The following is a 115,343-nucleotide window of genomic DNA, read 5'->3' as shown; positions in this document are numbered from 1 at the left end:
GGACGGGGGACTGCGCCCGGCCACCATCATCGAGCTGGCGGAGGCCGCCGGCCACACCCTGCCTTCCACGGATCCCGTAGCGCTGGGCCAGTGGTTCCGTGAGTCCGCGGACTCCGGTTCTTTGGTCCGATACCTCGAAACCTTCGACCACACGATTGCCGTCATGCAGACCAAGGAAGGCCTGGCGCGCGTCGCCAGGGAATTCGTCGAGGACCTGGCTGACGACGGCGTCGTGTACGGCGAGATCCGCTGGGCACCCGAACAGCACCTGCAGAAGGGCCTCACCCTGGACGAGGTTGTGGACGCCGTCCAGGAAGGGCTCGACGCCGGAGTGGACGCCGTTGAGGAGTCCGGGCGCCAAATCCAGGTCGGCCAGCTCATCACGGCGATGCGCCACGCAGACCGCGGCCAGGAAATTGCCGAGCTCGCCGTGCGCCACCGCTACGACGGAGCTGTCGGCTTCGACATCGCCGGAGCCGAAGACGGTTTCCTGCCTTCCCGCTTCAAGGACGCTTTCACCTACCTGGCCGAGCACAATTTTCCGGCTACCGTCCACGCCGGCGAAGCCGCGGGCCTGGACAGCATCCAGTCCGCCCTCGTGGACGGCCGTGCCCTGCGCTTGGGCCACGGCGTGCGTATCGCCGAGGACATCACCGTTGAATTCGAAGATGCCGAGGGCAAAGAAGCCGACGACGACGCCGAGGACACCGTTGGCATGGTCACCTTGGGTGAGGTGGCCGGCTGGGTCCGCGACCGCGGAATCGCCCTGGAAATCTGCCCCTCGTCCAACCTGCAGACCGGCGCAATCGCGAACTTCGGCGAAGGCATCGAGAACCACCCGCTGGACATGCTCTACCAGCTGGGCTTCAACGTCACCATCAACACGGACAACCGGCTCATGAGCGGCGTGACGCTCACGGACGAGTTCGAGCTTCTCGTGGAGACCTTCGATTACGATCTGGACGACCTTCTCGAACTGACGCTCAACGCGGCCGAGTCGTCGTTCCTGCCGCTGGATGAAAAAGAGGCGTTGGTGGAGTACATCAACGACGCCTACGCCAACCTTGGCTGAGCAGACTCCTGCAGGGGCCGCGTCCGAAAGTCCTGTCGCGGTGCTCGTGGAAAAAATTGCCTCTTTGCGCGAGCACTGTCCGTGGATGGGGGCGCTGACCCATGAGTCCCTCGTCGAGTACCTGATCGAGGAAGCGTACGAAGTGGTCGACTCGATAGAGGCCGGCGCGTCCGGTTCCGATACTGCCGACGAACTCCGCGGCGAGCTGGGCGACGTACTGCTCCAAGTGGTGCTGCACGCCCGGCTCGCTCAGGAGCAAGGACAGTTCACGTTCGACGACGTCGCGCGCGCCATCACGGAGAAGATGGTGCGGCGCAACCCTCACGTCTTCAAGCCGGACGGGTCCTTGCAGGAATCCTTCCCGGCCACCGTGGAGGAGATCGTCGAAAAGTGGGACGCCGTGAAAAAGGCCGAAAAGCCGGGGCGCTCGGATCCATTCGAAGGAATACCACCTCACCTTCCTGCCCTCGCCCTGGCGCAAAAGTCGCTTGACCGTGCCGAGCGGTCAGAGCGCGCAGGCGGCCCGGAACGGGACGGCCGTCCAGTGGCGGCGGTGGAGGTTCCCGACTCCGAAGCTGCGCTTGGAGACTTGCTGCTTGCCGTCGTCGCGGGCTCGAAGGAGAAAGGATTCGACGCCGAACGGGCCTTGCGCGGTGCCGTCCGCCGGTACCAGGGCCGCGACGGCGAAGCCACAAAACGTGAGGGTTCCGACGCTGTTCCGTAACCTTGGCCGGTCTCGACTAGGCTAGTGGCGACGAGGACGTCGAGAATTTCCCTCAAGATTCCCAGTAAATCGCTTCACCATAAGGAGCAGTCCATGGCGCTTATCGATGCCATCCACGCCCGCGAGATCCTTGATTCCCGCGGAAACCCGACAGTAGAAGTTGAAGTTCTGCTTTCCGATGGCCAGATCGGCCGCGCGGCAGTTCCCTCCGGTGCTTCCACCGGCGAGCACGAAGCCGTTGAGCTGCGCGACGGCGACAAAGGCCGTTACCTCGGCAAGGGCGTCCAGAAGGCCGTTGACGCGGTCATCGACGAAATCGCTCCGGCCCTGATCGGCTTCGACGCCACGGACCAGCGCAGCATCGACCAGGCCATGATCGACCTCGACGGCACCCCGAACAAGGGCAAGCTCGGCGCGAACGCCATCCTCGGCGTTTCCCTCGCAGTGGCCAACGCCGCCGCCGCCTCCGCGGACCTTCCCCTGTACAAGTACCTGGGCGGCCCGAACGCGCACGTCCTGCCCGTCCCGCTGATGAACATCCTCAACGGTGGCTCCCACGCCGACTCCGACGTCGACATTCAGGAATTCATGATCGCTCCGATCGGCGCCGAGACCTTCTCCGAAGGCCTGCGCTGGGGTGTTGAGGTCTACCACAACCTCAAGTCGGTCCTGCAGGCCAAGGGCCTCTCCACCGGCCTCGGCGACGAAGGCGGCTTCGCGCCGAACCTGCCGTCCAACCGCGCTGCACTGGACCTGATCCAGGAAGCCATCAAGAACGCCGGCTACACCCCGGGCAAGGACATCGCCCTCGCGCTGGACGTCGCCTCCTCCGAGTTCTACAAGGACGGCGCCTACCAGTTCGAAGGCAAGGCACTCTCGGCCACCGAGATGAGCGCCTACTACGCCGAGCTCGTCGCCGACTACCCGCTGGTCTCTATCGAAGACCCGCTGGACGAAAACGACTGGGAAGGCTGGAAGACCCTCACCGACGCCATCGGTGACAAGGTCCAGCTGGTTGGCGACGACCTTTTCGTCACCAACCCGATCCGCCTGCAGCGGGGCATCGACTCTGCCACGGCCAACTCCCTGCTCGTCAAGGTCAACCAGATCGGTTCCCTGACCGAAACCCTGGACGCCGTTTCCCTGGCCCAGCGCTCCGGCTACACCACCATCACCTCGCACCGCTCCGGCGAAACCGAGGACACCACCATTGCTGACATCGCCGTTGCCACCAACGCGGGCCAGATCAAGACCGGTGCCCCGGCCCGCTCCGAGCGCGTCGCCAAGTACAACCAGCTGCTGCGCATCGAAGAAGAACTCGACGACGCCGCTCGCTACGCCGGCCGCAGCGCTTTCCCGCGTTTCAAGGGCTAGTATCCGCTGAAACAGCTGACCGGTGGCTATGGTGGAAAGACCATAGCCACCGGTTCTGTTTAACGAAATGTGCGAGCATTTCGGCAAACCGCAGGCTCCGTGAGACACGCAACGCGCAGCAACCCGCCAGGCAAGCACCAGGCATTACAGGAGTGTCATGGCCACCCGCCGCCCCAAGGTCCCCCGGGCAGATGCCCTCGGCCGCTCGCCCCAAAAAAAAGCCGACGGCGGCCATGTCATCCGTGCCGACTTCGGCGAATCCCGCAAGGCAAGCGCTGCCCAGCGAGAGAACCCGGTTAACGCCGGGTCCAGGACGTCGTCCAATGTCAAAGACGAAGGCGGCACGCAAAGCAAGGCCCAGTCCGGATCCAAGGCTGGTTCTGCGGCGAAACCGGGACGTTCGCTTCCGGGCAGAACGGGAAGCACCCCGGTTGTCGGCAAGGCATCCAACAAAACGTCCGGTGCCGGCTCCACGCACACCGACAAGGACTACAGCGCGCGCCCTGTGCCCGCGAAGGCGTTCTCCGGCCGGATGCTTGCCCTCGCTGTGGTGATGATCGCGATCACCATCATGCTCGCGCCCACAGTCAAGATCTGGTTGGAGAAAAAGGCGGAAATCTCCAGCTTGGAAGCCGATATTGCCAGCAAACAGGCCGAGCAGGCGAGCCTCCAGAAGCAGATCACGCGGTGGCAGGACCCCAACTATGTGAAACAACAAGCCCGGGATCGCATTAACATGGTTATGCCGGGTGAAGCAGGCTACTGGGTGTTTGGTGGAGACGTTCCCGCCGGGACACCGGGCGGAAGCACCAGCTCGGGAGCTTCCGGAAGCCCGTCCAATCTGCCATGGGTGGATGGCCTGTGGGAATCCATCAGGCGCTCGGCAACAGACTAGATGCGGTGCCCGCCGCCGTCGTGCCCAGATGGGCGCGGCCAAACAGGGCAGGAAGGATGGCAGCGCCAGTGGAAGACAACTCGGCACCTGCATCGCAGGAGGCCCGCAAGCCATCAGCACACGATCTCGAGATCCTCAGCCGCCAGCTCGGACGGCCGGTGCGCGACGTCGTCGAAATCCCGGCGCGCTGCGTGTGCGGCAACCCGCTGGTCGCCGCGACCGCTCCGCGCTTGAGCAACGGCACCCCGTTTCCCACGACGTTCTACTTGACGCACCCCGTCATCACCGCCGCCGTGTCGCGGCTGGAAGCCGGCGGGCTCATGAATGAGATGAACGAACGTCTCACCGCTGACGAGCCTTTGGCTGCGTCCTATAGGAGCGCCCACGAAGCCTATCTCCAGGCACGTGACGAGATCGCCGGACGTGCCGGCACCGGCGACGTTCCAGAAATCGCCGGCGTCTCGGCCGGTGGCATGCCCACCCGCGTCAAGTGCCTGCACGTGCTGGTCGGCCACTCCCTGGCCGCCGGTCCCGGCGTCAATCCGCTTGGCGATGAGGCCATCGGGGCGATCAGCGAATGGTGGACCGCGGACCGCTGCTATTGCGACGGCGCGTGGGACAGTGCGGGGGAGGCCCCGTCCCGGGACCTCAGCCGCCACGGACCGCAGGGCCTGCCGGACATCGTGGGCCGTCCCGCCCCGGTCCGCAAATCCAAGTCCTCCCACGCATCAGAGCCATCAGGGGAACCAGCCGCAGGGGAGCTCAACGTATGAACCGGGTAGCTGCCATCGACTGCGGTACCAATTCGATCCGGCTCCTGATCGCGGATGCGAACGGCGCGGACGCAGGCCTTCCGCTGCGGGACGTTGTCCGCGAGATGCGCGTTGTGCGCCTCGGCCAAGGGGTTGACGCCACCGGCGAACTTGCCCCCGAGGCGCTCGAACGCACCTTTGCGGCAACCGCCGACTACGCCGAACTGATCCGCCGTCATGGCGCCGGCGGCGTCCGTTTCGTGGCGACCTCTGCCAGCCGGGACGCCCGTAACCGGGACGTCTTTGTTGACGGGATCCGGGAGCTGCTGGGCGTCGAACCCGAGGTCATCTCCGGTGACGAAGAAGCCTCGCTGTCCTTCGCCGGCGCAAGCAGTGTGCTGCCTTCGCGCGGCAAGGACCCGGTGCTTGTGGTGGATCTTGGCGGCGGAAGCACCGAGTTCGTCCTCGGAGACTCCGACGGCGTCATTGCGGCCAAATCCGTCGACATCGGCTGCGTGCGGCTGACCGAGCGGCACCTCCGCAGCGACCCTCCGACGCCGGAGCAGATCTCCGCCGCGGAAGCCGACGTCGACGCAGCCATGGACCTCGTGGCCCGCACGGTCCCGCTGGGCCGGGCCACCGCCGTCGTGGGCGTTGCCGGTACCGTAACCACCATCACGGCGCACGCTTTGGGCCTGGGCGAGTACGATCCCGCACTCATCCACGGTGCCAGCCTGGACCTGGCGACCATCAGCGACGCGGCCACAAGTTTGTTGGAAATGAGCCGCGAGGAACGTGCCCGGCTGCCCTACATGCACCCCGGACGCGTTGACGTCATCGGTGCCGGAGCCCTCGTGTGGCGCCGCATCCTCCAGCGCTTGGCGGAACTCGGAGAGGGCTCCATCACTGCTGCCATCTCCAGCGAGCACGACATCCTCGACGGCATCGCACTGAGTATTCGTTGAGCATGGGTATTCGCTGATGACGTTGCCACACGGTTGGCGCCGCCGGACAGCATCGGCCGCGCTGGCCGCCATGCTGGCCGGGGGGAGCCTTGCAGGCGCGCTATTCACTGCCCCTTCGGCGTTCGCCGACTCTTGGCGGGACAAGGAATACTGGCTCAACGAGTACGGCATCTCCGCAGCCTGGCAGGTATCAAAGGGCGCCGGGGTGAAGGTGGCCATCATCGACAGCGGAGTGGACGGGCAACACCCCGACCTCAAGGGCGCGGTGGTCGGCGGAACCGATGCTTCGGGTGCGGGAGATCCGAACGGCCAGAAGAGCATCGGTGCCAAACCCGAGCACGGGACCCTCGTCGCCACGCTCCTCGCAGGGCGTGGACACGCTTCGGCAAGCCCATCGGCTTCTCCGTCGCCGGCGTCGTCTCCTTCGTCCGGTTCCAGTGTCGGCCCGGACGGAATCGTCGGCGTCGCGCCCGAGGCCCAGATCCTGTCCGTTTCCGCTTGGCTCGGTTCGCCGAATCCCGCGGGGAAGACGGACCAGGAACAGATTCCCGAAGCTGTCCGATGGGCAGTGGACAACGGCGCCAAGGTCATCAATATTTCCCTCGGCAGCACATCGCCTGATTGGCCCCAGAGCTGGGACGCGGCGTTCCTCTATGCCGAACAAAAGGACGTGGTCATTGTGGCCGCGGCGGGCAACCGGATCGGTGGAAACGTCCAGGTCGGCGCGCCGGCCACGATTCCAGGTGTACTGACCGTGGCAGGACTCGACCGGAACCGCACGGCCAGCGTCGACGCTTCTTCGCAGGGAATCAGCATCGGCGTCTCGGCGCCCGCGGAAAAGCTGGTGGGCGGACTGCCTGGGGGTAGCTATGAAGACTGGGCCGGCACGTCCGGCTCCGCGCCGATTGTCTCCGGGGTCGCGGCTCTTATTCGCTCGAAATGGCCGGATATGAGCGCCAAGCAGGTCATCAACAGAATTGTATCGACGGCCGAGGATGCAGGGGCGCCCGGCAAGGACCCCATCTACGGGTACGGCATCCTCAACGCCGAGGCGGCCCTGAAAGCCGATGTGCCCGAGGTAGCGACCAATCCGGTGGGATCGATTGCGGACTGGATCCGGGTGCATCGGCGCGGGGACCTCAGCAGCCCCACACCTCCGTCAACATCGAAGCCGAGCATACCTGCGGCCACCCTGGCGGATCCCACAGTTCCTGCGGCGAAGGCGCCCTCGCAGGCCGACACGGCGGTTCCGGCCGCTGTGGTCATCGGCTTCGGTTCGCTTTTCGTGGCGATCGTTGCGGGGGCCTCCGTCCAATTGAGGCGCGCCTACCGGACCACACCGGAACTGCCCGACGAGCCCGCGACCGGCATGGTGGACGTCGTGGATCCGAGCGGCCCGAAATAGCCCCCGGCGGTAGCGTGTAGCTTCGCGAAATAGTTAGTGAAGATTTTCACAAGGTGCTGTACTCTATTCTTATGGCAACCACCCCTGAGCTCATTGACCGTCCCCGTGTTCTCGTTGTCGGCGGCGGATACGTCGGCCTGTACGTAGCACTCAAGCTGCAGAAGAAGATCGCGAACGCCGGCGGCATCGTCACCGTCGTCGATCCGCTTCCCTACATGACCTACCAGCCCTTCCTCCCCGAGGTGGCCGGCGGCAACATCGAGGCACGCCACGCCGTCATTTCGCACCGCCAACACCTCAAGCAGACGGAACTCATACAGGGCCGCGTCACCAGCATCGACCACCAGAACCGCACCGCCGTTGTTGCTCCGGCCGACGGTGGAGAGCCTTTCGAGATCCCTTACTTCGACGTAGTGGTTGCCGCCGGTGCCATTACCCGGACCTTCCCCATCAAGGGCCTTGCTGACGAAGGCATTGGCCTGAAGACCATCGAAGAAGCGGTCGCCCTGCGAAACAAGGTCCTTGAGCGCATCGAGCTCGCTTCCACCATGACGGACGCTGCCGAGCGCGCCAAGGCCCTGACCTTCGTGGTCGTCGGTGGCGGTTTCGCCGGTATTGAGTGCATCACCGAGATGGAAGACCTCGCCCGCGCTGCGGTCAAGAACAACTCGCGCGTCCGCCAGGAAGAGGTCCGCTTCGTTCTCGTCGAAGCCATGGGCCGCATCATGCCCGAGGTCACCGCAGCCCAGGCCGAGTGGGTTGTTGAACACCTGCGCAGCCGCGGCATCGAGGTCCTGCTCAACACGTCCCTCGACAACGCAGAGGGCAGCCTCAAGCTCATCAACCTGCCGGACAAGACCCCTGCCCAGGAGTTCGAAGCCGACACCCTCGTGTGGACCGCAGGCGTGCAGGCCAACCCGATGATCCGTTCCACCGACTTCCCGCTCGAGCCGCGCGGGCGTGTCCGTGTCCTCCCGGACCTGCGCATTGCGGGCGACGAAGGCATCATCGACAACGCCTGGGCAGCCGGCGATATCGCTGCCGTTCCCGATCTCACGGGCAGCGGCTTGCCGGACGGCACCTGCGTTCCGAACGCCCAGCACGCCCTGCGCCAGGCCAAGCGCCTTGCCAAGAACCTGTGGGCCTCCCGTTGGGACAAGCCTATGGGCGACTACAAGCACAAGAACCTTGGCGCGGTTGCCGGCTTCGGTGAGTGGAAGGGCGTTGCCAACATCAACATCCTGGGCCGTATCGGACTCAAGGGTGGACTCGCCTGGCTGGCCCACCGCGGCTACCACGGCCTGGCCATCCCCACCGGTGAGCGCAAGGTCCGCGTGATCTTCAACTGGCTCCTGGGCATGACCATGGGCCGCGACACCACGCAGCTGCTGGACCTCGACAACCCGCGCGGGGCCTTCGTGGCCGCTGCTACTCCGGCTCCCAAGCCGGCCGCCGCACCCGCGCCGGCTGCCGAGCCTGCTGAAGCCAAGGCTCCGGTCACGGCTGACGCCAAGTAGCGAACCCCAAGTAGTGCCGACGACGGCGGCCGTCTCCCACGCGGGAGGCGGCCGCCGTCGTGGTTTAACGACGGGTCCTAGACTTGCAGCATGGCTGGCGAAAGCGATCTGACGACTCTCCTGAGATCCATGCACCCCGTGCTTCGAGACGGCGACTACGTGTACGCATTGTGGCCGCACGGTAAACCGCTTGAAGGCAATATCGAAGCTGCAGTCCGCGAAGCGGAAGGCCTCACCGTGGTGCTGCGCCGGGAGGAAGCCGGGCGCCTGGGACTGTCCTACGATTTCGTGGCGGCGTGGATCACTCTTCAAATCCACTCCGCGCTCGAAGCTGTGGGACTCACCGCGGCAGTCAGCTCGGCCCTCACGGCAGCCGGTATCAGCTGCAACGTCCTGGCCGGATTCCATCACGACCACCTGCTGGTTCCCTCCGCCGAACGCGGGCACGCCATGGAAGTGCTTGGACTGCTGGGCCAGGGTGTGGTGCTGCGATCGGAAAGGGAGGTGGATCGCGAGTCCGTGCTTGCGCTCACTGCTGCCGCCTTTTCCACCAGCCCGGTCACCGGGATGCCCGTCGAAGGAGTCCCGGCCGAAGTGACACTGCTGCGTGAACTCTTCGACTGCGATGAGTACTTACCGCAGTTCAGCATCGTGGCCGAGATTGCCGGTGAGATCGTTGGCCACGTCATCAGTACCCGCGGCTGGATCGGGGAGCTCCGGCTTTTGGGGCTGGGCCCGATCAGCGTCCAGCCGCACTTGCAGCGGCGCGGCATCGGATCTGCGCTCTTGCGGGAAACCGCGCGACGGGCCGACGATGCGGGCGAACCGGGCATCGCCCTGCTGGGCAGCACCGGGTACTATCCGCGCTTCGGATTTCTACCCGCCCGCAAGCTGGGCGTGACGGCCCCCGATGCCGGGTGGAGAGACCATTTCCAGCTGTTGCGCCTCAAAGCATGGCCCGACGGCGTCAGCGGAACCTTTCGCTATGCCACGCCGTTCCAAGCGCTTTAGGAGACCAAGGAGGGGAGTGCGCTGGGTTACCATTATCCGGGCGCCCCAGTAGCCCAATTGGCAGAGGCAGCGGACTTAAAATCCGCGTGTTGTGGGTTCGAGTCCCACCTGGGGCACGCATGCGAAATGCGAGTCGTGCCGCCCCCCTTGTTTGCGCCAAGCTGTGCCGTGACGAGAATTTAACCCCGCGTTCATCCGAAGGGCTGTCCGAGCAGGGTGGTGATCCACCGTTATTAGATCCTGACCTGCATATATGTGTTCCACGACACATATTTGGTAGTACTCTCATGGAACATGTTCGAAGTGAAAGTGACTTCGGGCGAATGACCACGAATCAGACGCACCGCGGAGGCTATTTATGTACAGGAAGAAAGTCATTTCGGCGATTGCAGCAGCGGCCACTCTTGGCATGCTGGTGGCGGGCTGTGCGAATCAGACCGCTCCTAGCGGCACAGGGACCTCGGGTGCCAGCGGCAGGATCAACATCCCTGCGATTTCCAAAGTCGACGTTCCTGCCGGAGCTGTTTTGCCTGCAGGCGATGGCAAGGGAACATGCCCGTCAACCACCACCCTTGCCTATGCCGGTGCCGAGACAGGACCCAACGCCCAGCTGGGTATCAACATCTTCAACGGCATCCAACTGGCCATCAACCAGCACAACGCTGCGAACCCCGGCTGCCAGGTCCAGTTCAAGAAATTCGACACTGAAGGCGATCCGAACAAGGCCACAGGCCCAGTGACGCAGATTGTTTCCGAGCCGGACATCATCGGAGTGGTGGGCTTGCCCTTCTCGGGAGAATCCAAGGCCACCGGCAACATCTTCGAACAGAAGGGCTTGGTGCACATCACGCCCTCCGCTACCAACCCGAGCCTGACGAAGAACGGCTGGACCACTTTCTTCCGCGCCCTCGGCAATGACGCCGTCCAGGGTCCGGCAGCAGCAAAGTTCCTCACGGACAAGCTGCAGGCAAAGAAGGTCTACCTGGTCCAGGACGACTCTGACTACGGTATCGGCTTGGGAACCACAACGTCCGCGGCACTTGGCTCCACGATGGTGGGGTCCGACAAGGTCGTCACTGGCCAGAAGGACTTCTCGGCAGTGATTTCCAAGATCATGAACGCCAAGGCAGACACGGTCTACTACGCCGGCTACTACGCAGAGGGTGCCCCCTTCGACCAGCAACTGGTCGCAAAAGGATTCACCGGATCCTTCGTGGGCCCGGATGGAGTGAAGGACGACCAGTTCATCAAGCTGGCAGGCGATGCGTCGTCCAACTCGTACTTCACCTGCCCCTGCATCCCGGGCGAACTGATCCCGAGCTTCGAATCCGAGTACAAGAAGCTGGCCAACGCGGAGCCCGGAACCTACTCCATTGAAGGTTACGACGCCGTCACGGTCTTGCTCTCGGGCATCGACAAGGGCAAGCAGTCCCGCGCGGACCTTCTTTCCTGGGTCAAGTCCTACGATGCTGATGGTCTGTCGAAGCACTACAAGTGGGATTCAACCGGCGAACTGGCAACGCCTGATGTTTACGGCTACAAAGTTGAGAGCGGCAAGATCGTTCCCATCGGCGTCATCGGAAAATAGCACCGAGCCCAGATGAATGCTGGGGGTTAGCATCCATGCCGACCCCCAGCATTTCTTTTGATTACATCAGGAAGTGCCATGATCAGTGAAGTAATTCCCAACCTGCTCCACTCGGTGCCCGTGGACGACACGTGGATCACCTTCGACGTAAACTCCTTTACCCAAAACTTTTGGAGTTCCACCTTTGACGGGCTGACCTTCGGGGCCATTTACGCGTTGGTTGCCCTCGGCTATACCCTCGTCTACGGCGTTCTCAACCTCATCAACTTTGCCCACTCCGAGGTGTTCATCACGGGCTGTTACGGAGTGTTCTTTACCCTCAGCGCCCTGAATTTCGGCCCCTCTGCCCCGACGCTGGGTTTTTGGGCCATCGTGGGAAACCTTGTCCTCGCCCTCGTCGTCGCCATTATCGCCTCAGCCTTGATGGCAGTGATCGTGGAACGGGTGGCTTATAAACCCTTGCGTCAGCGCAAGGCGCCTCGCCTGGCATTCTTGATTACCGCCATCGGTGTTTCCTTCGCCATTCAATACACCATCTACTGGTGGCGCGGACCGAGCCCGGAAGCTGCGCTGACGATGTTCCGGCCGCTCGCAATTTTCGACGTCTTCGGGACCATCGTCGATTCGCAGCAGGTGGTTATTGTCGTCGCTGCGATTATCCTCATGATCGCCACCGATCAGTTCATTAGGCGGTCCCGGACCGGCCGAGGCATCCGTGCCGTGGCGCAGGACCCGGATACCGCAACCTTGATGGGTGTCAACAAGGAAAAGATCATCGTGACCACCTTTATCATCGGCGGTATCTTGGCCGGAGCAGCTGCCTTGTTCTACGTCATGAAAATCCCGTCCGGCGTGCAATACAACGGCGGATTCATCCTCGGCGTCAAAGCCTTCGCGGCCGCTGTCCTCGGAGGCATCGGCAATGTGCGCGGTGCTTTGCTGGGCGGCCTGCTGATCGGTTTGATTGGCAACTACGGCCAGGTGCTCCTGGGCAGTTCCCAATGGACGGACGTTGTCGCGTTCGTGGTCCTGGTGTTGGTATTGATTGTGCGACCCGAAGGTGTCTTGGGTAGCTCGCTAGGAAAGAGTAAGGCATGAGCACAACAGACGGCCCCACACTTATTCCCGATGATGCTTCAGCACAGGAGATTGCCGACCGCGAAGCCAAGATGCGGCGCCGCAAAGGCTGGTTCCCGGGACTGAGCGACAAATGGAATGCGCTCCCGCGCCAAACCCAATGGCTGATCCTGATCGTGGTCGTTGTCATTGCGTACTTGCTACCTATCCTCAATCCGCCGCTGATCACGACGGAACCGGGCAACAATTGGCAAATTGCGCTCGCGCAAATGTCTGTCTATGCCCTGGTGGCTGTGGGCTTGAACGTAGTGGTCGGCTATGCGGGCCTTCTTGACTTGGGCTACGTGGCATTCTTTGCCCTGGGTTCCTACACGGCAGCAATGTTTACCAGCCCGGACTCGCCGTACGTGCACATTCCCTACTTGTGGACGCTTCCGCTGGCGATGGCAATCGCCATGTTCTTTGGCGTGGTCTTGGGTGTTCCAACGCTTCGCCTCCGCGGCGACTACCTGGCCATCGTCACGCTCGGCTTTGGCGAGATCGTGCGCATTCTGGCCACCATCATTCCGGCGATGAAAGGCCAGGTTGGTTTCCAGAACGTTGGCCACCCTCCGGGAACGGATTCAAGCGGCCAACCAATCTTCCTGAACTCGAGCGGAACGCCGTGGTACTGGTTGACGCTGACCATCATCATTGTGGTGCTCTTGGCCGCCGGAAACCTGGAGCGCAGCAGGGTGGGACGCGCGTGGATTGCCATCCGTGAGGATGAAGACGCCGCGGAAATCATGGGCGTCCCCACGTTCAAGTACAAGGTGTGGGCCTTCGCGATTGGTGCTTCCGTGGGCGGACTCTCGGGTGCATTGTTCGCCGGCCAGGTAGGTTTTGTGAACAACCAGAAATTTGATATCGCAACCTCAATCCTGTTCGTCGCTGCTGTTGTCATGGGCGGCACGGGGAACAAGGTCGGTGCCGTTCTTGGCGGTTCCTTGGTGGCATATATTCCGCTCCGCTTTACCGCGATTGCAGAGTTCAAATATTTGATCTTTGGCGCGGCGCTGGTGATCATCATGATTTTCCGCCCCGGCGGCCTTCTGCCGGCACGCCAGAGCCTCCTCGCGTACGGACGCCTGGCTTACAACAAGCTCAAGGGCGCCCTGGGCGACATCCCTGCTTCGGGCAAAGTCGTTTTAGAACCGGGAAAGGGGGCTGACAATGAGTGAAGCGATCGAACCGGATATTGATGTCCACGCACTCAAGGAGCAGGGTGTGGACCTAGAGGTCGCCGGGAAGGTGGCCCCTGAGAGGGACATTGTCACCAAGGTGGGCGAAGCCTTGGTCCAGGTCCAAAACCTGACGATTAAGTTCGGTGGCCTGACGGCTTTGGACAATGTCACGTTCGATATCAACCGAGGCGAAATCCTCGGCTTGATCGGTCCTAACGGTGCCGGCAAAACCACGTGTTTCAACGCCATGACAGGCGTGTACAAACCAACTTCGGGAAAGGTCCTGCTGGAAGGCCAGTTGCTCAACGGACTGCCGCAGCACAGGATCACCAGACGAGGTTTGGCCCGGACCTTCCAGAACATCCGCCTTTTTGGTGAGATGACAGCTTTGGAAAACGTGGTTGTTGGTCTCGATGCACGCCACCGCACGAGCATCGGCGGGGCACTCCTGCGTCTGCCGACACATGTCCGGGAAGAGAAAACTGCCATTGATCGCGGTATGGCATTGCTTGAGTTCGTTGGCATCGCTGATCATGCCCATTTCTTGTCGCGGCACCTTCCTTATGGGTACCAGCGTCGCCTGGAAATCGCGCGGGCACTGGCCACAGACCCTAAGGTCCTGTGCCTGGATGAGCCTGCGGCCGGGTTCAATCCCGCGGAAAAAGAAGAACTCATGGCCCTGATCCGGACCATCCGTGACGACGGCTACACGGTCCTGCTCATTGAGCACGACATGAAGTTGGTCATGGGCGTGACCGACCGGATCGTGGTCCTGGAGTTCGGGAAAAAGATCGCGGATGCCTTGCCCAAGATTATCCGCGATGACCCGAAAGTTATTTCCGCCTATCTCGGGGAGCCTGAAGATGACCTTGCTTGAGCTGAAGAACGTTTCCGTCCACTACGGCCGGATCCAAGCCATTTCGGACATGTCATTCAGCGTGGATGAGGGCGAAATCGTCTCGCTCATCGGTGCCAATGGCGCCGGCAAAACCACCACCATGAGGACCATCTCCGGATTGCTGACTCCCTCGGCTGGCTCCATCACCTTCGCCGGCCAGGATATCACCAGGATGAAAGCGCACATCCGCGTCGTCCAAGGTATTTCGCAAGCTCCTGAGGGACGCGGAATCTTCCCTGGCATGACGGTGGAGGAGAACCTTGACATGGGTTCCTACGGTCGCAAGGACCGGACCAAGGTGGCAGACGATTTGGAGCGCGTCTTCGACTTGTTTCCACGGTTGAAGGAGCGCATCAAGCAGTTTGGCGGCACCATGAGCGGTGGAGAACAACAGATGCTCGCGATTGGCCGGGCGCTGATGTCCAACCCCAAGCTGTTGCTCCTGGATGAACCTTCCATGGGGCTCGCTCCGCAGTTCATCCGCCAGATCTTCAAGATTGTCACCGAGATCAACAACCAAGGCACCACGGTTCTTCTGGTGGAGCAAAACGCCAACCAGGCCCTCGCCCGTGCTCACCGTGCTTTTGTCCTGGAAACCGGGTCAATTACGCACAGGGGAACCGGCAAGGAACTGCTCGCCAACCCGGCGGTCAAGGAAGCGTACCTCGGCGTCGGATAGCCGCATGTGCCGGCACCCTCACAACAAACAGGGTGCCGGCATCAGCGGCGGTGGAACTTTCGGTGCGGACTAAGCGTGGGAATTGGTAGCGTGAACTATCACTTCGCACCCACGGCAAGAAGGACACCCACCATGGCACTCGGCGGCAACCCGATCTTCAACGGAAAGAATTTCCGTGGAGCCACACAGGCTCCGCCTGTTCCCAGCTACTCCCACGGCCAGAACCAGTACGGCCAGCCCCAGTACGGCCAGCCCGCCTGGGCGGCACAGCCGCAGATGACCAGCGATCAGCTGCAGCAGATGTACAACCAGCCCGCAGCCGGTCCGGCCGAAACCGGCCGTATGACTTTCGACGACGTCATCGTCAAGACTGCGGCCTGCCTTGCGGTGCTGTTGCTTGGCGCAGCCGTCACGTTGTTCGTGGCTCCCGGCATGGCAAGTCTCCTCATGATTGTCGGAGCGCTGGGCGGCTTCGCCCTGGGCATGGTCAACTCCTTCAAGAAGCAGCCGTCCCCGGCGCTGATCCTGAGCTACGCCGGACTTGAGGGCTTGTTCCTCGGTGGCCTGACCCGCCTCCTGGATGGCATGTTCCCGGGAGTCGGCCTGCAGGCAGTCATTGGTACCCTCGCGGTGTTCGGCGTCACGTTGGCTCTCTTCAAGAGCGGCAAGGTGCGCGCCACCCCCAAGGCAATTCGCTTCTTCATGATCGCGACGCTCGGCTACCTCGTCTTCGCAGTCATCAACATGGTCCTGGTGTGGACCGGCGCCGTCCAGTCGCCGTTCGGCCTGAGCAGCAGCGTGCACATCTTCGGCATCCCGCTGGGCGTTTTCATCGGCATCCTGGCGATCGGCCTGGCCGCGTTCTCCCTGGTCATGGACTTCACGAGCATCGAACAGGGTGTCCGGCAGGGCGCTCCCGAGAAATACTCCTGGACAGCCGCTTTCGGCCTGACCGTCACGCTCGTGTGGCTCTACGTGGAGATCATCCGCCTGCTGGCGATCCTGCGCGGCGACGACTAACCAACGCGGGTTGGTCTTCGAGCGGCTTACGACAGCCGCTCGAAGACCACCGCCATGCCTTGCCCGCCACCGACGCACAGCGTCGCCAGTCCCAAGGTGCCATCCCGTTCGCGGAGGCCATTGAGCAAGGTGGTGGTCATGCGGGCGCCTGTCATGCCAAAGGGATGGCCAAGGGCGATGGCGCCGCCATGGACGTTGAGCTTCTCCGGATCGATGCCCAGTTCGCGGGCGCTCGCCACCACCTGGACAGCGAAGGCTTCGTTAAGCTCCACGAGGTCAATGTCTGCCATGCTCAGCCCCGCCAAGGCCAGCGCCCGGCGGGACGAATCCACGGGTCCCATGCCCATGAGCTCCGGGGAAAGGGCGCTGACGCCGGTCGAGACGATGCGTGCCAGCGGTTCGAGGCCAAGCTCCCGGGCCCTGACATCGCTCATGACCACCACGGCGGCGGCGCCATCGTTGAGCGGGCATGCATTCCCCGCGGTCACGGTCCCTGCCTTGCGGAAGACCGGCTCCAAGGAGCTGACGGCTTCAAGCGTGACGCCGGCGCGGGGTGAATCGTCGCGCTCCACCACGGTGCCGTCCTTGCGGGTGTACGGCGTGATTTCCCGGGCATAGAAGCCGGAGGTAATCGCCGCCTCGGCGCGGTTCTGGCTCTGGACCGCCCACAGGTCCTGTTCCGCCCGGCTGATTCCGTGGCGCGTGGCCACGTTCTCGGCGGTCTGCCCCATCGCGATGTAGACGTCCGGCATCCGTCCACCCATGCGGGGATCAGTCCACGGCGTGTTGGACCCGGCCCGGGCCGCCGTGCGGGCACGCGCCGCTTCAAACAGGGGGTTATGAAGGCTGGTGTCCGTTTCCCCGGCACCGACCCAGTTCTGGTAACGGGACACCGATTCGACCCCCGCTGAGACGAAGGCATGGCCTTCCCCGGAGCTGATCGCATGGAAGGCCATCCGCAGGGTCTGCAGGCTCGAGGCGCAGAAGCGGTTGATCGTGGCCGCGGGGACCGTGTCCAGGCCGGCCAAGACGGTCACCACCCGGGCCATGTTCGAACCCGCCTCGCCGCTCGGCTCGGCGCAGCCAAGGTAGAGGTCATCGAGGCCGCGGCCGTCCAGTGCTCCTGGATCAAAAGCCGGAATCTTCGCCAACGCAGCAGTCACCATCGCCGCCGCGAGGTCGTCAGGACGTTCGTCCTTGAGGGACCCTTTGAAGGCCCGTCCAATCGGGCTTCTGGCGGTGGAAACGATGACGGCCTCAGTCATGCCCCCAGCTTACGCCGGGGCCCGCTCGCCGAAAGGCGAGCGGATGCACCGACGTCAGGCGAGGCGTGTGGCCCCGGCGGCCGGAGTCACGGTGAAGATGTCCGGGGTCGTGAAACCTGCCGCCGCGAACGCGCGTACGACGGCGTCGCGCACCTCCTGCTCGTGGCCCACCGGGGTGAGGGCGATGGCTGAGCCGCCGAAACCGCCTCCGGTCATCCGGGCACCGATAGCGCCGTGGGCGCGGGAGGTTTCCACCGCCAAGTCCAGCTCCGGGCACGAGATCTCGAAGTCATCGCGCATGGACGCATGGCTCGCATCCAGGAGCCTGCCGATGTGGGCGGGGCCCTCCGTGGTGAGGCGTTCCACGGTCTGCAGCACGCGGTCGTTCTCCGTGACGATGTGCCGCACCCGCCGGAAGGTGGTGCTGTCCAGGAGGCCACTGGCTTCCTCCAGGTCGCCGATGCCGACGTCGCGGAGCGCCGGGACGCCCAGTACTTGGGCCCCGAGCTCGCAGGAAGCCCGACGGGAGGCGTAGCCGCCGTCCGCATGCGAATGGGAGACCTTGGTATCGATGACCAGCAGCACGAGCCCTGCTTCCTCGGCGTCGAAGGGGACCAGTTGGACGCTCTGGTCGCGGCAGTCCAGGAAGACCGCATGGCCCTTTGACCCGCGAAGCGACGCCGACTGGTCCATGATTCCGGTGGGGGCGCCCACGAACTCGTTTTCGGCCCTCTGCGTTGCGAGGACCATGTCTTCGGCGCCCAATCCCGCACCCGTCAGCTCATTGAGGGCCGAGATGACTGCGCATTCGATGGCGTGCGACGACGACAGTCCCGCGCCAAGGGGGACATCCGAATCCATGAGGAGATCGAAGCCCGGGACAAGGATGCCGCGCTGTTGCAAGGCCCAGGCCACACCGAGCGGATACTTCGTCCAGCCCTTGGCCGCTTCCGGGACCAACATGTCGACGTCGGCTTCGACCAGGCCCTGCCCGCCGAAAGTGGACAGTAGCCGGACGCGTGAATCACGGCGGATCCGGACTGCAACCTTCGCGGTCTTGTCGATTGCGAAAGGCAACACGAAACCCTCGTTGTAATCGGTGTGCTCGCCGATCAGGTTCACGCGTCCCGGTGCCTGCCATACGCCGTCGGGGGCTGAACCGAAAGTCGACTCGAAAAGCCCGGACAGGGCACTCACGGCCGGGGCGTCGGGAGTGGAGGTCATGCTGGGGCCCCTTCCGGAATAGCGTGCTGCGAATCGCTGGCGACGGCGCGCAGCCGTTCTGCCACGGATTCGGGCGTGGTGTCGTTGATGAAGGCTCCCATGGCGGCCTCGGAACCGGCAAGGTACTTGAGCTTGTCGGCGGCACGGCGTGGGGAGGTGAGTTGCAGGTGCAGGTGGCCGGACGGTCTCAAGGCAGCATCGAGGGGTGCCTGGTGCCATGCGGAAATGTACGGCGTGGGAGTCGGATACAGGGCATCCATGCGCTTGAGCAACTCAAGGTAGACGTGGGCCAATTCGTCGCGTTCTTCGCCGCTCAAGGCGGCGAGGTCTGGAACTTGCCGATGGGGGACGAGGTGCACCTCCAGCGGCCAGCGGGCGGCGAACGGCACGTAAGCGCTGAAGTGCTCGCCTTCGAGCACCATGCGGCTCCCGTCCCGCCGTTCGGCCTTGAGGATCGAGGACGTCAGCGATTCCCGGCCCTTGGAGTTGTCGAAGTGCTGGCTGGCAGCGGCGCCAAGGCTTGCCGCCCGCGGCGTGACGTAGGGGTAGGCATAGATCTGTCCGTGTGGGTGGTGGAGCGTTACCCCGATGTCCGCGCCCCGGTTTTCGAACGGAAACACCTGCTGGATTCCAGGGAGCGCGCTGAGCGCTTCGGTCCTGTGCGCCCAGGCCTCAATGACAGTGCGGGCCCTGGTTTCGCCAAGCTCGGCAAAGGATCCGGTGTGGCTGGGGGTGAACGAGACAACTTCGCAGCGGCCGTAGGCGGGGCCTTCCGTTCCCCATGCAGGGGTGCCTGGAATCGTGCCGACCGCCGGGCCCAGTGAGGGGAAGCGGTTCTCGAAAACCACGACGTCGTAGTCTGGCGCGGGAATTTCCGAAGGGTTCGCGGGAGTGGTGGGGCAGATCGGACATTGGTCCGCGGGCGGAAGATGGGTGCGGCTTTGGCGGTGTGCCGCGACGGCGACCCATTCGCCGCTCAGCGCGTCGTAGCGCAGCTCGCCCGGATCAGCTCGCGGCGGCAGATCTCGGTGATCCGTCAGCGAGCCGGGATCGCGCTCCGGCGAGCCGGCGTCGTCGAAATAGATCAGCTCCCGGCCATCGGCGAGGCGTGTGCTGGTAAGGCGAGTCATGGATTCATGGTGCCACAGAGTGCTCAAAAAGGCAAAATATCTAACAAAAAAGAACATTAAGGGTGGGGTCAAGCAAGGCGCGGCATGCAGTACGGTGGTGCCATGCCTCCCACCACACCGATTTCCGCGCCGGGCGAAGAGACCGTATCCCGCCGCTTTGCCAGCGGACGCCAATTCGAGATCCGCCGCGGTGACGCGCTCGCCGTCGTGACTGAGCTCGCCGCGGGCTTGCGGTTGTTCAGCCGCGACGGCGTCCAGCTCACCGAGAGCTACGGGGACGGGCAACTACCGCCCGGCGCTACCGGAATTACCCTGGCTCCGTGGGCCAACCGGATCGAGGACGGGATCTGGTACCTCGACGGAAAGAAGCAGCAACTGGACATCACGGAGGTGTCCCGCAACAACGCGAGCCACGGGCTCCTGCGCAACTCCTCCTACGCCCTCGTGGCGGAGGACGAATTCTCCGTGACCCTCGAAGCCGTGATCTTCCCGCAGCATGGCTACCCCTTCCTTGCCCGGCACCAGGTCCGCTACGAGATCGACGCCGAGCTCGCACTGCGGGTCTCCCAAAGTTTCATCAATGATTCGGCGGCACCCGCGCCCTTCGTACTCGGGGCACACCCGTATTTGCGCGTCGGGGACGTTCCGCCGGAAGAGATGGTCCTGACTGTCCACGCCGGCACACGGCTCGTGGCCGACGAGCGGCTGATCCCGCGTAGTTCGGTGCCTGTCGAGGGCGATTTTGATTTTGGCGGCGGCCGGAGCGTGGGCGGCCTGGATGTCGATGTGGCATTCACGGATCTGGAGTTCGACGGCGGCATCGCCCGCCAAACGCTGTCGGCGCCGGATGGCCGGAGTGTCTCCTTGGAGCAGGACGAAAACTGCGCCTACGTCCATGTCTTCGTCACGGATAACTTTCCTGGCCGCTCGAAAGCAGTTGCGATCGAGCCCATGACCGGTCCCGCCAACGCCTTCAACTCGGCGGAGGGGCTCCGGTGGCTTGAACCAGGCGGGACCTTCACCATGAGGTGGGGAATTGTGGGCATGCTGTAGATGGGTTTCCCATCCGGCACTCCCTGCGGAATTATGGGGGAATGACGCCAGCACAGGACGCCACGCCATCAAGTGACCCCGTTTCGGCCGTGCCCAGGCCGGTGTCAGAGCATCACATTGCGCAGGACATCCCGTATGGAGTGCGGATCGCTGCCGCCTGGGCCTGGCGGGTGGGCCTCATCTTGGTGGTAGTTGGAGCCCTTATTTGGCTGTTGGGGAAGGTCAGCTTCCTGATCATCCCGCTCATGGTTGCTTCCCTTCTTGCCGGCTTGCTCTACCCGGTCACGCGGTGGCTCAGGAAGTTCAAGATGCCGCAGGGGGCCGCCGTTGCCGTCACCGTGGTGGGGTTCCTCGGGGTCATTGGTGGAGCCCTGGCGTTGGTGGGCCGGCAGCTCGCCGTAGGATTCGGCGAGTTGTGGCAGGAAGCGCTCGCGGGCATCCAGCAGATCCAGGCGTGGCTGGCCGAAGGGCCGCTGCATCTGACCGCAGACCAGATCGACACCTACATCCAGAGCGCCACCTCGGCCCTCCAGAACAACAGCAGCAGCATCCTCAGCGGCGCCCTGTCGTTCGGCAGCACGGCCGGGCATTTTGCGGCGGGCATGGTCCTGGCCCTCTTCATCCTGATTTTCTTCCTTCTGGAGGGATCGAGGATCTGGCGGTTCATTGTCGGGCTCCTGCCCAGGACTGCGCGCGCCGCCGCCGACGGCGCCGGCCGGCGCGGTTGGTCGTCCATGGTCAGCTACGTGCGCATCCAAATGTTTGTGGCGTTCGTGGACGCTGTGGGGATCGGCGTCGGCGCAGCGATTATCCAGGTTCCCCTCGCACTGCCGCTGGGGGTCCTGGTGTTCATCGGTTCATTTATCCCGGTGGTCGGTGCCCTTGTGACGGGAGCCATCGCCGTGCTCCTGGCTTTGGTGGCCAATGGTCCCGTCAACGCGCTCGTCATGTTGGCCATCGTGCTGTTCGTGCAGCAGCTCGAAAGCCATATCCTCCAGCCGCTCATCATGGGCAAGGCAGTATCGTTGCACCCTGTCGCCGTGATCTTGTCCGTGGCAGCCGGTTCCTACCTGGCCGGAATCCCGGGAGCGCTCTTCGCCGTTCCGCTCCTCGCCGTAGCAAATACGGCGGTTCGCTATATTGCCGCGCGGACGTGGGAACATGATGAAGGACTGATGACGGCGTACGCCGGCGCAGGGATTGCACCACCGGACTCCGATGAGGAACCCACCATCGAGGAGATCCACCGTCCCGGCGCCGACGCGGGCGCACGGTCCAATAGCGGCGAAGGCGCCGCAGGTCAGCACGCGGCTGCGGAACGGACATTCCCCAAGGATGCCGCAGAGCACACCAACAAAGGAGACTAACCCGTGAATACCCTCGATACCCTGCCCGTCACCCTGGACGATGTCCTTAAGGCGCGGGAGCTGCTCGAGGGCATCATTACCAAGACACCCATCGAGTCCTCGCGGGCTCTCGGAGCGATGGTAGGCGGAGAGGTCTTCTTCAAATGCGAGAACCTCCAGCGGGCAGGTTCCTTCAAGGTCCGTGGCGCCTACGTGCGCATGGCGCGCTTGTCTCCCGAGGAAAAGAAGCGCGGCGTGGTCGCGGCTTCGGCAGGCAACCACGCACAAGGCGTTGCAGTTGCGGCGAAAAGCCTGGGGATCAAGGCACGCATCTACATGCCGCTCGGTGTAGCGCTTCCGAAGCTTGCTGCTACCCGCAGCCACGGCGCCGAAGTTGTCCTCCACGGACACAACGTCGATGAGGCCCTGGCCGAAGCCCAGCGCTACGCGGACGAAACAGGCGCCGTCTTCGTCCACCCCTTCGACAACGTCGACGTCGTGGCGGGCCAGGGCACCGTCGGGCTCGAAATCCTGGACCAGGTCCCCAACGTCGACACCATCCTCATGGGCGTTGGCGGCGGCGGCCTGCTCGCCGGCGTCGCAGTGGCCGTCAAAGCGAGGGCCAGGGAGCTGGGACGCGAGATCCGGATCATCGGCGTGCAGGCCGAGAACGCGGCCGCCTACCCGCCGTCGCTCGCCGCTGATGCCTTGGTGCCGCTCAAGAAAGTTTCCACCATGGCGGACGGCATCGCCGTCGGACGCCCCGGCCAGCTGCCGTTCAGCATCATCCGCGAACTCGTGGACGACGTCGTGACCGTGAGCGAAGACTCCTTGGCCCGGGCGCTCATCTTCCTGCTGGAGCGCGCCAAGATGGTGGTCGAGCCGGCCGGTGCTGTCGGCGTCGCAGCCCTCATGGACGGCAAGATCGAAAACCCGGGGACCACCGCCGTCATCCTTTCCGGCGGAAACATCGACCCCATGCTGATGCTCAAGGTGATCCAGCGCGGCCTCTCAGCAGCCGGACGCTACATGACCGTCCGCATGATGCTGGACGACCGGCCCGGTTCCTTGGCCACGATCGCCCGCATCATCGCCGAAAACGATGCCAATGTGACCGGCCTGGACCACACCCGCGTGGGCGGCGCGATCAGCATGGGCGACGTCTCCATCACCGTCAACCTGGAAACCAAAGGCCACGAGCACAGTGAGCAGGTCCTGGCGGCCCTTCGCGCCGAGGGCTTCCACCCGATCGTGGTGCACTGACGGGCTGCTGACCATGGCGCTTCACGGCAACGGGGACGGGCGGATACCGGCCAAGGAATCACTGGCCATCCGCGCCAAGGGCGGATTGCTGTTCATGGGTGGCTTCGTGGCGCTGCTGGCTGTGATCGAACTGGTCAACACCTTGATGTCGCACAGCCTCAACGTCATCTTCGGGCTGCGGCCGCGGAGCGTGGACGGGGTTTTCGACATCCTGACGTTCCCCTTGCTCCACGCCAATTTCGGCCATCTCCTGTCCAATGCGCTGCCGTTGGTCATCTTCGGATTCCTGGTGTTCCTATCCGGTCTCCGGGTGTTCCTGACGGCTTTGGCGTTTAGCTGGCTAGGCTCAGGCCTTGCGGTGTGGCTCATCGGCGGGGGAGGCGTGACAGTGGGCGCTTCGGGCCTGGTCTTCGGACTGTTTTCTTTCCTGTTGGTGCGCGGGTTCTTCAACCGCAGCTGGTGGCAAATCCTGCTGTCCGTCGTGCTTTTCCTGGCGTATGGCAGCATCTTGTTCGGCGTGCTGCCCAGCGTGATGGGTTTCGTTTCCTGGCAAGCGCATCTTGGCGGGGCCGTCGGGGGAGTGGTGGCCGCAGTGCTGCTGCGCCCGCGTCCCCGCGCCGTGGCCCTGCCCAACTAACCCTGTAGCGCAGCCCAACTAGCTCGCAGTTGTTGTCGTTTTGGCGCGTCTTAACGACAACAACTGCGAGCTACTTGGGGGGAAACAACGACAGCGGCCCGCCCCGCGAAGGGGTGGGCCGCCGTCGTTGTTTCGCGGAACTATCAGCCGGCGAACGGCTTGGCGGAAACGATCTCCACCGGAATTTCCTTGCCGTTGGGGGCGACGTAGCTGATTTTGTCGCCTTCCTTGTGGCCCATGATCGCCACGCCGAGCGGGGACTTCTCACTGAAGACGTTGAGATCGGAATCGCCGGCGATTTCACGGGATCCGAGCAGGAAGGTCTCTTCGTCACCGGCAATGCGGGCGACGACCACCATGCCCTGCTCGACGATTCCGTCATCGGCCGGAGCTTCGCCCACCTGGGCATCGCGCAGGAGCGCGGTCAGCTGGCGGATGCGGGCCTCGATCTTGCCCTGCTCTTCCTTGGCGGCGTGGTATCCACCGTTTTCCTTGAGGTCGCCCTCCTGACGGGCGGCTTCGATCTTCTGTACGATCTCCGCACGGCCAGGGCCGGAAAGGTGGTCCAGCTCTGCCTTCAGGCGGTCAAATGCGTCCTGGGTAAGCCAAGCTGCAGGCGCGCTGTTGGTGGTCGACACGGACTTCTCCTTATGGATCTGACAAGCAAAGACCCCGCCGGTGCAGGCCACTCGTGGAACTCAGCAACCAACTCAGCGGGGTTAAGGTATTGATCCAGTGTAGTCAATGGTGTGGACAAACCCAAGCTCACTGAGTCGCGGGTCACACCTTTGCTATTTGCTGCCGTCTACAATCCAGCAGTTGTCCACGACGGCGGACACGGCCTCGGACTCGGTGCGCAGGGTGGTCCTTTGGGCGGTTGTCTGGCCGCCGTCGGCCCCTGCTTTGGGGGCGTTCGGGCCGATCTCGACGACTTTCCAGCCGACCACCGCGAACTTGGAATCCATGGCCTTGACCGCGCATTTCGCGGTGGCATCCGGGTTCTTGGTGACCTGGAAATCGACCGACAGCTGGGTGGCGTCGGTGGCGCTGTAGCCGATGTCCTTGAAAGACACAGACGACTGCGAGGAAGACGTGGTGACCCAGAACAAGAGCCCGATGGCCACGAGGAGGACGGCGATGACCATGTTCCGTTTGGTTTTCCCTCCGAAGGTGCGCTTTTGGCTGCCGTAGCGATTGGCTAGGCTGGTAGTTGCCGGCAGCGCCGTGCCCGATGGGTCTTCCGAAGTCACCCACCTAGTTTAGTGGGCTTCCGGCGCCTTCCCGCACACAGCGGAGCGGCACGCGTTAGAAACTCCTGATCAGTTCACAGTCGTCAGCAAGCCCAGAACAGCATTACCTGGAAAGAGGAACCGTACCGGATGAGCACATCCACCAGCCCCGACACGCAGCTCCGGCTGCTCACCGTCCATGCACACCCGGACGACGAGTCAAGCAAGGGCGCGGCAACAATGGCGATGTATGCGGCTTCCGGCGTGGAGGTCATGGTGGCGACGTGCACTGACGGTTCCCGCGGGGACATCCAGAACCCGGCCATGGAGTCCGCTCCGCACCCGAAGCGCGACATGGCAGGCGCGCGCCGCTTGGAAATGAAGCAAGCTGCCGCGGTCCTGGGAATCAAGCAGCGTTGGTTGGGTTTCGTCGATTCAGGACTGCCCGACGGCGATCCGTTGCCACCGTTGCCCGCCGGCTGCTTTGCGCTTCAGCCCCTTGAGCGGGCGGCGGCACCGCTGGTCCGCTTGGTTCGCGACTTCAAGCCGCACATCATCGTGAGCTACGACGAAAACGGCGGCTACCCGCATCCGGACCACATCATGGCCCACAAGGTCGCCGTCGAAGCTTTCCACGCTGCCGGTGACCCGGAGCGCTACCCGGGGACAGGCGAAAGCTGGGCGCCCAGCAAGCTGTACTACGATCGGGCCTTCAGCCCCGACCGTTTCCGCGCCTTGCATTTCGCGCTCGAAGAGGCGGGCCTGCAATCGCCTTATGCCGAACGCCTGGCTTCCTGGCTCGAAGCCGATGCGGAAGGCCATACTCCGCCGAGGCCGATGCACCAGACCACTACGCAAGTGGATTGCGGTGACTACTTCGAGGCCCGTGACGACGCACTCAGGGCGCATCGGACCCAGATTGATCCCCTTGGATTCTTCTTCGCGGTATCCCCGGAGATGCAGCGCAGGGCCTGGCCGTGGGAGGACTACACGCTGGTCGACTCCCGTATCCCGGCTGAACTGCCGGAAAAGGACCTGTTCGCAGGGCTAAGATAGGATCGCCGGCGATTTCTATCAAGCGTAGAAGTCGCCACCGGCTGGAAACTCCCATAGAAGGTTTGAACCGTGCACCACTTTCTCATCGCCCTGGCCACGACCCCGTCGCCTACCCCGACCCCGTCGCTGCGCCCCGGCTTGTCGGAAGACCAGGTGACCCCGGGCACCTGGGGTTTCGTCCTGACTGCCTTCATCGTGGTGCTCACGACCTTCCTGATCGTTGACATGGTGCGCCGGATCCGGCGGGTACGGTACCGCGCCCAGGTTGAGGAGGCCCTCGTCGGCGAGGCCGACGGCGCTGAGGCTGAGGGCACTGAGATCGACGGCACCGCGATCGACGGCGCCGGGACCGGCGGCGTCGGAACCGGCGGCGTCGTCCCGGGCAAGCCGGGCGTTAAAGAATCCGACGGCGATGCCGGCTCCGGAGCCCGCTGACCCGGGCACCACCCGGGAAGGGCCGGGGGCGTCCAACGCCCTTGGCTCGGAGCCGTCCGCCTATCTCCGCCAGCATGCGGACAATCCGGTGCACTGGCGGCCGTTCGGCGATGAGGCCTTCGCGTTTGCGGCGGCCCGTGATGCACCAGTGTTTTTGAGCATTGGCTATGCCGCGTGCCACTGGTGCCACGTCATGGCTCACGAGTCGTTCGAAGACGAGGACATAGCCGACTATCTGAACGCCCATTTCGTGGCCATCAAGGTGGACCGCGAAGAACGCCCCGACGTGGACTCGATCTACATGGCAGCCACCCAGGCAATCAGCGGCGAGGGCGGCTGGCCGATGTCCGTCTTCCTTACTCCCGACGGCTTGGCCTTCCATGCAGGCACCTATTTCCCGCCGACCCCACAGCCGGGAAGGCCGTCCTTCCGCCAGGTGCTTGAAGCGGTCCACGAGGCGTGGCTGGAACGCCGCGACGCCGTCGAGCAGAACGCGCGACGGCTCGCCGCCGGCATGGCCGACGCCCAGCTCGCCGCGGCGGTGTTCCTCGACCGGCCGTCAGAAAGCCTGGACAGAAGCCTGCTATCGGAAGCTGTGCGTCTCCTCGCCCGCTCGGAAGACCCCGACGACGGTGGCTTCGGCGGCGCTCCCAAGTTCCCGCCGTCGGCCATTCTTGAGTTCCTGATACGGCACGCCGCCGTGCAGTCGGATACCTCGGACGCCGCCCGCGACATGGCGGGCCGCACTCTCGCCGCCATGGCCGGTTCCGCACTGTGCGACCAGCTCGACGGCGGCTTCGCCCGGTATTCCGTGACCGCGGATTGGTCCGTGCCGCATTTCGAGAAGATGCTTTACGACAACGCCCAGCTTCTCCGCGCTTACGTCCACTGGGTCCGGCTGAGCGGCGACTGGGTCCTGCCGGCCGGCGAGGCCGCGAGTGTTGCGTCCCGGGTGGCGGACTGGATGCTGGATTCACTCGGCGTGGGCCATCCCGCGACCCCGGGCGGACTCGCATCCTCGCTCGACGCCGATACCGTGGTGGACGGAGTGCATCATGAAGGCGCGTCCTACCTGTGGACTCCTGCAAGCCTCGAAGCCGTGCTTGGCCCGGGGGACGGCGCGGCCGTGGCCCGGCTCATGAACGTGGGGTCGTCCGGGACTGTCTCCGAGCTTGGATCTCCGCTCCATCCCGGGCGCCGGCTCTCCGGCGCGGAATCGCGGTTGTGGAACCGCGTCAGGCCCGCCCTGCGCGCCGCACGCTCGGCCCGCCCCCAGCCGGCCCGGGACGACAAGGTCGTGGCGGGCTGGAACGGCCTGGCCATCGCCGCCCTTGCCGAAGCCGGCGCAGTCTTGGACAGGCCGGAACTGGTGACCGCGGCGGAAAGCGTTGCCGAGTACCTCATGCGCGTGCATTGGCGTCCGGCGGCCGGCCTCGAAACACTCAGTGCCTCAAACGCCGGCACCTCAAAGCCCGGCACCTCAAAGCCCGGGGCGGGGGTGCTGATCAGGGTCTCGCACGACGGCGTTGCGAGAGGGATCAGCGGCCTGCTGGAAGACTACGCGTTTTGTGCCGAAGGCTTTCTGGCTCTCTACGCCGTGACTGGCCAGCGGAGCTGGTACGTGTTCGCGGAGGAGCTGATCAGCGGAGCCTGCGCGCGCTTCGTGGCGGACGGCAGATTGTCGGACTCTGTGGGGGAGTCGGCCCAGGTATTCAACGCGCAGGGCCAGCACGCGGGCCTGGACCCCTTCGACAATGCGGCGCCGAGCGGGGCGGCGGCCTTTGCCGGAGTGTTGCTGAGCTATGCGGCGTATTCCGGTTCGCACGAGCACCGAGCCATGGCAAGCAGCATCCTCTCGCTCCTGCCGCCGATAGCCGGGCGGGCGCCCAGGGTGGCGGGATGGCTGCTTGCGACCGCCCAGGCGGCCGTGGCTGGTCCCATAGAGGCCGCCGTATCCGGCCCTCCAGGCCGGAAGCAGCGGGAACTCCATCGCGCTCTGTTGGCTTCGCCGAGCCCCGGGCTGGTGGTGGCGGTCCAGCTCGGTATGGCTGGCGAAAAAGCCGACGACGACGGCGCGCCGCCCGGGTCCCGCGCCAAGGAACCGGAGGTGCCACTGCTTGAGTCCCGCACGGCTGCTGCGGACGGCTCGCCACAGGTGTATTTGTGCCGGGGGATGGTGTGTGACCTGCCGCTTGGCTCCGTTGAGGAAATCGTGCAGCGCCTTGACGCGATGACGGAGGCCGCAGGCTAGCTCAGCACGGCAATCATGATTGCGGCGAAATGTGCGGCGAAGGCCAGCACCGTGAGGGCGTGGAAGAGTTCATGGAAGCCGAAGTTCAACGGACTGAAGTTGGGCCTCTTGATCCCGTAGAAAACGGCGCCAGCGATGTAGAGGGCCCCGCCCACACAGATCAGGATCGCGGCCGGAACGTTCGCGGCGAAGAACTCCGGCAAGTAGAACAACGCCCCGCAGCCCAGTGCGACGTAGATGGGCACGTAGAGCCAACGTGGAGCGCCAGTCCAGAGAACCCGGAACAGCACTCCCAGCAGCGCTCCGGACCAGATCACCCACAACAGGAGCACGGCCTTGGGACGCTCCAGGAGGGACCACGCCAGGGGTGTGTAGCTTCCCGCGATCACGAGCATGATGTTGGTGTGGTCCAGGCGTTTGAGGACCATCCTGGTCCTCGGCTCCCAATTGCCGCGGTGGTAGACCGCGGACACGCCGAAGAGCAGTACACCCGTCAAAGCGTAGATGGCGGAGGCGATTTTGCGATCCGTCGTAGGCGCCATCGTCACCAGGACGATCCCTGCCGCGACGGCGAAAGGCGCGACCACAGCATGTATCCAGCCGCGCCACCTTGGTTTGATTGTGAGCAGCTCCGACATCGTTAAAGCGTAACCCGCGGGCGGATAAGTTACTGCCGAGTAGCACGTTTTGCGATCGTTTTCCGCTGCTCAGGTGTGCCGACTGCCCGCCTTGGGAAGGTAGCCTTGGTGGTGCGCCTACGGCAGAAGTCCGGAGGTGCCGATCGTTGTTTGGCTGAAGGGTTGGCTGCCAACCAGGCTGGCCGCCGTCGTCGTTTGTTTCGCTTTTCACATGCTGTCCAAAGGAAGTCAGGTGAGTGTCCGGATGGAGTGGCCCGGCTTCCTCTACGGCTTCTACGAGCGCAAACTGCTCCGTTCGCTCGAACAAGAGAAGATTCCCCGGCACATCGGCGTCATGGTTGATGGCAACCGCCGCTGGGCGCGGCAATTCAACGCTCCCACCAGCGAAGGCCATCAAGCGGGCGCGGACAAGATCCACGAATTCCTCGGCTGGTGCCAGGAACTCGGAGTCAAAGTCGTCACGCTCTACATGCTCTCGACGGACAACATGAACCGTTCCGGCGAAGAACTCGAACTGCTTATGGGAATCATCGCCAACACCCTTGATCGCTTGGATGACGACGCCGATATCTCGGTCCACGCCATGGGTGCGCCGGAGCTCCTTCCGGACTATCTCGCCGAGCGGCTCAACAAGCTCACGGCCCGCACACCGATCCGCGAGCGGCTCCATGTGAACGTGGCCGTCGGGTACGGCGGACGGCGCGAGATCGTTGACGCCGTGCGGGAACTGCTGCACGACGCCGTCGCGCACGGCCGCGACATCACCGAGCTGGCCGATGAGCTTTCAGTGGACGATATCTCGCGTTTCCTCTACACGCGCGGCCAGCCGGACCCCGATCTGGTAATCCGCACGTCAGGTGAACAGCGTTTGTCAGGTTTCCTCATGTGGCAAAGCGCCTACAGCGAGTTCTATTTTTGCGAGGCCCTCTGGCCCGCGTTCCGCAAGGTTGATTTCCTGCGGGCCCTGCGGGACTATGCTGGCCGCCAGCGTCGCTTCGGTTCCTGAGACGGTGAACTTCCCGGTGCGCTCCCGTTTACGGGAAGTTCACATGTTGTCTACACGAATCGCCGTTTGGGCTAACCGGAAATGTAATCGCACGGGAATACGTTAATCCCATCAGTAGGCAAACCGCCTGCTGATCGGGGAGGCCAGTAGATGGAGCGAATCATCGCACCAGTTACGTGGGGGGCCGCGCCCGGCCTTCCGGCCGAGCCGCCTCACGAATAAGCCGGGTTCGCCCGGGGCTGGAGTCGATGTGGCTATTTCTGAGCAACTGCCCGTAGTCGTTTCCGACGGGGAAAGTTCAGCTACCTCTCGCACCAAGCGGGCCAACGATGGGCGGACGGCAAAGTCCGGAACCCCGACAGGCCGAAGCTATGTGATTGACACTTCCGTATTGCTTTCCGATCCGCACGCCCTGTTGCGCTTCGCGGAGCACGAAGTCATTGTCCCGATCGTGGTCATCACCGAATTGGAAGGCAAACGCCACGATCCCGAGTTGGGCTACTTCGCCCGCAAGGCCCTCAGGCTCCTGGATGACTTGCGCATCGAGCACGGTGGCTTGAATCAAGCCATCCCGATCGGATCCGACGGTGGCACGCTGCGTGTCGAGATGAACCATGTGTCAACCGAAGTGCTGCCGGCAGGATTCCGCGGCGCGGACAACGACAGCCGCATCCTGGCAGTCGCCAAGAACCTCGCCAACGAAGGCCACAACGTCACGGTCGTCTCCAAAGACCTCCCCATGCGCGTCAAAGCCTCCGCGATGGGGCTGTTCGCGGACGAATACCGCAATGAACTCGTCAAGGACTCCGGCTGGACCGGCATGGCAGAGATCGAAGCCAGCGAGGATGAAATCACCACCCTGTACGGGCACGAACCGGTTTTCATCCCGGCAGCGGCCGAGCTTCCCGTCAACACGGGCCTGGTGCTGCTCTCGAACCGGGGCTCCGCCTTGGGCCGCGTGGGCGCGGACAAGCAAGTGCGGCTGGTCAAGGGCGACCGTGATGTCTTCGGACTGCACGGCCGCTCAGCTGAGCAACGGCTTGCGATCGACCTGCTCATGGATCCCAGCGTCGGAATCGTCTCGATCGGCGGCCGGGCGGGCACTGGAAAGTCGGCCCTGGCATTGTGTGCGGGACTCGAGGCCGTCTTGGAGCGCCGGGAACACCGCAAGGTGATTGTCTTCCGGCCGCTGTACGCGGTGGGCGGACAGGAACTCGGGTACCTGCCCGGTTCCGAGGCAGAGAAGATGAACCCCTGGGCGCAGGCGGTCTTCGACACCCTCGGTGCACTCGTCAGCCAGGAAGTCGTTGAAGAAGTCATGGACCGGGGCATGCTCGAAGTCATGCCGCTGACCCACATCCGCGGACGTTCACTCCACGATGCGTTCGTGATCGTAGACGAGGCCCAGTCGCTCGAAAAGAACGTGCTCCTCACGGTCATGAGCCGCATCGGCCAGAACTCCAAGATCGTCCTGACCCACGACGTCGCCCAGCGCGACAACCTCCGTGTCGGACGGCACGACGGCGTTGCCGCCGTCGTCGAGACCCTCAAGGGGCACCCGCTGTTCGGCCACATCACCCTGACCCGCTCCGAACGCTCGCCTATCGCGGCCCTCGTGACGGAACTGCTTGAAGGGGCGGAAATCTAAGGCCCCATTGTGCGGAGGGCCGTGGCCGGGTTCGCCGGGCCACGGCCCTCGGCTTGTGCCTTTCCTACCGACGCTCGCTCAGATATGTCGGGTTTCCTGTTGACGCTCGCTCACGTATGTGGGGTTTCCTGTTGACGCTCGCTCACGTATGTGGGGTTTCCTGTTGACGCTCGCTCACNCAGATACCTAGAAACCTGGCTGTGGCCTCATGGCCTTCTACCTTTAGCTTCCAATCGGGCCGGATGAAGGAGCCCGTGGGGAGGCGAACGCGTTGGACTTCCACGACGTTGGTGCCCCATTGGTCGCGGTAAATGCCGTTGGGTTCATAGCCGAGGCTGGCGGAAACGCCCAAGGATTGCTTGTTCCAAATGGCAGCTTCGGAGGTCGCTACTTCTGCGTTCAGGTAGTCGAAGGCGTAGCTGACGGCGGCCGCCCGCATCTCCTTGCCGAGGCCTTGGCCTTGCGCGCCTTTCTTGAGCCAGGAGCCGGTGGAGACAGTCTTCAACGATGCGAAGTCTTTCGCCTCCACATCCTGGCAGCCAATGAATTCGCCGTTGTGCCAGATGCCGAGGAGGAGCGTCCATGATTCCGGAGTCATTCCTGCGCGGCAACGCCAGTACCACCGGGCCATGTTGGCACCCAACTCGTCTTCGGACAGTTCAGTCCAGGGATTGCTGAAGGGGGACCTCCCTGGCTCGTGAATGCCGCTGAGGGCTGCCCCGACCGCTGCGGGGATGTCAGCGTCTTGGATGGGGCGCAAGACCAAACGGGGCGTGGTCAGGGTAAGACCGAAGGTGGGCCAGATGGCGCTTAGCTCGTTCATCGGGGAAGCCTAGCGGACAGGCCGGGAAAGCGTGTCATCTGTCGACCGGGGCCACCGGAATAGTGAGCGGGCGTTGGGCGGAAGGGGCGTATAAGTGAGCGGGGGTTCCTGGGGGCCTGCCCTTACGAACGGGGGCCGATGTCCCAGCTAATGTGCTTCCGGACGTCGGTGAGGTTCATCGATTCGGCGAGGAACAGATCGTCCAGCATGTATTCGTCCACGCCCAGAATCCGCATCCAATGCCCCTGACCTGCGGTATCGCCGTCGAGCGATTGGCTGGAAACGCACACGCCCGTTCCCGAGTCCACGCGCAAGAGCGTGCGTCCGGGGAAGCAGAGCGGCGTCGCCGCATCAGACGCCACGTAGCTGGATCCCGGCGTCGCGATGGTTTCGAGAGCCGGGCGTCCTTCGTGATCCACTTCCCGGATGGGGCCGAACGACACCCGGTTGGACTCGGGAAACTCCATCGGCACGGGAGCGTTCCCGGCGAGCTCGACAGGATCGAGGGCTGCCGCGAGCCGACCGTTCCCGAACGACGGTTCGCCGTAGGCCGCTTCGGGACGCCGGCGGACCAAGCCCGCGGAGTCGTAAACGGGGGTGACCAAGTGGGCCGGCAACAGCCACGACTTGCGCTTGGAACCAAGGTAAAGCCCGTCGCGGGAGTCGTTGATGCCCGTGGTGCTATGCAGCAACGCGCCATCGACGGTTTCGAGCCGAAGCGCTCCCGGGCGGCGCAGCCATGCACGCACTGTTGCATCCGGGTTGTCCGGCCGGTCCAGATACTCAAACCTCAGGCTGGTCCATTTCCACGGGGAGGAACGGCAGAGGTTTCGGAAGGTGGAGGACATGTCGGCGTCGGAATTGCCTTGGATTTCTGCACTGTAACGCCCCATATCCACAGTCTAAGGGTGCGTGACCGGCGCAGCTTTGAGAAAACCGATAACATCCGAGGGTGATCCGAAGACTCGGCGAATTGTGGGGGACCAGTGTCCCGGCCTTCTGGCTGCTGCTCGCAGCTTGCGTGTACTTTGCGGTCATGGCTGCCCGCCTCACGGTCATCGACGTCCGTCACCACCTGCTGCCCAACCGGATCGTGTTCCCGTCCTATGCCATCGCCGGTGTATTGCTGCTCGGCGCAGCGGCAGCTGTCACCCTGTCCAGCGGCGCGGCAGCGAACCTTAGCGCCGGAGCGGCAGGGTCCGCGACCGACGGCGGTGCCTCGTTCCTGGGGGTGCCCGCCTTGGGAGTCGTGGCCGGGGGAGCAGTGCTTTGGGTGTTCTACTTCATCCTGCGATTGGTGTACCCGCCCGGGATGGGCTTCGGCGACGTCAAATTGGCCGGTGTGCTCGGCCTATACCTTGGCTACCTGGGGTGGGCGCATGTTTTCGCCGGAACGTTTGCGGCGTTCCTCTTCGGCGGGCTGTGGAGCCTCGGAGTCCTGGCCGCCCGGCGAGGAACCCTGAAATCATCAATACCATTCGGGCCGTTCATGCTGGCCGGTGCCGCCGCGGCGATGTTTGCCCTGCCGGCGTGAGGAGCAGTGAACAAGGCGGAGCGAGAGGCGACCGTTTTGAGCAGCCTTGTCCGCTGTCATTCGGGCATCGCCGGTGGGATACTCGCCCTACTAGCGGATCCGATCCGGAAGGGGAGGCAGTGCTCTTGTTGATGATGGCTGTTTCAACGGAAGCGGGCTAGGCCGTGGCGATCCCGGAATTCATCCGGGAAATCCGCGAGAAGATCGGCAACGACCCGCTGTGGCTACCCGGCGTTAGGGGCGTAGTCCTGGATGACGAGAACCGGGTCCTGCTGTGCCAACGGGCCGACAACGGCCGGTGGACCTTGATCACCGGAATGCTGGAACCGGGGGAGCACCCGGCCCCCGGTTTGCTCCGCGAGATCTTCGAGGAGACCGCAGTTGTGGCCGAAACCGAGCGCATCCTGGCGGTGGGCGTGATCGGCCCGGTCACGTACCCCAACGGAGACGTGTGCGACTTCCTGGATATTGCCTTCAAATGCCGTTATGTCTCGGGGGAGGCCCGCGTCAACGACGACGAGTCAATCGCCGTCGGCTGGTTTGCCCTCGACGAGTTGCCTGAGATCAGCGCCGGCCACCGCGAAACCATCCGACTGGCGTTGGAGCCGGGCTCCGCCGTCGCGTATCAGCGCGATTGACGGGCCGCGAGGATCGCGCGGGCAGCGAAGAAGCAGGCCGCGGCACCGCAAGCAATTGCGCCGAACAGGGTCCACCATTCGCCCTTGGCGGACGCTATGGAGACGGCCAGAAGCCCGAAGAGGACCGCCCCTAATCCCCATCGAACGGACGGGCTGATGTTCGCGGATTCTTCGGGCTCTGAACTCATGGGTTCCAGCCTAAGCCAAACGCTCCCACGTCCGGCGTTCGGACCAGTGGACATGCCCGGCTTTGCATCCGGGCACTGGGCATATTCCCCATATGTCCACTCGTCCGAGCCAAGGCCGGGCATGTCCTGATGTTAGCGCCGGGCGAGCTCACCGTCATTGTCGCCCACCGGGGCGGACTCCGGCTCAGCGGCTGGGTCGACGGACGCCCCGACGGCCCCCTCGGAGGTTCCTCCGAGGCGTTCGGCTTCAAGGCGTTCCGCCTCCTCGCCCCCGACTGCCTCGCCCCGGGCCACCATTCCGGCGGTGTCGGAGAGCGGGATCTGCTTGAGGGTGATCGCGAGCAGGAGGGCGATGGCGATGAACGGGATCAGGTACCAGAACACGGGTGCCAGTGAATCGGCGTAGGCGTTGACGATGGCGTCCTTGACCTGAACCGGCAGTTGGGCCAGCGTCTGAGGATCAAGCTTGCTGGTGGACTGTGCAGCCTGTGCAGCAGAAGCCCCGGCGCCTGTGAATGCCTTGGTGAGGGACTCGGCCAGCCGCGTGGTGAAGATCGAGCCGAAAACGGCCACGCCCAACGAAGCCCCGACCTCGCGGAAGTAGTTGTTGGTGCTCGTTGCCGTGCCGATCTGCTCGGCCGGAACCGCGTTCTGGACCACCAGGACGATGACCTGCATGATCAAGCCCAGGCCTGCGCCGAAGATGAAGAGCTGGATGCAGATGACCCAGATCGGAGTCGCCGCGGTGAGGGTGGTGAGCCACAACATCGCAACGATCGTGAGGCTCGCGCCGAGGATCGGGAACATCTTGTACTTGCCGGTCTTGGAGATGCGGATACCGGAGTAGATGGACGTACCCATGAGTCCAACCATCATCGGCAGCATGAGCAGGCCGGAGACGGCGGCTGAGGTACCGGAGGACATCTGCAGGAACGTCGGCACGAAGGCGATGGCGGCGAACATGCCCAGGCCGAGGGTGAAGCCGATGGCGGTTGCGTTGATGAAAATCCGGTTCTTGAACAGGCTCAGCGGAATGATGGGGTCTTCGGCCTTGCGCTCCACGAGGACGAAGAGGAAAGCAGCAAGCACCATGCCGGCGCCGAAGGCCCAGGTGAGCGGGGAGTCCCAGCCCTGATCCTTCTTGCCGCCGAAGTCAGTGAAGAAGATCAGGCAGGCCGTGGCAGCGGACAGCAGCAGGACTCCAAGGATGTCGATGCGCTTTTCGGCCTTCTTGTTCGGCAGGGTGAGCGTGAACCAAGCGATGGTGAACGCTGCAATGCCGACGGGGATGTTGATGTAGAAGGCCCATTCCCAGGTCAGGTGATCGACGAAGAAGCCGCCAAGAAGCGGACCGGCCACGGCGGAGAGGCCGAAGATGGCACCAAGGGGGCCCATGTACTTGCCGCGTTCCTTGGCAGGCACGATGTCCGCGATGATGGCCTGCGACAGGATCATCAGTCCGCCGCCGCCCAGGCCCTGGATGGCGCGGAAGATCACGAAGCCCCAGAAGTCGGTGGCGAAGGCACAACCGATGGAAGCTACGGTGAACAAACCGATGGCAACCAGGAACAGGTTCCTCCGGCCCAGGATGTCACCGAACTTGCCATAGATCGGCATGACGATGGTGGTGGCGAGCAAGTAGGCCGTGGTGATCCAGGCCTGGTTCTCCACGCCGCCGAGCTTGCCGACGATAGTGGGCATGGCCGTGGACACGATGGTCTGGTCCAGGCTGGAGAGCAGCATTCCGGCGATGAGCGCCGAGAAAATGATCCAGATCCTTCTCTGGGTCAAGAGCAGCGGTGCGGCCGCTTTGGTCTTGAGAGTGGTACTCACGGTTGGTCCTTCTGGGGTTCGACGGGGTTGGTGTCCAGTGGTTGGGCGAAGAGCGCGCGCGCCGCGTTCAGGTTCTGATCCAGCAATTCGCGGTAGGGCCGGGTGTTCTCTTCGGAAAAGAACTGTTGGCTCGTCTTCTTGGTGACGGCGCCGAAAACCGCGGCGGCCATGATGATCTCGGGGTGGTCTGCGGTGAGGCCTTCCCGCGCGGCGATGAGTTCGGCGAAATGGCGCTCGCGGACTTCGCCTTCGCGGGTCAACCGGCCCAGGAGCTGGGGCTCGGCTGTGACGGCTGCGATGAGCTGGCGGATCTCCGAGGGGCTGACGGTGGACCGCTCAAGGACCGCCAGGGTGAAGTGGCGCAGTGCGGACAGCAGCGAGTCGGAGATCGTGCCGGTGGCACGGGCGGGGTTTCGGCTGAAGGCCTCCAGCGCCTCTTCGGGAAGCTCGTCGGAGAACGAGCCGATCACCGCGTCTTCCTTGGTGTGGAAGTAGTTGAAGAACGTCCGCCGCGATATTCCGGCCTCTTCGCAGGCTTCCTCGACGGTGAAGCCGCTGAGCCCGCGCTGGGCCGTCAAAGACCGTGCGACGGCGGTGATCGCCGCGCGGGTCTGTGCGCGCTTGCGCTCCCGGAGTCCGCCATCGTTAGTTGCACTATTTTCCACAAAGTAAAGTTTTGCACTTTCCTAGCAAAAGTGCAAGAAAATTTGAATGGGCGGAAACGACGACGGCGGCCGGCGCCTTCCGTGGGGAAGGCGCCGGCCGCCGTCGGGCTGGCCAGCGGGGCTGGAGGGAGACTAGGCCTTGTGGGCCGGGCGGGTCATGGTGGTGACGTCGAGGGCCTTGTCGAGCTGCTCTTCGGTCAGTTCGCCGCGCTCGAGGTAACCAAGGGAGATCACGGCTTCGCGGATGGTCAAACCCTCGGCAACGGCCTTCTTGGCGATCTTTGCTGCCGCTTCGTAACCGATGAACTTGTTCAGCGGGGTCACGATGGACGGGGAAGCCTCGGCCAGGAAGCGGGCGCGCTCCACGTTGGCCGTGATGCCGTCGATCATCTTGTCGGCCATGACGCGGCTGGTGTTGGCCAGAAGCCGGATGGATTCGAGCAGGTTGGCAGCCATGACGGGGATACCGACATTAAGCTCGAAGGCGCCGTTGGTACCGGACCAGGCGATGGTGGTGTCGTTGCCGATGACCTGGGCGCAGACCATGATCGATGCTTCGCAGATGACCGGGTTGACCTTGCCGGGCATGATCGACGAACCCGGCTGGAGGTCCGGGATGGAGATCTCGCCGAGTCCCGTGTTGGGGCCGGAGCCCATCCAGCGGAGATCGTTGTTGATCTTCATGAAGGAAATGGCGATGTTGCGCAGCTGGCTGGAGCCCTCGATGAGGCCGTCGCGGTTGGCCTGGGCTTCGAAGTGGTCGCGCGCCTCGGTCAGCGGCAGGCCGGTGTCGGCCGCGAGGAGCTCGATGACGCGCTCCGGGAAGCCTTCCGGGGTATTGATGCCGGTGCCGACCGCGGTTCCGCCCAGGGGGACCTCGGCGACGCGGGGGAGGGCGGCGTTGATGCGCTCGACGCCGTAGCGGACCTGCGCGGCGTAGCCGCCGAACTCCTGGCCCAAGGTCACCGGAGTGGCGTCCATGAGGTGGGTGCGCCCGGACTTGACGACGTCCTTGAACTCCACGGCCTTGCGGTCCAGGGAAGCAGCCAGGTACTCGAGGGCCGGGATCAGGTCGTTGATCAGGGCCGACGTCGCGGCGACGTGGACCGATGTCGGGAAGACATCGTTGGAGGACTGCGAAGCGTTGACGTGGTCGTTCGGGTGGACAACCTTGTCGCTCCCGGCGGCCGTGAGGGCGCGCGTTGCCAGCTCGGCGATGACCTCGTTGGTGTTCATGTTGGACGATGTACCCGAACCGGTCTGGAAGACGTCGATGGGGAAATCGCCGTCGTACTTTCCGGCGGCAACCTCATCGGCAGCGTTGGCAATCGCCTCGGCGAGCTCGCCGTCGAGCACTCCCAATTCAGCGTTCGCCAGCGCCGCGGCCTTCTTGACGCGGGCCAAGGCCTCGATGTGTGCGCGCTCAAGCGTCTTGCCGGAGATCGGGAAGTTCTCCACAGCGCGCTGCGTCTGGGCGCGGTACAGGGCGTTCACAGGAACGCGAACTTCGCCCATCGTGTCATGTTCAATACGGAACTCGGCCGTGTTGGATTCTTGAGTGGAAGTCATGGGGCTAGCTTATGGCGAGCAGCCGCTTGACCGAAAACCGGCGGAGCAAAGCTACGGCCGTTGTGTGCCGCCCCTTCGGGGGCGGCCCGGCATCCGGCCTAGAGCTTGCCGATCCCGGAAACAAGCGCCGCGCGGCCTTCGTCCAGTTTGTAGGAAAGCCCGACGACGGCGGCCCGGCCGTCGTCGATCGCGGCGGAAATCACACGGGAACTGTCGGCGAGGCGGCGGGCCGTCTGCTTGACGTGTTCCACGACCATCTCGTTGACGTCCGTCTGCTCGTTGCGCATTGCGGTGAGGACGGAGGGCGTGATGCGTTCCACGAGGGAACGGATGAAACCCGCGGGCATTTCACCGGTCTCCACTGCGCTCTTGGTCGCGGTCACTGCGCCGCAGCTGTCGTGGCCAAGGATCACGATGAGTGGGACATGCAGTTCGGAGATGCTGTATTCAAGCGAGCCGAGGACGGCGTCGTCAATCACCTGCCCGGCCGTGCGGACCACGAAGGCATCGCCGAGGCCGAGGTCAAAGATGATCTCAGCGGCCAGGCGGGAATCCGAACACCCGAAGATCACGGCAAATGGATGCTGGTCCTCAACAAGGGAGTTCCGGCGGGAGGCGTCCTGGTTGGGGTGCAAGGATTCCCCGGCGACAAAGCGTTCGTTTCCTTCGCGCAGACGGCGCCAGGCAAGGGCAGGAGTCAGATAGGTAGCCACGGCGCTACTTTACGGCTTAGCGGTGGCAGGCTGTGAAACTGTGTCGCCCGGCTTCGTGCTTGCGTCCGCGGAAGCGACGGGAGCTGCGTCCATTGCCTTGACCACGGCTGCGGCCAATGTGGAGAACTCGTCCAGTCCTGCGCTGCCGCTCAGGATGATGGTGGTGCCGCGGTAGTTCAGGACCATGCTGCGGTTGCCCTTGGCCGTGTCATGGAGCTCCCAGTCGTGGCCGCCGGCGCTGCGTGTGCCTGTCACCGGAGCGCTGCCGGCCTGCTGGAAAATCCAGGTCGGATTGGCCTTGCGGGTCTGGACAATTCCGATGAACGCCTGCTTGGGAGTGACGTATCCGACTTCCCATGTGGGTACGCCGTCGCCGGTCCCGGATACCCAGCGAGCGTAGTTCGGACTAAATGTGTCGCCGGTAACCGGCGCCACGGGTGTGAAACCCGCCACATCTTTCGCGTTGGCTGCGGTTGCGGCCACATCCACGTTGGGCTTGTAACCGTTGCTCTTTGGCGCCGGATTCATGAGCACGATCGGCAGGAACGCCAACACGCAGAGGAGCAGCGCAATGAGCATGCCAATGACCGAGGCGTTGGCCCTTTTGGCTGCTTTGGCCGCGATTACGGGCTTGACCGCAGGCTGACCGGCGTCGCCGGCACCAGCTGCGCCCGCGCCTTCGCTGCCGGAGGGGGCGGCGGCAATTGCTTTGTCTTGCGTTTCACTCACGCTTCAATAGTCTCCTATCCAAGCGGCTAATACACATCGGCCGGTCCGCGCAAGGGGCGTTCCGGGAGTTGGTCATCCCATGACCGCGGCGCCCCGCCCCGACTATGATCTCTTGTAGAGGAATCATTCAGGCCGCCAAGCCCAGCCATTCCTGGTCCCACGAATCGCGTCATCGAAGAAGAGGTTCACGTGTCTCCAGCGCCAATGTCCCAGAAGTATTCCACGATTTCGCCGGCGCTCGCCGTCGGGACCGATGAGCCGGACCGCAACCTGGCCCTCGAACTTGTCCGGGTTACCGAAGCCGCCGCGATTGCAGGCGGCCACTGGGTTGGATTCGGCGACAAGAACAAGGCAGACGGCGCCGCCGTTGACGCCATGCGCTCCTTCCTCCACACCGTCCATTTCAACGGCGTCGTTGTCATTGGCGAGGGTGAAAAGGACGAAGCACCGATGCTCTTCAACGGCGAGCACGTCGGTGACGGCACCGGACCCGAGTGCGACGTCGCCGTCGACCCCATTGATGGAACCCGACTGACTGCCCTGGGCATCAACAACGCCCTGGCCGTACTGGCAGTTGCCGAACGCGGCACCATGTTCGATCCCTCAGCCGTGTTCTACATGGAGAAGCTCGTCACGGGTCCCGAAGCCGCCGACATGGTGGACCTGCGCCTGCCGGTGAAGCAGAACCTGCACCTGATCGCCAAGGCCAAGGGCGTCAAGGTCAACCAGCTCAACGTCATGATCCTCGACCGCGACCGCCACCGTCCGTTGGTGGAGGAAATCCGCGAAGCCGGTGCCCGCACCAAGTTCATCATGGATGGCGACGTTGCAGGCGCCATTGCGGCCGCACGTTCCGGCACCGGCGTCGACGCCCTGATGGGCATCGGCGGCACCCCGGAAGGCATCGTTGCAGCGTGTGCCATCAAGTCCCTCGGCGGCGTCATCCAGGGTCGCTTGTGGCCCACGAGCGACGACGAGAAGCAGAAGGCCATCGACGCCGGACACGACCTCGAGCGCGTCCTCTCGACGAACGACCTCGTCACGAGCGATAACTGCTACTTCGCAGCCACCGGCATCACCGACGGCGACCTCCTCAGGGGCGTGCGCTACTCGAAGGACAAGGTCCTGACCCAGTCCATCGTGATGCGCTCCAAGTCCGGCACCATCCGCTTCGTCGACGGCGAGCACCAGGCCAGCAAGTGGGAGGGCTACGCCCGCAAGTAACCCCTGGCTTAGTGCAAAAGGGCGGCACGATCGCTCGGCGGCTATCTCCTCGTTCCTCGTCGATTCTGACGCCGCTGTCACGATCCCACCGCCCTTTTGCGTGCCCGCAGACTTCCGTCGGGCTAACTGGGAGAAAGGTCCGCGACGGCATTGTCACGTTGTCGCGGGGACTGCGCCTGCCGTTGCACAGCACGGGAACGGTCGCGGAACACTTGCGGGGCCATATAGAGCTCGACCCCGAATGTTGCCTGAGCCATGGCTCCGCCGCGCGGGTCCACCTGGCTCGCCCGGGCGAGAGGTGGAAACCGCGGAGGCGGAATGTTGTTGGGCACCAATTCACGTTCAAACCCGGTGAAGTGGTAGTGCTCGACGGCGTCCGGCTCAGCTCGCCTGCCCGGACGTGGCTCGACTTGGCCCAAATGATGAGTATCGACGACATTGTGGCGGCAGGCGACTCGATCGTCGTCGAGCACGGGGAAAACCATCCCAGGCCGCGCGAGGCCTTGGCGACCATTGAGGAATTGAAGGCGATGGTCTCAGCCCATCCCGGTATGCGAGGCGTCCGCAAGGCCCGGCTGGCCCTGGATCTGGTTCGAGTCGGCGCGGATTCGCCGCAGGAAACGCAAATGCGCCTCATATTGCTGCATGCAGGGTTGCATGAACCCGCGCTGAACCACGTCATCCTCAACGAGTGGGGCGCTCCCGCTGTGTGGCCCGATGCCGCTTACCTCAAGGAGCGGGTCGCCCTCCAATACGACGGGCGGCACCATGGGGATGCTGAGCAGTACCAGCGGGACATCAGGCGCCAGGCGTTGACGGAACGGCTGGGTTGGCGCGAAGTCCGGGTCCACCATGAGGATTTGCTCGGGCCCCGGCCGGAAGTGGTGGAAAAAGTCCGGCGGGCGCTGCGGGGAGGCCGCGAGTTGGCAGCAGATGCCCGCAAAATCGGATTTTGAGGTCATCTGCTGCCTGTTCGCGCTTAGTCAGCGGAGCTTTTCGCGCAGCTTCCGGGCCACTTGGTAGGCGCCGTAGCGGAGCTTGTTGACGGGAAGGTCCCACGTGCCTGGGTAGGCTATTTCGCGGCCGCCGAAGGACTTCTTGAAGGCGGTGAATCCGGCCCACTTGTGGTCAGGCTCGTCCTCCGGGGCCACGCCCCACAGGTCGACGTGCTTGAGCCCTTTGTCCTTTGCGTCCGCCATCAGCGTCACGAGCAATGGAATGCCCGCGCTGAGCTTGCGGTGCGTGTCATCGAGCGCCGCGTGGGCGTAGGTGCGCGTGTCGACGGAGTCGTACGCCAGGGCAGCGGCAATGGGTTCGCCCTCGAGTTCGGCGATGAACAGGGTGGCGGCACCGGCGGGCATGAGGGAGCGGGCCACCGAGCCGAGGTAGTCGTCGCTCTGGGGCTTGAAGCCGTTGCGTGCGGCAGTCATGTGCAGGAAGTTGAGAAGCACTGAGATCTCTTCAGGATCCTGCGAGGACCGGAAGGTGACACCCTTCTTGTGGATGTTGCGGTACAGGTTCCGGTTGGTGGGTTTCATGCCCGCGAGGACGTCCTTGAAATCGCCGCCCAGATCCACAATCCAGCTCAATTCCGGCTGCTGGTTTGACGGCGCCGGCTGCAGGCCGCGTGCCCGCAGGATCGCACCGGCTTCGGTGGCTTCGAACCCGGCGGTGACCGGTTCCATCCGGACAAACACCGCCCGGCTCTGGCGCGCGATCGCCACAAGTGCGGCTACAGCTTCGTCGAAGGCCTCCAACGAATCGGCCACGGGTCCGTAAGGCGTGTAAATGACCTTGCCCGCGGGGTTCTTTTCCTCCACAGCGAGGAAACTCCAGCCCGGGCCGGACTCCTCGTGCACGGTACGGCCGAGGGATCGCTGGAAGGACGCCCATGCGGACGTCTGCAGGAAGTACTCCACGCTCTAGTTCCCCAAGCCTGTTGTGACGGCAAAGGCGACGCTGGTTCCCGTTGCGCCGGCAATCGGGTGCACCATGACGGGCTCTTCGGATGCCGGGATGAATGCACTCCCGCCGCGCTCCACGGCGAGCTCGCTCTTGGGGGAGTCGAGCACCACGGAACCCGAAACCACGACGACGACGGCGGGACCGGCCTGGGCCATCGGCACGGGTTCCGCTCCGGGAGCCAACTCGATGCGCTGGAGTTGGAATTCCTTGAAGGGCGGCACATAGAGATCCTGGCCGAATCCGGAGGTCCTGGGTTCGATTCGCGGTACGCCGAGGGAAGCGAATTCGATGGTCTTCAGGAGCTCGGGGACATCGACGTGCTTAGGGGTGAGCCCGCCACGGAGCACGTTGTCCGAAGCCGCCATCACCTCCACGCCGAGGCCTTTCAGGTAGGCGTGGACGTTTCCGCCCGGCAGGTACACCGATTCGCCCGGGGACAGGAAGACAAGATTCAAGAGCAAGGAAATCAGAACACCGGGATCGCCCGGGAACTCACTGTTGATGTCCACCAAGGTGGAGAGCTCCGCAGCGTGCTGACCCATCGGCGCGCCCGATTTCAGGATGGAAACCACCTGATCCGTCGCGGCGGAGACGGCATCCCCGCCGGTAATCAGCCGGGTGAACGCAGCTTTGAGTGCCGAGGGCTCATCGGACCCGGAAAGGTCCGCGATAACTCCGGTGATGACATCAGGAACGTCGACGGCGGCAAGGTCCAGGAGGGACGCGAGGTGCTCGAAGACACGCTGCGAATCGGCCGCGGGACGGAAACCGCAGAGGGCGTGAAACGGGGTCAGCGCGAAGATCATCTCCGGCTTGTGGTTGTCATCGCGATAGTTGCGCTCCGGTGCGTCCGCTGCCATACCCGCGGCATTTTCCTTCGCGAAGCCGTCCCTGGCCTGCTGCAGGCGAGGGTGGACCTGCAATGACAGGGGCTTGTCGGCTGCAAGGAGCTTGGTGAGGAACGGCAAGCGGGGACCGAATTCAGCCACGCTCGTTTCACCCAGGAAGTGCACGGGATCCACGTTGATCAGGGCGTCCAAGGCGACGGAAGACCCATCCGGACGGGTGGCCACGGACGGCGAGTCCGGGTGCGCTCCGATCCACAACTCTGCCTCCGGACCACCCGAGGCGGGCCTTCCCAGCAGAGCGGCGATCGCCGTCGTCGATCCCCATGCATAGGGGCGGAGAACATTCTCAAGCTGGTACACGGCAGGGGATCCTTGTCATTGCGGAGGGTTCATTCGGGGTTGCCGGGGATGACCTTCTAGCGGCAGCTCCGGGCTCTTAGCGGCTGCTGCGGGCGGAGACGTTCGCGGTGGAGAAGACTTCGGCGACCTTGTCGCGGAGCCTGGCCCCTTTTTCGGTAGCGGTGTTGTTCAGCTCCCGGGCGAATTCGAGCAGCTCGCCACGAAGCCGGACGGCCAGCTCGTCAGTTCCGGACGCCAGTATGCGCACTGCCAGGAGGCCGGCGTTGCGTGCGCCGCCGATGGAAACCGTGGCCACGGGAACGCCGGCGGGCATCTGCACGATGGACAGCAAGGAATCCATGCCATCCAAGGTTTTCAGCGGTACCGGGACGCCGATGACGGGCAGCGGGGTGACAGAGGCGAGCATGCCCGGCAAGTGGGCGGCGCCGCCTGCTCCCGCGATGATGACGCGGATGCCGCGCTCATGGGCGTTCTGGCCGTAACGGATCATTTCCGTGGGCATGCGGTGGGCAGAGACGACGTCGGCTTCGAAGGGGATGCCGAATTCGGCCAGGGCGTCCGCCGCGGCTTCCATGACAGGCCAGTCGGAGTCGGAGCCCATGACGAGGCCTACGATCGGCGCGGCGTTCGCCGCGCCCGCGTTTCCGGCATCCATGTTTCCTGCGCTCATGCGGTCTCCTCTGAGGTGGTCTCGGCCGGCATGCGGCCGTCGCGGATGATGTCGGCCACTACGGTGGCCCGGCGTCGGATGGAGTCGACGTCCGCGGTCGAGTTGCCGACGAGGTTGACGTGCCCGATCTTGCGGCCGGCCCGCACGGACTTGCCGTAGCAGTGGACCTTTGCAGCAGGTTCGTAGGCGAGGGCCTTGGGGTAGGCGCTGTAGAGATCCTGGTTGTCGCCGCCCAGGAAGTTCTTCATGACCACCACCGCGCCCAGGGCATCGGTGGCACCCAGCGGGAGGTTGAGGACTGCGCGCAAATGCTGTTCGAACTGGCTCGTGACGGAGCCGTCCTGCGTCCAGTGGCCGGTGTTGTGCGGCCGCATGGCGAGTTCGTTGACGAGGAACCCGACTCCGACGCCGGGCGTTTCGAAGAGCTCCGCAGCCATGACGCCCGTGACTCCGAGTTCATTGGCGATTCGCAGCGCTGCCTCTTCGGCTGCCGCAGCGACTTCCACGGGAATGTCCTGGGCCGGCGCAATCACTTCGTCGCAGACTCCGTCCACCTGGACGGTGTGGACTACCGGCCAGGCGCGGGATTCGCCGTCGGGGGTCCTTGCGACGAGCGCGGAAAGCTCGCGGCTGAAGTCAACCTTCTCTTCGGCCAATAGCGGGCTCATGGCTTCGAACCAGTCCGTGGTGGTGCGTGCGTCCTCGGCGGAATGGACGATGCGCACGCCCTTGCCGTCATAGCCCCCGCGGGGGGTCTTCAAGACAATCGGCCAGCCGGTCTGCTCGCCGAAAGCGATCAGGTCTTCGACGCCGTGGACGGCCGCCCACGCCGGATTGGGGAGCCCCAAGCGGTCGATCGCGGCGCGCATCACGAGTTTGTCCTGCGCGTGCACCAAGGCATCGGGGCCGGGCTGGACGTTGACTCCGGCCTCGATCAGGGCCCTGAGGTGCTCGGTGGGGACGTGCTCGTGGTCGAAGGTCATGACGTCCAAGCCCTCCGAGAACTCCAGAAGGGCGGCGAGGTCCTTGTAGTCGCCTATGGGAGCCGTTGCCACGGCCTGGACTGCGGAAACGCCCTCACCTTCGGCAAGGACCCGGAGTTCAAAGCCGAGAGCAGTTGCGGCCGGGGCCATCATTCGTGCGAGCTGTCCGCCGCCCACCACGCCAATTACAGGAAAAGTCACAAGGTTCAGCCTACCGAACCAGCAGCCGGTTCCCAGATTCTGCTCGCACCCGGGTCATTGGGAACCCGGATCGAGGCCGCCGGCGCGGATTAATTCGGCAAGCTCCAAGGAATCGGAGCTAAAATGGAGCCTTCGGCCCATCGGCCCCCTAGAACAACGGCCATGGAGGGTCATGATCAACTCACTTGCAGATCGCATCCGCGGGCTCGCCTCGCTTTTTTGGCGCGAAGTAGCGAAGTTCGGCGCTGTAGGCGGTGTTGCGTTCGTCATAGATAACGGCTTGACCTACTATCTCATGCACGGCCCGATGACGGACAGTGAGGCCAAGGCCCGTTTCGTCGGCGCCACCGTGGCCACCGTGTTCTCTTGGATCGCCAACCGCTTCTGGACATTCCGCCACCGCCGCCAGGCGAACGTGGTGCGCGAGTTCGTCATGTTCATCATCATCAACGGCATTGGCATCGGAATCTCCACAGGCCTGACCGCCATCGCCAAATACGGCATGAACATCCAGGACAAGAACGTCCTGTTCGCTGCCGGAATCGTCGGCATCCTCGTCGCCACCGTAGTGCGATTCTTCGCTTACCGCTTCCTGGTGTTCAACAAGGAACTCGACGAAGAGCCGGCCTTCTCGCATGACCACGAGATCATCGAAGCCCACCACAAGGCCAAGGCCAAGGCCATGCATGCCGCTAGCACCGCGGCTGACTCCGATGAAGGCGAAGACGCGGTCAAGCGCCGCTGACGCGCTCGTTGTCCAGCAGGTGCTGGGTGACGTCAACGTCCTGGTGCACGAGGACAACTGAACCGTCTTTGTTCCACGCACCCAGTGCGTCGGCGAGGGCCGACTCCAAACCGTCGGCCGCGCGTACCAGCAGGCGCACGCCCGCGTCGTGTTCCTTGGCGAATCCGTCCAGCAACTCCCCGTGCGAGTGTCCGGTTTCGAGGCGGCGCAGGGCCGGCATTGCCGCGTCCGGTTCGGCGTGCGCCATGAACACGTCGCCGTGGGAGCGCACCTCAGCCGCGTAGTCGACGACGCCGACCGGCAGCTCTCCCGGCCAGCGCATCGCGAGTGCCGCGAGCGGTACGGCGACGACGGCGTCGAAGCCGGCTCCGGCACCGACGTCGGGGGTGTCCGTGACAAGCAGGTCGGCGCTGCCGCCGTCGAGCACCAGCTCCATCCCCAGCTGCCACCCGGCCAGCGCCCACACGAGGGACTTCCAGTGGGCCGGTAGATCCAGGCGAAGGCTCATGCCCGGTTCGGCGTCGAACTCGTCCTGGAGCAGGTTGCTGGTCTTGGCCACCCAATTGTCGAGGACCCTCCCTGAGAGCTCCACCCGTTCGGCGTCCGGCCCGTACCAGGTCAGGCGGGGGGATGTGGCGTGTCCGGAACGCAGGGCTGCCATCAGGTTCATCGCGGGGGTGCTCATGGCTACATCTTGCCACGGGGCGCCCTACCCGGCGCCGGGACGTGTGAATTGCACCACACGGGGGCCAAGGTGCGGCGACAGCGCGGGCCCCGGGAGCCAAGTGATTTCCCTGAAATTCAATGAAAATACATCTTAATTGATGCGAAGCTTCCGTTTTTCCGCGGAGGCGCTCGGATGGTGCGAAAAAATCGCGGGCGTGGCGTGACGGTAGTTAGTACGGAAAGTTGATTATTATCCCGGCGTGGCTTGACGGCACGGTAGTTACACACGTGTAATTAGATATCGAACGCCGCTGCGGGAGTATCGGGTACATAACCGAGTACCGAATGAGCACGGCAGCAGCTGCACACATCAGGAGGGACGCCATGGGGCAAGCGTTGCGTATCCAGGAAGATGCAGTCGTCGCGGAATATGCGTCGGTGAAGTACCGGTCGCGCGAAGTTCCGGGGGATTGGTATGTTGACCCGGCAGATCCGCAGGCGGCGGACCGCTATATAGAGACCACTCGGGAGTCGCTGGAAGACGAGGCAACAGCCTTTCTTGCTGCCCACGAGGCTCTTGTGGGAGGCGCGCCGGCAGATCCGGAGGACGATCTCGACGATCCTCCCATGGAGCTGCGCCGTCCGCTCGACAACCCGGCACAGCCGGTATGGATCGGGCTTCCGCGCCAGGGGGACTTCGACGACGAAGGCGAACTTGGCTGGCAGACGGACGCCTTGTGCGCCCAGACGGACCCGGAGGCGTTCTTCCCCGAGAAGGGCGGCTCCACCCGGGATGCCAAAAAGGTTTGCGGTGCGTGCAATGTCCGTTCGCAGTGCCTTGAATACGCACTCGCCAACGATGAACGTTTTGGTATCTGGGGCGGGCTCTCCGAGCGTGAACGCCGCAGGCTGAGGAAGCGAGCGGTCTGATTCTCAAGGCAGTACACGTTACCGCCGTCGTCGTCTCGCATGACGGCGGTAACTATCTCCCCAGAACCCTGGCGGCTCTGCTGGACCAGACGCGTCCGGCAGATGTCGCCATTGGCATTGATACGGGCTCCCGCGACAAGTCCGCCGCATTGCTGCAGCGGGCCCTCGGCAAGGCCAATGTCACCAGCACGGGCGAACACAAAGTGGGTTTCGGTGCGGCCGTCATGGCCGGCCTGGCCCGCTCGGCGCCACCTTCGCAGGAGCCAGGAGCCGTGGAGTGGATCTGGTTGTTGCACGACGACGCCGCTCCCGCTCCGGATGCACTCGCCGAGCTGCTCCAGGCGGTCGAGCGCGCCCCTTCGGTCACTGTCGCCGGCTGCAAGCAGTTGGCCTGGAATGCGGAACGCAGGCTCATCGACGCCGGCCTGTCCACGAGCCGATGGGCCGAACGGCTGACGCTCATTGAAGCCGACGAACTCGACCAGGGACAGTACGACGGGCGCACGGACACTTTCGCGGTGAATTCCGCAGGCATGCTGATCCGCCGCGATGCCTGGGAGCAGCTGGGCGGCTTCGACGCCGCGCTTCCGGGCGTGGGAGACGACGTCGATTTCTGCTGGCGCAACTGGCTTGCGGGCAACAGGGTCGTGTTGGTTCCAGCGGCGCGCATGTTCCATGTGGAGCACCGTCCCCACAGCCTGGCGACACCTGCGGCCGCACGCAAGAGCCAAGTCCATTTGAGGCTCACCCATGCTTCGCCGTGGAAGGTTCCGCTGCACGCGTTCGGCGCGTTGCTCGGGAGCATGGTCAGGCTCATCTTGAGCATCCTGGTCAAAGAGCCCGGTCACGGCATTTCCCAGCTCGGCGCCACCGTTGCGGCGCTCGGCCGTCCCGGAGCGATTCGGCGCTCCAGGCTGAACGCGGCACGGACGCGACGCGTGCCACGGTCAATGGTCAAGGGTCTGCAGACTCCGCGCCGCGAGGTTTGGGCCCACCGCCGGTCCCTCGTCGAGGCGATTGGCGCAGACGAATTCCAGGAGACGGATTCGCTGGCTCCGGAACCGAGCGGCGACGCCGGCGACGATTTCGTGGCCCTCGCGACGAATGAGCGGGGTTGGATCGGCACGGGCGCGGTGGCCGCTGGATTTGTTGCGCTGGCTGCTTCCATCGTGGGGCTGTTAGGGCTCCTGGGGGCAAGCGGGGTGACGGGCGGAGGCCTCTTGCCGTTGTCCGCCGCAGGCGACATCTGGCGGTCCGCGTCCACGTGGTGGATCGGCCTGGGTGCGGGCTTGCCCGGACACGGGGATCCCTTCGCCTACATCCTGTGGCTCGTGTCATTGCTCGGAGGAGGCGCCTCCGGCACAGCCATCGTGTGGCTGTTGTTGCTGGCCATGCCGCTGTCCGGCCTGGGCGCCTGGTTTGCCGCGGGCGCGATGACCACGCTGCGCCGCTACCGTTTCATTGCCGCGCTGATCTGGGCCGGAGCGCCGGCTCTTCAAGTCGCCTTGAACCAAGGAAGGGCCGGAGCCCTCCTGGCCCACGTGGCGATGCCGCTGCTGGTGCTGGCCCTCTTCCGGGCCACTGGATCGGCCCTGGGGCGGGACACTGCGTTGGACCGACAACTGAATCACCATCGGATCCAGCCATCCGGCTACGCCGCAGCCAAGCCGTTGATGGGCAAGCCGGGCGTCAACGGCACTCCATCGTGGACGGCTGCTGCCGCGGCCGGCCTGGCGCTGGCTTTGGTGACGGCCTCTGCGCCGTCCCTGCTGCCTCCCTTTGCAGTCCTCATTGCTTTTTGCGGCATCGCCCTGGGGCGGCGCGGGCGGACCATTTGGTGGTCACTCCTTCCGAGCGCCGCGCTTTTTGCACCGTACGTCCTCTCGGTCCTTGAACGGCCCCGCACCCTGCTGGCCGATCCAGGCCTCCCGCTGGGGTTCGAAGCCGCACCGTTGTGGCAGCAATTGCTTGGCCAACCCTTGAAATTCGACGTCAACGGCGGATTGGCCGGCTTGGCACTATTCGGCCCGTCGGGTATTCCGTGGGCGCTGGCGCTTGCCCTGCTGCTCGGTGCCCCGGTCCTGCTCCTGGCAATTGCCGCACTCTTTGTGCCCGGAAGGCGGTCGCGCGTCACGCGTTTCCTCTGGGCCGGGGCCCTTTTGCTCCTCGCCTGGGCATGGCTCGCCGGACACGTGGCAACTGGTGTCGATGGCAACCTGCTCGTCGCACCCTTCACGGGGCCGGCAGTTTCCGCCGCCGGGTTCGCGTTCCTGGGAGCGGCGTTGATCGGCGCCGATAACCTCCTCCAGCTGAAAGCCAAGGCAGAGGATGGCCGCCCGGTCCAGCGTGCGGCAGTGCGAATCGTCTCCGCTGTAGCAACGCTTCTCCTCCTTGCCGGACCCCTGGCCAGCATGGGCCTGTGGGCAACCCAGAATGTCCTGGCCAGCGCAGACACCTCGCCTTCGGCCAGCGGCGCGCTTGGCACGCCGCGCCTGGTCCAGCCCTCAGGACCGGGCACCTTGCCGGCCACCGCCGTCGACCACGGCCAAGGGCCGGAACAGACCCGTACGCTGGTCATCACCGCCGGTGAGAACGGTGGCTACACGTCATCCCTCATGCGCGGCGCCGGGACGACATTGGACTCGCTCTCCACTGTCGCCGCGGGCCGTTCCATCGTGGGTTCACCCGGACAGGAACGCCTCGCGGCCGACGACGACGCTACCGCGTCCATCCGGAACGCCGTAGCGACGATTGTCGCGGGAACAGGCGTCGATCCCCGGCCAGGCCTTGAGCAACTCGGTGCTGGATTCGTGGTTCTCAAGTCAGCCGACACCGCTGCCCAGCTGACGGCCAACAGGATCGATTCCGTCCCCGGCCTGGTGGCCGTGGGAAAAACCGATTCCGGGTGGCTCTGGAGGGTCACGCCGCTCAACCAAGCCGCAGCAGCCGACGCCGAGACGGCACACCGCGTCAGGGTGGTGGATGCCAAGGGTGCCGTAGTTGCCCTCTTGCCCTCCCTCGGAACCTCTGCCGCCGGCGACATCCCGGCGGGCGGGGACGGACGCCTGGTAGTGCTCGCTGAGCGGGCAGACACCGGTTGGGGCGCTTGGTTGGATGGCCGCCAACTGAGCCCGACGACGTCCGGATGGGCCCAAGCTTTCACCCTGCCGTCTACAGGCGGCCAGATCGAGATCCGCTACACCACAGTGTGGGAGCCTTGGCTCAGCATTCTGAAGGGCGTAGTGATTGGCTTGACCGTCCTGCTGGCCATCCCCATGCCTGCCCGCAGGCCGAAAGCCGGCCTCCTGAAGGAACAAAACTCCCTCCGTAAGGAGTACAGCAGTGTCTGACAACCAAGGCCCGGCACCCGAGCTCAGAGCGGGGTCAGGGAAGCGCGGCCAGCGCAAAGCCCAGAACCAGAACAAAGGCCGGAACAAGAACAAAGCCGTTGTGTTGGGAGCTCTTTCCGCGACGTTGCTCCTCGCTGCAGGGGCCGGAATGGTGTCGGCAGCATCCATCCTGCCGTCCCCGTCGGGAAGCAAAACGCTGGACATGTCCCTTGCGGATGTCCCGGCGGGCAGGACAACCGCAGTGTGCCCGGCGCCTCCCCGTCTTGCAGAAGGAACCGCCGCGGGCACCGACAGCCAGTTCAGCCCGGTTTCGCGTTCGGCAAAGAGCTTCCTGGATGCGGTGGTGCTCAGCGACGCCTCCGGATCCGTTCCGGGGAGCAACCTCGCCTCGCTCGGGGGCTCCGCGATCGCCGACATTGCCAAGCCTCCGGCTGCCGCCCAAGCCCCGGCGTCGGGGCCTCCCGTGCTGAACGCCGGCGTCGTGGCCCAGAGGCCCGCGGGCGACGTCACCGTGGTAGGCGCCGATCCCATCAGTGGCCAGAAGGCCGCGGTGGCGGGCTTGATGAGCTACACCGCGGGCGACGGCGACCTCCGCGGGCTGGCGGCGGCACCCTGCCAGCAGCCGATCAACGATGCATGGCTCCTGGGAGCAAACACCGCACTGGGCCGAACGGCGGTCTTGAACATCAGCAATGCCTCGGGCACACCGGCTACCGTGAATCTCGAGCTGTTCGGTGCCCATGGACAGATCCAAGCCCCGGACAGCCGTGGCTTGCTGGTTTCGCCTGGAGCCACCCGATCCATCAACTTGGCCGGACTGGCCCCGAACGAGGGTCAGCTCTCGGTGCATCTGCGCAGCAGCGGCGGCCCCGTCGCGGCAACCATCCAGCAGAGCGTCCTCCGGGGCCTCACGGCCGGTGGTGTCGAGCTCATTACTCCCGGTGCCGGCGCCGCCGATGCCCAGGTCATGACCGGGGTGGATGTCCAGGACCCGGCAGCCGTGAAGTCACTCGCCGACAAGCCCGGTTTTGGCGACGTCGTTCCGGCCTTGCAGATCACCGTCCCCGGTCCGGTGGACGCCGTCGTGGACGTGCGTTTGTTCGGGCCGAACGGCCAGCGCGCCTTGCCCGGCGGGGGAGCGGTGACCGCCAAAGCGGGTTCGGTTACCGAAGTGCCGCTCACGGGCGTCCCGGCCGGCATGTATACCGTCAGCGCTACTTCGGATGTTTCCTTCGCAGCGTCCTCCCGGGTAACGCGGGGGCTCAAGGCCGAGGATCCCGTTGATTTCGCCTGGTCTCCGGCAGCAGTCCGCTTGGGTAGCCAGCATGTGATGGCGGTGCCCCAAGGCGGAACCCGCTTCCTCAGCTTCGGCGTGCCGGCGGGCCGGGCCACGGTCAGCTACACGCCGGTCACCTCTGACGGCAAGGTACACAAGACCCAAACGGTCGACATCGCCGGGGGGACCACCGCGGTCATCGGCGTTCCGGATAAGTCCGACGGCGCCGCGGTCTCGGGCTACATCGTGTCGGCGTCAGGGGACGCTGCGTATGGCGCGCTTGTCCTCGGCCAGGGCGATCAACCCGGCGTTTCGGTCCTGACCATCCAGGATGGCGCTGCGGGCCACGAAAAAGTACAGGTCACGCTCGGCTACTGATAACGACGGCGGTAAACGGGGTCCAGGGTCTCCGGCGGGACTCCGAGCATCTCGGCGGTGTACTCGACGACGACGTCGTGCACCAGGTCCTGGAGGTCCTCGCGGCCGCCGGTGGTGTGTTCGACGACGCGCCGATAGATGGTGATGACGGGTCCTGCGCCGTGGGCTGCCGGGGTGTATGAGCCTAGCGGCGCCGCGGTTCCCTCTGCCACCAGTTGCTCAAGGTTCGGCGGGATCTCGTCGACGGCGAACGCCACGCCGTCGAGCCGTTTGCCCCACATGTCCTGCAGCCGTTCGGCGGAATCGAGCACGAGGTCGTCGAACCTTTCGGCACGCGTCCGGTAGCCGGGAAGGTTGGGAAGGATGATTTCCCCGCGCAACCCCCGGCCGTGGCGGTTCCTGCGGCGCTCCCTGAAGCCGCGTGCGGATGTGCCCGTCGTCGTCGTTTCCTGGCTGTCCCCGGTGTCGGACAATTGGACTGTGAAGCCCGGAACGTGGTGCTGTGACTGCATATATCGACTTTAGACCCGTGATTCCGCCAACGCGACATAATGCGCGCAAAGGGGCAATGCACCGCGTCGCGGGGAAGTGCGGCTAATCTGGGATGTTGTGGGTGCAATTCGTCAGTGTTCCAGATCAGCCTGCCGCCAATCCGCGGTGGCTACTTTGACGTACGTTTACGCGGAGTCCACGGCGGTGCTGGGTCCGCTGGCGACATATGCCGAGCCGCATTCCTACGATCTGTGCGCGCAGCATGCCGAATCGCTGACTGTGCCGCGGGGCTGGGAAGTCATGCGGCTCGCCATGCCGTCCTCACCGCCTCAGCCCGGGCCGGACGATCTCCTTGCCTTGGCGAACGCCGTGCGTGAAGCCGCGTCGGCGCCGGCCGCGCCGGAACAACGCGCAGTCCGCGCTCCCTTTGACGGACCGGCCCCTGCGGAGGGAACCAGGCGCCACCTGCGCATCCTGCGCGATCCTTCCTGACCCCTCGACGACAGTCACTGCGCGTCCGTTGCCCTTGTGTACTGCCCTGTGTGTCGCCTTATGTGTCGCCGCTCCCGGTGTGACAAGCTTTGTGACACCGTGCGCTGCGCCGCCGGGTTGTACTCTGGAAGCTGCCATATCTGTCCACAGCGGCGTCCGCGAGATGCCATCCAGGGAGCTTCAACCATGCCAAAGGTCAGTCCTGAATTGTTGTCCATCCTGCGGTGCCCTGTCACCGGGTCCCCGCTGGAGCAGGACGGCGAGGAACTTGTCACGATGGCCGCTGCCGCCTCGGGTGAGAAGCTCCGCTATGCCATCCAGGACGGAATCCCCTTGCTGCTGCCCCCGGACCTGCTGGCAGCCGCCAACGCCGCGGCCTCAGACCAGCACGACGCAGGCCAACACGACGGCCCCCGCCACGCCTGAGCCCCCCCTGACTCGACCATCCGGTACTTCCAAAGGACTTCCATGACTTTCGACTACAAGGTTGCAGACATCTCCCTGGCTGAAGCCGGGCGCCACCAGATTCGCCTGGCCGAGCACGAAATGCCTGGCCTCATGTCGTTGCGCGCCGAGTTCGGTCCGAGCCAGCCGCTCAAGGGCGCACGCATTGCGGGATCCCTGCATATGACGGTGCAGACCGCGGTGCTCATCGAGACGCTGACAGCCCTCGGCGCCGAGGTCCGCTGGGCCTCCTGCAACATCTTCTCTACGCAGGACGAGGCCGCTGCCGCGGTCGTGGTCGGCAAGGGAACCGTCGAGGATCCCCAGGGTGTTCCCGTGTTCGCCTGGAAGGGCGAGACCCTCGACGAATACTGGTGGACGGCGGAGCAGATCCTTAGCTGGCCGGGCGCGGACGCCAATCCTGAGTTGGGCCCCAACATGATCCTCGACGACGGCGGCGACGCAACGCTGCTGGTCCACAAGGGCGTCGAATTCGAAGCCGCAGGCGCGGTGCCGACCGCCACGGAAAGCGATCCCGAAGAGTATGCACTCGTCCTGGACGTGTTGAGGAAGAGCCTTGCCGCCGACCCGAAGAAGTGGACCCGCATCGCGGCCGGCATCCGTGGCGTGAGCGAGGAAACCACCACGGGCGTGCACCGTCTCTACCAGCTCGCCGAACAGGGCAAGCTCCTGTTCCCGGCCATCAACGTCAACGACTCGGTGACCAAGAGCAAATTCGACAACAAGTACGGCATCCGCCACTCCCTGCCGGACGGCCTCAACCGCGCCACCGATGTCCTCATGGGCGGCAAGGTCGCCGTAGTCTGCGGCTATGGCGACGTCGGCAAGGGCGCCGCTGAGGCGCTCCGCGGCCAGGGTTCGCGCGTGATCGTGACGGAGATCGACCCCATCTGCGCACTCCAGGCAGCCATGGACGGCTATCAGGTGGCCAAGCTGGATTCGGTCTTGGAGCAGGGCGACATCTTCATCACGACCACCGGCAACAAGGACGTCATCATGGCCTCCGACATGCTCCGCATGAAGAATAAGGCGATCGTGGGCAACATCGGCCACTTCGACAACGAGATCGACATGGCCGGACTGGCAAAGGTCCCCGGCGTCCAGAAGGTGGAAATCAAGCCGCAGGTGCACGAGTGGGTGTTCCCCGCGGCCGACGGCCGCGAAGAGCGATCGATCATCGTGCTGTCCGAGGGCCGCCTCCTGAACCTGGGCAACGCGACCGGCCACCCCTCGTTCGTCATGAGCAACTCCTTCGCGAACCAGACGATCGCCCAGATCGAGCTGTGGACCAAGAAGGACCAGCCGGAGGCCGAGCGCGAATACTCGAACCAGGTCTACGTGCTGCCCAAGATCCTCGATGAGAAGGTCGCCCGCCTGCACCTGGATGCTTTGGGCGTGGAACTAACCGAGCTCAGCAAGGAACAGGCGGAATACCTGGACCTTGACGTTGCCGGGCCGTACAAGCCGGAACACTACCGGTACTGAGTACACCGGCTGGGGCGCGCCGAAGCGGGCTCCCAGCCAATATCAAGCCGCACCGTTTAGGATGCGGCTGTGGGGCGTGAGTCTTTTGGGGGCGTGAGTTTTGGAGAAAACAGGAATGGGTCTTAATCCCGACGGCGAGCAAGCGGACACTTTCGAGCATGTGGACGCTGCGCGGCTCTTCGACGTTGAGCAGGACAGCGGCAGTGCCCGACACTTGGACAGGACGCACTTGGACACGACGCCGACGAGGCGAAGCCGGTTCCGCAAGGTCGCCTGGATCGTGGTTGTCTGCCTCATTGCCGCGCTCAGCGGCACGTTCGCCGCAGTGGCCCCGCATGCGGCCAGCGCAGCAATCGAGTCCGAGGGATCATCAGGTGAACGCGGCGAGGCGGCAGCAGTGCTGCCCGTCGTGAAGCCTGCCACCGTTGTTGCCTCGCCTGCGAGCGGGGCCAAACAGGTGAACCCGGCTGCGCCCGTTACGATCAGCGTCAAGGATGGAACCCTGGACAGGGTCTCCCTGACGAGCGCCCAAGGGAAGACCGTTGATGGTGCGTTGACCCCGGACGGACTGAGCTGGACCGCATCCACGCCCCTCGAGTTCAACTCCTCCTACACCTTCAATTACACCGTTGCGGATGCGGCCGGACGCCTAACGTCGAAGACTGGATCCTTCACGACGGTTTCCACGCAGAACGAGGCCGACGCCGCCATGTACCCCCTGGACGGGGCGAAGGTAGGCGTGGCGCAGCCGCTGCAGCTCACGTTCAGTGAACCCGTGGTCAACAAAGCCGCCGTCGAGAAGGCCATCAAGGTGACCTCCACGTCGGGCCAGGTCGGGGCCTTCCACTGGTTCAGCGACACCATGGTGCGTTACCGTCCGGAGAACTTCTGGGCGGCGAACAGCACCGTCACCGTGGACCTCAAGCTGTTCGGGGTGGACTTCGGCAACGGCCAGATCGGCAACTTCAACAAGACGAACACCTTCAGGATCGGCGATAAGAAGGTGGCGGTGGCCGACGCGGTTGCCCACACGTTCACGGTAAGTGTCAACGATCAGCAAGTGGGCGAGTGGCCGGACACCATGGGCGACACCAGGTTCCCTTCCGCGCGCGGCTACTTGGTGCTCATGGAAAAGTACCGGGTAGAGCACATGGACGCCTCGACCATCGGCCTCAAGCCGGGGGATCCGGCTTACTACGGACAGCTTGACGTCAACTACGCCACGCGCCTGACGCCCAGCGGCGAGTTCATCCACCAGGCCACCGACTCTGCCCTGCCGTACATCGGTGTCACGAACCTCTCCCACGGCTGCATCGGACTAGGACCCGACGGTGCGAAATGGGTGTTCGACAACATGACAACCGGAGACGTCGTCCAGGTGGTCAATACCCAGGGTGACTACGCCAATTTCGACGACGGCTTTGGCGACTGGAACATCCCTTGGGCCCAATACGCCAATTGAGCAACACGCCAGCTGGCAGGGCGCGCCTTTCGGCACTGTCCGGGACGCACCAGTACCACCGGTAGACTTGGCGGGTCAGTCTTGGGGGCTGGCTTTCTGCCGGGGGATGTGGAGTTGCTGTGGCGTCGCAAAGGAAGCGCAAAGCCGGGAAAATTCTCGGAATCATGGGGATGTGTGCCGCTGTTGCGGCCGGAGGAATCGGCGTTGCGACCGCCCCGAATTGGCTGCAAACGGTGGTCGAATCAGAAGCGGGATCGCCGCAACGCACGGATGTCGGACTGGGGTCCGCCGTCGTCAAGGCAGTGGAACTGGGAATTACGCCCCTTGACGGTGCCCGCGAAGTGAATCCCGCCGTCGGGCCATCCGTGAAGGCCGTGCACGGCACGCTGAAGGACATTGAACTTGTCCCGGCCACGGGCGGCAAGGCTGTCAAGGGAGCCATCAGTGCCGACGGCAGCACCTGGTCCACGCTGGATCCTTTGGGGTTCAACACTGAGTACCGTTTTGGCTTCACCGTTGTTGACGGCGCGGGCCGGGAAACCCGGAAGACCCAATCCTTCACCACGGTTTCCACGCCCAACGAGGCCAACGCCATGGTGTTTCCCAACGACGGTGCCAGCATGGGTTCGGGCCAGCCCATCGAAATCAACTTCAGCGAGCCCGTGGCGGACAAAGCCGCCATGGAACAGGCCGTGAAGATCAGTGTTTCCTCGGCCCAGAAGGTGGCCTGGCGCTGGTACTCGGACCGGAAAGTTCGTATCCGCCCGGAGACCTTCTGGGCAGCCAACACGAGCGTCACAGTGGATATGCCTCTGTTCGGCCGGGATTTCGGCAACGGAATGATCGGCAACTCGGACGTCTTGGCCACGTTCACGACCGGCCCGCAGCGGATAGCGGTGGTGGACGACGCTACCAAGACCATGAACGTGTATTTCGACGGCGCGCTCGTCAAGACCGCTCCCGTGACCCTCGGCAGCCCGGATTGGCTCTCGCCCACCGGCTACGCCGTGATCATGGAGCAGGAGCGCCACTCCAAGTTCAACGCGGGCAGCATCGGCCTCAAACCGGGTGACAAAGGCTACTACGCACCGCTCGTCGTCGAGCACGCCAACCGGCTCACGAACTCAGGGGTCTACGTTCACCAGGCGCTTCCATCGGCTTACGGAGCCGTCGGCGCGTACAACGTCTCGCATGGCTGTGTTGGCTTGCTCCCGGCCGATGCCGCGTGGTTCTTCAACAACATGCGTACGGGGGACGTGGTGCAGGTGCTGAACACCGGCGCCCCCGCCGTGGAACCGCTAGAAGGCTTCGGCGACTGGAACATCGCCTGGGCCGGCTACGCGAAGCGCTGAGCGCTGCCGGGACTAGCCGCAGTTATGCCCGACGGCGTTGCTCACCCTGCGTGCCGCGCGCTTGGCTAGCGCGTGAACGGAAGCCTGTTGAGTCGATCGCCGACAACGGCGCTGCGTTGTTCTGCGCGGCGCAGCCGTTCCAGGTCCCGGTTTCGCCGCTCGCCCAAAACCGCGTGCAGGTAGTCTTCCGGCGTCGTTCCGGGCGGCGGCGATGGGGCGACGTAAGCCGCCAATTCGCTCGCGAGGGCCGCGGCCATGCGGGCGCGCGAGTCCGACGCCATCCGCCAGGCCTGCTGGACGAACTGTGATGCCCGCCGCGCCATCCCGTCCGGAACCCTGCCGATATCCGCGAGTCCCACCCACGCCTGCAGGTACGGAGGGGCATAGGGGAGGATTTTGGGTTCAGCGGGAACGCGCTGCCTGAGCGAATAGGTTCCGGCCACAACGTCTCCGAGCCTCTTCGACTTGTCGTTGAACAGTGCCACGGCAATGGCCAATCCGCCGAACGTCGCGTAGATCTCCAGGAAGCCGATCAACCCGCGGATCACCGCGTGCCGGAAACGGATGGATCCGCCGTCGTCGCGCACAATCCGGAGCCCGGTAGCCAGCTTGCCCAGCGAGCGGCCGCGGCTCAGCGTTTCCACCGCCACGGGGACCACCACGAGGCACAGCACCACGCTGGACAAGGCCATCGCGCGGCCCGCGGCCACGTCCACATGGGGTGCCGCCATACCGAGCAGGAACAACAGGCCCAACAGCAATACAACGTGAGCCACGACGTCGAGCATGAGCCCAAGTGCCCTCGCCCCGAACGATGCCGGCCGCAGTTCAAGGACCACGGCCTCGCCGGTAATGATCGAACTCAAGCCCGCCCCCAAGCATTGCCACGACGTCTGCAGGACCGGACGGCTCCCGCTGGATCGAGTCTAACCGCGGCCACGGATGCGGAGGAGGGGTCTGCTTGTATGTGGGACTGTTTGGGGAGGGTTGGGACTAGGGTGGAGCCGTGGACATGGATGCCTTCTCTGTCGTGAACGGGACAAAATGGTCCCGCTTGCACGAGCTCGCGCACAAACGGCGCCTTGACGGTGGTGAAGCCGACGAGCTTCTGCGTTTGTATCAAGTGGTGTCATCACACCTGTCCCTCATCAGGTCCGTGGCCCCGGAGAGCGCACTCTCCGCCTCTTTGTCGGCGGCCCTCGCCCAGGCCCGTACCCGCTTCACCGGGGCGCGGTCGAATTTCATGGAAGACCTCGCCCGCTTTTTCGTGGTGTCCCTGCCCGCCGCGTTCTACCGCTTGCGCTGGCTCACGGTCTGGTGCGGGGTTTTCTTCTGCCTTGTGGCCGGCGCCTACGCCCTCTGGATCGGAACGTCTGCGGACGCCTTGAGGGCCCTCGGAAGCAGCACTGCCGTGAAGCAATACGTCGACCATGACTTCGTCGGCTACTACTCCGAGAACCCCGCTGCGTCCTTTGCCGGCGCCGTCTGGACCAACAATGCCTGGATAGGGGCGCAAGCCGTGGCCTTGGGCATCACCGGTTTCTGGGTGCCCTACACGCTGTTCGCGAATGCACAGGGCCTGGGAGTCGCAGCGGGCGTGTTTGCCGCCACCGGCAAGATGGACGTATTTTTCAGCTACATCCTCCCGCACGGCCTCATGGAGTTGACGGCCGTCTTCATTGCCTCCGCGGGCGGCCTCCGCATTTTCTGGGCAATGGTTTCCCCGGGCCCGCGGCGCAGAATGCAGGCAGTCGCGGAAGAAGGGCGTTCCCTGATCACGGTGGCCCTCGGCCTGGTGCTTGTCCTGTTCGTTTCCGGACTCGTCGAGGCGTTTGTGACGCCGAGCCCGCTTCCCGTGTGGGCCAAGATCCTGATCGGTTCGCTCGTTCTCGCGGCATACTGGGTCTATGCCTTGGTGCTGGGCGGGCGGGCATTCCGTGCCGGCGCCACTGGCGACCTTGACGCAAACGACGCCGGTTACCGGGAGATTGCCGCCTGACGGCACCCGGGTCCGGCCGCAATCCGACGTTCGCCGGGGTGGCTCATCGTCTCTCCGCGAGGGCTGACGGTAGGCTCGAAGGCAGAGAAGATTGCCAGCGGACCGTTCCTGCTCCGGCATGTGAATCCTACGGAAGTGAATCCAAGTGACCGAGAAGAGCCCGATCCCCAAAGACCCGGACGCGGATATCCACGACGACGGCGACGAGCCGGCCTTCGAATGGATGAAGCCCGCCCCCAAGTCCGCGGCCGCTGATGTACGCCCGGCAGGGGCCGCTGACGGAGCCCGGGACTCTTCGGCGAAGCGCGTGCCAGAAGAAGGCAAACAGGGAGCTGGGTCCGCGTCAGGCGCAGTTGCAGGCGAAGCTGCACGGCCTCTCGCTGAGCGGCCCGTCGCAGCACAACAGCCGGAGAGCCGGGCAGACCGCAAAGCCGCTGAGGCTGCGGAGGCCGGGCCGGAACCGGCCCTCTTCGCAGAGCCTCTGCCGACGTCGGCCCTTCAGGTCCGCCCGCCGGAAGCCGAGGTGGAACGCCGCAACCACGAGCGGGAGCAGGCCGCCAAAACCAAGCCTCTGGCGCCCCGCATTTTCCAGGTCCTGCTCGCCGCCTTCTACCCGGTGGTCCTCCTGGTGCTGGCAATCCGCGCCGTCGCGAGCCCGCTGTTCCTGTGGGTGGAGTATTACCGGCCGGGCTTCCCCGGAGACGGCTATGGCTTCAATGCCGATGACCGGATGACGTATGGTTCCTATGCCCTGGACTATCTCAGTAACTGGTCCGGGCCGCGCTACTTGGGCGAGCTTGTCAACCATAACGGCGAGAAGCTGTTCAAGGAGGGCGAAGTTTCCCACATGGCCGATGTCAAGACGGTGATGCTCTCCGCATTCGGCGCCGGCGCCCTCATGATCATCATTGGCATCATCGCGATGATCTATCTGCGCAAACGAAGCACGGGCGGCATCCGCCGCGGACTCTTTGCCGGTTCGATCGTCACCTTGGTCCTCATCCTGGGACTGGGCACGCTTGCGGCACTGGGCTGGCAGCAGTTCTTCACGGACTTCCACCACATCTTCTTCGCCAACGGCACCTGGACCTTTGCACTCGACGACACGTTGATCCGCTTGTTCCCGGGACAGTACTGGATGGACTCCGGAATTGCGATCGGCGCCTTGGTCTTCATCACGGCCCTGCTGACCCTCATCTTCACGTGGCCTACCCGCCGTCGTCGCGGACTCTCTGCCAAGAACGAAGCCTCTGCGGACGACAGTGTGGATACCGACCCGGAGATCCGCGCGGAGGCCGGCACGCCGGAGAAGTAGCACCGCCGCAAGAACGAAGAAGCGGCCCGCCCGGAATATCCCGGGCGGGCCGCTTCTTTGTGTGCGTGCCGTCCTGACCATCCGGGCAGACCCTTAGATCCAGGACGGCATCCACATGCGCATGCGCCACTCCTGGTAGCTGATCACTTCTGCCGTCCACACCGGATAGAAGAACGCCGACAACAGCACGGCAAGGACCACCACAAGGCCAACCACGTACAGGCCGGAGCGGCGGCGCCACGGAGGAGCCCCGCTTTTGCCGAGCACCAGTCCCAATCCATAGACGAGAGCCAGCACGAGGAAAGGCTCGAAGGAAAGCGCGTAGAAGTAGAACATGGTGCGCTCCGGATACATGAACCACGGCAGATACCCGGCGGCGACGCCGGCCAGGATGGCCCCGGCCCGCCAGTCGCGCCGGCCCGCCCACCAGAACAACACCACGAAAAGCGCAATCGTGGCACCCCACCAGATCACCGGGTTGCCGACGGACAGGATCGCCGAAGTGCAGTTGGGCAGATCGCAGCCGGGGGTTCCCTGCTTGGGGGACTCATAGTAGAACGATGTGGGCCGCCCCATGACGAGCCAGGTCCACGGGCTCGCCGAATACGGATGGGGCGAGCTGAGGCCTTGATGGAAGTTGTACGCCTCCATGTGGTAGTACGCCAAGGAACGCAGCGGCCCGGGAATCCATCCCCATGTATCGGAGGGATTCGTGTCCGCCCAGTGGCGATAGTAGGCGTCCTTGGAAAGGAACCAGCCGGTCCACGTCGACAGGTACACGGCTCCGGCCACCGGGATCATGGTGAAGAACGCCGGAATGCCGTCCTTGATGATTCCGGCGCTGGGCCAACTCCGGATGCCCGCGATACGCCGCGCGCTCATGTCCCAGAACACGGTCAACAGGCCGAAAGCGACGACGAAGAACAGTGCCGACCACTTGGTTCCGACCGCCAAGCCGAGGCACACACCGGCCGCCAGCCGCCACCAGCGGAATCCGAGCCACGGCCCCGAGGCGAGGTGCAACGCCGTCGGCCGGCCGTCCTTGGAGGCGTCTGCCAGCGCGGCAAGCCGTGCCGCCAGCCGTCGCCGTCCGTCGTCGCGATCCATCAGCAGGGCGCCAAAGGCTGCGAGCAGCCAAAACATCAGGAAGATGTCCAGCAGCGACGTCCGCGACATGACCAAGTGGTGGCCGTCGACGGCGAGCAACAGCCCAGCAGCCGCGCCCAGGATGTGGGAACGGAACAGCTTCAGGGCGATCAGGGCGATCAAGGCGATGGAGAGGGTGCCCGTCAGGGCCGCGGAAAACCTCCAGCCGAAGGAATTGTCCGAGCCAAAGAGCCACATCCCGAACGCGATCATCCATTTCCCTACGGGGGGATGCACCACGTACTCGGGGGAGTTGAGGAGGACGTTGGGGTTGCCTGCATTGAAGGCATCGTTGGCCTTGTCCGGCCAGCTCCGCTCGTATCCGCTGACCAGGAGCGAGTAGGCATCCTTGACGTAGTAGGTCTCATCGAAGACGAGGCTGTGCGGTGCGTCGAGGCGGACAAAACGTAGGATCCCGCCGATCACGGCAGTGATAGTGGGGATCAGCCAGAACCACAGCCTCAAGGACGGCGGATAATCCCGCCAGCTTTGGATGCTGCCAATGAGCCGCGTCCGCAGGGCCTCGGCCGTGAAAGCCTCCCGGGGCCGTATTAACCAGGTTTGCGGGGCGGGGCGCACGGAGGTATCGGTCACTCAGCCCATGCTACCTTTTGCCGCCGGTAGCTCCCTGAAGCGGTAGCCGGGGCATTAGGCTTGTTGGGTGACTGAACAGCTGAGCTCCCCGGATGAAACCACCGTTCCCGACTCGGCGGAGTCCCTTGGTGTACAGGCGCTGCCCGCCCTGCCCGACGGCGTGGGCCGGATAGTGCTGGCCGCCACTCCCATCGGCAACGTGGGCGATGCCTCCAGCCGGCTCATCGAGTTGTTGCAGACGGCAGACATCGTCGCCGCAGAGGACACCCGGCGCCTGCATCGTTTGGTCCAGTCACTCGGCATCACCGTGTCCGGCCGGGTCATCAGCTACCACGAGCACAACGAGGCCGCCAAGACCGAGGAGCTGCTGGATCACGTACGGGCGGGCAAGACCATCATCATGGTGAGCGACGCCGGAATGCCCGCAGTGTCCGACCCCGGCTTCCGCCTCGTGGAGGGAGCCGTGGCAGCAGGGCTGTTCGTCACAGCTTTCCCCGGCCCGTCCGCCGTCTTGACGGCCCTCGCGCTATCGGGGCTGCCCACGGACCGGTTCTGTTTCGAGGGATTCCTTCCCCGCAAAGCCGGCGAACGCAGCTCCCGGCTTGCGGACCTCGGCAACGAACGCCGGACCATGGTGTTCTTCGAGGCACCGCACCGGCTCGAGCCAATGCTCCGTGCCCTTCACGAGCGGTTCGGTTCGGACCGCCGCATCGCCGTGTGCCGCGAGTTGACGAAGACCTACGAGGAAGTCATCCGGGGAACCGTCCGCGAACTGCTCGAGTGGGCTGAAAACAACGAAGTCCGCGGCGAGATTGCCGTCGTCGTGGCCGGCGCCCCAGAACAGGCGCCGGGCAAGCCCGAAGACCATGTTGCCGCGGTCAATGACCTTATTGCCAAGGGCATCAGGCTCAAGGAAGCGGTAGCCGCGGTGGCCGAGGAGGCCCGCATCAGCAAGCGCGAGCTGTACTCTGCAGTGCTCGCGGCGCGTTAAGGCAGTGCTCGCGGCGCATGGGTGCCGCGCTCGCGGCGCGGTAGCTTCCGCCCAAGCTGAGGCTGTGCAACTGCACAAACTCTTGCTCCCGCGGCAGTGCGCGAAGGCGTAGACACTGCTTCGCGCCGGGCAGTACCGTGACAGTAATTCCACAAAAATCAAGTGTTGGTGCATCTCTACAACGGTGCGCCGACTGACGAAGGAGTCACTGTGACTGTTACCGCCGATCGCGAAAGCGAACTTCTCGCCTCCGTTCCCACGGGGCTGCTCATCAACGGCCAGTGGCTGCCTGCGGCATCCGGCAAGACGTTCGACGTCGAGGATCCCGCCACGGGCAAGGTGCTTGTGAGCATCTCCGACGCCGGGGCGGAGGACGGCGCCGCGGCGCTGGACGCTGCTGCGGCCGCCCAGGCCTCCTGGGCCCGTACCGCTCCCCGCGAGCGTGGTGAAATCCTGCGCCGCGCGTTCGAGCTGGTCACGGCACGCGCCGAAGACTTCGCGCTGCTGATGACCCTGGAAATGGGCAAGCCCTTGGCTGAAGCCCGCGGCGAAGTCGCTTATGGAGCCGAGTTCCTGCGCTGGTTCTCCGAAGAAGCCGTCCGCGTCAGCGGCCGCTACTCCGCGGCCCCGGACGGCAAGAACCGCATCCTGGTCCAGAAGAAGCCGGTTGGTCCCTGCCTGCTGATCACCCCGTGGAACTTCCCGCTGGCCATGGCTACCCGCAAGATTGCCCCCGCGGTTGCCGCCGGCTGCACCATGGTGCTCAAGCCCGCCAACCTGACCCCGCTGACCAGCCTGCTCTTCGCGCAGGTCATGCAGGAAGCCGGCCTCCCCGCAGGCGTGCTCAACGTCATCCAGACCTCCACGGCAGGCGCAGTCACCGGGCCCCTCATCAAGGACGACCGCCTGCGCAAGATCTCCTTCACAGGTTCCACCGCCGTCGGGCAGTCCCTCATGCGCGAAGCCGCGGACAAGGTCCTGCGCAGCTCCATGGAACTGGGCGGCAACGCACCGTTCGTGGTCTTCGAGGACGCCGACCTGGACAAGGCCGTCGAAGGCGCCGTCGCGGCCAAGATGCGCAACATGGGCGAGGCCTGCACCGCAGCCAACCGCTTCATTGTGCACGACTCCATCGCCGACGCCTTCGCCGATAAGTTCGCTGCCAAGATCGCCGCGCTGAACACCGCGCGCGGTACCGAGCCGGACTCCACGGTCGGCCCGCTGATCGACGGCAAGGCCCGCAACGGCGTGCATGCCCTCGTGTCCGACGCCGTTGCCAACGGCGCGATCGCCGTCACCGGCGGTGCCCCGGTGGACGGCCCGGGCTACTTCTACCAGCCCACCGTGCTCAAGAACGTGTCCGCGGACGCCCGCATCCTGAAGGAAGAAATCTTCGGACCGGTGGCCCCGATCATCACGTTCAAGAGCGAAGACGAAGCCATCAAGCTGGCCAACAACACCGAATACGGCCTGGTTGCCTATGTCTACACCAAGGACCTGAACCGGGGCCTCCGCGTCAGCGAAAGGATCGAGACCGGCATGCTCGGCCTTAACGCCGGCGTCATCTCGAACGCCGCAGCACCTTTCGGTGGCGTGAAGCAGTCCGGCTTGGGCCGTGAAGGCGGTTTCGAAGGCATCGAGGAATACCTCACCACGCAGTACGTCGGCATCGCGGATCCTTACGCCGACTAGCAAGGCCTTCGGCAGACCTCTCGCAACGGGGAACTGCCGTTGAATGAAGGCAGGGCACTGAACCTTTGGGTTCCGGTGCCCTGCCTTTGCCGTTCCAAGCCCAAGTAGCTGGCAGTTAATGTCGTTTTCGGGGCTCATAACGACATCTACTGCGAGTTAGTTGGGTCAGCGCCGCCAGCGGATGGCTTCGAACAGTCTCTGCACGGATGCTGCCGAGCGGCGGGCTACGGCCGCGGAAATGCCACCCAGCCAGCGGAAAGGTGACCACAAGAGCTGGAACCAACGGGACATCAAGGACGGCGGGAACCAGTCCGCGCGGAAGACCGCGAACCAGGAGGCGTTGCGCCGGAACGCGGCCCGGACAGCCGTGATCCGGTCCCCGGCCGGGTTCGCTTCCTCCGCTGTAGTATTCGCCGGGATGCCCGCCGGGGGACCATAACGCTGCCGTTCGAAGTCTCCGGTGAGCGATGCAAGCGCGTGCTGGCCGGCGTCGTCGGCTCCCGACGGCGACGCTGCCGCCGCCGGCCCTCCGAGCGCAACCGAGTTGCTCAATCGGGCCGCGAAATGCCGCGGCGTTTCGCTGGGCACGGGCGGTACGCCGAAATCCGTGGCGAGGTCCTGGAGCTCAGCCCATGCCAGGACCGGGCCATCCCGGGGCTCGGCCGGGCCGGCTGTGCCTCCCGAACCGGGATGCTTGGCCCGTGCCGGCCTCAGGCGCCGAGCCCGGATGCCGGAGCGGACCAGCCGCGGGGAGGCTGCCAATACCGCCAGAAGTAGCGCGGCCGCGGTGACGTACAGAATGGTTGCGGAGCCGCTGGCCGTGCCTGATCCGACTCCCGGACCCGAAACGGGGGGTACTGCAGCGGTGCTCGGCGCGGGAGTCGAGGAACCCGGTGTCAGGTTTTCGTCGTGCAGGTTCGTGCTCGGGCCGCCCGCTGCGGCAGCCTCGCTCGCGTAGGGCGGAACGACGCCGCGGGAAGGGGTTGGTTCGAAGGCGACCCAACCGACTCCCTCGAAATAGAGCTCGGGCCAGGCGTGGGCGTCACGGGCATCCACCTGGTACTCCGGCAGCGGTTCCTGTCCCGCCACGGCAACTGTGGCCCCTGTGGCATGGCCCGGCGCGTAGCCGACGGCGATGCGGCTCGGGATTCCCTCCAGCCGTGCCATGACGGCCATCGCAGAGGCAAAGTGGACGCAATAGCCGCTCTTCTGCTGCAGGAAATCGGCCAGCACGGACATGCCGTTGCCGTCATAACCGCCCTGCACCGGAGCCTGCAGGGAGTAGCTGAACTGGGACGAGCGCAGATAGTCCTGGATGGCCATCGCCTTGGCATAGTTGCCGTTGGCGCCGGCAGTCACTGTCTTGGCCGTGTTCTTCACAATGTCCGGAACATTGCTTGGCAACTGGATGAAATCCTGCGAGATGGACGTGGGCTTGGCGTTGTCCTGGCTCAACGTTACGGAGGTCAGGGCCGGCAGCGCCGAAAACACCGTGTACTGCTGGTTCCTCGTGGTTCCGTCCTCGCCGCGGATGCTGAGAGTCGCCGGATCCCACGACCAGCGTCCGCTCAGACCGTTGACGGCTGTCGGGGCATAGGGGACCGGCAGGTACGGACTGGTGAATTGCCCGGTGTCGACCACCGTCACTTGGCGCACCAGCTCGGACGGGAGCGGGTAGTCCGGCGCCATCCGGCCCGGCCCAATGCGCCGTGAGGCTTCGCGGTCGTCCGGTGCCCACGTATCGCCGTCGAACTTGTCGATGGTGACGGAGCGCAAGTAGACCGGGGCCGTGGAACTCGTGGCATAGGTAATGCTGCCGTCGCCGGTGGGATTCCGCAGGCTGTTGCCAAGCGTGATCATGGGGTTCAGGCCGTTGGAGACGCCCCAGGGATTCAACCGCGAACCGACCGGAAACGTCCCGCGCTCGAAGCCCGGAACGGCCAACGGCAACAGGAGCCCCAGCGCCAGGGCCACGCCACCGATCACCATGGATCGTTTGAGCTGCCCCGTGCCATGGGCGTTGTCCGTCTGCAACCGGGAGTCCGGCGCGAACCACTGGCTGCAAGCCAGGATCAGGATGAAGCCGACGGCGGCAGCGAGGAATCCGGGCAGCCCGCCGCCTTGCGGCTTGATGGTCGCCGGGAACACGAGGACAACCAGCAGGCCCAAGCCGCTCGTCGCAGGCATGCCGAGCGGGACCGCCAGGGCGTCGACGAGGACAGCAACCAAGCCCAGGGCCGCGCAGGCGACGAACACGATTCCTGCGTTCGGTGAGACGGGTGCCGTCTCCGAGACCACGGTTTCGCCTGCCCGTTTGAGGAACTGACCCAGCGTGTCAAGGGTCGCGCCGGAGGGAATGAAGCCCGCGATGCTTTCCGGCCGGAAGAACGTGAAGTCGAGGATAAACACCAAGGCGAGCAGGCCGCCCAAAGTGGTGAGCACAGGGTGCACCCTCAAGGCGCGCAGGACCGCCAAGGTCAATCCGACGACAAACACCGTGGTGATGGCGGGAACCAGCCAGGCCCAACCCCTGAAAACCCCGTTGAGCGAGAGCGAGGCTCCGAGCACTGCGACGGCGATGGCCGCCGACATTGCCCAAGGGTAGGCTCCGGGCCCTGGCTTCCGCCGGGCGCGGGGCGCCCTTCCCTGACCATGGGCACTTCCCTGACCGCTGGAGGCAGGGTCACTTGTCCCTGCCGGCTCCGGGCCCGCGGACGGTCCCGGAGGGCCGTTCCTGGAGGTAGTGGTCATCGTGGCACCGCCGCGCCACGCCGGACGTCCATCGCTGCGGCAGCGGCCGCGAGGATCTCTCCTTGATCGAAACCGGCCCATGCAGCAGTAAGGTCCGTTCTCGAACTCACGGCCACGGCACGCCAGCCACCCAGCTTCAGGGCTTCGATGACGGGTTGGACATGGTGCGGGTGGTCGGTGACCACCAGGGCAAAAGCGTTGGCCCCGTAGCCGGCGGCCGGCGCCAACGCGCGGGCCTCGGAGAGCGGCATGTTGCCGAGCAATGCGAGGACGGGGCCACGCAGGCGGTGTGCGGCCAGCTTGTCCATGAGATGGTCGTCGAAGGGCGCCTCGGCACCCTCGACGACGGCGGCTTCTTTGCGCCTGCGCTCGCCGTGGACATGCCGTGGGCCGCTGAGCTGGATGGCGGCGAGGCTTTCGGCAATGGATTGCAGGCCTCCCACACCGCTGAATTCCTCGGTTTCGGGATATGGCGCGGAGCGGGATGTGCGAAATGCGGGATGTCCGGCGGCATCGAGGAAACGCAGCGAATAGTTGCGATCGGCAAGGTGGGCGCTGATCGACATCGCTGCCGTCACGACCCATTCGAAGTTCTCACTGCTCACCAGTTCAAATGCGTCTTCGTGCGCGGGGCCGAAGACCGCGGCCGAGCCCGACACGAAAGCGGAATAGCGCTGGTCCAGGATGATGGTCGCCTCGGGCGTGGTGACGGATTCCTCCTGCCGCACCATGAGTTCGCCGTGCCGCGCCGTCGCGGCCCAATGGACGCGCCGCATGGGGTCGCCATGCCGGTATTCGCGGGTCATCACATCGTCGTCGCTGGGATTTGCGCGGATCCGCGTGGCCGTCACGCCGTCGTTTCCGCGTGCGCCGGCCAGGCCTGTGGCGGGTAGTTCGACGGCGGCGGGCGTCACGGTGAGGATGTCGCCGTCATCGATCTCGTGCCGGTGCAGCGACAATCCGAAGGGATCGCAGAACTCGGCCGTGACCGGACCGATCCTGAACTGGCCGCGCTTGCCGGAGCGCAAGTGGTACTCATAGCGGCTGGTGCCGCCGGAAGCGGCACGGGCGGGAAAGCGAAAGGCCGGAGGTTCGCCGAAGCGCGGCGGCAACTGCTCTTCCATGATCACCGGCCCGGCCGCTGCGCCGGTCCGCGCAACTGCCAAGCGCACCGTGGCCGTGGAGGAAGTCTCCACGGAGGAGGGATGGAATTCGCGGAACACCTGGAAACGCGGCTTGAGGATGCGGACGCCGGCAAGCGATACCAGCGGCAGCACTAGCAGCAGGATCCCGAGGGCCAACAGATCCCGCCTGCCCATGATCTGGGCAAGCAGCAAAAAACCCACACCACTGGCCAGCAAGCCCCAGCCACGGGTAGTGAACAGATGCTTCGGAAGTAGATCGATCAGCGCCATGCCTGCCCCCTCTTTCGCTCTCCCTAGCTGCCGCGGCGTTCCGCGCCAGCGTCTTGGCTTACCGGGAGGGAGGCCAGGATGGCCCGGATGATGCTCTGTGGTGTATCACCGGAACTCGCGGCCTTGCGGTCAAGGATGATGCGGTGTGCCAGAACGGACTCGGCGACGGAAATGACGTCGTCGGGAAGGACGAAATCCCTTCCGTCGAGGGCAGCGGTCGCTTTGGCCGCCCGCAGCAGTTGCAGGAGGGATCGCGGGCTGGCTCCGAGGCGCAGGCGGGCGCTGTCCCGGGTGGCCCGGCCCAGGGCAACCGTATATTCCTTGACGGACTGCGAAACGTAAACCTGCTGCACCGTGGCGATCATCGCGGCGACGTCCGCGGAAGTGACCACCGGCGTGACTTTGGCGAGGGGTGAGACCGCCTGATGCGTCTCGAGCATCTCGATCTCGGAGAGCTTGTCCGGGTAGCCCATCGAGATGCGGGCCATGAAACGGTCCCGCTGCGCCTCCGGCAGCGGGTACGTTCCTTCCATTTCGATGGGGTTCTGCGTCGCGACAACCATGAACGGTTCGCCCAGCTGGTACGAATGGCCGTCCACCGTCACTTGGTGTTCCTCCATGCACTCGAGGAGGGCGGACTGCGTCTTGGCGGAGGCGCGATTGATTTCGTCTCCGATCACGATGTTGGCGAACACCGCACCCATCCGGAACTCGAACTGCCTTGAGGACTGGTTGTAGATGGAGACGCCGGTGACGTCCGAAGGAAGGAGGTCCGGGGTGAACTGGATCCGGCTGACCTTGCAATCGATAGTCCGGGCGAGGGTCTTGGCGAGCAGCGTCTTGCCGACACCCGGCACGTCCTCCACCAACAGGTGGCCTTGGGCGAGGAGCACGGTGAGGGCAAGCTTGGCGGCCTCGGCTTTGCCGTCGATGACTTTGTTGATGGCCGCCAGGATTTTCTCGCTGGCAGCGTGGAATTGCTCAGGATCCATGACCGTCGGCTTGTGCCCGTTGAAGGATTCGCGCTCAGGCGGCAAGGCAACCACGGCCTCGTCCCGTAGCAACTCTTCATCAACGGTGCCGTGTCGCTTTGAGTCCATGGACAATCCCCTCAGCCATGACAGAACCCCGGCCGGGCCGCGGTGCCCTGGCCGGGATTTACCGCCTTTTGTACCAGACTACCCAGCCTAGGGCCGCCGCAGACAGAGGCATGTTCCGCTGGAAGGGATACAGGGGTGATCAGGGAGGAATACGTGAGCGATCAGGAAGGCATCAGCAGGGAAAGATAGGGTGGATCCATGTGCAATTCCCTCCCGCCGGCTTCCTACCGCGCGCCTGAAACCGGCGATTCCCGCAAAGAATACCCGCCGGCTCCCGAACCGCTTCCGGTCCCCGTGATGGACAACCACACGCACCTCGACTTCCGGCACGGCCTGCTCGAAGTCGCGGTGGCGGATGCCCTGGACTCAGCCGAAGCCGTAGGTGTCCAGGGCGCGGTGCAGGTAGGTTGCGACCTCGAGTCATCGCGGTTCACGGTCCAGGCGCTTGAAGCGGACCGGCGGCTCCTTGGAGCTGTCGCCATCCACCCCAACGATGCCCCCGTTTACGCGGGCCGCGGAGAGCTGGAATCGGCGCTCGCGGAAATCGAGGAGTTGGCGGCCCATCCGAGGGTCCGTGCGATCGGTGAAACCGGGCTTGATTTCTTCCGCACCCATGGCGACGGACTGGTGCACCAGCGCCATTCGTTCCGCCGCCACATCGATATCGCGAAGAGACTGGACCTCACCCTCCAGATCCACGACCGTGACGCCCACGACGACGTGGTCCAGGTTCTCCGGGAGGAGGGGGCTCCCGAACGGGTGGTGTTCCATTGCTTCTCGGGCGATGAAGAACTCGCACGGATCTGTAATTTGAACGGCTGGTACATGTCCTTTGCGGGCACTATGACGTTCAAGAACGCCGCAAATCTGAGGGACGCGCTGGCCATCGCGGATCCGGAGCTGGTGCTCGTCGAGACGGACTCCCCGTTCCTCACGCCGCACCCTTACCGTGGCCGTCCGAACGCGAGCTACATGGTGCCGTACACCGTCCGTTCCATGGCCGAAGTGACCGGAACAGAGCTATCGATGCTGTGCTCGCAACTGGCTCAAAACACCATCGCCACCTACGGATCTTGGGACTAAGCAGCATTCACGATGCATACCCAGTATGTAAAAATCTTGGTCACTTTATAACGCTTCGGTTACAGTGGGTAACCAGTAGCCGGGGTCGGGGAAGGCCTTCGGACAACTAACTCCGTTCGCAATTGGTGTTTTCAGTTGAATTGAGTGTGGCGGCGCACAACTCCGCTGCAGTCCTCACGCATGCTTCGGCCTGCATCCGGGACCGCGGCAGGAGGCCCCTGTGCGCTTTTCCCCGTGCCCGGATGGTCCAAAAGTTACGGGCAAACATGGTCAAGTTCTTCACCACGGGCGGCAAGTTCAGTTTCGTCAAGGTCGGTGCGCAGCTGCTGGTGCTTTTGGCACTGGTGCTGGGAGTAGTTGCTTTTACGGGCAACAACAAATCAGTCACCCTCAACGTCGACGGCAAAGTGAGTTCCGTCCAGACCTTCGGCAATACCGTTGACCAGGTGGTCAAGGCAGCCAAGGTTGATCTGAAGGCTGAGGACCGGGTTTCCCCGGCCTTGGACACCTCGGTGCAGAACGGCTCCATCATCAACGTCAATCTGGCCAAGGCCGTAACGGTCAGCCTTGATGGCGCCCAGCGGACGGTCAACACCACGGCCCCGAACGTCGAAGGCCTCGTCTCCGAGCTCGGCGTCGCGAGCGCATCGGCCGTCTCCCAGCCCAAGGACACGCAGCTGGCCGTCTCCGGATCCTACATTTCGATCCTTACCCCCAAGACGATCAGCCTGATTGTCGACGGTCAGAGCTCTTCAAAGACCACGACGGCGGCCGACGTGGGAACCGTCCTCAGCGATGCCGGCGTCTCGCTCGGCGCGAACGACCGGGTTTCGCAGCCCAACTCGGCTCCCGTTGTCCAGAACATGGTGATCAAGGTTTCCCGGGTGGACACCAGCAAGACCGCCACCGAGACGGAGAACGTCCCCTTTGACACGGTCACCACGGAAGACTCCACTCAGTTCAGCGACCAGAAGACTGTAACCCAGGAAGGGGTCCTCGGACTGCTCAGTAAGACGTTCAAGCTCGTCCTGGTAGATGGTCGCGAAGCTTCCCGGTCTTTGGTCTCCTCTGACGTCACCGTCAAGCCGGTCTCTGCGAAGGTGACGGTCGGAACCAAGGAGCGCCCGAAGCCCGCCCCCGCCGCGGCTGTTGCCTCAGGACCTACCGGCGCACCGAACGAGGCAATGTGGGACAAGATTGCACAGTGTGAGTCCGGCGGGAACTGGGCCATCAACACCGGCAACGGTTACTACGGTGGCCTGCAGTTCGATATCCAGACCTGGATCGGTTCCGGCGGTGGCGCTTACGCTCCCAACGCAGCCGCCGCCAGCAAGGCCCAGCAGATTGACATCGCCAACCGCGTCTACGCGCAGCGCGGCCTCGGACCTTGGGGCTGTGGCTGGGCAGCTTCCAGCTAAACGAAATGAAATTGGCCGGGTCCGGAATCTTCGGGCCCGGCCTTTTCGCGTGCCGAAGATGGGGAGCGGGCGCTCCCGCTAGTCGCTCAGACGATACGATACCTAGGTGACTGAACCGAATTCCGAACACGCCGCCGTCGCACCCCTTCTGGGAGCTGCGGACATCCGACGGCTCGCCGAGGAAATCGGTGTCCGCCCGACAAAGACTCTGGGCCAGAACTTCGTCATCGACGGAAACACGATCCGGAGGATCGTCTCTGTCGCCGGTATCGATCCCGACGAAACCGTGCTCGAGGTCGGGCCGGGGCTTGGTTCGTTGACGCTCGGGCTGCTCGACGCCGCCAAAACAGTTGTCGCCGTCGAAATCGATCCCGTACTGGCCGGCAAGTTGCCGGACACGGTGCGCGCGTGGCGCCCGGAGTCCGTGGACGATTTCCATCTCGTCCTCTCCGACGCCATGAAAATCACCGAACTTCCGGTACAGCCCACGGCCCTCGTGGCCAACCTGCCGTACAACGTGGCGGTCCCCGTGGTCCTGCACCTGCTCCAGCATTTCCCGAGCCTGCAACACGGGCTGGTCATGGTCCAGGACGAAGTGGCGGACCGGCTGGCCGCCGGGCCCGGCTCCAAAATCTACGGAGTTCCCTCGGTCAAGGCCGCTTGGTACGGCCACATGCGCAAAGCCGGCGTGATCGGCATGAATGTCTTCTGGCCGGCGCCGAAGATCCACTCCGGACTCGTGTCCTTCACCCGCGGTACACCGCCGGCAACGCACGCGACGCGCGAGCAAGTCTTCGCGGTCATCGACGCCGCATTCGCCCAGCGCCGCAAGACACTCCGCGCGGCCCTCGCGACCTGGGCCGGGAGCGCGGCCGAGGCCGAACGTTTCATCGTGGCTGCGGGCGTTGATCCGACTGCCCGCGGAGAGGTGCTCGATATCAACGCGTTCGTCCGGATCGCCGAGGCACGCCACCCCCTGGACGCATGAATCCCGCAATCAGCGGTGCGATCCGCGGCCGCTTCGTCGCACGGACCGTCCGCGTCCGGGCGCCCGGCAAGGTGAACGTTTCCCTCAACGTCGGCCCCTTGCGGCCCGACGGCTACCACTCGGTGGCCAGCGTGTATCTCGCGGTATCCCTGTACGAGGAAGTAGCCGCCACGAGCACTGAGGGGCCCGGGATCACGGTCAGCATCGGTCCCTCAAGCACGTTGGACCTCGACGGTGTGGACATCCCGCTGGACGAGCGGAACCTGGCATACAAGGCTGCCGCCATCATGAGGGATGTCTCGGAGAACGCCACGGGGGTGCACTTGGAAATCACCAAGCGCGTGCCTGTCGCCGGAGGCATGGGCGGCGGCTCGGCCGATGCCGCGGCGACGCTCCTGGCCTGCGATGCGCTCTGGAACAGTGGTTTGTCCCGTGAAGAACTGGCCCACCTTGCCGCCGAGTTGGGTGCGGACGTGCCGTTCTCGCTCCTCGGAGGTACCGCCGTCGGGCTTGGCGTCGGCGACGAACTCTCACCCGCCCTGGCGAAAGCACAGATGGACTGGGTTTTGGTCTGCGCTGACTACGGACTCTCCACACCCGAGGTCTTCCACACCTTGGACAGGCTTCGGAACACCGAGGGACTCGACATCCCCGAACCGCTCGAGGTCGACGCCAAGATCCTGCAGGCGCTGCGCGACGGGAATCCCGACGCCCTGAGCAAAGTCCTTGTCAACGACCTTCAGCGCGCCTCGATCGAGCTGTCTCCGCAATTACGGGACACCATCGGGATGGGGGAGTCGAGCGGTGCCCTCGCCGGGATTGTTTCGGGTTCCGGCCCCACCGTGGCTTTGCTCGCCCACAACCCCCGGGCGGCCGAAGGGCTCGCCGAAGACCTTCGGCACCTGGGACACAACGCCCTTGCTGTGCACGGCCCGGTTCCCGGTGCCCGGATCATCTCCGATACCCTCCTTTGACAAGTCGCCCTGACTGTTCACATCAGAAAGTAGTACCCAGTGGCCCACCTGCTCGGCGGTGAAAACCTCACCGTTTCGTTCGCAACCCGCACCATCCTCGACGGCGTAACCCTTGGTTTGGAGGACGGCGACAGGATCGGCATGGTCGGGCGCAACGGCGACGGCAAATCCACGCTGATGCGCTTGCTGGCATTGCGATCGACGCCGGATTCCGGCCGCGTCACCAAACGCGGCGACGTCAATGTCGGCTACCTCGACCAGTCCGACGTGCTCGACGGCGACCTCACCGTGGGGGCCGCGATCGTCGGCGACCAAGCCGACCATGAATGGGCGGCGAACCCCAAAATCCGCGAGATCATGGGCGGCCTCGTGGCCGACGTCGATTGGCACGCCAACGTGCATGCCCTCTCCGGCGGACAAAAGCGCAGGGTCGCCTTGGCCAAGCTGCTCATCGAGGACCACGACGTGATCATGCTCGACGAGCCCACCAACCACCTCGACGTGGAAGGGGTCGCCTGGCTCTCCCGGCACTTGAAGACCCGATGGAGGGCCAACCAGGGCGCGTTCCTTGTGGTGACGCACGACCGTTGGTTCCTGGACGAAGTCTGCAACCGGACGTGGGAAGTTCACGACGCCATGGTGGACCCGTTCGACGGCGGCTACGCGGCCTACGTGTTGGCCCGCGCCGAGCGCGACCGGAGCGCATCCGTCGTCGAGAGCAAACGGCAACAGCTGGTCAAGAAGGAGCTGGCGTGGCTTCGCAGGGGCGCCCCGGCGCGAACCTCGAAGCCGAAGTTCCGCATCGAAGCCGCCAACGAGCTGATCGCCGATGTTCCTGATCCGCGCGACTCGGTGGCCCTCAGCAAGATGGCAACCGCCCGGCTCGGCAAGGACGTGCTGGACCTTGAAGGTGTCTCCCTCGATTTCAAGGGCGACGACGCCGGCCGGAAGCTCTTCGACGACGTTACCTTGCGCTTGGCGCCCGGGCAGCGGCTCGGGCTGGTGGGCGTCAACGGTGCCGGAAAGTCCACACTGCTGCGGCTGCTCAACGGCGAGATCACGCCGAGTTCCGGAAAGGTCAAGCGCGGCAAGACCGTTGTCACGGCGGTGCTCAGCCAGGACGTGAAGGAGCTCGACGATGTGTCCGACCTTCGTGTCATCGAGGTCATCGAACGTGAGAAACGCTCCTTTAGCGTTGGCGGCAAGGAGTTCACGGCCGGCCAGCTCGTGGAGCAGCTCGGGTTCACGAAGGAAAAGCAGTGGACGCCCGTCACCGACCTTTCCGGTGGCGAACGGCGCCGCCTGCAGCTTTTGCGCCTGCTTGTGGGCGAACCGAACGTCTTGATGCTCGACGAACCCACCAACGACCTCGATACCGACACTCTTGCCGCCGTCGAAGACGTCCTTGACGGCTGGCCCGGCACGCTGGTCGTTGTCAGCCACGACCGCTACCTGCTGGAACGCGTCACGGATTCGCAAATGGCACTCTTGGGCGATGGCAAGCTGCGCGGACTTCCGGGCGGCGTGGACCAGTACCTCGAATTGCGCGAAGCCGCGCTCGCGGGCGGTGCGGTGACCGGCGGCGCGTCGAGCGGGAGCGCCAGGCCGACGGCGGCAAGCGGCTCGAGTGCGGCCGCCTCCGGTCCGAGCGAAGCAGAGAAGCGTGAAGCCCGGAAGGACCTGAACCGGATCGACCGGCAGCTGGGCAAGATCGCACAACAAGAAGAGAAGCTCCATGTCCAAATGGCGGCCAAGTCCCAATCCGGCGACTTCGACGCCCTCGGCGAACTGAACACCAAACTGCAGGAACTCCTCGAAGAAAAAGAAGGCCTGGAGCTCGAATGGCTCGAGGCGGCGGAGATCCTGGGGGAGTAGGCGGGCACGCATCCTCTGCCTGCGCACCTTGGGTGCCGGCTGCCTTGGGTGCCGGAGGCGGCACTCTTCCGCGTCGCTTAGCGCGGTGGTTCCTTCCCAAAGCTCGCAAGCTCGCTTCGGGGCCCTCGGAACGCCGCTTCAACGCAAAGCGGCTACTCGCTCGCTGAGACGGTAGGTCGTCGCGAACGAGCGAACCGACACCCAAATTTGCCCGCAGCAAAGATCGAGAAAACCGATGCGCGGATTCCGGTGTCGATAGGGACTTTGCGTGTCGACGGGACACGTGGGCGTCGGAAGTCGAGGCGCGGGTCGGGGTGAAGCCCGAACGGAACGTAGGCAAGAGTGGTGCTGCGGGCCTTCGGGTAGGAGCGCATCGCGAGTCATCGGGCACTGGAGGTCGCTCAGCGACCGCAGGTGCCCATTTGCCTCGTGTCTAAGCGACGGCGAAGGGCCGTTGCGCCGTGTACGCGAGCATGGAAACGTGCGAAAGGGCCGTTGCGCCGCGAAGGCGACCACGATCCCGATGCCAAAGACGCCCTAGCCCTCGCTCCGCAGCTCCGGCTCTTTTTGCAGGCCCGTCAGGCCGTTCCATGCCAGGTTGACCAGGTGGGCGGCTACTGCGCGCTTGTCGGGCTCGCGGTGGTCCAACCACCATTGGCCGGTCATGGCCACCATGCCCACGAGCATCTGGGCATACATGGCGCCGTCGGCTGCGCTGAATCCGCGCCGGGAGAATTCGTCGGCGAGCAGGTTTTCCACGCGATCCGCCACGTGGGACAGCAGCGTGGAGAAGGCGCCTTCGGGTTGGGAGGGCGGGGCGTCGCGCATGAGGATCCGGAAGCCGTCGCTTCGCTCTTCGATGTAGCCGAGCAAGGCAAGGGCCGCCTGTTCAACGAGGACGCGCGGTTTGGCTTCGGCGGCGAGGGACTCGTTGATGGCGTCGAGGAGGATCCGGAATTCGAACTCCACAACCTGCGTGTAGAGGCCTTCCTTCGAGCCGAAGTGCTCGTAGATCACGGGCTTGGACACGCCTGCGGCGGCTGCGATTTCGTCGATGGTTGTAGCGTCCAGGCCGCGGGCGGCGAAGAGGCCCCGGCCAATTTCGATGAGCTGGGAGCGGCGTTGGGAGCCTGTCATCCGGGCACGGACAACCTGGGCTGCGGGTGCGTGGTTGGTCACCCTGGAACCCGTCGTTTGCCGGGGAAGTCCTGTGCTGTTGCTCACGCATCCATCATGCCTCATCTCAAGCGCGCAACGGCCTCGCGAGGGCTTGTCAGTGCCGCTGAAAAGGACTCAGGAATGCACCAAGTCGCGAACACCGCAATGGTCATGGCAAACTAGATTCTTGTGTGTGCGACCCGGTCAATCGGGAAGCCCGAGGACCCTGGGTCCGCGAGGGCCACGTGCGCACGGTCCGCTCTGGTGTAATGGCAGCACCCCGGCCTTTGGAGCCGTGGAGTATAGGTTCGAATCCTATGGGCGGAACTTGTCGGTGGTCTGCCGGCCCGCCTCTGAAGGCACCGTCTCTCCCGAAGCTGTCTACTGGCTGCGCGGAAGGCTGTGAATCGGCAAGAGTAGGATAGAGCAGATGCCGCAGCCGGGTTCGCCCGGACGTAACCGAGCAAGGAGAGCGACTTCGTGAGCCCCGATACTACTGGCCCCGCCGCTGTAATTGTCCTAGCTGCCGGAGCCGGTACGCGGATGAAGTCGCGGACTCCCAAAATCCTTCACGAAATAGGCGGACGCTCGATGGTGGCGCACGCCATCCTCGCGGCCCGCTCCATCTATCCCCAGCAGCTGGCCTTGGTGGTGCGCCACGAACGCGACCTCGTCGCGGCGCACATTGGACTGATCGATCCCGACGCCGTCATCGTAGACCAGGACGATGTTCCGGGAACCGGACGCGCGGTGGAAGTAGCCCTTGACGCCTTGGACGCGAAGGCCGAACTCACTGGCACGGTAGTGGTCACGTATGGCGATGTGCCTTTGCTGACCGGTTCCCTACTCTCCGAGCTTGTCGCCACGCATGAATCCGAGGGCAACGCGGTGACGGTCCTGACTGCGGTCCTTGACGACGCCAATGGCTATGGCCGCATCCTTCGTGCCGAGGACGGCACCGTGCTGGGCATCCGCGAACACAAAGACGCTAGCGACGCCGAGCGCTCCATCCGCGAGGTCAACTCCGGGATCTACGCTTTTGACGCAAAAGTTCTTCGCGAGCAGCTGCGCAAAGTGACCACGGAGAACATCCAGCAAGAAAAGTACCTCACCGACGTTCTCGAATTGGCGCGCGACGCCGGAGGCCGGGTTTCCGCCGTCGTCACCGCAGACCGCTGGCAGGTCGAGGGCGCCAACGACCGTATCCAGCTCGCCGCGCTCGGTGCCGAGCACAACCGCCGCATCATCGAGGCCTGGATGCGTGCCGGCGTCACGGTGGTTGACCCGGCCACCACGTGGATCGATTCCACCGTCACCTTGGACGAGGACGTCCGCCTCCTGCCCAACACACAGCTCCACGGCACCACAACCGTGGCGCGCGACGCCGTCGTCGGGCCCGACACGACCCTCACCGACGTTTCGGTGGGCGAAGGCGCGAAGGTGACCCGCACCCACGGTTCGGGATCCACCGTTGGCGCCAGGGCAAGCGTGGGCCCGTTCACCTACCTGCGCCCCGGCACAGTCCTCGGGGAGACCGGCAAGATCGGCGCTTTCTACGAAACGAAGAACGTGACGATCGGCCGCGGTTCGAAGCTGTCCCACCTCGGCTATGCGGGCGATGCCGAGATCGGCGAGGACACCAACATCGGCTGCGGCAACATCACGGCCAACTACGACGGCGAGAAGAAGCACCGTACGGTGATCGGCTCGGGCGTACGGACCGGTTCCAACACCGTCTTCGTTGCCCCGGTAACGATTGGTGACGGCGCGTACAGCGGTGCCGGCGCAATCATCCGCAAAGACGTTCCCGCCGGAGCCCTCACCTTGAGTGTCGCTCCCCAGCGCAATGCAGAAGGCTGGGTCATCGCCAACCGGCAGGGCAGCACCTCGGCCCAGCTGGCGCAGGCTGCGCAAGCCGCGCATGGCTCCACTGCCACCCCCGATTCCTCAAGTACTCCGGCAACCACAGAAGAGGGCACACAGGCATGAGCGAAATTACCGCACACGGCGAGAAGAAACTAGTTCTCGCCGCCGGACGGGCGCACCCCGAGCTGGCGCAGGAAATCGCCAAGGAGTTGGAAACCGAACTCCTGCCTATCGACGCCTACGACTTCGCGAACGGGGAGATCTATGTGCGCTCAGCGGAGAGCGTCCGTGGCACGGACGCCTTCGTCATCCAGGCGCACCCGGCCCCGCTGAACAACTGGCTCATGGAGCAGTTGATCATGATCGATTCCCTGAAGCGCGCCTCGGCGAAGCGGATCACGGTTGTTTCGCCGTTCTACCCCTACGCCCGGCAGGACAAGAAGGGCCGCGGCCGCGAGCCGATCTCCGCCCGCTTGGTGGCAGACCTCTACAAGACCGCCGGCGCTGACCGCATCATGTCCGTGGACCTGCACACGTCCCAGATCCAGGGGTTCTTTGACGGCCCCGTGGATCACCTCATGGCCATCCCGCTGCTTGCCGACTACATCCGCACCAGGGTCGAAGCGGACAACATCACTGTCGTCTCGCCGGACACCGGCCGTGTCCGCGTCGCGGAACAGTGGGCCGAGCGCCTGGGTGGCGCGCCGTTGGCGTTCGTCCACAAGAGCCGCGACCTCACGGTGCCGAACCAGGCTGTCTCGAAGACCGTCGTCGGGCAGATCGAAGGCCGCACCTGCGTCCTGATCGACGACATGATCGACACCGGTGGAACAATCTCCGGCGCTGTCCAGGTCCTCAAGAACGCCGGTGCCAAGGACGTCATCATCGCGTGCACCCACGCCGTCTTCTCCGAGCCTGCCGCGCAGCGCCTGGCCGATTCCGGCGCCCGCGAGGTCGTCGTCACCAACACCCTGCCGATTCCGGCCGACAAGCGCTTCCCGCAGCTCACGGTGCTGTCGATCGCACCGTTGATTGCGCGCGCCATCCGCGAAGTGTTCGACGACGGTTCCGTCACCAGCCTCTTCGACGGCAACGCGTAGTCCCCACCGCCACCCTAACCTCACAAGTTCGGCCAGGGAACCATGGCGGCGCGGGCCCACCCACCGGGTGAGCAGTCCCACCCGAACATCTGGCCCCACCCAACTAGCTCGCAGTAGTTGTCGTTCTCGAGCCTCAAAACGACAACAAATGCGAGCGAGTTGAGTCGGGTCGGGGCCGTTTTCCCTTTGGCGGGACGCGGCTGCTAAACTCTTGGGGATACCTTGGCGAGGGAGAGCACATCCGGGCTAAAACCGGATTGCGGGTCTCCGTTATCGACTGGGTCTGAATCTCCTTCAACGAAGGCGGACTGAACCTGCTGCTCAGCGGCTGGTACTCTGCCGGGCGTGGAAGGTCACCACAGACCTCCGCCCTTGCTGATCGACTTGCCGGCAATTTGCCGGCGCCACAGTAATCAAGGAGTACACATGTCTGAGCAGAAGCTCGCAGCAGAACTGCGCACCGAATTCGGCAAGGGTTTCGCCCGCCGCGCCCGTGCGGCCGGCCAGATCCCGGCCGTCATCTACGGTCACGGCGCTGAGCCCCTCCACATCAACCTGCCGGGCCGTGCCACCACCTTGGCCGTCCGCGTCTCCAACGCACTGTTGGCCTTGGACGTCAACGGCGAAGAGCACCTGGCTCTCGTGAAGGACATCCAGCGCGACCCGATCAAGCAGATCATCGAGCACATCGACCTGCTGACCGTCCGCAAGGGCGAGAAGGTTACCGTTGACGTGGCCGTCCACGTTATCGGGGAAGCTGCCATTGGCGCTGTCGCCAACCAGGAAGCCACCACGGTTTCCCTCGAAGCCGAGGCCACCCACCTGCCGACCTTTGTCGAAATCAGCATCGAAGGCCGCAAGGCCGGCGAGCACGTCCACGCTTCGGACATCGTCCTGCCGACTGGCTCGGAGTTGCTCACCGATCCGGAGACGCTCGTCATCCACATCTCGGAGGCCACCTCGGAAGCCGAGGAAGAGGCAGCTCCTGCTGCTGAGTAGTCTTTCGGACTAATCGAGGCATTAGCCTTTGTGAGTGGCCGGGTCCCCGAGGGGTCCCGGCCACTTCTTTTTCATTCCACACTCTTGATTCCCTAGGATGACTCCATGACAGACACTTGGCTGATCGTAGGCCTTGGCAATCCCGGTGCCGAATACAGCCACAACCGCCACAATGTCGGCCAAATGGTCCTGGACGAACTTGCCTCGCGGATGGGCGGAAGCTTCAAAGCCCACAAGGCCCGGGCCCAGGTGGTCGAGGGCAGGCTAGGAATCGGGGGGCCCCGCGTAGTACTGGCGAAACCGATGAGCTATATGAATGTTTCCGGAGGACCCGTTTCCGGCCTCGCCAGGTTCTTCGACATCGCTCCGGATCACGTTATTGCTGTCCACGACGAAATTGATATTCCCTTCAATACGGTTAGATTGAAGATCGGCGGTGGGGAAGGCGGGCACAACGGCCTGCGCGATATTTCCAAGGCTTTGGCTACAAAGGACTACTTGCGGGTTCGCGTGGGGGTCGGCAGGCCACCCGGGAGGATGGACACTGCGGACTATGTCCTCAGGGATTTTGCACCCTCAGAGAGGAAAGAGCTGCCGTTCCTCCTGGATGAGGCAGCGGATGCTGTTGAGGTATTGATGACTGAGGGTTTGATTGCCGCCCAGCAAAAGTTCCACCCCGTCAAGGCCTAGCGGCGGGGCCCCATGCGCACTCATTTCAATGGTTAACAAGTACTCTGATGGTTCGTCGGCTGACTAATTGATTCGCGCCGATCGCTATGATACTTTGCAAATCACTGCTGGGGGTGAAGAGGAAATACAAAAGCAAACGACCCGCTGAACGTCACGTCCGCCAGAGCTGCGAAGGTAGCGTGATCTAAATTGCGAGCAACACCGGAATCTGAAACAGAGCGACCCTCAACGGAGCGGCAAGCACTGGGCGCTGCAGAGCGTCGAAAATGGTCGTCGCTGGTCCGGCAGGATCTTCAGAACACGGTTATTGAAGCCCTCGGCGACCCGTCCTTGTATGGAGTGGTGGTGGTTGGCGCGCCGGGCGTGGGCAAAGCGACTTTTGCCCGTTCGGTAGAGGCCCGCCTCACTCCAAGGTCCCACGTACTGCACCTGCACGGCTCCACGGACGTCACCACTCCGTTTGGGGCCTTGGCCCATCTGCTCGCGAGGCTGCCAATCGATGCCGCAGATTCCCCTGGCGCGATTATCCACGGCATCTCGCATTTGATAAGTTCGGACGCCGCGGGACGCGAAGTGCTGTTGATCCTTTCGGAACTTCCCGCTTTGGATACCATGAGCACAGCACTTCTCGTGCACTTACTAATCAGTGGGACCGCAAAGGTCCTCGTCACCGTCCGCCAAGCCACAGACATGCCGGAAGATCTGGTCAGGCTGTTGAAAGACGGCCTCCTGGACGAGGTTGAACTTCAGGTCTTTTCCCGCGCGGAAGTTGCCAAATTGCTCAGCGGCGTCCTTGGGAAACGGGTGACTGCTACGGCTGCAAGCGCTTTGCACGCGTCCAGCGGTGGAAATCCCCTGGTGCTCCAAGCCATCGTCACTGAACAGCTCCGCTCAGGCAACCTGCACCTGGCCGGGCAGGTTTGGGCGATGAAGGGCGAAATCCACCTTTCATCCGCCGAAGTCCTGACCGATCTGGTCCGCTCGCGCCTGGCCAGGGAGAGCCCTGCGGTCCGGGAAGCGCTGGAGCTACTTGCCCTCATTCGAACGGCCCCACTCGCCGTGTTGTTGGACGTCCTGGAACCTGAAGTGGTTGCCGAGATGGAGTGGTCCGGCTACCTCCGCATCGAAGCGTCAGGGGCCCGCCGGGTGGCGCTGCGCGACGAGTACATGGGGGAGGTCATTCGGGGCTGGATGGACCTGCCACGGAGGAATGAACTGCGGCGGCTCGCCGCCGGGGTGATCGGCAGCATTACCCGGGACCTGGATGCCGAGGCGCTCCTGGGCTTTGCCTCTTCGACGCTGAACGTCCGCGAAACCCTTGAACCCGGGGTGGCCCTGGCGGCTGCGACGGCAGCGAACAGGCAATTCGATCCTTGGTTCGCCTTGGAATGTGCCCGGCAGATCGGACGCGAGGACAAGGAATGGGTGGCTGCCGCCCAGCAACGATGCGTTTCCCACGTCATTCTGGCCGAGCACGAGGCTGCGGTGGCCGCATTGAAGGATGTGGCGCCCGAGCAGCTTCGGCGCCTCCCGGCGTATGACTATGCGGACTATGTGCAGGAGCTCTGCAGTGCGCTGCTGTGGATTCCAGGCGGGCACCTCCAGATCCCGGGCCTCATCGCTGAGGCGGGGGAGGACCTTTCCCGCCGATCGCAGGAAGCCGGAGCGGATGCCACTGAAATCGAACGGGCGTGCGGGATGCTGAGGCTCGCGAGTTTCGAGCTCCACGTCCATCAGGGCGAGTATGCCGAAGTTGCCGAAGCCTTGGAGCAGGAGTACCGGGATGGCGTTGATCTTCAGCAAAGGCTGAGCTGCGGGAGCCTGCTGACCATGGCCTGGGCAGTACTAGGCAGGGAAATGGAGGCGATCGAGCTGGCGCGCGAGCTGAGGCACAAGATTCAGCGCGCAAAGGCACGGCCGCGGTTGCATAACTGGTTGTCCGAAGGCTTGTTTGCCGCACTCCTATGCAGCGGACAGTGGGAAGAACTTGCCCGGATGCTGACGGCGACCCTCGATCAGCAACCAAAGAACATCCACTACCTTGGCGGTGCCGCAGAACTTGCCCTTGGCGTTTCCTACACCTATGCCGGACGGGCAACAGTGGCGATCGACACCCTGCTGGGGGCCCAGGCGCAGTTGGAGATCAGGCGCAACTACTATGGACCAGCATTGGCCTACTCCGCGCTCGCTTTTGCGTACGCCCAGGCCGGAGACGTGAAGGAATCCCGGACTTTTCTCGAATTGGCGGAAAAGGGACAAGGGGAAACAGCCTGGTTCCCCGCCTGGATGGCCGAATTCTGCGTCAAGATGGCAAGACGCTGGCTGAAGGATCCCGGGGCGAAGCAAAGTCTCATCGAGTCGGCCAACCGGGATTTGGCGAAGGGACGGATCACCACGGCGTCAATCAGCCTCTTCGGCGCCACCGTGCACGGCACCGAAGAGGAGCTGCTGCTCCTGGAGCAGGTCTCATCCCGCCGCCAGGGCAAGATGGCCGCAGTGAACCGGATGGTGGCGGAGGGAACCCGCAAGAAGGACCCGAAGACGCTGCTTCTTGCTGCTTCGGTTGCCCAGGAACTGAAATTGGATGCGGTAGAGTCCCGTTGTGCCGTCCTGGCCTTGGACATCGCCCGGGAAGCCGGCGATTCAGCGTCCGCCAGGTTGGCCCAACAGCGGCTGGACCGCTTGGTCGGGACCGTGCCGGTACTACCCCTGACACCACACACTTTCGGACCCGAACTGACGGAAAGGGAGCGTCAGGTTGCAAAGATGGCCAGTCAAGGGTTGAGTAACAAAGAGGTAGCCAACCAGTTGCAAGTTTCCGTGCGCACAGTCGAAGGCCACCTCTACCAAATCTTCACGAAAATGGGAATCTCATCGAGGAGCGAGCTTGAAGGAACCGCGCAGTCATGACAACGCTGCGGCGGTGCATGGTCATGTCGGAGAACGCGGTACAAGGCCGCCCGAACCGTGGCTCGACTATGGGCATTTGCTTCCTGGAATTACCGCTGCCATCCGTGCGGATGACTGTTCGGCCGTCTTCATCGTGGGCGATTCCGGTCTCGGCGCGTCATCTCTCCTGGCCCAACTGGGAAGCGCCTTTGACGGGGAACGTGCGGTAGTCCCGATTCACGGAAGTCCGTCACTGACCGCGGTCCCGTACGGGGTACTGGCTCCTTTTCTTGCCCATCTTTCGCTTGCCGACATATCCTCCCGGGTCGCCGTGCTTCGCTCACTCTGGGATCATCTTGAGGGCGTCCGCGTAGGTACCGGACCAGCTTTGCTGCTCGTCGATGACGCGCACTACCTTGACGATGCCACATGCGCGATGCTGACCGAGCTTGTCCAGGCAGGATGGGCCAAAATCGTGGCCGCATGCATTCCACGGCCGGGAGTTCCCGGGCCGCTCTTGCGCTTGTGGCACGAGGGGACTGCCGAGTGGTTTGACCTGGAGCCTTTGACCGCTGAGCAAGGCCACGAACTGTGCGAGGCATTGCTGGGGGGAATCGTCCTGAACAGCACGAGCCATGGGTTCTGGACCGAGGCGGGCGGCAACACCCTTCTTTTGAAGACCCTTGTCCGCGAAGCCGAGAGCTCGGGTACCCTCGTCCAGAGGCACGGCGTTTGGCTCAAAACAGCCGCGACACCGGTCCACACGGTAAAGCTGGAAGCTGTGGTCAAACTTCAGCTGATGCGCATTTCGGCCGCGGGCAGGGAAGCGTTGAGTTTGATCGCATTGGCAGAACCGGTGGACGAGACGTTGATTAACGTTGTGGCCGGAGAAGCGGCCGTCCAAGAGCTCGTGGACCAGCATTTAATCAAGCCCGGGGGCAATGGGTTGCCAAACCTTCGACTCGTCAATCCGGTCTACGGAGAAGTGCTTAGAAGCATCGTTCCGGCCGCGCAGAGCCTCCAACTGCATCGGCAGTTGATCTCCCGGATGGATGTTTTGGAGGACAACCCGGACTCCTTGTTGCGGATGGTGACGTGGTCACTCGACTGCGGAGCGGACGTACCGGATCGTCTTTTGATCCGGGCGGCGGTGCTTTCGGCGAGATTACTGCAGAGCGAGACGGCACTGCGCATGGCGGGTGCGGTACAGGACATGCAATGGCAATCGGTTGCTCAGGCAGTTATCGCTCGCTCGTACTTCAATCTCGGCCGCCGGGACGAGGCTGCGGCAGCCTTGACCCAAGAAACAGTGGATGGGGCTGCCGGACCCTCCCACGTCGTATCCAGCAGCGTTCTCCGCGCGGTCACGCTTGCCGCCGTCGGGCAGTCCGCTTCCGTGATACGGGCAGAGGCCGAGGTCCTCCGCGAATGGGGCGAACAGCAGCCAGGCATCGAGGGCCAGCGGACGCCGGACGCGAAAGCCTCGGTGGCGCTCGCCGTCACCGTGATCGGGCTGCTTGCCGGCTCCGTGGACGGCGACTACAAGAGGATGGGCCCCGAACTGGAGCACGTGCTCCTTCAGTCGGGAACCGTGGAAGGCTCTTTGGCCCCCCTATTCAGGGCCCTGGCGCTGGCCCTGAAGGCAGAAATGCTTTGCGCCCTCGGCCACGGGCGGCAGGCAAGGCTGTTGGTTCTCGAGGCTGCCGGCTTGGCGCAGCCCCAGGAGAACGATGTCTTCTTCATCCCCGAATTCATTTCTGCCCGCCTCGTCATTTGCGCACTGGCTGTAGGTGACTGGGCCGACGCACAAACACTCCTCGACAGGTACTACGAATCGTCGGGTGTCTCGATGGCGACCTTCGGCGGCGCGGCCTACGTGGTGGCCGGGTACATTGCCATCAGGCAGGGAAAGTCCGGCGACGCCTTGCCCCTGCTGACTGCGGGACTCGAAGCCTTGAGGGACAGCGATCCGCAGAATCTCTTCGGACTTTGTGCCGCCATGGCTTTCTACGCCGCAGCCGGCGCCGGGTTGACTGAAGCCGAACGGTTCCGGGCGGACTACAAGGACTGGGGACAACACAGCACCCACCTTCTCGCGGCACAGGCAAACAGTTTTTTCGACGCCGCGCTTGAACTCCTCCACGCCGACGGTTCCGGCGTGGAAGGGTTGCACCGCAACGCTGACTACGCGGCGAAGGAAAACGCCACGTACCTTGAACTTCATGCCCTGGAGCTTGCGCTTGGCCTGGGCGATCTCAGCAGGCTGGACCGGTTTTGTGAAACCGCGGCTGCAACGGAGGGCGAGTGGGCACAAGCGCTCGCCGAATATGGGCGGGCACTTAAATTCGGGGGGGCTGCCCGGTATCTATCCGCAGGGGAGAAGCTACAGGCGGCCACCGTCTACCATCTAGCCGCGAAGGCTTATGGTTTGGCGTTGGCAGCACCGGATCGCGGCCGCACCAAGGAGCTCAGTGCCGTTGCGCGCGCGGGGCTGGCGCGCTGCAACGAAGAACTGGGCCAGGGCAGCGAGGAGACACAGAACGAGTCGGTAGTTCCGAAGCTGACCAGGAGGGAATGGGACATTGTCAACCTGGCGGTTCAGGGCCTCAGCGACCGGCAGATTGCGGACACGTTGCTTATCTCGGTCCGGACCGTCGAAGGGCATCTGTACCGTTGTTATTCGAAATTGGGGATCACCGGCAGGGACGAACTTGCAGGGGCCGCCGCCGTCGCGCACGGAGCGTCGAGTACAAGCTGAAGCCGGGAATTACCGAAGGCACTAGTAGTGCACTCTCGATTTCGAACGGGCGCCACTGCCAGTGACGAGTACCTGCCACCCGGGGAAAAGGTACTCACACCCGCATACGAGTATCCGGCAGTATGAAAGTCGAGTACTCACTACTGGTGTGGGCCCGACGGCTAGCTGGTTAATTGGGGGGTGTCACCACTCGATCACTGGGGGTCTCGCTCATGTTGACAGCAGGCAGTGCATCTACGGTCCATGCCGTTCGGTCCGGGGGCGGGTCCCGGTACCAGGCATTCGACGCATCTTCGGCTCCGTCCTCGCCTGATGGAACCGGAGGCAAATCGGCAATTTCGACGGCCTGGCCGCCGATTGGACCTAGGGCCGCTGTTGAAGACATAGCCGTTGCGCTGGCAGCTTCCAAGGGTGGTGTCCTTGTTACGGGCCCGTCGGGGAGCGGCAAGAGCTACTTGACTACTCGCGCGGTGAACGAACTACGCGGGCGCTCTTTCGTCGTCGTCATCCGGGGCAGCGCCGCGTTGGCGAGATCACCGTACGGCGCCCTCAATATCCTTTTGAGCGACCTTGACCCTGGATACCTGGCGCATCCCGTCCTGGTGCTGTCGGCGCTCACCAATTTGCTCCGTGAGCGCTCCGAGGGAAATCCGGTATACCTGGTCATAGAAAACGCGGCCGAGCTTGATGAGTTGGCGGCGATGACAGTGGCCCAACTCGCGAGGAACGGCACTGCTCAGCTTGTCCTCACCTGCACCGACCCGCAGCGCCTCTGCGGCGAGATCACGCGGCTTTGCGGTGATGGGTTCCTGCACCGGATAGACCTCAAACCACTGACATTCCAGGAATCGCACGCTTGGCTCGAGGCCGGACTGGGAGCACAGGTCTCTGCGTCCGGCGCACATGCCCTCTGGACAGCAAGCGGAGGCAACCCCCACTACCTCAAGATGCTCGCGGCGGAGCTCGCCGAATCCGGTTCGCTACTGAAAAGCGACGGCGTCTGGGTCCTGACTTCCCGGAGCGAACAGCACGGCAGGGCGATCACCGACCTCATCACCACGCGGCTTGGGCGAATGGGCGACGGTGAGCGCAAAGTCCTGGAGATCCTTTCGCTGGCAAGGGCCGTGCCCCTGGAATCCCTGCTGGCACTCGCCCCGGCGGACGATGTGGACTCCTTGGAAAAGAGGAGCGTCCTCGTCGTCGACGATTCGCTGCCCAGGATGGCCCGGCTCCAAAGCCAGCTGGTGGGTGACGTGGTCCGGGCGAACGTTCCCCCTGGCCGCAGCAACGAACTCCGGGGCCTGCTCCTAAGGTCGATGAATCCGGACCTTGGCCAACGCTCGATGCTGCTATCCATGGCCGCGTGGGCATTGGACTGCGGAGCCAAGCTGGGAAGGGAAGAAGCGCTTGAAGCTGCCTCGATCGCGAACCGGCAGCTTGATGCACGGCTGGCCCTGCGCCTGGTCCGGTCCATTCCAGGCCACGCGACGATGCCTGGGGCAATAGCCGAGGAAGCCCGGGCGATGATGACCCTGGGTGACGTCGCCGGGGCCAGGGACCTGCTGAGTCTTCATTTGGATGAACCCGGGGATGAATCCACCCTTGCCGAATGGGTCCGGCTCAAGCTGGCCGAGGCCGCGGTTCTTCTGGCCCTTCCCGAAACTACGGCGCAAGCGTGCGAAACGCTGGCCCACGTCCGCAAGCGGCTCGAAGAAGAAGTCGGCGAAGGACAGGACATCGCCGCCTTGCGGGAGGAACTTGTCCTGGCCGAATCGCAGGCAGCCAGCTATTCGGGTTCCTACGTCGAGATGGCAGCAAGACTGGAAGAGGTCCTTCAAGACTTTGAATCGCACGGCACCGAATTCCGCCTCCTTGCCGGAAGCTGGCTGTGCGAGGCGTGGGCCCTGACGGGACGGCAATCCGAGGCGGCGGACATGGCGGAACAGCTGATGGCTGACTGCCATGATCCCGCTGTTTCGGTCGCCGCAGCCCGGCGCGCCACATCGCGGCTCCGGTTCGCCTTCGTCCTTGCAGGACGGTGGGATAAAGAGGCGGAAATGGTCCAACCCGGCGATGACCTCTTGGTTTCCGCGGCCGAGGCACTGCCCACGGCGATCGATCTTCCCAAAGCGATCTTCCGGTGCCTGCAAGGGCGGGGCCAGGACGGTTTGGACGCGCTCATTCCGGTGATAAGCCAGTTGCGGGTCCAGGACAACGAAGGCATGCTGGATGTCGCCTGCACGGCTGCGGCCTACGCCTCGGCCTTGCAAGGTGGGCAGGAGCAGGCCCGGCGCTATCTGAAGGAAGCTTCCACCGAGCCGCGCCGGCCGACGTGGCGCAAGGAGCGGACGAAGAGGTACCTCGCGGCGTTGGCCCGGGACCGGGTCGACGGACCGGAGGCCGCCGTCGAGGAGCTCCTCCGCTTGGCCGACGCCGACCGGGACGAAGGTGCCCCCGGTCACGAGATCTTTTGCCTCAGTTCAGCCGTTCGGCTTGGCGCAGTTGCAGCGGCTCCACGGTTGTTGGACTCGGCCCTCCGGTGCCAGGGACGATTCGCCGAACTGTGCGTTGCGTATGCGCGGGCGACGATGTCCGGAAGCGCAGAGCTTCTTCTTGAGTCGGCACGGTTGGCCGAAGACATGCAGAACGACAGGTTCGCCTTCGATATCGCTGAGACCGTGTTGCACCTGGACCAGGTTCAGCTGGACAAGACGGCACTCAGGAAGGCGCGGCAACTCGCGGAGACGTGCCGGCAGCGCTTGCGCACCCCGCAAAGCGGCAACCAAGAGGGGTTGAAGCTGACTGCACGCGAGATGGAGATCGCCAAGCTGGCGGCGAACCGGGAGAGCAATAAAGGTATCGCTGCGAAGCTGCATGTTTCAGTTCGCACGGTGGAGGGGCACCTGTACCAGATCTTCGGCAAGCTGAAAATCGTTGAACGCTCCGAGCTGAGCTTCGCGCTTGGAAACGTCGAAGGTGGTGCGAAATGACTGAAGTGGTCGCGGCCGATGCGCTCGTCGGACGATACAACGTGATGGCAGCCGTCGTCGACTGCCTTCTTGACGTCAATGGTCCCGGGGTCCTGCTTTTCGGTGACGCGGGCATCGGCAAGACGGCACTGATTAACGAAGTGGTCCATGAATTGGGGCAACGCGTCCGCCCGTTCAGGGTCTTTGCCGGCCCCACCCTGGCCTCGGTACCGTTTGCTGCCTTGGCACCCTTGCTGACGGCCTTGACCCCAAGCCAGATCAACGAACCGTTGTCGGTCCTGAGGGCCGTAGTCGCGGCGTTGAACCCGGCAGGACAGCCGCATCCGGCCCCAGCCGTGCTGATCGTGGAGGACGCACATCACATCGATGACAGCAGCGTCGCTGTCCTGGCACAGTTGGCGGCAGCGGAAGCCGCAAAAGTCGTGTTCTTGTGCCGTCCGTATCCCGCGCCGCCGGCAGAGGTTTTCTCGATGTGGTCCGAAGGGCTCGTGGACCGATTCGACCTGCAGCCGCTCAACGAGCAGGAAGTCAACCAACTTTGCGCGCAGGCCTTGGATGCGCCAGTCGTCCAAGGCACCAGCGCCGTCCTTTGCAAGTACTCCGGCGGAAACCCGATGTTCCTCCTGGAACTCATCGAGCACGCCAAATCGTTGGGCCAATTGGTCTGCCGGAACGACGCCTGGATGCTTTCGGGCGAGCTCCGGGGGACCAGCGTGCGTTTGATGGACCTTGTGCGGAACCAGATCCTGATGCTGGGAGCCGCGCAGCGTGAGACCCTGGAGACCGTGGCACTGGCGGAGCCCGTCCCGCTGAATGTCGTGCAACAGGCCAGCGACTCCAGCGCCGTGGACGAACTGCAGGAACTGCATTTCATCGAGATCGCGTCCGACCGCGAGCGGCATGTCCGGCTTGCCCAGCCGTTGGTTGGCGAAGTGATTCGCCAGCTGGTCCCGACCGCCCACAGCATGACCATCCGGCGGCGCATCGTGAACCTCATGGAGTCCAAGCCCCAGACCATGGACGGACTGCTGCGCTACGTCTCCTGGGGATTGGAATCTGGCACCGAGATTCCGGACTCCGACATCCTGGAAGCGGCCCAGCTGGCCAACCGGTTGTTCATCCCCAGCTACGTGGAACGGGTAGCCGGCGCAATCAAGGATCCTTCCCTGAGGCTGGCCGCCCAAGTGGAGGTGGCGCGGGCCAAATGGTACCGGGGCGACATCCGGGGAGCGGTGTCGTCCCTTGCGGGGGTCGTGGATCGGACAAATGATCCGCGGACAGTCCGGCAGGCATCAATGTTGGCGGCCCAGCTTGCCGGGCGACAAGGCGTCGGGCCGAACGCCATCAAACAGGCCGCGTACGAATGGGAAGCAGCCCTGGCCAGGCTCGCCGAATCCCGTCAGGGCATCGGCCCTGATGAGCTGGAACGCGGGAAGCTCGGAAGCAGGCTCCTTTCTCTGGAAGGCCGCCAAACCGAAGGCCACTACATCGAGACGGAGCGTGAGCTCCGCCAGATCTGGAAAGAAGCGGACGACGACGAGTCCCGCCTCGTCGCGGGCACCCTCCTCGCAGAGGCCATGGCTGTCACTGGACGGCCGGTTTCCGCCATCCAGATTCTGATGGAGATACAGGAGATGGTCGCCACGAACGGCGACTGGAGCCTTCAGTACGCAGGGATGGTGATGCGCCGCTACATCCTGGCCTTGCAACAGTCAGGCGAGTTCGGCGTCCTGGAAATGTTCCTCAAGAACCATGTTTCCCAGGCACCAAACTCCCTGATCTATGCAGGCGGGATGTTCCACCTGGCTGCGGGAATGGTGGACCTGCGCCGGGGAGACCTGGGGGTGGCGCTGCCACGGCTTCGCCAGGCGGTCAGCATGCTGCGTGTCTCCGACATGGGAAGCGACCTGCCCGACGCCGTTGCTGCCGCCGCGTACGCGGCGTCGATCCTGAAACGCCGGGACACTGCAATGACGTACTCAAACGAATACGACGCATTGATCCGGGAAGGCTTGCATCCGTCGCTGCTTGCACAAGGTCATGCGGCAGTAGCCCGAGCCGAGCATACCGGAACGCAAACAGCGATCGCGAGACTCATGTCCCTTGCGGATTCCGCGGCCGCGGACGGAGCCATCGGCGCGGAGATAGACATCCTGATGTTGGTCCTGAGGCTGGGAGACCCCGGTGTCGCGCGTCGGCTGATAGCAGTAGCCGAGGGCAGCGAAGGCCGCACTGCGGAGTTCGCCTTAAGCGTCGGGCTTGCCCTCACGCACAAGGACGCGGATCGCCTCATTGAGCTGAGTGATTCGGCAGCCAGGGACGGGCTGGAGCTTGCCGCCGCTGACTGCGCGAGCCACGCCTTGCGGATCCTGGAGAGCAGGGGAGATAAGGCGCGCCAGCTCGAGGGACAGCGGCTCCTTAAGCGCCGAACCGCCGCCCTCGACAAGGCCGGCCCGGCGGTTGAAGGAGTCTCCCCGGATCTCCAGAAGCTGACCCGGCGCGAACAGGAAATCGCGACGCTCGTGCAGTCCGGATCGAGCAACAAGGACATTGCGCTTAGCTTGGGCCTGTCGTTGCGCACCGTTGAAGGTCACTTGTACCGAATGTTTGCGAAGCTTGGCATCAGCCACCGGGAAGACTTGATGAACGGTGGCCACGGCATGCAGGGCGTGGGCTGATCGCACGCGCGACCCATATGCCCACTGCGATGGGGTGACCGCTTCCCGGAAGCCGCCTTCCGCCGTCGTGCGCTCCAGCAAAAGGCACGCAAAGGGCGCGAGGCCTAAAAGCGAGTACTGAATCGAGTGGTTAAAAGCGCTCGGACGGGTAGTCAAAAGCCTCGGAAGGGACCGCGTATCCAAAGACGGGTAGAGCCCACTCGCGCCCGCCCTAGGGGTTCGTTAATACGCTTTTCTTGATGGCAACCGCCACTCATTTGGGGATAAGTGAGTCTCGAGATGAAGCGCAGGAAGAATTCTATGCAACAGGAAAACCTCCCGGTGATCCGGCGAGAAGTCAACTCCAATGCGACCGGTCTCCCCCATCCTGCGGGTACCCCAACAATCGAGCCGGCGGCGGGCGGTCATGTGCCCTCTGAGACCAGGGCACATCCCGCTTCGCCGCCGGCTTTCTTTCACATTGGAGACAACAGGCACCGGGAGGTCGACTGACCATGGCACCGAACACGAAAGTAAAGACCCTCAATGCACAGCCGGGTGGGAGCCCGCAATCCTTGCACACGCAGGCACCAGCTTGGTCTGAGGGCGCGGGAACACGGACAACCACACAGGACCAGGCTTTTACTTTCGACGTGGCGATCGTAGGAATGGGCTATGTCGGCCTGCCCACGGCCCTGGCGATCAACGCCTCCGGTCGGCGTGTTCTCGGCCTCGACGTGTCCGACGCCCGTCTGGCCGTGATCCGCGAGCAACGTGCAGATCTTCTGGACTCCGACAAGGAGCGGCTCAGCAACGCGCTGCTGGATCCGACCTTCATGCTTAGCAGCGACTTGTCGTTGCTTGCCCACGCGGCGGCGGTGGTTGTCTGTGTTCCCACCCCCGTGGACGAGTACTTGGTCCCGGACCTCGGTATTCTCCGGGCGGCCTGTGCCTCGGTGGTCGATTTCGCCACCACCGGCCAGTTGCTGATGCTGACCTCTACAACCTACGTCGGATCCACACGCGACCTTCTTGCCCTGCCCCTGGCTGCGAGGGGACTCATTCCAGGACGAGACGTGTTCGTGGCCTTCTCGCCCGAGCGCATCAATCCTGGCGTGGATTCGTTCTCCCACGAAGACGTGCCCCGGGTAGTCGGCGGCGTGACCCCGGCCTGCGGCGAAGTTGCCGAACGGCTCCTGAGCGCCAGCACCAAACTGGTTCACGTTGTGCCGTCTGCGGATGTCGCCGAAATGACCAAGCTGGTGGAGAACACTTTCAGGGCCGTCAATATCGCTTTGGCCAACGAATTCGCTGATATCTGCCACGAACTCAACATGGAAGTCATGGACGTCATCGATGCGGCCTCCACGAAGCCGTATGGCTTCATGGCGTTCACCCCCGGTCCCGGAGTCGGCGGACACTGCATACCGTGCGACCCGCACTACCTGCTGTGGCAATTGCGCAAGGCCCGCTTGACGGCCCCGGTGATCGAGCAAGCGATGGCCGGGATTGCAGGCAGGCCGCACCAGGTGGTGGAGAAGGCCCGCCGTATCCTGTCGGACCGCAACCACGGTATTGCCGGTGCCCGCGTCATGGTGCTCGGGGTCGCGTACAAGCCCGACGTCGAAGATCTCCGGGAATCCCCGGCGTTGGAAATCATTGCCGCCTTGATCGCCGACGGAGCGGAAGTGGCATTCTCCGATCCTTGGTGTCAGACGGCGCCCGACGGTCACGGCGGGACACTCCAATCCGAGCAATCGCCTGCCGACTGGGCTGCGGACCTGGTGATCCTGCACACGAGGCACAGCCAGATGGAACTTGACTGGCTGGCCGGAGCACCAGCAGTCCTGGACACGACGTACCGCTTGCCCAAGGCCGACAACGTAACCCGGCTCTAGATCCACCAGGTTTTCGACGGAAGCAGGAGTAATGAAAACAGCAATAACCGGTGGTGCCGGGTTCATAGGAAGCCACCTTGTTGAGTACTTGTTGGCGGCCGGGGACGAAGTCGCCGTGCTGGACAACTTGTCGACCGGACGCTTGGAGAACCTCAAAGGCGTCATCGGCCACAGGAACTTCCACTTCATCGAGGGTACGATCCTCGATCGTGACGCAGTGGACAAGGTGGTTGCGGGTGCAGACAGGGTCTTCCACCTGGCCGCCGCGGTTGGCGTGAATCTGATTGTCGACCACCCGTTGGAGAGCCTCCGCACGAATATCCACGGCACCGAAGTGGTCCTGGACTCGGTCCTGGAATCAGGTGCCTCGCTGTTGCTGGCATCCACAAGCGAGATCTACGGCAAGAACACCTCGGACAGCCTCTCGGAGGAAGCGGACCGCATCCTGGGATCCGCGCTCAAATCCCGGTGGACGTACGCTGCGGCCAAGGGTATTGACGAGGCTTTTGCCCACGCATACTGGCGCCAATTCGGGTTGCCGGTTGCCATCGTGCGGCTCTTCAACACGGTGGGCCCGCGGCAGACGGGCCGCTACGGAATGGTTGTTCCGCGACTTGTGCGGCAGGCGCTCGTCGGTGAGCCCCTGACCGTATACGGAGACGGCCACCAGACCAGGTGCTTTTCCTACGTCGGCGACATCGTTCCCGCCATCGTCCGTATTTCCGAGGAACCGCTTGCCTACGGAAATGCGTACAACCTCGGTGGTAGCTACGAGATTTCCATCCTGACGTTGGCCGAGAGGATTGTTGAACTCCTTGGGAGCGGCAGCACCATCACCTTGGTGCCTTATGAACAGGCGTACTCGGAAGGCTACGAGGACATGCGCCGGCGGGTTCCGGACAACAGCAAGTCCTTCGGGCTTGTTGGCTTCGAGCCGAAGACCACCTTGGATGAAATCATCCTCAACGTCGCGGCCGACTACAAACCGGCAAAAGTCCTGGATCCCGCAGGGTGGAAGATCACCCTCGCATCTTGAACCAACGGATGGGAAAGCCTACAGCGTACGGACAGGCGGCTGGGTGAGTGGAGTATGCGCTGACCGGTCGCCTGCCCCTGTCCAAGGAAAGATCCGACGAACCCTTTTCCAGGAGCACGATGTGAATCGCCCAGCATCCGGACCGAGGCGCCACAGCCGGGGCGGAGTGTCTGTACTTGCGGTCCTGACCCTGCTGACGGCGGCCTGCACCGGTCCAGGTCCGTCTCCGAGTCCGACACAATCAGCCACAACAGCCGGCCGGTATCCCTGGCACACCGGGATCGTGTCCACGACTTTCTGGGTTGGCGAGATCTTTGATCCCAAGGCTGCAGACGGGAGCCAAGTGATGTCGACATACGACTCCCAATGGATGCAGAGCTACGGAGGCTGTGACGGGGTCGTGACAAACGGCTGCAAGACCGAGGCGAGAACGCAGGCCAAAGGATACGCGCCCACCAGCATGACTCCGAAGGAGAACCCGTTCTACCTCGATCTTCCCTACGATGACGTCAACGATCCCACCGCGTTCGCCGAACGGGCCAGCGTCATTCCGTGGGCCAACGATCCAGGTTTCGCGGGCAATGCCCAGAACCGTTCCTTCAGCTACATGAAGAACCAGTGGGTCAGGATCCGGATGGGCAACCGCGAATGCTACGGACAGATTGAAGATGCCGGTCCGGGGCAATATCACGACAAAAATTACGTTTTCGGCTCCAATGATGCACGTCCAGTCAACAAGAACTTCAACGGAGCCGGAATGGATGTCTCGCCTGCGCTTAACGGGTGCCTTGGCTTCTCCGAGCTTGACGGCGAGTCGGACAAAGTCGACTGGCAGTTCGTGCCGCGGGACCAGGTTCCCGCGGGACCGTGGATGAAAATCGTCACGGTCAGCCAAGTGAAGTAGCATCGGCCGCCGGGGCCGTCCAAGTAACCCGGTAAAGCAGCCCGGTACGGGCAGTCCCTCGAAAATTGGAGGTATCCATGCAGTGGCTTAAGAAGCTGTTTCGACACGGCAACGGGAGGCACCTCGCCCGCCCGGCCGAAGCCAAGGACCAGAACAGGGCGGAACGTCCAAGCCAGGCATGATCGCTTGTTAATCGGCGGGGTCAAGGCAGTTTGGCGTGGAATCCTGCACTCAACAAGTCGGAGAAGCGTTGGGTTCCTTGATCGATACCGCTACAAACGTGGCTGGCCGGATCCTCAGGGGTGTCCTGCGGGCACGACATGTCCCGGTTCAAGGACCACATGGACACTCGTTGAACTCCCTTGCTGATGGCGAAGGAGTTCAATCCGCGAGCCGCATCGAGGTCGAATATCTCGCCTGGGAGATCGTTCCGGCCGATCATGGGGGTCAACCCCATCTTTCCCCAGATCTGTTCGCTGTTGAGGGTCGTTCCTGCGCGCTGATAGATGATGCTGAGCTGATCGTGGGTGGACTCGGCCGCCGAGGTTCCGGCATCGAGCATGCTCTGCGATTGACTCCGGCTTGAACCGTAGTTCATGGTCATGATGTTGACCCCGGAGAGCTGGACGCCGGCCGCGAGCATCTGGTCAACAGCTGATGTCCCGGCGTCGGTCAGCCCTTGCGGGGTGACCGGAAGGGTCAGCCAAATTGAAAGGGCGTGCCCTTCCTGGATCCGCTCCTTCTGGAGGGCAGCGATGGCTGCGGCCCGGCGCTGCCAGGCTGCGCTGTCCGCCAGATTGTCGCCCTCGATGTCAAAGTCGATAGTTGCGGGGTTGTAGCGCTCCAGCACGGCCCGGTAGGCCCTTTCCAGATCTGTTGCATTCTGGCAGGAGTTGGCGAGCTCGCTGTTCACTGAGCCGCCGAAGGACACAGCGAAGGCGCCGCCGTTTGACCGTAGCTTGGCGATACGCTCTTCGAGCTTGAGCGAAGTCTTCGCGGCATCGAGACTGTATGTGCTACCCCAACTCGGAGTGCAGGCCTGTCCAGCCATTGCCACCACAAACGCCAGCGTGACATTCTTGGTGCCCTCGCCCACGGGTGACTCGAAAGCGTACTGAGGGACCACAGTGACGTCGACGTAGCCGGAAAACCACGGGGGCTCGAGGGAACCGTTTGCGTCCGTAGTAAACCGCCACACGAGGATCCCTCCCATCCCCAGCACCACAAGGACTGCGGCAATGCAGGCCCGGGCGAAACCTGACAGCCGGCGGAGAGGTCCAAGGGTTTGGGCGGACCAGCCACGGACTTCACGTGCACTGCCTGCCTCAGGCGTAACGGAAGTGCCGCTTCCCTGTTTCCTGGACACTCTCTTCCGCCATCCTTAAACTCCGACTGCCCTGATTGCACCATTTGACCACGAACAGATCGGATTCGTCCCTGCCGCGCCCCCCGGGTTTGATCCCGATGTTTTCGCGCGTAGCGCACGAGTAGTGGCGCTGTCCCGACGTCAAGGTTGAGTGTAAAGACGGGTAGAGCCTACTCGTGTCCGTCGCCGCCTCAATTCATACGCTGATGGTGTCAGTTGGTGGAGGGCAACGGGGGAAAGACAGGTCTCGCAATGGAAACGGACGCTCTGGTCCGAGCGGCAACAGGACGCGGCGGATTTATCCGAGAAGGCGCTTACCTGGAGTTCGAGCCTGCTCTTGGGGGATTCAGCACAGTCCCTCCCATCGACCCTGCGCCAATTGACGGTGCTGCCGAACGGCAGCGCGCCCTCATAGAGAGGGCCCCTGAGCGGGGGCCGGTGGTGAATAAGCCTTTGAGACCGAGGCTTCCCCCAGTCGCCACCGGCCCCTTCAGGAACCGCGGCAGCGCGGGTTGGCGATGAGTTCCCGGGGGAAGGTTATCGTATCCGGCCCGATCCGCACTTCGAGGAAGCGGGCAGGCCTGTGGGCTGCCTCGTGGGTATCGGTGCTGCTCTTGTTGACGGGCGCCACATCGCTGATCGGCGGTAGCCAGGCTCCCCTCGTTGGGCCCGGGAACGATACCCCAACACCTTCTGCCGCCCCGCTCTCATCCGTCAGCTTGACGTTTGATGCGGGCCGGTCAAGCCAGATGGAGGCGGCCCGGATCTTGAAGGACCACGGCCTCCGGGGCACCTTTTTCATCGACTCCGGCTTTGTTGGCGCACCTGACTACATGACAACGGACAATCTCCACAGCTTGGCCGCTGATCAGAATGAAATCGGTGGCCATACGGTCACTCTTGCCGATGTGACCTCGGTAGAGCCGGACGAAGCCTCGAGGCAGATCTGCAACGATCGGGTGAACCTCACGGATTGGGGCTTCAAGGTCACCTCTTTTGCCTATCCTTTTGCGGCTTCAACGCCAAAGTCGGAAGAACAGGTCGCCGGATGCGGCTACAACAGCGCGCGTGGACTCGGCGAGATAACCACCCCGATCGACTGCGCGGGCTGCGCGGCCGCGGAAACTGTCCGCCCCGCCGACCTGTTCCGGACAAAGGCAACATCGGAGGTCGGCAGCAAGTGGACATTGGCCGACCTTGAGGCGACAGTAACGCAGGCCGAAAAGGCCGGGGGCTGGTTGCAGTTGACCTTCTACGACATCGACAACAGCGGCAGTCTCCGCTCCATCAGCCCCGCGTTGTTCGAACAATTCGCCACTTGGCTGGCGGCCAGGACCCAACAAGGGACCATGGCCGTGCGGACGGTACATGACGTGATCGGCGGCGTGGCGAAACCCGTGGTGAACGGTCCTGGGGCGGCGCCGGCAGCACCTGGGAAGAACGCCCTTCGGAATCCGGGGCTGGAAACCGCTGGAAAGTATGGCTTACCGGAATGCTGGCAGGTATCGTCCTATGGCAAGAATGCCGTGGTCCTGAGCACGTTGACCCCGGGACACAGTGGTGCGGTGGCCCGTCGCCTGGACGTGACCGAATATTCGTCCGGTGACGCGAAACTGCTTCCCGTCCTCGATCTGGGAGCGTGCGCTCCGAGCGTGAGTGCCGGCCACAGCTATTCGCTCAGGGCGTGGTACCAGTCCACCGCAAAGACCCAGTTCGAAGTGTATTACCGCAACAAGCTGGGCACGTGGACCTACTGGACGGCCAGTCCGTGGTTCGCGGCCAACACCAGTTATGAGCAAGCGATCTGGGATACGCCGCCCGTTCCGGCAGGAGCCGAGGCCATCAGCTTTGGAATGAACCTCTTCAGCGATGGCCAGCTTGCTACCGATGATTACGAAATGTACGACACAGTGGGAGCTCCGTCGCCGTGATAGTTCTTTCGATCTTTTTGGTTCTGGGGGTAAGCACGATCTTTTGGTCCCTTGCCGGGCTGGTCCGCCTGACCGCTGAGGAATGGTGGCGGGTCCAGGGGTTGTCCTCCCGGTTCCGCGGGTGGATCGCCCTGCTGCGCGGCGGCAAGGTGCCGATCCCTCGACGTCAACGGGCCCGCCATCGTTCGAAGGGGGTGCGGATCTCCCCGGCGAATGTCGCGGTCCTCGTGGCCGCCCACAATGAGGCTTTGGTCATCAGGGAGACAATCCTCGCTGCGTCCGCTTTGGTCCCTCGACGCAACATCCACGTCGTTTCGGACATGTCCACTGATGACACGGCCGCCATTGCGCGGGCGGCAGGTGTGAAGGTCCTTGACCTCGAACCAAACCGTGGCAAGGCCGGCGCACTCGCCGCGGGCATCGCCCATTTCGATCTGTGCAGGCGGTTCAAGGTAGTCATGCTCCTGGACGCAGACACCCGCCCGACACCGGACTACCTCGAAACCGGGCTGCCGTTGTTTGACGATCCCACCGTGGTCGCCGTCGCGGGACGCGCCAAGTCGATCATGAGCCCGGCGGCTCCGACGGCGATCGGCCGCTTCCTGGTGGCCTACCGGGAGCGCTTGTACATTGTGGTCCAACTGCTGCTCAAGTACGGCCAGGCAGCGCAGGGCGCCAACGTCGTCTCCATCGTGCCTGGGTTTGCCAGCATGTACAGAACCAGCGCGCTCGCAAAGATCGAGGTCCTTGCGCCCGGACTGGTGATCGAAGACTTCAACATGACGTTTGAAATCCATGCGAAGAAACTGGGACGGATCGCGTTCCATCCCTCCGCGGCTGTTGCGTACACCCAGGATCCGGATAACCTGAAGGACTACATCAAGCAGGTGCGCCGGTGGATACTTGGTTTCTGGCAGACCGTCAGGCGGCACGGCCTGCAGTTCAGCAGATTCTGGTTTGTCCTCGGGCTGTACATTGTTGAGCTCATAGCCAGCTGCCTCTTCTTCGTGCTTCTGGTGCCGGCATTCCTGCTATCGTCCCTCGCTGCGGTCGAAGTGTGGATTCTTGGCAATCGATCGGAAGTTTTTATCTTTCTGTCGGGTGTCCTGCGGCCTCAGGATGTTCTCATCGGAGTCTTCTTGCCGGACCTCTTCTTGACAGTCCTTGCCGCTGTTTCGATGCGCAATCCGCGCTTTCTGTTGATGGCTCCTTTCTTTCCGCTGATGCGGATCCTGGACGCAGTCATCTGCCTCCAGGTCTTGCCCAGGGCGTACTCGGCGAATTCGTCGGGAGTCTGGGTCAGCCCCGTCCGGCGGATCCAACGCGAACCTCAGGAAATCGCGACCCCGGGGCCTTCTGTAGTGCGGACAGGGTAGGGCACAGGCGTTGGCCTAGTGTGCGGACACGCGGACGCCCATGCCAGGCAGCCATTGCGGCTGTGTGGCATGGGCGTCCGACACTCCCGGAGTGCGTAGTGTCCTGCCGACCCGGGGGTCCCGGGATATTAGTTGGTGACTCCCGAAGTCGTGACAACGTTGAGCCACGGACCGGCCGGCACGCTGGCGCGGTCAACGAAACGCCACGATACGTGGTCATTGTCGCCGTTCAACTCGGCGAAGCCCAGGCAGCCGTTCAGGGCAGGGGACACGTCCATGCCTGCACCCTGGCTCGGGTCGCCGGAGAAGGACTTGTTGGCCGGACGGGCGTTGTTCGCGCCGAACACGTAGGCGGAATCGTGGTAGAGCGAGCCGCTGGAGGGGCCGGCATCTTCAACTTGTCCGTAGCAAACGCCGCCATTGGGGCCGGTGATCTGGACCCATGCGTTCTTCATGTAGCTGTAGCTCGAGTCCGCGCAGTGGTTGACGCCTGTTTTGGCGTTGTCCGCGGCGGCCCACGGAATCACTTTGCAACGCTCGGCGAAAGCGACGCTGTCATTGACGTCGTCGTAAGGCAGATCCAAGTAGAACGGGTTCTGCAACGGCTTGGCCTGGTGCAGCGGGAAGTACCCATTGCTGGCTACGCGCTGTTCCGTGGCGCACTGGAAGCTCGTGCCGGTGCCGGAACTGACTCCGTCGCAACCGCCGTAAGTGCTGCCGGGGCAACCGCTTGCGCTGGACGGAGTGGTTCCCATGTTGACGCCAGTGTGCTGCAAAGCCCACTGGCCGTTGTAAGTGGAGCAGACCTGGGAGCCGTCCGAGAGGCTGGCGTTAAAGATCTCGCCCACCCAGAAGGTGGTGCTCACGATGTTGGTGTGCAGGGGGTATGTTCCCGTCACAGGCAGGGGCGCAGCCGTTGGTGCGGGCGCGCCGGCGGCTGTTGCGGTCGGAGCAGGCGCAGCTGGAGCGGGCGTACTCGACGGCGCCGCGGCCGGAGCATTGCTGGGCGTCGGCGTCGGTGCCGGCGTGGCGGCGGCTGTTGTGGCTGGAGCCGGTGCGGATGAAGCGGAGGGTGATGAGCTGGGCCGCGAATATGAACCGCGGTCGCCGGCCTGATAGGAGGATTTGTGTGATGACTGGACAGCGGAGATGGTGGCGAACCCGCCGAAGGCAAGAAGCGCCACGGCGACGAGAGCTGTGAACAGGTGTTTCATATTTTGGGTGACATATCTGTTGGGGACATAGACATACGAGACCTGGGCAACGGATTGGGCGAACTGCAGGCGAACACGCCACAGTGCCGTACACGGCCAAATGGTGTGCACGACAGAGTTGTCGGGAAATCGGCTGCGCTTCAACTCCCCAGAAGTAGCCAGCCGGAACTTACTCTTGCGGCACCAGCTTACACAGTCAGATCACAGGGCGGTAACAAAGGAGGCAAATCCCGCGGGAAAACCGGGTTGGAAACGACGCCGTGGTACCTCGCGAGGAGGCTCCGTGGAGCAGGGATGTTTCGTGCAAGTGGCCCCGCAAAACCAAGTAGTTACCACTCAATCCAGGATCGAAACCCGAAGGTAACGTTTGGAAATGACACCGGTCCGTGCCACTGCCGTCAGGAACGTGTGTCCGGCGGCCCGAAGATGAGACAGGACCATGGACGATACCGAAGGGACCCACACCTCGCCCCCGATCATTCGGGCAGCGGAGCTCCAGGAGATTGCTATTGCCTTGTCAGGGCCGGAACCGGCCGGGATAGTCATCTCGGGGCCGGGGGGTTCAGGAATGACCACGCTCTTGGACGCAGCGGCCTCAGTGCTGAGCGGTTCCTTCAGCGTGATCGCCCACAACGTCTCGGAGTCATTCGCGGACATTCCGTTTGGAATCGCCATGGCACTTGTTCCGGAGCTGCCGGCCAGGGCCAAGGTGTGGCCGGGTTCCATCGTGGCGGCTTGCCGCAAAGCAGTGCGTGGCGCAGCGACACCCGGATCCGTTGCCTTGCTGGTGCTGGACAATATAGATTTCCTGGATGACATGTCTCTTTGGCTCCTGAGCCAGCTGCTTGTCGAACCGGACATCCGCCTGATTGCCACCCACCGCTCCGACCGGCCCTTGAGAATGGAACTCATGGAATCCGTGGTGTCGCGGCAGCTGTCCGTGGTGACGCTGGACGATCTCACGCAGGAGCAGCTTCGCGAATTCCTTGATGATCGCCTCGGCGGACGGGCGGCCCGCAGCCTGGTCCGGGACATCCATGCCCTCACCGGAGGGAACCTGCAAACTGCGAAGTTGCTGTTGGACGAAGCCGCAGCGCGTGGCGAGATCGTGGAGCAGGCTGATTCCTGGATGTTGTCCGGACCGATCCGCTTAGACGGCTCGCAAGCGCTCGAGCTGACCCGCCACCGGCTTGAGGGCTATTCGGTGCCACAGCGGCAAGTCGTGGACTTCCTGGCAGTGGGGGAGCCAATACCGCTGGCCGTCCTTGAACAACTTGGCCAAAAGCGGGCGATCGAAGCGCTGCGCGCCGACGGAACGATCCGAGTCCTGAAGGACGGTGAGAAGACGGCAACGCTCAGCCACGCCATCGAAGCGCGGCTGGCCCGGCAGCAGCTGGGACCTGAACGGATCCTCGAACTTCGACGGGGCATCTACGCGACGAGCTCAACCGTTGCCGATGACTCGCTCTGGACCCTGTTCCGTCGCGTGGACCTTGAACAGGCAAGCGGTTTGCCGGTGCCCGACGCCGATCTATTGACCGTGGCCATTACTGCAAACGATATTCACGACAATCGGAGGGCCCGGCGGGCCGCGGAAGCGGTGCGGGCGCCGGAACTCGAACTGGTTGCCGGTGTGGAGCTGGCACGGGCGCTCTACCAGACAAGGGATTTCCCCGGGGCGGTGACGGTCTTGAAGGGTTTGGTGGCAAACACCCCGGACGCCCTGACTGTGGACTTCGCCCACGCGGTATGGCTTCTGCTGCGTGCCCTTTTACCGACATCGCCCGGGGCGAGTGTCCTGCAGGCGGTCCTCCAGGATGCCCGACGGCGGCTGGAGGCTGCCGCTGTCGGCATCCAGCCGGGCGAGCCGGCCCATCTTGACGAGTCTGCGGTTCGGGACGAACTGGATGTCCTCCAGCTGTATCTGGATGCCCAGAACGGCAGCTGGCCTTCAGCCAACGGTGAGCTGTTCCAAAGGCTTTGCCATAGCCAATTGGTCGATCCTGGATTGCGTACGGAGCACCATCCGCCACCGCCCGTCCAGGCCGGCGTGCTGTTGATGGCGCTCGTCTCCCAAGGGCTGGCCGTCAGCGGGCGGTTCGCTGACGCCGTCGCTCTTTCGACGCTGGCCCTCGAAGCCGTGGGGCGGCTGCCACGGTGCCCCGTGGACTTCCACTCCACCGTGCTGACCATCCACGGGTCCAATCTGATCTGGCGCGGGCAATGGGGTGGCCCCGAAATGTTCTGCGCCGGAAGTTCCAGCTTTAGCAACCGGATGAGCTATTTCGGCGGGTCTGCGCATCTCTACAGGGCACTTGTACTTGCCAGGCAGGGGAGCCTGGAACTGGCATGTGAACAGTTCCGCCAAGCCAAGGCCCGGCTGGATGAAGCCGACCCTGAAGGGCTCCTCCCACCGGCCCTCGGCGGACTTGCCGCGGCTGCGTGGTTGCTGGGCGATGTCAACCAGGTACGCCGGGCACTGGCGGCCTACGATTCGAGGTCCAGCGGAGGGAACTATCTTGCTTCGCAGCTCGCCGAAAGCTATTCGTCCGCCGCCCGGTCAGTGCTGATTGGCGCTGAGCACTCGCACCGGAAACTGCTCCAACTTGCCGGGTCTGCCGCCAAGAAGGGGCACCGGGCGCTTGAAATGTTGAATCTCGGCCTGGCGGCCCGTACCGGCAGCCGGGGAGACCGGCAGCTTGGGGCGGGAGTGTCCGAGCTGGTGTGGAGCGCCGAGTCCGGCGTGCCGTCGGGACAGGAAGCAGGACAGGAAATGGGAACAGGACAGCTAAGCATAGGTGAACCTCAGCAAGGGTCAGACGAGGAGGAGGCTTTCGTTTTTGACGAGCCCCGCCCGGCCAGTCCGGAGGCCGCGTCCTCGGTCCTTCCCGGCGTGGTCAAGCTTTCACAGCGTGAACGCGAAGTGACTGCCTTGGTGGCCTCAGGCCTAAGCAGCGCGGAGGTGGCTGCCCGATTGGGTATCGCCGTGAACACGGTCAACGCCCACCTGCAGCGGGTTTACGGCAAGCTTGGAGTGTCACGTAGGCAGAAGCTTTCCGAACTGTGGGACGAGTTGGCGAAGCCGGAGGAGTAGGGCCAACGCTCCGCGGATGAAGGCAGAGAAGCGGATTGGTGGGACAATTACTAGGTGACGCCACTCCTGGCGGTCAGCCGCTGGCGATTGCCACGTAGTCCTAACGAGGAGCACCGGTTTTGACGATGGTTTCCACCCCCGCGTGGGGAGATGCCCAGGTTTCCGCACTTGATGACGATGAAGTCCGCCGCATCCGCAACGACTTCCCCGTTCTTGGGCAGGAAATCAATGGCAAACCGCTGGTCTACCTGGATTCGGGCGCAACTTCGCAGAACCCCCGGAGCGTGCTTGAGGCTGAGCAGGAATTCTATGAACAGCGGAACTCAGCCGTCCATCGCGGCGCGCACCACCTTGCGGTAGAGGCCACGGACGCCTTCGAAGAAGCGCGTGCCACCGTGGCCCGTTTTGTGGGCGTGCAGGACGATGAGTTGATCTGGACCGCCAACGCCACCGCAGGGCTGAACCTGCTGGCCTATTCGTTTTCGAACGCCAACGTGGGCCGGGTGGGCGGGGAAGCCGGGCGCTTTGCCCTCAAGCCGGGCGACGAAGTGCTTGTCACCGAAATGGAACACCACGCCAACCTGATCCCGTGGCAGGAACTGTGCCGGCGGACCGGAGCAAGCCTCAAGTACATTCCCCTCGACGGCACCGGTGCGCTGCGCCTCGAGGAAGCAGCACGCCTCATGACCTCGCGCACCAGGATCCTGGCCTTCACCCACACTTCAAACGTGCTCGGGAATATCAACCCCGTTGACGTGTTGGTCGGAATGGCACGGCAAGTAGGCGCGTTGGTGGTCCTTGACGCCTGCCAGTCCGCCCCACACCTCCCTTTGGACTTCAAGGCCCTGGACGTGGACTTCGCCGTGTTCTCCGGCCACAAAATGCTGGGGCCCACGGGAATCGGCGCGGTCTATGGCCGCAGCGAACTGCTCAATGCCATGCCCCCGTTCTTGACCGGCGGTTCCATGATCACCACCGTGACCATGGAGGAAGCCCAATACCTGCCTGCCCCCCAGCGTTTCGAGGCCGGAACCCAGCCTATTTCGCAGGCTGTGGCCCTCGCTGCCGCGGCGAACTACCTTAGCGAAACGGGAATGCAGCGGATCGCCCTTCGTGAGGCGGAGCTCGGCCAACGGCTTGTTACGGGCCTCAGCGCCATCGATGGGGTGCGTGTGCTGGGCCCCGGGCCGGGGGAAGAACGGACCGGTCTTGCCGCGTTCGATGTCGCCGGAGTGCACGCTCACGACGTCGGGCAGTACCTCGACAACCTGGGCATCGCTGTCCGCGTGGGCCACCATTGTGCCCAGCCCTTGCACCGGAGGCTGGGCCTGAGCGCCTCCACGCGGGCCAGTACCTACCTCTACACCACATCCGACGAAGTCGACCTGCTGGTGGAGGCCGTTGCCCAGGTCAGGGCTTACTTCGGGGTAACGGCTGCCGGAGCCGCATCATGAGCGGCCTAGATTCCCTGTACCAGCAGCTGATCCTCGAGCATTCCAAGGCCCGAAGCGGCGGAGACCTTTCCAAGCTTCCGGCCGCCGGAACGGGTGCCCCCGCCACGGGACAGAGCGGCACAGAACAGAGCTACTCGGGACAGAGCCACCAGCTCAATCCCATTTGCGGTGACGAAATCACCCTCCGGCTGAGTCTCGGCACCGCCGGAGACGGACAGGCCGTCACGGAAATCCATTGGGACGGTGACGGCTGCGCCATTTCGATGGCGTCGGCGTCCATACTCAGTGAAATGGCACCGGGCATGTCCCCGGGGGCCCTTCGCCACACGATCGATCACTTCCGGGAATTGATGCGTTCGCGCGGCAAGCTGGAAGCGGATGAGGAACTGCTCCAAGACGCTGCCGCGCTGGCCGGCGTTGCCAAATATCCTGCCCGGGTAAAGTGCGCCATGCTCGCGTGGGTTGCTGCGGAGGACGCGCTGCGCCAGGCCGAGGCGAGCCAAGGGGTGTCCCAGGCTCTCTAATGCGGGTGGTTCGAGGTCGAGTACCGTCCACTCTATTCCGGGCAGTGGTCCGGACTTAGCCTCGAAGCATGATTACCTTGGAGAGCAGGCGCGAATGGCGCCAGAGCCAGCATCGGGTCCGCCGGGCGGAATTCGTTGTTGTGGGATTGTTGCTCGCCCTCGTCGCCGCGACAATTCTTGCCGCCGTCGCGGGACTGATGCAGTAAGGGGCGAATGCTCCAACGCAGCATGCTGCGGCGTTCACGCCTGACTATTTATAGCTTGGAAAACCGTACGGCAAAGAAAAGCTCGGACCCGCAATAACCGGTCCGAGCTTTTTTGTACCGTTGGCCTAGTCACCGCATCATTTGGGTACCGCTGCGATGAGCACCGAAATCGTCATGAGACCGAGAATTGCCCAAACAAAGAACAATGACCAGTTCTTCTCTTGGGTTTTCCTGTGGGCCCCATGCCACACTCGTTCCATACTATTCGCGTCCATAGCAGCAAGGTATTCCTGCCGATACCGCCCAAACAGCGTGCCAACCACCCCAATTGAAAGCGGCATTACTCGCATTAAAATGCGGGCTACTCGTATGCGGCCCCGCCACGTCAGGCGCGGGTAAAAACGTCAGGCACGCCGTCGCCGTCGTCGTCCCTTTCTTCCTCCCGCGCTACGTTGCGGTAGTGCCGGTTGCGGGCCTTGAGCACGACGGCGGCAAGCACTGCCGCCGCGAGCGAACCTGCGAGGATGGCCACTTTCGCGTGGTCATCGTGCGGTGAACCGGAACCGAACCCCAGCTCGGCGATCAGGAGGGAGACGGTGAAGCCGACCCCCGCCAGCATGGCCAGCCCTGCGACGTCGATCCAGGCCAGGCCGTCATCCAGCCGTGCGCGTGTGGTCTTGGTGATGAGGAATGTGGTGCCGAAGACTCCTGCCGTCTTACCCACGACGAGGGCCAAGATGATCCCTACAGCTACCGGATCGCGCAGGGCAGCTCCCAGTCCCTCGGCGCCGCCCAAAGCCACGCCGGCGGAGAAGAACGCGAAAACGGGTACGGCAAAGCCGGCGGAGAAGGGACGTAAGCGGTGTTCGAAGCTTTCGGCGAGCCCGGCCGCAGGCTCGCCCTTCTTGCCTGAGGCCACGACGGGCACGGCGAAACCGAGCAGGACCCCGGCGACGGTGGCATGGATGCCTGAAGCATGGACGAAGGCCCAGGTGGCTGCGGCCAGGGGGAGGAGGAGGTACCAGCTACGGACACGCTTCTGGACCAGGAAGGCAAAGAGGGCCAGCGGCACGACGGCGGCCAGCAGCATGAGGGGCTCGAGGCCGCTCGAATAGAAGAACGCGATGATGCCGATGGCTATCAAGTCATCCACCACTGCAAGTGTCAGCAGGAAGGTCCGCAACGCCGCAGGCAAATGGGTGTTGATGACCGCCAGGACGGCCAAAGCGAAGGCGATGTCAGTGGCCGTAGGGATGGCCCAACCCTTGAGTGTTTCCGCGCCCGAGCCGAAGTTGACGACCACGTAGATGAGCGCGGGAAGGACCACGCCGCCCACCGCCGCCGCAACCGGGACGATCGCTTTTGCGGGCTTCCGCAGTTCCCCGGCCACGAATTCACGCTTGAGCTCCAGCCCCGCGATGAAGAAGAAAAAGGCCAAGAGCCCGTCCGAGGCCCAGTGGCCCAAGCTCAATTCCAGATGCCAGGGAGCGTAGCCGATCTTGACTTCGCGCAGCGCGAAGTAGCCGTTGGCAAGGGGTGAGTTTGCCCAGACGAGCGCGGCCACCGTGGCGGCAAGCAAAAGCGCGCCACCAACGGTTTCAGTGCGGAGAATAGCCAGGATCCGTTGGTACTCCGGGAAGCTGGAGCGGCTGAAAACCTTCGAAGGGGCGGCGGGGTCCGGGCGGTTCGCCATGTGGCTCCTTGGGGAGTTGCGGGTCGACAAAACTGTTGCCGACCAGACTTCCCGGCGCACCTGTATTCCATTTTAGCGGAAGGGGGCACGCACCCGGCCGCGGCCCCCTCAATCCTCACAGTCGTTATGAGCCGGTGGGGACTTGCGAGGCGAGGGTGGCGGTGGGGACAGTTGGGCACCGGAAGGGGCGTTAGGTGAGCAGCGCCGCGATCCCGATGACCGCCGTCGCGAGTCCGAGCACCATCGAGATGGTGACCAACGCGACGTGGACCGTGAGGAACTTCGTGGCTTTCCCGTTGGCGTCGCGGGCACGCGAGTCTGCCATGACGCGGCGCAGGAACTGCGGCCACACGATGAGGGACCACGCACCCGCGACGATCAGCACAATCGACAGCCCGGCTGCCAGCTGCACGCTAGTGGCTTTCGAGCCAGGCCTGGGCCTGCTGGGACTGGATGTTCAAGGCCTTGCCCACCATCGGTTCGGCTGCGTCGGCGATCTTGCCGCCAAGGAACGGAACCGACGACGTGACGGCACCTTCGAGCTCGACGCGGGTGTTGCCGCCGTCGGCCACCAGGCGCTGCGCTGCCGTGACATCCAGCGGGGCGCCGGAGATCTTCAGGGAGATGTTGCTGGTCCGGGAACCATCGGCCGTCGGGGCGTCCCACTTCTCGGTCTGGGTGACGGTGAGCTTCTCGCCCACGAACTTGCGGGCGATCTCCGGGAGGCGCGTGGTGGGCAGGGTGCGGACCGTGATGGTCGTGAAGGCGCCGGAGGTGTCGCCGTCGATCTGGAATGATTCCAACGTGCCGCCGACGTACTCGCTCGTGTGGCGCAGGAAGTCTTCGTCGATGAAAGTGGCGGCTACGCGGTCGACGCCGTAGGGCAGGGTGGTGGATGCGTTCAGGGCCATGGGGGTCCTCCGTTAATATCTCGGTTGAAAGCTCTTGCGGCTCCCAAACATCCTACGGTGTGGTCGGGGTAGGCTAGGAACGCCCCGGGATTCGAGAGAATTTCGGGTTTTCGTGCTGCCTTTCCCCATCCGACTTCCCTCTTCCGAGGAGTGCCATCCATGAGCCCCAAAGGCCAACCGTCAGCGGTCAACTCCGGAATCAGCCCCGCCAGCACTGTCGCATCCCTTGATGGATTGCGACGGGCCCTGGGTGAGGACCGGACCTTCGCCCGGGTCAGGCCCGAGGCCTCGCGGGCCTTCGCCGAACGCAGCTCCGATTACCAGATCAGCGCCCCGGCAGGCTTGAGGGCGGCGCTGCTCGCGGAAATGGCCGACGGACTCGCCTCCCAGGATCTTGAAGCCAGCGCTGTGGTGTTGGCCGTGACGGCCACGGGTCGAGAAGCCGAGGACCTTACCGCGGCCTTGGCTGCCTATCTCCCCGCGGACTCGGTGGCGGCCTTCCCCAGCTGGGAAACCCTGCCGCACGAACGGCTCTCCCCGCGCTCGGATACGGTGGGCCGCAGGCTCGCGGTTTTGCGCCGTCTGGCCCACCCGGAGAGCTCGACGGCGGGTCCCCTGCGGGTGGTCGTGGCGCCGGTTCGCGCAGTGGTCCAGCCAGTGGTAGAGGGACTCGGAGAACTGGTTCCGGTGACGTTGAAGGTGGGGCAGGAAATGCCCTTCACCGACGTGGTACGCCGCCTTGCCGACGCTGCCTATTCGCGCGTGGACATGGTTACCCACCGTGGTGAATTCGCCGTCAGGGGCGGTATTTTGGACGTTTTTCCACCCACCGAAGACCACCCGATCAGGGTGGAATTCTTCGGCGACGAGG

Annotated in this window: 97 protein-coding genes and 2 tRNA genes (2 of these 99 running past the window's edge); 67 read left to right on the top strand and 32 right to left on the bottom strand. The window is 64.1% G+C overall.

Going from position 1 to position 115,343, the window contains the following annotated elements; genetic code table 11:
• From AC4CS3_RS04525 to AC4CS3_RS04450, 16 genes are all read left to right on the top strand, one after another.
• Window positions 1-1,072 carry the 3' portion of an adenosine deaminase gene (locus AC4CS3_RS04525; RefSeq protein ID WP_490782384.1) on the top strand. 83 nt of this gene lie to the left of the window's left edge, so only the last 1,072 of its 1,155 coding nucleotides appear in the window; the start codon falls outside the window, past its left edge; it ends in the stop codon at window positions 1,070-1,072.
• The gene (locus tag AC4CS3_RS04520) at window positions 1,065-1,796 is read left to right on the top strand and encodes a MazG nucleotide pyrophosphohydrolase domain-containing protein (RefSeq protein WP_490782383.1); all 732 of its coding nucleotides are present in this window, start codon (window positions 1,065-1,067) and stop codon (window positions 1,794-1,796) included. Before AC4CS3_RS04525 ends, AC4CS3_RS04520 begins: the two co-directional genes overlap by 8 nt.
• Window positions 1,797-1,889: 93 nt before the next feature.
• Window positions 1,890-3,170: a phosphopyruvate hydratase gene (gene eno, locus AC4CS3_RS04515; RefSeq protein WP_490782382.1), complete on the top strand. Its 1,281-nt coding sequence runs from the start codon at window positions 1,890-1,892 to the stop codon at window positions 3,168-3,170.
• Window positions 3,171-3,327: 157 nt separating this feature from the next.
• On the top strand, window positions 3,328-4,065 hold the full coding sequence (locus AC4CS3_RS04510; protein WP_490782381.1) for an FtsB family cell division protein: 738 nt from the start codon (window positions 3,328-3,330) through the stop codon (window positions 4,063-4,065).
• A 56-nt stretch (window positions 4,066-4,121) separates the two neighbouring features.
• Window positions 4,122-4,838 carry a DUF501 domain-containing protein gene (locus AC4CS3_RS04505; RefSeq protein WP_490782380.1) on the top strand — a complete coding sequence of 239 codons (717 nt, stop codon included), beginning with the start codon at window positions 4,122-4,124 and terminating at the stop codon, window positions 4,836-4,838.
• Window positions 4,835-5,782 carry a Ppx/GppA phosphatase family protein gene (locus tag AC4CS3_RS04500; protein WP_490782379.1) on the top strand — a complete coding sequence of 316 codons (948 nt, stop codon included), beginning with the start codon at window positions 4,835-4,837 and terminating at the stop codon, window positions 5,780-5,782. Before AC4CS3_RS04505 ends, AC4CS3_RS04500 begins: the two co-directional genes overlap by 4 nt.
• 16 nt (window positions 5,783-5,798) lie before the next feature.
• Window positions 5,799-7,187 carry a S8 family serine peptidase gene (locus AC4CS3_RS04495; protein WP_490782378.1) on the top strand — a complete coding sequence of 463 codons (1,389 nt, stop codon included), beginning with the start codon at window positions 5,799-5,801 and terminating at the stop codon, window positions 7,185-7,187.
• Between the two features lie 71 nt (window positions 7,188-7,258).
• Window positions 7,259-8,704 carry an NAD(P)/FAD-dependent oxidoreductase gene (locus tag AC4CS3_RS04490; RefSeq protein WP_437772874.1) on the top strand — a complete coding sequence of 482 codons (1,446 nt, stop codon included), beginning with the start codon at window positions 7,259-7,261 and terminating at the stop codon, window positions 8,702-8,704.
• A 90-nt stretch (window positions 8,705-8,794) separates the two neighbouring features.
• The gene (locus AC4CS3_RS04485) at window positions 8,795-9,715 is read left to right on the top strand and encodes an N-acetyltransferase (RefSeq protein WP_490782377.1); all 921 of its coding nucleotides are present in this window, start codon (window positions 8,795-8,797) and stop codon (window positions 9,713-9,715) included.
• Window positions 9,716-9,757: 42 nt separating this feature from the next.
• Window positions 9,758-9,831 (top strand) — tRNA-Leu (locus AC4CS3_RS04480).
• Window positions 9,832-10,073: 242 nt separating this feature from the next.
• Window positions 10,074-11,303: a branched-chain amino acid ABC transporter substrate-binding protein gene (locus AC4CS3_RS04475; protein WP_490782376.1), complete on the top strand. Its 1,230-nt coding sequence runs from the start codon at window positions 10,074-10,076 to the stop codon at window positions 11,301-11,303.
• 78 nt (window positions 11,304-11,381) lie between these two features.
• Window positions 11,382-12,401 (top strand): branched-chain amino acid ABC transporter permease, encoded by a 1,020-nt coding sequence (locus AC4CS3_RS04470; RefSeq protein WP_490782375.1) that lies wholly within the window; start codon window positions 11,382-11,384, stop codon window positions 12,399-12,401.
• On the top strand, window positions 12,398-13,600 hold the full coding sequence (locus AC4CS3_RS04465; RefSeq protein WP_490782374.1) for a branched-chain amino acid ABC transporter permease: 1,203 nt from the start codon (window positions 12,398-12,400) through the stop codon (window positions 13,598-13,600). The genes AC4CS3_RS04470 and AC4CS3_RS04465 overlap by 4 nt, the downstream gene beginning before the upstream one ends.
• Window positions 13,593-14,480, top strand: a complete 888-nt coding sequence (locus AC4CS3_RS04460; RefSeq protein WP_490782373.1) for an ABC transporter ATP-binding protein — start codon at window positions 13,593-13,595, stop codon at window positions 14,478-14,480. Before AC4CS3_RS04465 ends, AC4CS3_RS04460 begins: the two co-directional genes overlap by 8 nt.
• A complete protein-coding gene (locus AC4CS3_RS04455; RefSeq protein ID WP_234751308.1) occupies window positions 14,467-15,180 on the top strand; it encodes an ABC transporter ATP-binding protein in 714 nt (237 codons plus the stop codon). The genes AC4CS3_RS04460 and AC4CS3_RS04455 overlap by 14 nt, the downstream gene beginning before the upstream one ends.
• 132 nt (window positions 15,181-15,312) lie before the next feature.
• A complete protein-coding gene (locus AC4CS3_RS04450; protein WP_490782372.1) occupies window positions 15,313-16,200 on the top strand; it encodes a Bax inhibitor-1/YccA family protein in 888 nt (295 codons plus the stop codon).
• A 26-nt stretch (window positions 16,201-16,226) separates the two neighbouring features.
• On the opposite strand, the gene AC4CS3_RS04445 is transcribed toward AC4CS3_RS04450, so the two are convergent.
• From AC4CS3_RS04445 to galT, 3 genes are read right to left on the bottom strand one after another with little or no spacing between them, the layout of a single operon-like run.
• Window positions 16,227-17,465: an acetyl-CoA C-acetyltransferase gene (locus tag AC4CS3_RS04445; RefSeq protein WP_490782371.1), complete on the bottom strand. Its 1,239-nt coding sequence runs from the start codon at window positions 17,463-17,465 to the stop codon at window positions 16,227-16,229.
• Window positions 17,466-17,519: 54 nt separating this feature from the next.
• Window positions 17,520-18,689: a galactokinase gene (gene galK, locus AC4CS3_RS04440; protein ID WP_490782370.1), complete on the bottom strand. Its 1,170-nt coding sequence runs from the start codon at window positions 18,687-18,689 to the stop codon at window positions 17,520-17,522.
• Window positions 18,686-19,819 (bottom strand): galactose-1-phosphate uridylyltransferase, encoded by a 1,134-nt coding sequence (gene galT, locus AC4CS3_RS04435; RefSeq protein ID WP_490782369.1) that lies wholly within the window; start codon window positions 19,817-19,819, stop codon window positions 18,686-18,688. The genes galK and galT overlap by 4 nt, the downstream gene beginning before the upstream one ends.
• A gap of 102 nt (window positions 19,820-19,921) precedes the next feature.
• Here galT and AC4CS3_RS04430 point away from each other — a divergent pair, with 102 nt between their 5' ends.
• From AC4CS3_RS04430 to AC4CS3_RS04415, 4 genes are read left to right on the top strand one after another with little or no spacing between them, the layout of a single operon-like run.
• Complete coding sequence (locus AC4CS3_RS04430; protein WP_490782368.1) at window positions 19,922-20,872, top strand: aldose 1-epimerase family protein; 951 nt, start codon at window positions 19,922-19,924, stop codon at window positions 20,870-20,872.
• Window positions 20,873-20,913: 41 nt separating this feature from the next.
• Window positions 20,914-22,239: an AI-2E family transporter gene (locus AC4CS3_RS04425; protein WP_490782367.1), complete on the top strand. Its 1,326-nt coding sequence runs from the start codon at window positions 20,914-20,916 to the stop codon at window positions 22,237-22,239.
• Between the two features lie 3 nt (window positions 22,240-22,242).
• The gene (ilvA, locus tag AC4CS3_RS04420; RefSeq protein WP_234751316.1) at window positions 22,243-23,481 is read left to right on the top strand and encodes a threonine ammonia-lyase; all 1,239 of its coding nucleotides are present in this window, start codon (window positions 22,243-22,245) and stop codon (window positions 23,479-23,481) included.
• 13 nt (window positions 23,482-23,494) lie between these two features.
• The gene (locus AC4CS3_RS04415; protein WP_490782366.1) at window positions 23,495-24,118 is read left to right on the top strand and encodes a rhomboid family intramembrane serine protease; all 624 of its coding nucleotides are present in this window, start codon (window positions 23,495-23,497) and stop codon (window positions 24,116-24,118) included.
• Window positions 24,119-24,261: 143 nt separating this feature from the next.
• Here the strand turns inward: AC4CS3_RS04415 and greA are convergent, their stop codons facing one another.
• On the bottom strand, window positions 24,262-24,756 hold the full coding sequence (gene greA / locus AC4CS3_RS04410) for a transcription elongation factor GreA (protein ID WP_437772887.1): 495 nt from the start codon (window positions 24,754-24,756) through the stop codon (window positions 24,262-24,264).
• Between the two features lie 153 nt (window positions 24,757-24,909).
• The gene (locus AC4CS3_RS04405; protein ID WP_490782365.1) at window positions 24,910-25,368 is read right to left on the bottom strand and encodes a DUF4307 domain-containing protein; all 459 of its coding nucleotides are present in this window, start codon (window positions 25,366-25,368) and stop codon (window positions 24,910-24,912) included.
• A gap of 129 nt (window positions 25,369-25,497) precedes the next feature.
• On the opposite strand from AC4CS3_RS04405, the gene mca reads away from it, so the two are divergent.
• The 3 genes from mca to AC4CS3_RS04390 all read left to right on the top strand — a co-directional run bounded on the left by mca (window position 25,498) and on the right by AC4CS3_RS04390 (window position 29,089).
• Window positions 25,498-26,403 carry a mycothiol conjugate amidase Mca gene (mca, locus tag AC4CS3_RS04400; RefSeq protein WP_490782364.1) on the top strand — a complete coding sequence of 302 codons (906 nt, stop codon included), beginning with the start codon at window positions 25,498-25,500 and terminating at the stop codon, window positions 26,401-26,403.
• Window positions 26,404-26,472: 69 nt separating this feature from the next.
• Window positions 26,473-26,838 carry a hypothetical protein gene (locus AC4CS3_RS04395; protein WP_490782363.1) on the top strand — a complete coding sequence of 122 codons (366 nt, stop codon included), beginning with the start codon at window positions 26,473-26,475 and terminating at the stop codon, window positions 26,836-26,838.
• Window positions 26,816-29,089 (top strand): thioredoxin domain-containing protein, encoded by a 2,274-nt coding sequence (locus tag AC4CS3_RS04390; RefSeq protein WP_490782362.1) that lies wholly within the window; start codon window positions 26,816-26,818, stop codon window positions 29,087-29,089. Before AC4CS3_RS04395 ends, AC4CS3_RS04390 begins: the two co-directional genes overlap by 23 nt.
• Here the strand turns inward: AC4CS3_RS04390 and trhA are convergent.
• Window positions 29,086-29,727, bottom strand: coding sequence for a PAQR family membrane homeostasis protein TrhA (gene trhA, locus AC4CS3_RS04385; protein ID WP_490782361.1), 642 nt, complete (start codon window positions 29,725-29,727; stop codon window positions 29,086-29,088). The genes AC4CS3_RS04390 and trhA overlap by 4 nt on opposite strands.
• A gap of 244 nt (window positions 29,728-29,971) precedes the next feature.
• Between trhA and AC4CS3_RS04380 the strand changes: the two genes are divergently transcribed.
• Together AC4CS3_RS04380 and phoH2 are read left to right on the top strand one after the other, a co-directional pair.
• Entirely contained in the window at window positions 29,972-30,733 is a 762-nt protein-coding gene (locus AC4CS3_RS04380; RefSeq protein WP_437773976.1) for an isoprenyl transferase, read from the top strand.
• Window positions 30,734-30,983: 250 nt separating this feature from the next.
• Window positions 30,984-32,381: an RNA 5'-3' helicase PhoH2 gene (phoH2, locus tag AC4CS3_RS04375; protein ID WP_490782360.1), complete on the top strand. Its 1,398-nt coding sequence runs from the start codon at window positions 30,984-30,986 to the stop codon at window positions 32,379-32,381.
• Between the two features lie 142 nt (window positions 32,382-32,523).
• On the opposite strand, the gene AC4CS3_RS04370 is transcribed toward phoH2, so the two are convergent.
• Window positions 32,524-33,204 carry a GNAT family N-acetyltransferase gene (locus AC4CS3_RS04370; RefSeq protein ID WP_490782359.1) on the bottom strand — a complete coding sequence of 227 codons (681 nt, stop codon included), beginning with the start codon at window positions 33,202-33,204 and terminating at the stop codon, window positions 32,524-32,526.
• A gap of 122 nt (window positions 33,205-33,326) precedes the next feature.
• Entirely contained in the window at window positions 33,327-34,097 is a 771-nt protein-coding gene (locus tag AC4CS3_RS04365) for a hypothetical protein (RefSeq protein WP_490782358.1), read from the bottom strand.
• 59 nt (window positions 34,098-34,156) lie between these two features.
• On the opposite strand from AC4CS3_RS04365, the gene AC4CS3_RS04360 reads away from it, so the two are divergent.
• Both AC4CS3_RS04360 and AC4CS3_RS04355 read left to right on the top strand, forming a co-directional pair.
• Entirely contained in the window at window positions 34,157-34,738 is a 582-nt protein-coding gene (locus AC4CS3_RS04360) for a prepilin peptidase (protein WP_490782357.1), read from the top strand.
• 164 nt (window positions 34,739-34,902) lie between these two features.
• On the top strand, window positions 34,903-35,376 hold the full coding sequence (locus AC4CS3_RS04355) for an NUDIX hydrolase (RefSeq protein ID WP_345450176.1): 474 nt from the start codon (window positions 34,903-34,905) through the stop codon (window positions 35,374-35,376).
• Here the strand turns inward: AC4CS3_RS04355 and AC4CS3_RS04350 are convergent.
• From AC4CS3_RS04350 to AC4CS3_RS04325, 6 genes are all read right to left on the bottom strand, one after another.
• Entirely contained in the window at window positions 35,364-35,564 is a 201-nt protein-coding gene (locus AC4CS3_RS04350; RefSeq protein WP_490782356.1) for a hypothetical protein, read from the bottom strand. The genes AC4CS3_RS04355 and AC4CS3_RS04350 overlap by 13 nt on opposite strands.
• A gap of 132 nt (window positions 35,565-35,696) precedes the next feature.
• A complete protein-coding gene (locus AC4CS3_RS04345) occupies window positions 35,697-37,397 on the bottom strand; it encodes an MDR family MFS transporter (RefSeq protein WP_490782355.1) in 1,701 nt (566 codons plus the stop codon).
• Window positions 37,394-38,062 carry a TetR/AcrR family transcriptional regulator gene (locus AC4CS3_RS04340; RefSeq protein ID WP_490782354.1) on the bottom strand — a complete coding sequence of 223 codons (669 nt, stop codon included), beginning with the start codon at window positions 38,060-38,062 and terminating at the stop codon, window positions 37,394-37,396. Before AC4CS3_RS04340 ends, AC4CS3_RS04345 begins: the two co-directional genes overlap by 4 nt.
• 132 nt (window positions 38,063-38,194) lie before the next feature.
• Window positions 38,195-39,631: a class II fumarate hydratase gene (locus AC4CS3_RS04335; protein WP_490782353.1), complete on the bottom strand. Its 1,437-nt coding sequence runs from the start codon at window positions 39,629-39,631 to the stop codon at window positions 38,195-38,197.
• Between the two features lie 98 nt (window positions 39,632-39,729).
• Window positions 39,730-40,344, bottom strand: a complete 615-nt coding sequence (locus AC4CS3_RS04330) for a carbonic anhydrase (RefSeq protein ID WP_490782352.1) — start codon at window positions 40,342-40,344, stop codon at window positions 39,730-39,732.
• A 9-nt stretch (window positions 40,345-40,353) separates the two neighbouring features.
• Window positions 40,354-41,073 carry a DUF4245 domain-containing protein gene (locus tag AC4CS3_RS04325; RefSeq protein ID WP_490782351.1) on the bottom strand — a complete coding sequence of 240 codons (720 nt, stop codon included), beginning with the start codon at window positions 41,071-41,073 and terminating at the stop codon, window positions 40,354-40,356.
• Window positions 41,074-41,277: 204 nt separating this feature from the next.
• Between AC4CS3_RS04325 and glpX the strand changes: the two genes are divergently transcribed.
• Window positions 41,278-42,297 (top strand): class II fructose-bisphosphatase, encoded by a 1,020-nt coding sequence (gene glpX / locus AC4CS3_RS04320; RefSeq protein WP_437773977.1) that lies wholly within the window; start codon window positions 41,278-41,280, stop codon window positions 42,295-42,297.
• 356 nt (window positions 42,298-42,653) lie between these two features.
• Window positions 42,654-43,253 carry an endonuclease domain-containing protein gene (locus AC4CS3_RS04315; RefSeq protein ID WP_490782350.1) on the top strand — a complete coding sequence of 200 codons (600 nt, stop codon included), beginning with the start codon at window positions 42,654-42,656 and terminating at the stop codon, window positions 43,251-43,253.
• Between the two features lie 27 nt (window positions 43,254-43,280).
• Here the strand turns inward: AC4CS3_RS04315 and AC4CS3_RS04310 are convergent, their stop codons facing one another.
• From AC4CS3_RS04310 to AC4CS3_RS04295, 4 genes are all read right to left on the bottom strand, one after another.
• On the bottom strand, window positions 43,281-44,216 hold the full coding sequence (locus AC4CS3_RS04310; protein ID WP_490782349.1) for a lipid II:glycine glycyltransferase FemX: 936 nt from the start codon (window positions 44,214-44,216) through the stop codon (window positions 43,281-43,283).
• A 3-nt stretch (window positions 44,217-44,219) separates the two neighbouring features.
• The gene (gene manA, locus AC4CS3_RS04305) at window positions 44,220-45,470 is read right to left on the bottom strand and encodes a mannose-6-phosphate isomerase, class I (protein ID WP_490782348.1); all 1,251 of its coding nucleotides are present in this window, start codon (window positions 45,468-45,470) and stop codon (window positions 44,220-44,222) included.
• Between the two features lie 76 nt (window positions 45,471-45,546).
• Window positions 45,547-46,140 (bottom strand): 5-(carboxyamino)imidazole ribonucleotide mutase, encoded by a 594-nt coding sequence (purE, locus tag AC4CS3_RS04300; RefSeq protein WP_490782347.1) that lies wholly within the window; start codon window positions 46,138-46,140, stop codon window positions 45,547-45,549.
• Window positions 46,137-47,324 carry a 5-(carboxyamino)imidazole ribonucleotide synthase gene (locus tag AC4CS3_RS04295; RefSeq protein WP_490782346.1) on the bottom strand — a complete coding sequence of 396 codons (1,188 nt, stop codon included), beginning with the start codon at window positions 47,322-47,324 and terminating at the stop codon, window positions 46,137-46,139. Before AC4CS3_RS04295 ends, purE begins: the two co-directional genes overlap by 4 nt.
• Before the next feature lie 172 nt (window positions 47,325-47,496).
• Between AC4CS3_RS04295 and AC4CS3_RS04290 the strand changes: the two genes are divergently transcribed.
• Complete coding sequence (locus AC4CS3_RS04290) at window positions 47,497-48,069, top strand: GtrA family protein (RefSeq protein WP_490782345.1); 573 nt, start codon at window positions 47,497-47,499, stop codon at window positions 48,067-48,069.
• On the opposite strand, the gene AC4CS3_RS04285 is transcribed toward AC4CS3_RS04290, so the two are convergent.
• Entirely contained in the window at window positions 48,056-48,754 is a 699-nt protein-coding gene (locus AC4CS3_RS04285; protein WP_490782344.1) for a TIGR03089 family protein, read from the bottom strand. The genes AC4CS3_RS04290 and AC4CS3_RS04285 overlap by 14 nt on opposite strands.
• Before the next feature lie 365 nt (window positions 48,755-49,119).
• On the opposite strand from AC4CS3_RS04285, the gene AC4CS3_RS04280 reads away from it, so the two are divergent.
• From AC4CS3_RS04280 to AC4CS3_RS04270, 3 genes are read left to right on the top strand one after another with little or no spacing between them, the layout of a single operon-like run.
• The gene (locus AC4CS3_RS04280) at window positions 49,120-49,665 is read left to right on the top strand and encodes a WhiB family transcriptional regulator (protein ID WP_236818426.1); all 546 of its coding nucleotides are present in this window, start codon (window positions 49,120-49,122) and stop codon (window positions 49,663-49,665) included.
• On the top strand, window positions 49,665-53,015 hold the full coding sequence (locus AC4CS3_RS04275; protein WP_490782447.1) for a glycosyltransferase: 3,351 nt from the start codon (window positions 49,665-49,667) through the stop codon (window positions 53,013-53,015). Before AC4CS3_RS04280 ends, AC4CS3_RS04275 begins: the two co-directional genes overlap by 1 nt.
• A complete protein-coding gene (locus tag AC4CS3_RS04270; protein WP_490782343.1) occupies window positions 53,008-54,669 on the top strand; it encodes a DUF5719 family protein in 1,662 nt (553 codons plus the stop codon). The genes AC4CS3_RS04275 and AC4CS3_RS04270 overlap by 8 nt, the downstream gene beginning before the upstream one ends.
• Here AC4CS3_RS04270 and AC4CS3_RS04265 read toward each other — a convergent pair.
• Complete coding sequence (locus AC4CS3_RS04265) at window positions 54,663-55,181, bottom strand: metallopeptidase family protein (protein ID WP_490782342.1); 519 nt, start codon at window positions 55,179-55,181, stop codon at window positions 54,663-54,665. The genes AC4CS3_RS04270 and AC4CS3_RS04265 overlap by 7 nt on opposite strands.
• A gap of 97 nt (window positions 55,182-55,278) precedes the next feature.
• Here AC4CS3_RS04265 and AC4CS3_RS04260 point away from each other — a divergent pair, with 97 nt between their 5' ends.
• The 5 genes from AC4CS3_RS04260 to AC4CS3_RS04240 all read left to right on the top strand — a co-directional run bounded on the left by AC4CS3_RS04260 (window position 55,279) and on the right by AC4CS3_RS04240 (window position 60,417).
• On the top strand, window positions 55,279-55,653 hold the full coding sequence (locus AC4CS3_RS04260; RefSeq protein WP_490782341.1) for a DUF3499 domain-containing protein: 375 nt from the start codon (window positions 55,279-55,281) through the stop codon (window positions 55,651-55,653).
• Between the two features lie 186 nt (window positions 55,654-55,839).
• Window positions 55,840-56,079, top strand: a complete 240-nt coding sequence (locus AC4CS3_RS04255) for a Trm112 family protein (protein WP_490782340.1) — start codon at window positions 55,840-55,842, stop codon at window positions 56,077-56,079.
• Window positions 56,080-56,121: 42 nt separating this feature from the next.
• Window positions 56,122-57,603, top strand: coding sequence for an adenosylhomocysteinase (gene ahcY / locus AC4CS3_RS04250; protein WP_490782339.1), 1,482 nt, complete (start codon window positions 56,122-56,124; stop codon window positions 57,601-57,603).
• A gap of 115 nt (window positions 57,604-57,718) precedes the next feature.
• Window positions 57,719-59,065, top strand: coding sequence for a L,D-transpeptidase (locus tag AC4CS3_RS04245; RefSeq protein WP_490782338.1), 1,347 nt, complete (start codon window positions 57,719-57,721; stop codon window positions 59,063-59,065).
• A 119-nt stretch (window positions 59,066-59,184) separates the two neighbouring features.
• Complete coding sequence (locus tag AC4CS3_RS04240) at window positions 59,185-60,417, top strand: L,D-transpeptidase (protein ID WP_490782337.1); 1,233 nt, start codon at window positions 59,185-59,187, stop codon at window positions 60,415-60,417.
• 65 nt (window positions 60,418-60,482) lie between these two features.
• Here AC4CS3_RS04240 and AC4CS3_RS04235 read toward each other — a convergent pair whose 3' ends face one another.
• Window positions 60,483-61,283 (bottom strand): RDD family protein, encoded by an 801-nt coding sequence (locus tag AC4CS3_RS04235; RefSeq protein WP_490782336.1) that lies wholly within the window; start codon window positions 61,281-61,283, stop codon window positions 60,483-60,485.
• 140 nt (window positions 61,284-61,423) lie between these two features.
• On the opposite strand from AC4CS3_RS04235, the gene AC4CS3_RS04230 reads away from it, so the two are divergent.
• Entirely contained in the window at window positions 61,424-62,416 is a 993-nt protein-coding gene (locus AC4CS3_RS04230) for a stage II sporulation protein M (RefSeq protein WP_437772915.1), read from the top strand.
• Between the two features lie 145 nt (window positions 62,417-62,561).
• A complete protein-coding gene (locus tag AC4CS3_RS04225; protein ID WP_490782335.1) occupies window positions 62,562-63,731 on the top strand; it encodes a TIGR01906 family membrane protein in 1,170 nt (389 codons plus the stop codon).
• Window positions 63,732-63,824: 93 nt separating this feature from the next.
• Here the strand turns inward: AC4CS3_RS04225 and AC4CS3_RS04220 are convergent, their stop codons facing one another.
• Window positions 63,825-65,471: a dolichyl-phosphate-mannose--protein mannosyltransferase gene (locus AC4CS3_RS04220; RefSeq protein WP_490782334.1), complete on the bottom strand. Its 1,647-nt coding sequence runs from the start codon at window positions 65,469-65,471 to the stop codon at window positions 63,825-63,827.
• A gap of 160 nt (window positions 65,472-65,631) precedes the next feature.
• Here AC4CS3_RS04220 and rsmI point away from each other — a divergent pair, with 160 nt between their 5' ends.
• Window positions 65,632-66,462, top strand: a complete 831-nt coding sequence (rsmI, locus tag AC4CS3_RS04215; protein ID WP_490782446.1) for a 16S rRNA (cytidine(1402)-2'-O)-methyltransferase — start codon at window positions 65,632-65,634, stop codon at window positions 66,460-66,462.
• Between the two features lie 210 nt (window positions 66,463-66,672).
• A complete protein-coding gene (locus AC4CS3_RS04210) occupies window positions 66,673-68,154 on the top strand; it encodes an NAD-dependent succinate-semialdehyde dehydrogenase (RefSeq protein WP_490782333.1) in 1,482 nt (493 codons plus the stop codon).
• A gap of 165 nt (window positions 68,155-68,319) precedes the next feature.
• Here AC4CS3_RS04210 and AC4CS3_RS04205 read toward each other — a convergent pair whose 3' ends face one another.
• From AC4CS3_RS04205 to AC4CS3_RS04195, 3 genes are all read right to left on the bottom strand, one after another.
• Complete coding sequence (locus AC4CS3_RS04205) at window positions 68,320-70,746, bottom strand: transglutaminase TgpA family protein (RefSeq protein WP_490782332.1); 2,427 nt, start codon at window positions 70,744-70,746, stop codon at window positions 68,320-68,322.
• A 155-nt stretch (window positions 70,747-70,901) separates the two neighbouring features.
• Complete coding sequence (locus AC4CS3_RS04200; protein ID WP_490782331.1) at window positions 70,902-72,320, bottom strand: DUF58 domain-containing protein; 1,419 nt, start codon at window positions 72,318-72,320, stop codon at window positions 70,902-70,904.
• Window positions 72,321-72,343: 23 nt separating this feature from the next.
• Entirely contained in the window at window positions 72,344-73,420 is a 1,077-nt protein-coding gene (locus tag AC4CS3_RS04195) for an AAA family ATPase (protein WP_441412232.1), read from the bottom strand.
• Between the two features lie 198 nt (window positions 73,421-73,618).
• Between AC4CS3_RS04195 and AC4CS3_RS04190 the strand changes: the two genes are divergently transcribed.
• The 5 genes from AC4CS3_RS04190 to AC4CS3_RS04170 all read left to right on the top strand — a co-directional run bounded on the left by AC4CS3_RS04190 (window position 73,619) and on the right by AC4CS3_RS04170 (window position 79,758).
• Window positions 73,619-74,503 carry a TatD family hydrolase gene (locus AC4CS3_RS04190; protein ID WP_490782330.1) on the top strand — a complete coding sequence of 295 codons (885 nt, stop codon included), beginning with the start codon at window positions 73,619-73,621 and terminating at the stop codon, window positions 74,501-74,503.
• A 266-nt stretch (window positions 74,504-74,769) separates the two neighbouring features.
• Window positions 74,770-75,921 carry a resuscitation-promoting factor gene (locus AC4CS3_RS04185; RefSeq protein ID WP_490782329.1) on the top strand — a complete coding sequence of 384 codons (1,152 nt, stop codon included), beginning with the start codon at window positions 74,770-74,772 and terminating at the stop codon, window positions 75,919-75,921.
• A gap of 106 nt (window positions 75,922-76,027) precedes the next feature.
• A complete protein-coding gene (rsmA, locus tag AC4CS3_RS04180; RefSeq protein WP_490782328.1) occupies window positions 76,028-76,909 on the top strand; it encodes a 16S rRNA (adenine(1518)-N(6)/adenine(1519)-N(6))-dimethyltransferase RsmA in 882 nt (293 codons plus the stop codon).
• Window positions 76,906-77,883: a 4-(cytidine 5'-diphospho)-2-C-methyl-D-erythritol kinase gene (locus AC4CS3_RS04175; protein ID WP_490782327.1), complete on the top strand. Its 978-nt coding sequence runs from the start codon at window positions 76,906-76,908 to the stop codon at window positions 77,881-77,883. The genes rsmA and AC4CS3_RS04175 overlap by 4 nt, the downstream gene beginning before the upstream one ends.
• Window positions 77,884-77,922: 39 nt before the next feature.
• The gene (locus AC4CS3_RS04170; protein WP_490782326.1) at window positions 77,923-79,758 is read left to right on the top strand and encodes an ABC-F family ATP-binding cassette domain-containing protein; all 1,836 of its coding nucleotides are present in this window, start codon (window positions 77,923-77,925) and stop codon (window positions 79,756-79,758) included.
• A gap of 537 nt (window positions 79,759-80,295) precedes the next feature.
• Here the strand turns inward: AC4CS3_RS04170 and AC4CS3_RS04165 are convergent.
• On the bottom strand, window positions 80,296-80,982 hold the full coding sequence (locus tag AC4CS3_RS04165) for a TetR/AcrR family transcriptional regulator (RefSeq protein ID WP_490782325.1): 687 nt from the start codon (window positions 80,980-80,982) through the stop codon (window positions 80,296-80,298).
• A gap of 189 nt (window positions 80,983-81,171) precedes the next feature.
• Between AC4CS3_RS04165 and AC4CS3_RS04160 the strand changes: the two genes are divergently transcribed.
• The 12 genes from AC4CS3_RS04160 to AC4CS3_RS04105 all read left to right on the top strand — a co-directional run bounded on the left by AC4CS3_RS04160 (window position 81,172) and on the right by AC4CS3_RS04105 (window position 100,703).
• Window positions 81,172-81,243 (top strand) — tRNA-Gln (locus tag AC4CS3_RS04160).
• Between the two features lie 153 nt (window positions 81,244-81,396).
• Window positions 81,397-82,905, top strand: coding sequence for a bifunctional UDP-N-acetylglucosamine diphosphorylase/glucosamine-1-phosphate N-acetyltransferase GlmU (gene glmU / locus AC4CS3_RS04155; protein WP_490782324.1), 1,509 nt, complete (start codon window positions 81,397-81,399; stop codon window positions 82,903-82,905).
• Window positions 82,902-83,882, top strand: coding sequence for a ribose-phosphate diphosphokinase (locus AC4CS3_RS04150; RefSeq protein WP_028266439.1), 981 nt, complete (start codon window positions 82,902-82,904; stop codon window positions 83,880-83,882). The genes glmU and AC4CS3_RS04150 overlap by 4 nt, the downstream gene beginning before the upstream one ends.
• A gap of 426 nt (window positions 83,883-84,308) precedes the next feature.
• The gene (locus AC4CS3_RS04145) at window positions 84,309-84,881 is read left to right on the top strand and encodes a 50S ribosomal protein L25/general stress protein Ctc (RefSeq protein WP_345449601.1); all 573 of its coding nucleotides are present in this window, start codon (window positions 84,309-84,311) and stop codon (window positions 84,879-84,881) included.
• A gap of 105 nt (window positions 84,882-84,986) precedes the next feature.
• On the top strand, window positions 84,987-85,571 hold the full coding sequence (gene pth / locus AC4CS3_RS04140; RefSeq protein WP_441412239.1) for an aminoacyl-tRNA hydrolase: 585 nt from the start codon (window positions 84,987-84,989) through the stop codon (window positions 85,569-85,571).
• 189 nt (window positions 85,572-85,760) lie between these two features.
• Complete coding sequence (locus AC4CS3_RS04135; protein ID WP_490782323.1) at window positions 85,761-88,481, top strand: helix-turn-helix transcriptional regulator; 2,721 nt, start codon at window positions 85,761-85,763, stop codon at window positions 88,479-88,481.
• On the top strand, window positions 88,459-91,218 hold the full coding sequence (locus AC4CS3_RS04130) for a LuxR C-terminal-related transcriptional regulator (protein WP_490782322.1): 2,760 nt from the start codon (window positions 88,459-88,461) through the stop codon (window positions 91,216-91,218). Before AC4CS3_RS04135 ends, AC4CS3_RS04130 begins: the two co-directional genes overlap by 23 nt.
• Before the next feature lie 212 nt (window positions 91,219-91,430).
• The gene (locus AC4CS3_RS04125; protein ID WP_490782321.1) at window positions 91,431-94,208 is read left to right on the top strand and encodes a helix-turn-helix transcriptional regulator; all 2,778 of its coding nucleotides are present in this window, start codon (window positions 91,431-91,433) and stop codon (window positions 94,206-94,208) included.
• Window positions 94,205-96,886: a helix-turn-helix transcriptional regulator gene (locus AC4CS3_RS04120; RefSeq protein WP_490782320.1), complete on the top strand. Its 2,682-nt coding sequence runs from the start codon at window positions 94,205-94,207 to the stop codon at window positions 96,884-96,886. Before AC4CS3_RS04125 ends, AC4CS3_RS04120 begins: the two co-directional genes overlap by 4 nt.
• Window positions 96,887-97,518: 632 nt before the next feature.
• A complete protein-coding gene (locus tag AC4CS3_RS04115; RefSeq protein ID WP_490782319.1) occupies window positions 97,519-98,763 on the top strand; it encodes a nucleotide sugar dehydrogenase in 1,245 nt (414 codons plus the stop codon).
• Between the two features lie 31 nt (window positions 98,764-98,794).
• On the top strand, window positions 98,795-99,799 hold the full coding sequence (locus AC4CS3_RS04110) for a dTDP-glucose 4,6-dehydratase (protein WP_490782318.1): 1,005 nt from the start codon (window positions 98,795-98,797) through the stop codon (window positions 99,797-99,799).
• A gap of 121 nt (window positions 99,800-99,920) precedes the next feature.
• Window positions 99,921-100,703, top strand: coding sequence for a hypothetical protein (locus AC4CS3_RS04105; protein WP_490782317.1), 783 nt, complete (start codon window positions 99,921-99,923; stop codon window positions 100,701-100,703).
• A 202-nt stretch (window positions 100,704-100,905) separates the two neighbouring features.
• Here the strand turns inward: AC4CS3_RS04105 and AC4CS3_RS04100 are convergent, their stop codons facing one another.
• A complete protein-coding gene (locus AC4CS3_RS04100; RefSeq protein ID WP_490782316.1) occupies window positions 100,906-102,069 on the bottom strand; it encodes a chitinase in 1,164 nt (387 codons plus the stop codon).
• A gap of 490 nt (window positions 102,070-102,559) precedes the next feature.
• Window positions 102,560-102,871 carry a hypothetical protein gene (locus AC4CS3_RS04095; RefSeq protein ID WP_490782453.1) on the bottom strand — a complete coding sequence of 104 codons (312 nt, stop codon included), beginning with the start codon at window positions 102,869-102,871 and terminating at the stop codon, window positions 102,560-102,562.
• Here AC4CS3_RS04095 and AC4CS3_RS04090 point away from each other — a divergent pair.
• Together AC4CS3_RS04090 and AC4CS3_RS04085 are read left to right on the top strand one after the other, a co-directional pair.
• Window positions 102,819-104,000 carry a polysaccharide deacetylase family protein gene (locus tag AC4CS3_RS04090; RefSeq protein ID WP_490782445.1) on the top strand — a complete coding sequence of 394 codons (1,182 nt, stop codon included), beginning with the start codon at window positions 102,819-102,821 and terminating at the stop codon, window positions 103,998-104,000. The two genes, AC4CS3_RS04095 and AC4CS3_RS04090, sit on opposite strands and share 53 nt — an antisense overlap.
• Complete coding sequence (locus tag AC4CS3_RS04085) at window positions 103,997-105,376, top strand: glycosyltransferase family 2 protein (RefSeq protein ID WP_490782315.1); 1,380 nt, start codon at window positions 103,997-103,999, stop codon at window positions 105,374-105,376. The genes AC4CS3_RS04090 and AC4CS3_RS04085 overlap by 4 nt, the downstream gene beginning before the upstream one ends.
• A 128-nt stretch (window positions 105,377-105,504) precedes the next feature.
• On the opposite strand, the gene AC4CS3_RS04080 is transcribed toward AC4CS3_RS04085, so the two are convergent.
• The gene (locus AC4CS3_RS04080; protein WP_490782314.1) at window positions 105,505-106,242 is read right to left on the bottom strand and encodes a hypothetical protein; all 738 of its coding nucleotides are present in this window, start codon (window positions 106,240-106,242) and stop codon (window positions 105,505-105,507) included.
• A 1-nt stretch (window position 106,243) separates the two neighbouring features.
• Between AC4CS3_RS04080 and AC4CS3_RS04075 the strand changes: the two genes are divergently transcribed.
• The 5 genes from AC4CS3_RS04075 (at window position 106,244) to AC4CS3_RS04055 (ending at window position 111,868) form a co-directional block, all read left to right on the top strand.
• A complete protein-coding gene (locus AC4CS3_RS04075) occupies window positions 106,244-106,492 on the top strand; it encodes a hypothetical protein (RefSeq protein ID WP_490782313.1) in 249 nt (82 codons plus the stop codon).
• Between the two features lie 537 nt (window positions 106,493-107,029).
• Entirely contained in the window at window positions 107,030-109,684 is a 2,655-nt protein-coding gene (locus AC4CS3_RS04070; protein WP_490782312.1) for a LuxR C-terminal-related transcriptional regulator, read from the top strand.
• Window positions 109,685-109,803: 119 nt separating this feature from the next.
• Window positions 109,804-111,138, top strand: coding sequence for a SufS family cysteine desulfurase (locus AC4CS3_RS04065; RefSeq protein WP_490782311.1), 1,335 nt, complete (start codon window positions 109,804-109,806; stop codon window positions 111,136-111,138).
• Entirely contained in the window at window positions 111,135-111,662 is a 528-nt protein-coding gene (gene sufU / locus AC4CS3_RS04060) for a Fe-S cluster assembly sulfur transfer protein SufU (protein ID WP_490782310.1), read from the top strand. Before AC4CS3_RS04065 ends, sufU begins: the two co-directional genes overlap by 4 nt.
• A gap of 68 nt (window positions 111,663-111,730) precedes the next feature.
• Window positions 111,731-111,868 carry a hypothetical protein gene (locus AC4CS3_RS04055; RefSeq protein ID WP_441412254.1) on the top strand — a complete coding sequence of 46 codons (138 nt, stop codon included), beginning with the start codon at window positions 111,731-111,733 and terminating at the stop codon, window positions 111,866-111,868.
• 385 nt (window positions 111,869-112,253) lie between these two features.
• Here the strand turns inward: AC4CS3_RS04055 and nhaA are convergent, their stop codons facing one another.
• The 3 genes from nhaA to AC4CS3_RS04040 all read right to left on the bottom strand — a co-directional run bounded on the left by nhaA (window position 112,254) and on the right by AC4CS3_RS04040 (window position 114,472).
• Window positions 112,254-113,561 carry a Na+/H+ antiporter NhaA gene (nhaA, locus tag AC4CS3_RS04050; protein ID WP_490782309.1) on the bottom strand — a complete coding sequence of 436 codons (1,308 nt, stop codon included), beginning with the start codon at window positions 113,559-113,561 and terminating at the stop codon, window positions 112,254-112,256.
• Window positions 113,562-113,751: 190 nt separating this feature from the next.
• On the bottom strand, window positions 113,752-113,973 hold the full coding sequence (locus tag AC4CS3_RS04045) for an SCO4848 family membrane protein (RefSeq protein WP_490782308.1): 222 nt from the start codon (window positions 113,971-113,973) through the stop codon (window positions 113,752-113,754).
• A gap of 1 nt (window position 113,974) precedes the next feature.
• Window positions 113,975-114,472: a DUF2505 domain-containing protein gene (locus tag AC4CS3_RS04040; RefSeq protein ID WP_345449620.1), complete on the bottom strand. Its 498-nt coding sequence runs from the start codon at window positions 114,470-114,472 to the stop codon at window positions 113,975-113,977.
• Window positions 114,473-114,631: 159 nt separating this feature from the next.
• Between AC4CS3_RS04040 and mfd the strand changes: the two genes are divergently transcribed.
• On the top strand, window positions 114,632-115,343 hold the start of the coding sequence (mfd, locus tag AC4CS3_RS04035; protein WP_490782307.1) for a transcription-repair coupling factor. 3,017 nt of this gene lie beyond the right edge of the window; the window shows 712 of its 3,729 coding nt (coding positions 1-712); it begins with the start codon at window positions 114,632-114,634; the stop codon falls past the right edge of the window.

This window comes from Arthrobacter sp. SE2 (assembly GCF_058244265.1).
Note: the sequence above shows the minus strand (reverse complement) of the source record. Positions and strands in the feature narration are given on the sequence as shown.

Coding starts and splice junctions, on each gene's coding strand:
- eno (WP_490782382.1), top strand. CDS start 1,890: ATGGCGCTTATCGATGCCATCCACGCCCGCGAGATCCTTGATTCCCGC.
- AC4CS3_RS04510 (WP_490782381.1), top strand. CDS start 3,328: ATGGCCACCCGCCGCCCCAAGGTCCCCCGGGCAGATGCCCTCGGCCGC.
- AC4CS3_RS04505 (WP_490782380.1), top strand. CDS start 4,122: ATGGCAGCGCCAGTGGAAGACAACTCGGCACCTGCATCGCAGGAGGCC.
- AC4CS3_RS04500 (WP_490782379.1), top strand. CDS start 4,835: ATGAACCGGGTAGCTGCCATCGACTGCGGTACCAATTCGATCCGGCTC.
- AC4CS3_RS04495 (WP_490782378.1), top strand. CDS start 5,799: ATGACGTTGCCACACGGTTGGCGCCGCCGGACAGCATCGGCCGCGCTG.
- AC4CS3_RS04490 (WP_437772874.1), top strand. CDS start 7,259: ATGGCAACCACCCCTGAGCTCATTGACCGTCCCCGTGTTCTCGTTGTC.
- AC4CS3_RS04485 (WP_490782377.1), top strand. CDS start 8,795: ATGGCTGGCGAAAGCGATCTGACGACTCTCCTGAGATCCATGCACCCC.
- AC4CS3_RS04475 (WP_490782376.1), top strand. CDS start 10,074: ATGTACAGGAAGAAAGTCATTTCGGCGATTGCAGCAGCGGCCACTCTT.
- AC4CS3_RS04470 (WP_490782375.1), top strand. CDS start 11,382: ATGATCAGTGAAGTAATTCCCAACCTGCTCCACTCGGTGCCCGTGGAC.
- AC4CS3_RS04465 (WP_490782374.1), top strand. CDS start 12,398: ATGAGCACAACAGACGGCCCCACACTTATTCCCGATGATGCTTCAGCA.
- AC4CS3_RS04460 (WP_490782373.1), top strand. CDS start 13,593: ATGAGTGAAGCGATCGAACCGGATATTGATGTCCACGCACTCAAGGAG.
- AC4CS3_RS04455 (WP_234751308.1), top strand. CDS start 14,467: ATGACCTTGCTTGAGCTGAAGAACGTTTCCGTCCACTACGGCCGGATC.
- AC4CS3_RS04450 (WP_490782372.1), top strand. CDS start 15,313: ATGGCACTCGGCGGCAACCCGATCTTCAACGGAAAGAATTTCCGTGGA.
- AC4CS3_RS04445 (WP_490782371.1), bottom strand. CDS start 17,465: ATGACTGAGGCCGTCATCGTTTCCACCGCCAGAAGCCCGATTGGACGG.
- galK (WP_490782370.1), bottom strand. CDS start 18,689: ATGACCTCCACTCCCGACGCCCCGGCCGTGAGTGCCCTGTCCGGGCTT.
- galT (WP_490782369.1), bottom strand. CDS start 19,819: ATGACTCGCCTTACCAGCACACGCCTCGCCGATGGCCGGGAGCTGATC.
- AC4CS3_RS04430 (WP_490782368.1), top strand. CDS start 19,922: ATGCCTCCCACCACACCGATTTCCGCGCCGGGCGAAGAGACCGTATCC.
- AC4CS3_RS04425 (WP_490782367.1), top strand. CDS start 20,914: ATGACGCCAGCACAGGACGCCACGCCATCAAGTGACCCCGTTTCGGCC.
- AC4CS3_RS04415 (WP_490782366.1), top strand. CDS start 23,495: ATGGCGCTTCACGGCAACGGGGACGGGCGGATACCGGCCAAGGAATCA.
- mca (WP_490782364.1), top strand. CDS start 25,498: ATGAGCACATCCACCAGCCCCGACACGCAGCTCCGGCTGCTCACCGTC.
- AC4CS3_RS04390 (WP_490782362.1), top strand. CDS start 26,816: ATGCCGGCTCCGGAGCCCGCTGACCCGGGCACCACCCGGGAAGGGCCG.
- trhA (WP_490782361.1), bottom strand. CDS start 29,727: ATGTCGGAGCTGCTCACAATCAAACCAAGGTGGCGCGGCTGGATACAT.
- AC4CS3_RS04380 (WP_437773976.1), top strand. CDS start 29,972: ATGGAGTGGCCCGGCTTCCTCTACGGCTTCTACGAGCGCAAACTGCTC.
- AC4CS3_RS04365 (WP_490782358.1), bottom strand. CDS start 34,097: ATGGGGCGTTACAGTGCAGAAATCCAAGGCAATTCCGACGCCGACATG.
- AC4CS3_RS04350 (WP_490782356.1), bottom strand. CDS start 35,564: ATGAGTTCAGAGCCCGAAGAATCCGCGAACATCAGCCCGTCCGTTCGA.
- AC4CS3_RS04335 (WP_490782353.1), bottom strand. CDS start 39,631: ATGACTTCCACTCAAGAATCCAACACGGCCGAGTTCCGTATTGAACAT.
- glpX (WP_437773977.1), top strand. CDS start 41,278: ATGTCCCAGAAGTATTCCACGATTTCGCCGGCGCTCGCCGTCGGGACC.
- purE (WP_490782347.1), bottom strand. CDS start 46,140: ATGAGCGCAGGAAACATGGATGCCGGAAACGCGGGCGCGGCGAACGCC.
- AC4CS3_RS04290 (WP_490782345.1), top strand. CDS start 47,497: ATGATCAACTCACTTGCAGATCGCATCCGCGGGCTCGCCTCGCTTTTT.
- AC4CS3_RS04285 (WP_490782344.1), bottom strand. CDS start 48,754: ATGAGCACCCCCGCGATGAACCTGATGGCAGCCCTGCGTTCCGGACAC.
- AC4CS3_RS04280 (WP_236818426.1), top strand. CDS start 49,120: ATGGGGCAAGCGTTGCGTATCCAGGAAGATGCAGTCGTCGCGGAATAT.
- AC4CS3_RS04265 (WP_490782342.1), bottom strand. CDS start 55,181: ATGCAGTCACAGCACCACGTTCCGGGCTTCACAGTCCAATTGTCCGAC.
- AC4CS3_RS04255 (WP_490782340.1), top strand. CDS start 55,840: ATGCCAAAGGTCAGTCCTGAATTGTTGTCCATCCTGCGGTGCCCTGTC.
- ahcY (WP_490782339.1), top strand. CDS start 56,122: ATGACTTTCGACTACAAGGTTGCAGACATCTCCCTGGCTGAAGCCGGG.
- AC4CS3_RS04245 (WP_490782338.1), top strand. CDS start 57,719: ATGGGTCTTAATCCCGACGGCGAGCAAGCGGACACTTTCGAGCATGTG.
- AC4CS3_RS04205 (WP_490782332.1), bottom strand. CDS start 70,746: ATGTCGGCGGCCATCGCCGTCGCAGTGCTCGGAGCCTCGCTCTCGCTC.
- AC4CS3_RS04200 (WP_490782331.1), bottom strand. CDS start 72,320: ATGGCGCTGATCGATCTACTTCCGAAGCATCTGTTCACTACCCGTGGC.
- AC4CS3_RS04195 (WP_441412232.1), bottom strand. CDS start 73,420: ATGGACTCAAAGCGACACGGCACCGTTGATGAAGAGTTGCTACGGGAC.
- AC4CS3_RS04190 (WP_490782330.1), top strand. CDS start 73,619: ATGTGCAATTCCCTCCCGCCGGCTTCCTACCGCGCGCCTGAAACCGGC.
- AC4CS3_RS04185 (WP_490782329.1), top strand. CDS start 74,770: ATGGTCAAGTTCTTCACCACGGGCGGCAAGTTCAGTTTCGTCAAGGTC.
- AC4CS3_RS04175 (WP_490782327.1), top strand. CDS start 76,906: ATGAATCCCGCAATCAGCGGTGCGATCCGCGGCCGCTTCGTCGCACGG.
- AC4CS3_RS04150 (WP_028266439.1), top strand. CDS start 82,902: ATGAGCGAAATTACCGCACACGGCGAGAAGAAACTAGTTCTCGCCGCC.
- AC4CS3_RS04145 (WP_345449601.1), top strand. CDS start 84,309: ATGTCTGAGCAGAAGCTCGCAGCAGAACTGCGCACCGAATTCGGCAAG.
- pth (WP_441412239.1), top strand. CDS start 84,987: ATGACAGACACTTGGCTGATCGTAGGCCTTGGCAATCCCGGTGCCGAA.
- AC4CS3_RS04125 (WP_490782321.1), top strand. CDS start 91,431: ATGTTGACAGCAGGCAGTGCATCTACGGTCCATGCCGTTCGGTCCGGG.
- AC4CS3_RS04120 (WP_490782320.1), top strand. CDS start 94,205: ATGACTGAAGTGGTCGCGGCCGATGCGCTCGTCGGACGATACAACGTG.
- AC4CS3_RS04110 (WP_490782318.1), top strand. CDS start 98,795: ATGAAAACAGCAATAACCGGTGGTGCCGGGTTCATAGGAAGCCACCTT.
- AC4CS3_RS04090 (WP_490782445.1), top strand. CDS start 102,819: ATGGAGGCGGCCCGGATCTTGAAGGACCACGGCCTCCGGGGCACCTTT.
- AC4CS3_RS04095 (WP_490782453.1), bottom strand. CDS start 102,871: ATGAAAAAGGTGCCCCGGAGGCCGTGGTCCTTCAAGATCCGGGCCGCC.
- AC4CS3_RS04075 (WP_490782313.1), top strand. CDS start 106,244: ATGTTGGTGTGCAGGGGGTATGTTCCCGTCACAGGCAGGGGCGCAGCC.
- AC4CS3_RS04070 (WP_490782312.1), top strand. CDS start 107,030: ATGGACGATACCGAAGGGACCCACACCTCGCCCCCGATCATTCGGGCA.
- sufU (WP_490782310.1), top strand. CDS start 111,135: ATGAGCGGCCTAGATTCCCTGTACCAGCAGCTGATCCTCGAGCATTCC.
- AC4CS3_RS04055 (WP_441412254.1), top strand. CDS start 111,731: ATGATTACCTTGGAGAGCAGGCGCGAATGGCGCCAGAGCCAGCATCGG.
- nhaA (WP_490782309.1), bottom strand. CDS start 113,561: ATGGCGAACCGCCCGGACCCCGCCGCCCCTTCGAAGGTTTTCAGCCGC.
- AC4CS3_RS04040 (WP_345449620.1), bottom strand. CDS start 114,472: ATGGCCCTGAACGCATCCACCACCCTGCCCTACGGCGTCGACCGCGTA.